At 67.4% G+C, this 93077-nt stretch carries 93 protein-coding genes, 2 tRNA genes and 1 pseudogene (1 of these 96 running past the window's edge); 51 read left to right on the top strand and 45 right to left on the bottom strand.

Annotation, left to right across the window (positions count from 1 at the left end; translation table 11 throughout):
* The first annotated feature begins 45 nt into the window (after nt 1–45).
* Nucleotides 46–122: transfer RNA gene (locus GGR16_RS22875), tRNA-Met, on the top strand.
* A gap of 204 nt (nt 123–326) precedes the next feature.
* On the opposite strand, the gene GGR16_RS22870 is transcribed toward GGR16_RS22875, so the two are convergent.
* Both GGR16_RS22870 and GGR16_RS22865 read right to left on the bottom strand, forming a co-directional pair.
* Nucleotides 327–2486 carry a TonB-dependent receptor family protein gene (locus GGR16_RS22870; protein WP_246373273.1) on the bottom strand — a complete coding sequence of 720 codons (2160 nt, stop codon included), beginning with the start codon at nt 2484–2486 and terminating at the stop codon, nt 327–329.
* A gap of 331 nt (nt 2487–2817) precedes the next feature.
* A complete protein-coding gene (locus GGR16_RS22865) occupies nt 2818–3516 on the bottom strand; it encodes a GntR family transcriptional regulator (protein ID WP_019400065.1) in 699 nt (232 codons plus the stop codon).
* Between the two features lie 122 nt (nt 3517–3638).
* Here GGR16_RS22865 and GGR16_RS22860 point away from each other — a divergent pair, with 122 nt between their 5' ends.
* The 14 genes from GGR16_RS22860 to GGR16_RS22795 all read left to right on the top strand — a co-directional run bounded on the left by GGR16_RS22860 (nt 3639) and on the right by GGR16_RS22795 (nt 17333).
* Entirely contained in the window at nt 3639–4253 is a 615-nt protein-coding gene (locus GGR16_RS22860; protein ID WP_019400066.1) for a TRAP transporter small permease, read from the top strand.
* A complete protein-coding gene (locus GGR16_RS22855; RefSeq protein WP_183318380.1) occupies nt 4250–5521 on the top strand; it encodes a TRAP transporter large permease subunit in 1272 nt (423 codons plus the stop codon). Before GGR16_RS22860 ends, GGR16_RS22855 begins: the two co-directional genes overlap by 4 nt.
* Nucleotides 5521–6477 carry a 3-hydroxyacyl-CoA dehydrogenase NAD-binding domain-containing protein gene (locus GGR16_RS22850; RefSeq protein ID WP_183318379.1) on the top strand — a complete coding sequence of 319 codons (957 nt, stop codon included), beginning with the start codon at nt 5521–5523 and terminating at the stop codon, nt 6475–6477. Before GGR16_RS22855 ends, GGR16_RS22850 begins: the two co-directional genes overlap by 1 nt.
* Entirely contained in the window at nt 6474–7445 is a 972-nt protein-coding gene (locus tag GGR16_RS22845; protein WP_183318377.1) for a TRAP transporter substrate-binding protein, read from the top strand. The genes GGR16_RS22850 and GGR16_RS22845 overlap by 4 nt, the downstream gene beginning before the upstream one ends.
* 51 nt (nt 7446–7496) lie before the next feature.
* The gene (locus GGR16_RS22840) at nt 7497–8360 is read left to right on the top strand and encodes a VOC family protein (protein WP_183318375.1); all 864 of its coding nucleotides are present in this window, start codon (nt 7497–7499) and stop codon (nt 8358–8360) included.
* Nucleotides 8357–9217, top strand: coding sequence for a VOC family protein (locus GGR16_RS22835; RefSeq protein WP_019401400.1), 861 nt, complete (start codon nt 8357–8359; stop codon nt 9215–9217). Before GGR16_RS22840 ends, GGR16_RS22835 begins: the two co-directional genes overlap by 4 nt.
* Entirely contained in the window at nt 9214–9894 is a 681-nt protein-coding gene (locus tag GGR16_RS22830; protein WP_183318374.1) for a class II aldolase/adducin family protein, read from the top strand. Before GGR16_RS22835 ends, GGR16_RS22830 begins: the two co-directional genes overlap by 4 nt.
* 11 nt (nt 9895–9905) lie before the next feature.
* Nucleotides 9906–11360, top strand: coding sequence for a 2-hydroxymuconic semialdehyde dehydrogenase (locus GGR16_RS22825; protein ID WP_183318372.1), 1455 nt, complete (start codon nt 9906–9908; stop codon nt 11358–11360).
* 9 nt (nt 11361–11369) lie between these two features.
* Nucleotides 11370–12152, top strand: a complete 783-nt coding sequence (locus GGR16_RS22820; RefSeq protein ID WP_019401397.1) for a fumarylacetoacetate hydrolase family protein — start codon at nt 11370–11372, stop codon at nt 12150–12152.
* Nucleotides 12153–12159: 7 nt separating this feature from the next.
* Nucleotides 12160–12942 (top strand): HpcH/HpaI aldolase family protein, encoded by a 783-nt coding sequence (locus GGR16_RS22815; RefSeq protein WP_183318370.1) that lies wholly within the window; start codon nt 12160–12162, stop codon nt 12940–12942.
* 143 nt (nt 12943–13085) lie between these two features.
* Complete coding sequence (locus tag GGR16_RS22810; RefSeq protein WP_246373259.1) at nt 13086–14027, top strand: ABC transporter permease; 942 nt, start codon at nt 13086–13088, stop codon at nt 14025–14027.
* The gene (locus GGR16_RS22805; RefSeq protein WP_019401394.1) at nt 14027–14914 is read left to right on the top strand and encodes an ABC transporter permease; all 888 of its coding nucleotides are present in this window, start codon (nt 14027–14029) and stop codon (nt 14912–14914) included. The genes GGR16_RS22810 and GGR16_RS22805 overlap by 1 nt, the downstream gene beginning before the upstream one ends.
* Nucleotides 14915–14917: 3 nt before the next feature.
* Nucleotides 14918–15697, top strand: coding sequence for a glycerophosphodiester phosphodiesterase family protein (locus tag GGR16_RS22800; RefSeq protein WP_183318366.1), 780 nt, complete (start codon nt 14918–14920; stop codon nt 15695–15697).
* Between the two features lie 73 nt (nt 15698–15770).
* A complete protein-coding gene (locus GGR16_RS22795; RefSeq protein ID WP_183318364.1) occupies nt 15771–17333 on the top strand; it encodes an ABC transporter substrate-binding protein in 1563 nt (520 codons plus the stop codon).
* Nucleotides 17334–17630: 297 nt separating this feature from the next.
* Here the strand turns inward: GGR16_RS22795 and GGR16_RS22790 are convergent, their stop codons facing one another.
* The 6 genes from GGR16_RS22790 to GGR16_RS22765 all read right to left on the bottom strand — a co-directional run bounded on the left by GGR16_RS22790 (nt 17631) and on the right by GGR16_RS22765 (nt 23306).
* Nucleotides 17631–19106: an alkaline phosphatase family protein gene (locus GGR16_RS22790; protein ID WP_183318362.1), complete on the bottom strand. Its 1476-nt coding sequence runs from the start codon at nt 19104–19106 to the stop codon at nt 17631–17633.
* 34 nt (nt 19107–19140) lie between these two features.
* Nucleotides 19141–20124: an ABC transporter ATP-binding protein gene (locus tag GGR16_RS22785; protein WP_183318360.1), complete on the bottom strand. Its 984-nt coding sequence runs from the start codon at nt 20122–20124 to the stop codon at nt 19141–19143.
* A complete protein-coding gene (locus GGR16_RS22780; protein WP_183318359.1) occupies nt 20121–21203 on the bottom strand; it encodes an ABC transporter ATP-binding protein in 1083 nt (360 codons plus the stop codon). Before GGR16_RS22780 ends, GGR16_RS22785 begins: the two co-directional genes overlap by 4 nt.
* 110 nt (nt 21204–21313) lie before the next feature.
* A complete protein-coding gene (locus GGR16_RS22775; RefSeq protein ID WP_210289679.1) occupies nt 21314–21646 on the bottom strand; it encodes a DMT family transporter in 333 nt (110 codons plus the stop codon).
* Nucleotides 21647–21700: 54 nt separating this feature from the next.
* Nucleotides 21701–22627, bottom strand: a complete 927-nt coding sequence (locus GGR16_RS22770) for a DMT family transporter (protein ID WP_183318357.1) — start codon at nt 22625–22627, stop codon at nt 21701–21703.
* 34 nt (nt 22628–22661) lie between these two features.
* On the bottom strand, nt 22662–23306 hold the full coding sequence (locus GGR16_RS22765) for a glutathione S-transferase family protein (RefSeq protein ID WP_210289678.1): 645 nt from the start codon (nt 23304–23306) through the stop codon (nt 22662–22664).
* Nucleotides 23307–23478: 172 nt separating this feature from the next.
* On the opposite strand from GGR16_RS22765, the gene GGR16_RS22760 reads away from it, so the two are divergent.
* Entirely contained in the window at nt 23479–24495 is a 1017-nt protein-coding gene (locus GGR16_RS22760; protein ID WP_343059918.1) for a LysR family transcriptional regulator, read from the top strand.
* 363 nt (nt 24496–24858) lie between these two features.
* Here GGR16_RS22760 and GGR16_RS22755 read toward each other — a convergent pair whose 3' ends face one another.
* The gene (locus tag GGR16_RS22755; protein WP_183318355.1) at nt 24859–26154 is read right to left on the bottom strand and encodes an NRAMP family divalent metal transporter; all 1296 of its coding nucleotides are present in this window, start codon (nt 26152–26154) and stop codon (nt 24859–24861) included.
* A gap of 346 nt (nt 26155–26500) precedes the next feature.
* On the opposite strand from GGR16_RS22755, the gene GGR16_RS22750 reads away from it, so the two are divergent.
* The 3 genes from GGR16_RS22750 (at nt 26501) to GGR16_RS22740 (ending at nt 29300) form a co-directional block, all read left to right on the top strand.
* Entirely contained in the window at nt 26501–26794 is a 294-nt protein-coding gene (locus GGR16_RS22750) for a hypothetical protein (RefSeq protein WP_183318353.1), read from the top strand.
* 174 nt (nt 26795–26968) lie between these two features.
* Complete coding sequence (gene mgtE, locus GGR16_RS22745) at nt 26969–28351, top strand: magnesium transporter (RefSeq protein ID WP_183318351.1); 1383 nt, start codon at nt 26969–26971, stop codon at nt 28349–28351.
* Between the two features lie 226 nt (nt 28352–28577).
* Nucleotides 28578–29300 (top strand): DUF1194 domain-containing protein, encoded by a 723-nt coding sequence (locus GGR16_RS22740; RefSeq protein ID WP_019402295.1) that lies wholly within the window; start codon nt 28578–28580, stop codon nt 29298–29300.
* A gap of 261 nt (nt 29301–29561) precedes the next feature.
* On the opposite strand, the gene GGR16_RS22735 is transcribed toward GGR16_RS22740, so the two are convergent.
* Nucleotides 29562–30368 (bottom strand): class I SAM-dependent methyltransferase, encoded by an 807-nt coding sequence (locus GGR16_RS22735; protein WP_183318349.1) that lies wholly within the window; start codon nt 30366–30368, stop codon nt 29562–29564.
* A 344-nt stretch (nt 30369–30712) separates the two neighbouring features.
* Between GGR16_RS22735 and GGR16_RS22730 the strand changes: the two genes are divergently transcribed.
* Nucleotides 30713–31354 (top strand): glutathione S-transferase family protein, encoded by a 642-nt coding sequence (locus GGR16_RS22730; RefSeq protein ID WP_183318425.1) that lies wholly within the window; start codon nt 30713–30715, stop codon nt 31352–31354.
* 133 nt (nt 31355–31487) lie between these two features.
* On the opposite strand, the gene GGR16_RS22725 is transcribed toward GGR16_RS22730, so the two are convergent.
* Nucleotides 31488–32402 carry a LysR family transcriptional regulator gene (locus GGR16_RS22725; RefSeq protein WP_183318347.1) on the bottom strand — a complete coding sequence of 305 codons (915 nt, stop codon included), beginning with the start codon at nt 32400–32402 and terminating at the stop codon, nt 31488–31490.
* 93 nt (nt 32403–32495) lie between these two features.
* Between GGR16_RS22725 and GGR16_RS22720 the strand changes: the two genes are divergently transcribed.
* The gene (locus tag GGR16_RS22720) at nt 32496–33299 is read left to right on the top strand and encodes an NAD(P)H-dependent oxidoreductase (RefSeq protein ID WP_019402291.1); all 804 of its coding nucleotides are present in this window, start codon (nt 32496–32498) and stop codon (nt 33297–33299) included.
* 171 nt (nt 33300–33470) lie between these two features.
* On the opposite strand, the gene GGR16_RS22715 is transcribed toward GGR16_RS22720, so the two are convergent.
* Nucleotides 33471–34364 carry a LysR family transcriptional regulator gene (locus tag GGR16_RS22715; protein WP_019402290.1) on the bottom strand — a complete coding sequence of 298 codons (894 nt, stop codon included), beginning with the start codon at nt 34362–34364 and terminating at the stop codon, nt 33471–33473.
* Nucleotides 34365–34460: 96 nt separating this feature from the next.
* Between GGR16_RS22715 and GGR16_RS22710 the strand changes: the two genes are divergently transcribed.
* Genes GGR16_RS22710 through GGR16_RS22700 form a run of 3 tightly spaced genes read left to right on the top strand, consistent with a single transcriptional unit; the run spans nt 34461 to nt 36479 of the window.
* Nucleotides 34461–35198 (top strand): SDR family oxidoreductase, encoded by a 738-nt coding sequence (locus GGR16_RS22710; RefSeq protein WP_183318345.1) that lies wholly within the window; start codon nt 34461–34463, stop codon nt 35196–35198.
* A gap of 30 nt (nt 35199–35228) precedes the next feature.
* Nucleotides 35229–35441, top strand: coding sequence for a tautomerase family protein (locus GGR16_RS22705; protein ID WP_019402288.1), 213 nt, complete (start codon nt 35229–35231; stop codon nt 35439–35441).
* 42 nt (nt 35442–35483) lie between these two features.
* Nucleotides 35484–36479, top strand: a complete 996-nt coding sequence (locus tag GGR16_RS22700; RefSeq protein ID WP_246373257.1) for an MBL fold metallo-hydrolase — start codon at nt 35484–35486, stop codon at nt 36477–36479.
* Nucleotides 36480–36562: 83 nt separating this feature from the next.
* On the opposite strand, the gene GGR16_RS22695 is transcribed toward GGR16_RS22700, so the two are convergent.
* Nucleotides 36563–37474 (bottom strand): LysR family transcriptional regulator, encoded by a 912-nt coding sequence (locus GGR16_RS22695; RefSeq protein WP_183318344.1) that lies wholly within the window; start codon nt 37472–37474, stop codon nt 36563–36565.
* A 90-nt stretch (nt 37475–37564) separates the two neighbouring features.
* On the opposite strand from GGR16_RS22695, the gene GGR16_RS22690 reads away from it, so the two are divergent.
* From GGR16_RS22690 to GGR16_RS22675, 4 genes are all read left to right on the top strand, one after another.
* On the top strand, nt 37565–38446 hold the full coding sequence (locus GGR16_RS22690) for an aldo/keto reductase family oxidoreductase (RefSeq protein ID WP_183318342.1): 882 nt from the start codon (nt 37565–37567) through the stop codon (nt 38444–38446).
* A gap of 122 nt (nt 38447–38568) precedes the next feature.
* Nucleotides 38569–39174, top strand: a complete 606-nt coding sequence (locus GGR16_RS22685) for a TetR/AcrR family transcriptional regulator (protein ID WP_183318340.1) — start codon at nt 38569–38571, stop codon at nt 39172–39174.
* 102 nt (nt 39175–39276) lie between these two features.
* On the top strand, nt 39277–39963 hold the full coding sequence (locus GGR16_RS22680) for a type 1 glutamine amidotransferase domain-containing protein (protein ID WP_183318338.1): 687 nt from the start codon (nt 39277–39279) through the stop codon (nt 39961–39963).
* A gap of 489 nt (nt 39964–40452) precedes the next feature.
* Nucleotides 40453–41016: a YybH family protein gene (locus tag GGR16_RS22675; protein WP_183318336.1), complete on the top strand. Its 564-nt coding sequence runs from the start codon at nt 40453–40455 to the stop codon at nt 41014–41016.
* 346 nt (nt 41017–41362) lie between these two features.
* On the opposite strand, the gene GGR16_RS22670 is transcribed toward GGR16_RS22675, so the two are convergent.
* On the bottom strand, nt 41363–41698 hold the full coding sequence (locus GGR16_RS22670; protein WP_183318334.1) for a response regulator: 336 nt from the start codon (nt 41696–41698) through the stop codon (nt 41363–41365).
* A complete protein-coding gene (locus tag GGR16_RS22665) occupies nt 41685–45224 on the bottom strand; it encodes a chemotaxis protein CheB (protein WP_183318421.1) in 3540 nt (1179 codons plus the stop codon). Before GGR16_RS22665 ends, GGR16_RS22670 begins: the two co-directional genes overlap by 14 nt.
* A gap of 224 nt (nt 45225–45448) precedes the next feature.
* On the opposite strand from GGR16_RS22665, the gene GGR16_RS22660 reads away from it, so the two are divergent.
* Nucleotides 45449–46432: a chemotaxis protein CheB gene (locus tag GGR16_RS22660; RefSeq protein ID WP_343059916.1), complete on the top strand. Its 984-nt coding sequence runs from the start codon at nt 45449–45451 to the stop codon at nt 46430–46432.
* A 187-nt stretch (nt 46433–46619) separates the two neighbouring features.
* On the opposite strand, the gene GGR16_RS22655 is transcribed toward GGR16_RS22660, so the two are convergent.
* From GGR16_RS22655 to GGR16_RS22630, 6 genes are read right to left on the bottom strand one after another with little or no spacing between them, the layout of a single operon-like run.
* Complete coding sequence (locus GGR16_RS22655; RefSeq protein ID WP_183318330.1) at nt 46620–47933, bottom strand: TRAP transporter large permease; 1314 nt, start codon at nt 47931–47933, stop codon at nt 46620–46622.
* Nucleotides 47920–48477, bottom strand: coding sequence for a TRAP transporter small permease (locus GGR16_RS22650; protein WP_210168029.1), 558 nt, complete (start codon nt 48475–48477; stop codon nt 47920–47922). The genes GGR16_RS22655 and GGR16_RS22650 overlap by 14 nt, the downstream gene beginning before the upstream one ends.
* A gap of 29 nt (nt 48478–48506) precedes the next feature.
* On the bottom strand, nt 48507–49586 hold the full coding sequence (locus tag GGR16_RS22645) for a C4-dicarboxylate TRAP transporter substrate-binding protein (protein WP_183318328.1): 1080 nt from the start codon (nt 49584–49586) through the stop codon (nt 48507–48509).
* 21 nt (nt 49587–49607) lie between these two features.
* On the bottom strand, nt 49608–50012 hold the full coding sequence (locus GGR16_RS22640) for a YciI family protein (protein ID WP_183318326.1): 405 nt from the start codon (nt 50010–50012) through the stop codon (nt 49608–49610).
* 28 nt (nt 50013–50040) lie between these two features.
* Nucleotides 50041–51186: a CaiB/BaiF CoA transferase family protein gene (locus GGR16_RS22635; protein WP_183318324.1), complete on the bottom strand. Its 1146-nt coding sequence runs from the start codon at nt 51184–51186 to the stop codon at nt 50041–50043.
* A gap of 8 nt (nt 51187–51194) precedes the next feature.
* Nucleotides 51195–52004 (bottom strand): citryl-CoA lyase, encoded by an 810-nt coding sequence (locus GGR16_RS22630; protein ID WP_183318323.1) that lies wholly within the window; start codon nt 52002–52004, stop codon nt 51195–51197.
* A gap of 132 nt (nt 52005–52136) precedes the next feature.
* On the opposite strand from GGR16_RS22630, the gene GGR16_RS22625 reads away from it, so the two are divergent.
* Both GGR16_RS22625 and GGR16_RS22620 read left to right on the top strand, forming a co-directional pair.
* Entirely contained in the window at nt 52137–53000 is an 864-nt protein-coding gene (locus GGR16_RS22625; protein ID WP_019402272.1) for a dioxygenase family protein, read from the top strand.
* Nucleotides 53000–53827, top strand: a complete 828-nt coding sequence (locus GGR16_RS22620) for an IclR family transcriptional regulator domain-containing protein (RefSeq protein ID WP_246373254.1) — start codon at nt 53000–53002, stop codon at nt 53825–53827. Before GGR16_RS22625 ends, GGR16_RS22620 begins: the two co-directional genes overlap by 1 nt.
* A 21-nt stretch (nt 53828–53848) precedes the next feature.
* On the opposite strand, the gene GGR16_RS22615 is transcribed toward GGR16_RS22620, so the two are convergent.
* From GGR16_RS22615 to GGR16_RS22575, 9 genes are read right to left on the bottom strand one after another with little or no spacing between them, the layout of a single operon-like run.
* Nucleotides 53849–54289 (bottom strand): SRPBCC family protein, encoded by a 441-nt coding sequence (locus GGR16_RS22615; RefSeq protein ID WP_183318322.1) that lies wholly within the window; start codon nt 54287–54289, stop codon nt 53849–53851.
* 17 nt (nt 54290–54306) lie between these two features.
* Nucleotides 54307–55011: an ABC transporter ATP-binding protein gene (locus GGR16_RS22610; protein WP_183318417.1), complete on the bottom strand. Its 705-nt coding sequence runs from the start codon at nt 55009–55011 to the stop codon at nt 54307–54309.
* Nucleotides 55004–55759: an ABC transporter ATP-binding protein gene (locus GGR16_RS22605; protein WP_183318319.1), complete on the bottom strand. Its 756-nt coding sequence runs from the start codon at nt 55757–55759 to the stop codon at nt 55004–55006. Before GGR16_RS22605 ends, GGR16_RS22610 begins: the two co-directional genes overlap by 8 nt.
* Nucleotides 55756–56736, bottom strand: a complete 981-nt coding sequence (locus GGR16_RS22600) for a branched-chain amino acid ABC transporter permease (protein ID WP_183318316.1) — start codon at nt 56734–56736, stop codon at nt 55756–55758. The genes GGR16_RS22605 and GGR16_RS22600 overlap by 4 nt, the downstream gene beginning before the upstream one ends.
* A gap of 10 nt (nt 56737–56746) precedes the next feature.
* Entirely contained in the window at nt 56747–57619 is an 873-nt protein-coding gene (locus GGR16_RS22595) for a branched-chain amino acid ABC transporter permease (protein WP_183318314.1), read from the bottom strand.
* Nucleotides 57620–57653: 34 nt separating this feature from the next.
* Nucleotides 57654–58895, bottom strand: a complete 1242-nt coding sequence (locus GGR16_RS22590) for an ABC transporter substrate-binding protein (protein WP_425486598.1) — start codon at nt 58893–58895, stop codon at nt 57654–57656.
* Between the two features lie 38 nt (nt 58896–58933).
* Entirely contained in the window at nt 58934–61309 is a 2376-nt protein-coding gene (locus GGR16_RS22585; RefSeq protein ID WP_183318310.1) for a xanthine dehydrogenase family protein molybdopterin-binding subunit, read from the bottom strand.
* Complete coding sequence (locus tag GGR16_RS22580) at nt 61306–61812, bottom strand: (2Fe-2S)-binding protein (protein ID WP_156332853.1); 507 nt, start codon at nt 61810–61812, stop codon at nt 61306–61308. The genes GGR16_RS22585 and GGR16_RS22580 overlap by 4 nt, the downstream gene beginning before the upstream one ends.
* A gap of 2 nt (nt 61813–61814) precedes the next feature.
* The gene (locus GGR16_RS22575; RefSeq protein WP_183318415.1) at nt 61815–62651 is read right to left on the bottom strand and encodes an FAD binding domain-containing protein; all 837 of its coding nucleotides are present in this window, start codon (nt 62649–62651) and stop codon (nt 61815–61817) included.
* Between the two features lie 190 nt (nt 62652–62841).
* Here GGR16_RS22575 and GGR16_RS22570 point away from each other — a divergent pair, with 190 nt between their 5' ends.
* Entirely contained in the window at nt 62842–63507 is a 666-nt protein-coding gene (locus GGR16_RS22570; RefSeq protein ID WP_246373253.1) for a TetR/AcrR family transcriptional regulator, read from the top strand.
* A 108-nt stretch (nt 63508–63615) separates the two neighbouring features.
* Nucleotides 63616–64413 carry an APH(3')-II family aminoglycoside O-phosphotransferase gene (locus GGR16_RS22565; RefSeq protein ID WP_425486597.1) on the top strand — a complete coding sequence of 266 codons (798 nt, stop codon included), beginning with the start codon at nt 63616–63618 and terminating at the stop codon, nt 64411–64413.
* Between the two features lie 32 nt (nt 64414–64445).
* On the opposite strand, the gene GGR16_RS22560 is transcribed toward GGR16_RS22565, so the two are convergent.
* The 4 genes from GGR16_RS22560 to GGR16_RS22545 are packed head-to-tail and all read right to left on the bottom strand — an operon-like array spanning nt 64446 to nt 68413.
* The gene (locus tag GGR16_RS22560; protein WP_183318308.1) at nt 64446–65621 is read right to left on the bottom strand and encodes an ROK family transcriptional regulator; all 1176 of its coding nucleotides are present in this window, start codon (nt 65619–65621) and stop codon (nt 64446–64448) included.
* Complete coding sequence (locus tag GGR16_RS22555) at nt 65618–66910, bottom strand: TRAP transporter large permease (RefSeq protein WP_183318306.1); 1293 nt, start codon at nt 66908–66910, stop codon at nt 65618–65620. The genes GGR16_RS22560 and GGR16_RS22555 overlap by 4 nt, the downstream gene beginning before the upstream one ends.
* On the bottom strand, nt 66903–67418 hold the full coding sequence (locus GGR16_RS22550; protein ID WP_183318304.1) for a TRAP transporter small permease: 516 nt from the start codon (nt 67416–67418) through the stop codon (nt 66903–66905). Before GGR16_RS22550 ends, GGR16_RS22555 begins: the two co-directional genes overlap by 8 nt.
* A 26-nt stretch (nt 67419–67444) precedes the next feature.
* Nucleotides 67445–68413, bottom strand: coding sequence for a TRAP transporter substrate-binding protein (locus GGR16_RS22545; RefSeq protein WP_183318302.1), 969 nt, complete (start codon nt 68411–68413; stop codon nt 67445–67447).
* A 171-nt stretch (nt 68414–68584) separates the two neighbouring features.
* Between GGR16_RS22545 and GGR16_RS22540 the strand changes: the two genes are divergently transcribed.
* From GGR16_RS22540 to GGR16_RS22530, 3 genes are all read left to right on the top strand, one after another.
* On the top strand, nt 68585–69337 hold the full coding sequence (locus GGR16_RS22540) for a glucosamine-6-phosphate deaminase (RefSeq protein WP_183318300.1): 753 nt from the start codon (nt 68585–68587) through the stop codon (nt 69335–69337).
* Nucleotide 69338: 1 nt separating this feature from the next.
* The gene (locus tag GGR16_RS22535) at nt 69339–70493 is read left to right on the top strand and encodes an N-acetylglucosamine-6-phosphate deacetylase (RefSeq protein WP_183318298.1); all 1155 of its coding nucleotides are present in this window, start codon (nt 69339–69341) and stop codon (nt 70491–70493) included.
* Nucleotides 70494–70627: 134 nt separating this feature from the next.
* Entirely contained in the window at nt 70628–71065 is a 438-nt protein-coding gene (locus GGR16_RS22530) for a universal stress protein (RefSeq protein WP_019402253.1), read from the top strand.
* A 67-nt stretch (nt 71066–71132) separates the two neighbouring features.
* On the opposite strand, the gene GGR16_RS22525 is transcribed toward GGR16_RS22530, so the two are convergent.
* The 8 genes from GGR16_RS22525 to GGR16_RS22490 form a co-directional block, all read right to left on the bottom strand.
* Complete coding sequence (locus GGR16_RS22525; protein WP_019402252.1) at nt 71133–71969, bottom strand: universal stress protein; 837 nt, start codon at nt 71967–71969, stop codon at nt 71133–71135.
* Between the two features lie 96 nt (nt 71970–72065).
* Nucleotides 72066–72614 (bottom strand): methylated-DNA--[protein]-cysteine S-methyltransferase, encoded by a 549-nt coding sequence (locus GGR16_RS22520; RefSeq protein WP_019402251.1) that lies wholly within the window; start codon nt 72612–72614, stop codon nt 72066–72068.
* 97 nt (nt 72615–72711) lie between these two features.
* Entirely contained in the window at nt 72712–73506 is a 795-nt protein-coding gene (locus GGR16_RS22515) for a putative hydro-lyase (RefSeq protein ID WP_019402250.1), read from the bottom strand.
* 48 nt (nt 73507–73554) lie between these two features.
* Nucleotides 73555–74241: a DUF2848 domain-containing protein gene (locus tag GGR16_RS22510; RefSeq protein ID WP_183318296.1), complete on the bottom strand. Its 687-nt coding sequence runs from the start codon at nt 74239–74241 to the stop codon at nt 73555–73557.
* A gap of 32 nt (nt 74242–74273) precedes the next feature.
* Nucleotides 74274–75557, bottom strand: coding sequence for a TRAP transporter large permease (locus GGR16_RS22505; RefSeq protein ID WP_019402248.1), 1284 nt, complete (start codon nt 75555–75557; stop codon nt 74274–74276).
* Entirely contained in the window at nt 75554–76168 is a 615-nt protein-coding gene (locus tag GGR16_RS22500; protein WP_183318293.1) for a TRAP transporter small permease subunit, read from the bottom strand. Before GGR16_RS22500 ends, GGR16_RS22505 begins: the two co-directional genes overlap by 4 nt.
* A gap of 82 nt (nt 76169–76250) precedes the next feature.
* Complete coding sequence (locus tag GGR16_RS22495; RefSeq protein ID WP_019402246.1) at nt 76251–77297, bottom strand: TRAP transporter substrate-binding protein; 1047 nt, start codon at nt 77295–77297, stop codon at nt 76251–76253.
* Nucleotides 77298–77430: 133 nt separating this feature from the next.
* A complete protein-coding gene (locus tag GGR16_RS22490; RefSeq protein ID WP_183318289.1) occupies nt 77431–78351 on the bottom strand; it encodes a LysR family transcriptional regulator in 921 nt (306 codons plus the stop codon).
* Nucleotides 78352–78616: 265 nt separating this feature from the next.
* Here GGR16_RS22490 and GGR16_RS22485 point away from each other — a divergent pair, with 265 nt between their 5' ends.
* The 5 genes from GGR16_RS22485 (at nt 78617) to GGR16_RS22465 (ending at nt 83713) form a co-directional block, all read left to right on the top strand.
* The gene (locus GGR16_RS22485; protein WP_183318287.1) at nt 78617–79615 is read left to right on the top strand and encodes a TerC family protein; all 999 of its coding nucleotides are present in this window, start codon (nt 78617–78619) and stop codon (nt 79613–79615) included.
* 125 nt (nt 79616–79740) lie between these two features.
* On the top strand, nt 79741–81327 hold the full coding sequence (locus GGR16_RS22480) for a gamma-glutamyltransferase family protein (protein WP_183318285.1): 1587 nt from the start codon (nt 79741–79743) through the stop codon (nt 81325–81327).
* A gap of 58 nt (nt 81328–81385) precedes the next feature.
* On the top strand, nt 81386–82045 hold the full coding sequence (deoC, locus tag GGR16_RS22475; protein ID WP_183318283.1) for a deoxyribose-phosphate aldolase: 660 nt from the start codon (nt 81386–81388) through the stop codon (nt 82043–82045).
* A 41-nt stretch (nt 82046–82086) separates the two neighbouring features.
* Nucleotides 82087–83430, top strand: coding sequence for an amidase family protein (locus GGR16_RS22470; RefSeq protein WP_183318281.1), 1344 nt, complete (start codon nt 82087–82089; stop codon nt 83428–83430).
* 206 nt (nt 83431–83636) lie between these two features.
* Nucleotides 83637–83713 (top strand) — tRNA-Arg (locus tag GGR16_RS22465).
* A 306-nt stretch (nt 83714–84019) separates the two neighbouring features.
* Here the strand turns inward: GGR16_RS22465 and GGR16_RS22460 are convergent.
* Nucleotides 84020–84835: an SDR family NAD(P)-dependent oxidoreductase gene (locus tag GGR16_RS22460; protein WP_019400634.1), complete on the bottom strand. Its 816-nt coding sequence runs from the start codon at nt 84833–84835 to the stop codon at nt 84020–84022.
* A 103-nt stretch (nt 84836–84938) separates the two neighbouring features.
* On the opposite strand from GGR16_RS22460, the gene GGR16_RS22455 reads away from it, so the two are divergent.
* Nucleotides 84939–85832 carry a LysR family transcriptional regulator gene (locus tag GGR16_RS22455; RefSeq protein ID WP_019400633.1) on the top strand — a complete coding sequence of 298 codons (894 nt, stop codon included), beginning with the start codon at nt 84939–84941 and terminating at the stop codon, nt 85830–85832.
* Nucleotides 85833–86007: 175 nt separating this feature from the next.
* On the opposite strand, the gene GGR16_RS22450 is transcribed toward GGR16_RS22455, so the two are convergent.
* Entirely contained in the window at nt 86008–86367 is a 360-nt protein-coding gene (locus GGR16_RS22450; RefSeq protein WP_019400632.1) for a winged helix-turn-helix transcriptional regulator, read from the bottom strand.
* A 100-nt stretch (nt 86368–86467) separates the two neighbouring features.
* On the opposite strand from GGR16_RS22450, the gene GGR16_RS26605 reads away from it, so the two are divergent.
* From GGR16_RS26605 to GGR16_RS22425, 6 genes are all read left to right on the top strand, one after another.
* Entirely contained in the window at nt 86468–86773 is a 306-nt protein-coding gene (locus GGR16_RS26605; RefSeq protein ID WP_425486596.1) for an NAD(P)-binding domain-containing protein, read from the top strand.
* Entirely contained in the window at nt 86716–87123 is a 408-nt protein-coding gene (locus GGR16_RS22445; RefSeq protein WP_210289675.1) for an NADPH-dependent F420 reductase, read from the top strand. The genes GGR16_RS26605 and GGR16_RS22445 overlap by 58 nt, the downstream gene beginning before the upstream one ends.
* A gap of 53 nt (nt 87124–87176) precedes the next feature.
* Complete coding sequence (locus GGR16_RS22440; protein WP_197286559.1) at nt 87177–87464, top strand: alcohol dehydrogenase catalytic domain-containing protein; 288 nt, start codon at nt 87177–87179, stop codon at nt 87462–87464.
* Between the two features lie 80 nt (nt 87465–87544).
* Nucleotides 87545–88435, top strand: a complete 891-nt coding sequence (locus GGR16_RS22435) for an SDR family oxidoreductase (RefSeq protein WP_183318279.1) — start codon at nt 87545–87547, stop codon at nt 88433–88435.
* 216 nt (nt 88436–88651) lie between these two features.
* Complete coding sequence (locus GGR16_RS22430; RefSeq protein WP_183318277.1) at nt 88652–88876, top strand: hypothetical protein; 225 nt, start codon at nt 88652–88654, stop codon at nt 88874–88876.
* A 551-nt stretch (nt 88877–89427) separates the two neighbouring features.
* Nucleotides 89428–89775 (top strand): cupin domain-containing protein, encoded by a 348-nt coding sequence (locus GGR16_RS22425; RefSeq protein ID WP_019404215.1) that lies wholly within the window; start codon nt 89428–89430, stop codon nt 89773–89775.
* Nucleotides 89776–89848: 73 nt separating this feature from the next.
* Here GGR16_RS22425 and GGR16_RS22420 read toward each other — a convergent pair.
* Nucleotides 89849–90477 (bottom strand): annotated as a pseudogene (locus tag GGR16_RS22420) (ATPase, T2SS/T4P/T4SS family); the annotation flags it as partial.
* 37 nt (nt 90478–90514) lie between these two features.
* Between GGR16_RS22420 and GGR16_RS22415 the strand changes: the two are divergent.
* The 3 genes from GGR16_RS22415 to GGR16_RS22405 form a co-directional block, all read left to right on the top strand.
* Nucleotides 90515–90679: a hypothetical protein gene (locus tag GGR16_RS22415; protein ID WP_156332733.1), complete on the top strand. Its 165-nt coding sequence runs from the start codon at nt 90515–90517 to the stop codon at nt 90677–90679.
* A gap of 401 nt (nt 90680–91080) precedes the next feature.
* Nucleotides 91081–92097 carry a LacI family DNA-binding transcriptional regulator gene (locus GGR16_RS22410; RefSeq protein ID WP_183318275.1) on the top strand — a complete coding sequence of 339 codons (1017 nt, stop codon included), beginning with the start codon at nt 91081–91083 and terminating at the stop codon, nt 92095–92097.
* A 28-nt stretch (nt 92098–92125) separates the two neighbouring features.
* Nucleotides 92126–93077: the 5' portion of an ABC transporter substrate-binding protein gene (locus GGR16_RS22405; protein ID WP_183318273.1), read on the top strand. The gene runs 74 nt beyond the window's last position; only the first 952 of its 1026 coding nucleotides appear in the window; its start codon is at nt 92126–92128; the stop codon falls past the right edge of the window.

Below are 93077 nucleotides of genomic sequence, written 5' to 3'. Positions count from 1 at the left end.
CTCTCAAAGGCAGCAAGGCCCCTGGAGGCCGCGCCCAAAAATTGACGCGGGGTGGAGCAGCCCGGTAGCTCGTCAGGCTCATAACCTGAAGGTCGCAGGTTCAAATCCTGCCCCCGCAACCAACGATACCCACAAAACCCGCCGCTCCAACGGCGGGTTTTGTCGTTGCACCCAGCCCCCCATCACCCTTCACCATCGTCCCATTCAAGGACCGTGCCGAGCGGGCCCGATGGGTTTTGGCGGCGAGATTGAGGAAGAGGTCATTCATCCTACCCTGAGGCCAACATGCATCTCCTTGATCTCGCCAGAGCGGCAGAGGCATTGTCCTAGAAGGTCGCCTTGACGCCAGCGTAGAAGCCGCGCCCGTCGCCGGGCAGGAAGGCGGCCTGGTCGGAACGCGCCTGATCGACGATCAGCGTCGAGGAGGCATAGGTCTTGTCGAAGAGGTTGGTGATCTCGCCGAAGACCGTGAAATGGTCGTCGATCCTGTATTCCGAGCGCAGGTCGACGACCACATAGGGATCGGCGAGCAGGGTGTTCATGTTGTCGACCAGCGTCTTCACCGGAGACCACCGGACCGCCGCCTGGATCGTCCAGTTGTCGAGCAGCCAGTACTGGATCATGGCGTTGACGAGATGGGGTGGCGCACCCGCGAGGCGGTTGTTGCCCCTGACCGGATCGTCGTCGAAGCGGAAGTCCTGGTAGGTATAGGCGAGGCGCAGGGCGAGCCGGTCCAGAAGCTGCGCGCCGAGCCCCAGCTCGATTCCGAAATGCCGCGTCCGGTCGGCATTCATCGCCCCGAGCGACGCCCCCGTCTCGTCGCGCAAGCTGAGGAGTTCGTTCTCGACGGCGGAATAATAGGCGACGGCGTCCCAGTTGAGCTTGCCGAAGCGCCCGCGCCAGCCGGCCTCCACGGTTGTCGCGGTCTGCGGCTTGAGGGCCGGTGTGCTGAAGGCCGCGGCGGCCAGCATCGGATTGGCCGGATTGGGACGGCCGGGGCTGCTGTTCGGCGTGCCGTTGACCGTCGCCAGCAGGTCGTCATGGGTCGGCGGCTCGAAGCTGCGGCTGATGGCGGCGAAGAAGGTCTGGCCGTCGTCGGTGCGATAGCTCAGCGCCAGGCTCGGGCTCCAGCCGCTGTAGGAGCGCGTGTAGCTGGTGCTCGTCGTCGCCACCGCGCCGCCGGGCAGTAGCATGGTCGGTCGCGCGGGGTTGTAGGCGATCGTCGGGCGGGTCGGCCGGTCGTACCGGTCGTCGTTGTCACGCGTGGCATAGGCGTAGGAGATTGCGGGCGACAGCGTCACCGCGTCCGACAAGGGCAGGTTGAGGCCGGCGTGCAGCGACAGGGTCGAGGCGTCGAGACGGCTGTCGCCGAACTGCGCGCCGGTCGCTCCCGACTGGTTGATGTAGTTCTCCCGGTCCGCCGAACCGACGGCATATTGCGCCGTCGCCTCGAACAGCGGCAGGAGCGCCATCTCGTCCGGCTTGTAGGCGTAGCGGACAACGCCCGTGAAGTCGCCGCCGTGCGTCACCCGCACGCCCGATGAGATCGGAAAGCGGAAGGTGTCGTCCGTATAGGTGAAGCCGGCGGCGAGGTCGAAGACCTGGGCGCCGAAGGTCGCCGTCGTGCGCGATCCGATGAGGAACTGGCTGGCCTCGCGCCGCGGTCTGTCGCGCACCACGTTCGGCCCGGGATTGATCGCCCCGGCCGAGGTGACGGTGGGGCCGGTGGAAACCTGCCTCGGGTCGGCCTTCATCGCATCCTTCGTCAGGGGACCCGGCACGTCGAAGCCGAGGTTGGCGTAGCCGGCAAAGAAGCGGGTGGTGACATTGTCCGACAGCGCGACGCCGACATTGCCGCCGACGCTGACCCGTTCGGAGCTGTTGTAGGTGCGGAAGCCGTCGCGCCGGCCGATGTCGAGCTGGAACACGCCGTCCAGCCGGTCTGTGGCGAAGCCCGCCTGTCCGGAGAGGCCGAGTTGTCCGAAGCTTCCCCCGCTCGTCGCGAAGCGCATCCCGGGAGCGTCGATGCCGGTCGGCGAGACGAAGTTGAGCGCCCCGCCGAGCACCGTCGCCCCGAGCCGGTTGGCGAGATAGCCGCGGTAGACCTCGATGGACCGGACCTGCTGCGGATTGGCGAAGCCGACGATGTAGGACCCGTCCGCCCGGTTGATCGGCAGGCCATTCTGCAGGACGAGGATGCCCCGCTCGACCGGGTTCTGCTGCAGCCCGGAGCCGCGGACCTGGACGCGGGGCTGGTCGTTGCCGCCGAAGAAGTTCTGGATGACGACGCCGGGCACGCTCTCCAGAGCCTTGGATAGCGTGAGGTTGCCGGAGGCGAGCATGTCCTGCGACGTCACCAGCGCCGCGCCGCCCGGCAGCGCCCCGAGCCGCTCGGCGGCCGAGGACTTTTCGGCCGTCACCTCGATGGTTTCGAGGACCACGGTGCCGGGCGTCGCCGACTGGGCGAGGCAGGCCTCGCCGGCCATCACGAGAAACAGGACGGGCGCGAGGCCCGCCGCTTCGGGCCATCGCGGCAATTCAATACGCCCGGCGGCGTTCTTCTTTGCCCGCTTCGTCCCATATCTGCCGTTTGCTGCAAAAGCTGGTGCGTACATTGGCATCGCTCTAAAAGAAATATTTTATATATTTCTTTTTTCATCGCAGATCGGGCTTGTCAATGTGAGGGCCGGAAGGCTGTTGGCCGCCCAGGCGGCCGCGATGCCCCGCAGCGTGACGCTGCGGGCCGGCGGATTGCTTCGGAGGGGATGCTCCCGGCGCGTTACCGGGGAATGGCCGCCGGAGCTGGCGGGGGCCGGATCACCTGCGCCCGGCGTCCGCGAGGGCGGCGATGACGGCGTCCGTGGTGCGCTGCACGTGCGTGCGGATGGTGTCGACCGCGCGGGCCGTATCGCGTTCGAGTGCCGAATCGAGCAGGGCGCGATGCTCGAGGTGGATGTCGCGCGTCAGCACCGTGCGCACCCGCGACAGGCGGCGATAGCGCTCGTGGTGCTTGAACATCATCGCCCTCAGGCGCAGCAGCCAGGCCGAGGGGCAGGCGGAGACGAGGGCCTCGTGGAAGGCGTGGTTCAGCCGCTCCCATTCCGCGAGGTGGTCGACGCCCTGGTTGGCGCTCAATTCCAGCCGCTCAAGTCGGTGGTAGGTGGTGATGACGCGCTCCTCCCAGGCGCGGTCGCCGGCGGGGATCGATTCCGACAGCGCCTCGGCTTCCAGCATCTTGCGGAGATTGCCGATCTCGCGCGCGTCCTCCACCGACATCTCGGCCACGACGAAGCCGCGCTGGCCGAAGAGCGTCACGAGATGGTCGCCCGACAGGCGCGCCAGCGCCTCGCGCAGGGGACCGGCGCCGATGCCGTAGCGGTCGCGCAGCATCTCGATCTTCAGCTTCAGGCCCGGTCTCAGCTCGCCCGAGACGATGTCCTCACGGATGAGGCGGTAGGCCTTTTCCGCGTTCGTCTTGTCGACGAGTTCATCCGGGGAGGGGGCTACGACATTCATTCATGCCTCGGTCGCTGGCGACGCTTCGCCAGGGTGACGATAAGCGCGTCTCGCAAAAATATCAATTTTCAAATTGACATGGCAAAAATATCGATATTTTTTTCTGGCAGGGAGGAAAATCGATGCAAGAGACATCGACCCGCGACGCCCGGGCCATGGCACCGGCGCTCGCGCCCGGAAGGATCGTTGCGTGCGCGCCTGCGCTGGGGCGGCTGAGCCGCGCCCTGGCACGGATCGAGGCAGCCGTTGCCGGACTTGCCGTCTTCGTCGTCTTTTCGCTGCTGATGGCCAATGTCGTGTCGCGCAGCTTCGGCCGACCCCTGATCTGGACGGACGAGCTCGCCGTGAACTGCATGGTCTGGGCGGCCTTCATCGGCGCCTCCGTCGGGCTCGCGCACCGGCAGCACATCGCCGTCATGCTCCTGCCCGACATGCTGCCCGGACGCGTCGGGCGCGCGATGGCCATCGCCGTCGACCTTTCCCTTCTCCTCTTCCTCGGCGTGCTCGCCGTCGTGCTGTGGCGCTGGTTCGATCCGGTCGGCCTCCTGAAGGCCGAGACGCTGGAGGCGTTCAGCGCCGACACGTTCAACTTCATCTATCAGGAGCCGACGGTGACGCTCGGCGTAAGCAAGTTCTGGTTCTGGCTGGTCCTGCCCGTCTTCTGCCTGACGGCGATGCTGCACGTCGTCGCGGGCCTTGCCGCGCATGTCGCGGAACGCGGGGAGGCGCACCCGTGATCGTCGGCCTGTCCTTCGTCGGCTTCCTCGCGCTTGGCGTGCCGATCGCCTTCACGCTCGCGGGCGTCGCGCTCATCTACATCTTCGCCTCGGGCAACGGCATCCTCCTGCAGTCCTACGGCCAGCAGCTCTACGGCGGGCTCGAGAACTACGGGCTGCTGGCGTTGCCGCTCTTCATCCTTCTCGGCGAGTTCATGAATGCCGGCGGCATCGGCCGGCGGCTGATGGCCTTGGCGCTCGCCTTCCTCGGCTCGGTCCGCGGCGGGCTCGCCTATGTCAACCTCATCGCCAACATGATGATGGCGGCCATCCTCGGCTCCACCGTGGCGCAGATCACCATCATGTCGCGCCTCGCGGTGCCCGAGATGGAGCGGGCCGGCTATCCGCGCGACGTCTCGGTGGCGATCACCGCGGCCGGCGGCCTATTGGCGCCGGTCATCCCGCCGTCGATGCTCTTCATCATCTTCGGCGTCGTGGCGCAGATCCCGATCGGCGACCTGTTCATCGCCGGCATCGTGCCGGGCCTTCTCATCTTCGCCGCCTTCATCCTCGTCATCGCCTGGCTCGGCCGCCGCCACGGCTTCCCCGCCAACGAGGCGATGACATTGACCCAGCGCGTCCGCGCGGTGGCCGATGCCCTGCCGGCCGCGCTCATCCCGCTCATCATCATCGGCTCGATCCTCGGCGGCTTCGCGACGCCGACGGAATCGGCCGCCGTCGCCAGCCTGGCCGCCATTCTCGTCGGGCTCTTCGTCTATCGCGAGATGACGCTGGCGGACATCCTGCCGGCCTTCACCAATGCGGCGCGGGGATCGGCCATCGTGCTCTTCCTCATCGCGGCGGCGCAGGTCTTCAGCTGGGTCATCACCTTCGAGAACCTGCCCGCGCTCGTCGCCGCGGCCATGCAGGCGATGACGGAATCGCCCATCGTCTTCCTGCTGCTGCTCAATCTCCTGCTGCTCTGCCTCGGCATGATCACGGATCCGATCCCGGCGATCATCCTCATTGTGCCGGTGCTGCTGCCGGTGGCGACCGGCGTCTACGGCATCGACCCCTTCCACTTCGGCGTCGTGCTCTGCCTCAACCTGACGCTCGGCCTGCTGACGCCGCCGGTCGGCACCGGCCTCTTCACGGCCGCCCTCATGGGCAATGTGCGGGCGGAGCGGTTGTCGCTCCTGCTCATCCCCTTCTTCCTCGCGACGGCGGCCGTCCTGTTGCTCATCGTCTTCTTCCCGGTGCTGTCGACCGGGCTCAAGGGGCTCCTGTGATGGCGCGGGTCTGGATCCTCGGCGGCGGGCTCATCGGCTGCGGATGGGCGGCGGCCTTCGCCGGCGCTGGCCATATCGTGACGGTGGTCGATCCCGATGCGGCGGCCGGCGGGCGGCTCGACGCCACCTGGGAAGTGGCGAAGCCGGTGATGGCGCGGCTCGGCACGCTTGCCGATGACGTGGTGCCGCCGCGCCTGTGCGGGCGGGTGGAGGATTGCGGCCCGGCGCCCGAGCTCGTGCAGGAGGCGTTGCCGGAGCGGCTCGACCTCAAGCGCGCCGCCCTCGCAGCCCTCGAGCCCCACCTCGACCCCGGGACGCTCATCGCGTCGAGCTCCTCCGGCCTGTCGCCGGATGCCATGCAGGCGGGCCTCGCCCATCCCGGGCGGCTCTTCATCGCCCATCCCTGCAACCCGCCCTATCTCATGCCGGTCGTCGAATTGTGCGGCGGCGCGGCGACCGCCGAGGCGGTGCTGGCGCGTGCCGACGCCTTCTATGCCGCGATGGGTAAGACCGTGCTGCGCATGACGCGGCCTGTGCCGGGCCATCTCGTCAACCGCCTGCAGGCGGCGCTGTGGCGCGAGGCCGTGCATCTGGCGGGCGAGGGTGTCGCCAGCCTCGCCGATATCGAGCGGGCGGTGACGCTGGGCCTCGCGCCGCGCTGGTGCATCGTCGGCCCGTCCACCGTCTTCCACCTCGCCGGCGCCGAGGGCGGCATGGCACGGTTCCTCGAGGCGCTGGGGCCGGAATTCGAGCGCTGGTGGGCGAGCCTCGGCACGCCCGCGCTCGACGAAAAAATGCGCCGGGCCCTGGTCGACGGCATGAACGAGGCCGATCCGCGTCCGGTCGGCGCCATCGCCGCCGTGCGCGATGCGCGGCTGCCCGAACTTCTGGCGTTCCTCGCGCAAGCGGGGGCGCCGGCACGTGAACGAGACATATCGGGAGGACATGAACAATGAAGGGCTTCAAGCTTCTGACTGCGACCGCGACCCTTGCTGCCGGGCTCATTGCCGGCTCGGCGCAGGCGCAGCAATATCGCATCGGCCTCATCACGCCGCCGCCGCACCAATGGTCGAAATCGGCCGAGGTCATCGCCAAGCGCCTCGACGAGGGCTCGAACGGGCGCATCAAGCTGCTCGTTTTCCCCTCCGGCCAGCTCGGCAACGAGGCGCAGATGCTGCAGCAGCTGCAGACCGGGGCGCTCGACTTCGCCTTCCTCACGGTCGGGGAATTGACCAACCGCGACCCGAACTACGGCATCTTCCTCGCGCCCTATCTCGTCAAGGACGCCGCCGGCGCCCGCCGCCTGCTCAAGGGCAAGGTGGCGCAGAAGCTCAGCGACGAGGTCACGAAATTCGGCCTCAAGGGCCTCGGCTGGGGCATGGCCGGCATGCGGCAGATCGTGATGGCCGGCAAGGTCGAGAGCGCGGCCGACATCGCCGGCAAGAAGATCCGCACCGTGCCGCTCAAGCAGGAGCTCGACTTCTGGACCAAGCTCGGCGCCGCCCCGACGCCGATGCCGCTGCCGGCGCTCTATGACGCCTTCGCCAACCGGCAGGTCGACGGTATGCAGATCGACTTCGAAGGCACCTGGAACTCGAAATACTACGACCACGCCGGCACGATCATCGAATCCAACCACATGATGTTTCCGATGATCGCCGTCGCCTCCGGGCGCAAGTGGCAGGCGATCCCCGCTGAGGACCAGGTGCTGATCGAGAAGGTCATGTCCGAGGAGATCGACAACATCGTCGCCGCCTATGCGAAGATCGATGCGGACTATCTTGCCCAGCTCAAGACGACGAAGGTGCCGGTGATCAAGGTGGATCGCGCCTTCTTCGGCAAGGCGGTGGATGCCTGGTACGCCGAGTGGAGCGAGCAGACGCCGCTGCTCGGCGCGCTGGAGGCCGACGTCGCTGCCCAGTGACGTGCATGAGGCGCGCGGCGTGCTGATGGCCGCCGCGCGCAGGAGGAAACGATGACGCTCGCTTACCGTGACTTGCGCTACATCCGCGTCGACGTCGACGATCTCGACGCCGCATCGGGTTTTGCCGCGGAGATCTTCGGCCTGCAGCCCGCCGACCGCAGCGATCGGCACGCCCGCTTCCGCTCCGACGCCCGCAACTATGCGCTGTGCTATTCGACGGCGGGGGACGGCGGGGCCGTCGCCCTGACGGTGGCGCGGAGCGAGGACCTCGACATTGCCGCGGAGCGGCTCAAGTCCTACGAACCGCGCCGCCTCACGGGCGAGGAGGCGGCCGAACGCCAGGTCAAGGCGGGGCTCGCCGTCATGGCGCCCAACGGGGTGACGGTCGAGCTCGTCTGGCGACCGCTCACCTCCGGCTGGCGTTACCACGGCCCGCGCGACGCCGGCATCACGGGCTTTCAGGCCGTGCAGCTCGCCTGCACCGACATCTCCGCCAACGAGGCCTTCTGGACGCGCGGCATCGGCGCCGAGGTGTCGGACTGGGCGGGGGACGCGGTCTTCCTGCGCATCGACGACGCCCATCACAGGATCGCGCTCTATCCCTCGCGCCGTGACGGGCTGCTCGGCGCCACCTGGGCCGTCGAGGGCATCAACAATGTCATGCAGGACTGGTACTTCCTGCAGGGCCGGCAGATGCCGATCGTCCACGGGCCCGGCCGCCAGCCGACTTCCGGCGCCATCTTCGTCACGACCCGGGGCCCCGGCGACATCCTCTACAGCTATGCCGCCGAAACCGAGGAAGGGCCGCAGATCGCGGCCCGCGGCCCGCGCCAGTTCGCCGACGGCGCGCTCTCGCACTGCGCCTGGGGCTCTCCCTGCGCGGTCCGCGAGTTCATGGGAGGAGACGCGGAATGATCGAGCTCAAGGACGTCGTCTATTGCCGCCTCGGTACGCGCGACCTCGCCGGCGCCGAATGGTTCGCCGTCAACATCCTCGGCCTCGAGGTGTCGGAGCGCCGCCGCGGCGCCACCTATTTCAAGTCGGACGCGCGCGAGCACACCCTGTGCTACTTCGAGGGCGATCCGGCCGACCAGGTCACCGCCTTCGAGATCGGTTCCTCCGACGACCTGCAGCGCGCTGCCGCGACGCTGGAGCGCCTGGGCCATGCCGTGCATTACGGCTCGCCGGCGGAGTGCGACGCACGCCACGTGCGCGAGTTCATCCGCTTCAGCGATCCGACCGGCAACGGCATCGAATTCGTCGTGCGCCCCGCCGTCTCCGGCCGGCGCTATCACGGCACCCGCGATGCCGGCATCACCGGCTTCTCGCACGTCGGCCTCTGCACCACGGATCCCGAGCGGGACGAGGCCTTCTGGACGCAGGTGTGCAACGCCCGCGTCTCGGACCGCATCGGCGATGCGCCCCTGATGCGGCTCGGCACCATCCACCATTCCATCGCGCTCTTCCCGTTCCACAGGGCCGGCATCCAGCACATCAACCACCAGGTGGAGAGCGCCGACGACATCCAGCGCTCCTTCACGCACGTGCGCGAGAACCAGGTGAACATCACCTTCGGGCCGGGCCGGCATCCGACGTCCTCCGCCCAGTTCCTCTACTTCACGGGTCCTGAGGGCATGACCTTCGAATATTCGACGGGCGTGTGCGAGATCCACGACGAGCCGCTCTGGCGCGACCGTCAGTTCCATTTCGAGCCCAAGGGCTTCTGCCACTGGGGCGCCAAGCCCAACATCGCGGCCTTCAAGGACAAATGAGCGACGATCTCTCACGCACCGTGCGCATCGCGGCGCGCGCGCTCGCCCGCGCCGGGCTGGTGCACGCTTATGGCCATTGCTCGGCGCGCAGCGACGCCGGCCACTTCCTCGTCTGCCCGTCGCGGCCCATGGGCCAGGTGCGTCCGGGCGAGGCCTGCACCCTCGTGCCCGTGGAAGGGCCGCTGCCTGACGGCGTCCTCGGCGAGGTGCGGCTGCACCAGCGCATCTATGCCACGCGCCCCGGCGCGGGCGGGGTCGTGCGCTTCATGTCGCCGTCGATGATGGCGCTTGCCGCCCTCGGGCGCGTGCCGGCGATGCGGCACGGCTTCGGCACCTATTTCGCGCCGCGCGTCGGCTTCTGGGACGACATCCAGCTGGTGCGCGACGATGCGAAGGCGCGCGGCGTGATCGAGGCCATGGGCGACAGCGCCGGCGTCATGATGCGCGGCAACGGCGCCGTGGTGGCGGGCGCGAGCCTCGAGGAGGCGGTCGTGCTCGCCTGGTATTTGGAAGACATGTGCCGCATCGAGCTTGCGGCGCTGGCGAGCGGCCTTGCCGCGAGCGCGCCCGTCATCGGGGTGGAGGCGGCGGCCGAACGCGCGACGCGCGCGGGACGGATCTTCGAGCGGATGTGGGACTACCTGACCGAGGGCGACCCCGAGTTGCCGCCGGCGTGAAAGGACGACACGTGACCAAGTTTCTCAATTTCATCGACGGCGCCTTCGTCGCCGGCAGCGGCGAGGCGTTCGAGAACCGCTTTCCGACCACCGGCGAGGTGATCGGCGAGGTGTCGGCGGCGGGCAAGGCCGAGGTCGATGCTGCCGTGGGCGCCGCCCGCGCTGCCCTCGCCGGCCCGTGGGGGCGGATGTCGGTTGCCGAGCGTGTCGGCCTCCTGCGCAAGCTCGCCGACGGCATCAATGCCCGTTTCGACGAATTCCTCGCCGCCGAGATCCGCGACACCGGCAAGCCGCACTCCATCGCGAGCCATATCGACATTCCCCGCGGCGCGGCGAACTTCAACGTCTTCGCCGACCAGATCCTGACCGCCTCGACCGAGACTTTCGAGATGGCGACGCCGGACGGGGCCGGAGCGCTCAACTATGCCTTGCGCGTGCCGCGCGGCGTCATCGCCGTCATCTGCCCGTGGAACCTGCCGCTGCTGCTGATGACGTGGAAGGTCGCCCCGGCGCTCGCCTGCGGCAACACCGTGGTGGTGAAGCCCTCCGAGGAGACGCCGGCGACGGCGACGCTGCTCGGCGAGGTGATGAACGCGGTGGGCATTCCGCGCGGCGTCTACAACGTGGTCCACGGCCAGGGGCCGGGCGCGGCGGGCGAGTTCCTCACCACACATCCGGACGTCGACGGCATCACCTTCACCGGCGAGACGCGCACGGGCGAGGCCATCATGCGCGCCGCGGCGGCCGGCGTGCGGCCGGTCTCGCTCGAACTCGGCGGCAAGAACGCCGGCATCATCTTCGACGACGCCGATCTCGAGGCGACGCTCGAAGGCATCGGGCGGGCGTGCTTTGCCAATACCGGCCAGGTCTGCCTCGGCACCGAGCGGCTCTACGTGCAGCGCGGCATCTTCGACCGCCTCGTCGAGGGCCTCGCCGCGAAGGCGCGCAGCTACCGCTTCGGCGATCCCTTCGACCCGGCGACGACGATGGGTCCGCTCATCAGCGCCGAGCATCGCGAGAAGGTGCTGTCCTATTACGCCAAGGCCCGCGCCGACGGCGCCACGCTGCTGGCCGGCGGCGGCGTGCCGGAGCTGCAGGGCTTCGAGGGCGGCTACTGGGTGGAGCCGACGGTGTGGACCGGCCTGCCCGAGACCTCGCCGGTGGTGAGCGAGGAGATCTTCGGCCCCTGCACGCATGTCACGCCCTTCGACAGCGAGGAGGAGGCGCTCATGCTCGCCAACGACAGCCCCTATGGCCTCGCCACCTCGATCTGGACCACCAACCTCAGCCGCGCCCACCGCGTCGCCCGCGGCATCGAGGTCGGCATCGTCTGGGTCAACTGCTGGTTCCTGCGCGACCTGCGCACGCCCTTCGGTGGCGCCAAGGCCTCCGGCATCGGCCGCGAGGGCGGGCTGCACTCGCTCGAATTCTACACCGAACTGCGCAACGTCTGCGTCAAGCTCTAAGGACCGCTCATGCTGACCGAACAAGAACGCGCCCAGGCCGTCGCGGGGCTGCTCGAAAGCCATCGCACCAAGAAGCAGGGCAAGCGTCCCTCCGAGATGTTCCCGCACATCGAGATCGCCGACAGCTACGCGATCTCCTCGGCCGTCGCGGAGGCGCGGGTGAAGGCTGGCGCGAAGATCATCGGCCACAAGATCGGCCTGACCTCGAAGGCGATGCAGGCCTCCTCGAAGATCGACGAGCCGGACTACGGCTACATGTTCGACGACCTCGTCCTCGCCGACGGCGCCAAGGTGCGTTTCGAGGACTTCTGCGTGCCGCGCGTCGAGCCCGAGCTCACCTTCATCCTCAAGGAGCCGCTGAAGGGGCCGAACGTGGGGCTCGTCGACGTGATGCGCGCCACCGAATGGGTGGTGCCGTCGATCGAGATCATCGACGCGCGCGTCGAGGAGCCGCGCCGCATCTTCGACACGGTCGCCGACAACGGTGCCGCCGCGGGGCTCATCCTGGGCGGCCGGCCCGTGCGACCGGAGGATGTCGACCTGCGCTGGGTCGGCGCCATCTTCTACCGCAATTCCGAGATCGAGGAGACGGGGCTGGCAGCCGGCGTGCTCGGCCACCCGGCCATGGCGGTCGCCTGGCTCGCCAACAAGCTCGCGCCCTTCGACGTGACGCTGGAGCCCGGCCACATGCTGCTGTCGGGCAGCTTCACCCGCCCGGTCTGGGCCAAGAAGGGCGACACCCTGCATGCCGATTTCGGGCCGCTCGGCTCGGTCGCCGTCCAGTTCGTGTGAGGCACCCATGCAGGCGCCGAAGAACACCTTCAAAAGCCGGCTTCTCGCCGGCGAGATGCTGCACGGCCTGTGGATGTCGCTGGCGAGCCCGGTCGCGGCCGAGGCCCTGTCGCTCGTCGGCTTCGACTGGCTGCTGTTCGACACCGAACATGCGCCGGTCGATATTGCCGGCGTGCAGCCCCTGCTGCAGGCCGCGGCGGTCGGCACGGCCGCGCCCGTCGTGCGGCCGGCCTGGAACGACAAGGTGCTGATCAAGCGCCTGCTCGACATCGGCGCGCAGACCCTGCTCGTGCCCTTCGTCGAGACGGCCGGAGAGGCGCAGGCGGCGGTCGCCGCGACGCGCTATCCGCCCGAGGGCATCCGCGGCGTCGCCGGCTCCACCCGTGCGAGCCGCTTCGGCCTCACGGGGGATTATTTCGAGGTCGCCAACCGCGAGATCTGCGTGCTCGTGCAGATCGAGACCGGGGCGGCCCTCGGCCGGCTCGAAGAGATCGCCGCCGTCCCGGGCGTCGACGGCATCTTCATCGGCCCGTCGGACCTTGCCGCCTCGCTCGGCCATCTCGGCCGGCCCGGCCATCCGGAGGTGCAGGAGGCGCTGCGCACGGCGGCCGAGCGCCTCGCCCGCATCGGCAAGCCGGCCGGCATCCTTGCGACCAAGGCCGAGGACGCCATCCGCTACGCCGAATGGGGCTATCGCTTCGTCGCCGGCGGCGTCGACCTCGGCCTCATGCTCGGCGCGGCGGCGGCGCTCAGGCGACAGGTGAGCGAGGCCGCGGCCGCTCGCGCCTGATCGCTGAAGGCGGTCGGCTGTGCACAACGCATGGCCGGCCGGCTGGAGAGCGTGACCAAGGAAGCGCTGTCATCAATCTGTTGCGGATCGGCTTCAACAAGGGCGCAGCCGTTTTCGAGCCTGCCATCCTTGCCGAGAAGCCGATGACGCGATTCCTCGCCCTGCGGGTCGGGCGTGCCCTCCTCACCCTGTTCCTGTGCGTGTCCGGCGTCTTCATCGCGCTGCGCGCTGCCGGCGATCCCGCCGACATCATGCTGTCGATGGACACGCCGCCCGACGTGCGCGAGTACTATCGCGACCTGTGGGGCCTCAACCAGCCGCTGTGGGAGCAATATCTTCGCTATCTTTTCAGCGTCGTGCGTGGCGACTTCGGCCTCTCCTTCGCCGATGAGCGGCCGGCCTTCACCGCCGTGGTCGAGGCGCTGCCCAAGACCGCGCTGCTCGGTTTTTCGGCGCTGTTCCTCGCCCTCGTCATCGGTCTGCCGCTCGGCATCCTCGCGGCCATCCGCCACAACAGCGTCATCGACCGGCTGGCGATGGCCTCCGCCGTCTTCGGCTATGCCATTCCCGTCTTCTTCCTCGGCATCCTCCTCATCCTGCTCTTCGCGCTGAAGCTCAGGGTGCTGCCCTCGGCCGGCTCCGACAGCCTCGTTCACCTCATCTTGCCGACGGTGACGCTCGGCCTGCCGCTGGCGGGGCGGCTCGCGCGTTTCGCCCGCACGGCGACGCTCGAGGTCTTGGGCAAGCCCTTCATCCGGGCGGCGCGCGGGCGCGGCGTGCTGCCGCTCGCGGTGATCCTGCGCCACGCCCTGCCCAACGCCTCGGTGCCGCTGCTGATGTTCCTCGGCATCGAGATCGGCAACATCCTCGCGGGGGCGGCCGTCACCGAGACGATCTTCGCCTGGCCGGGCCTTGGCCGCCTCGTCGTCGATGCGGTGGCGACGCGCGACCTGCCGGTGGTGCAGGCCTGCATCGTCACCGTCACCCTCATCATGGTCGTCTCCAACCTCCTGGTCGACGTGCTGCACATCCTCATCGACCCGCGGCTCGGCGGCTTCCGCGGCGCGCAGGGGGCGCACGCCTGATGAGCGCGCTCGAGCCCGCCAGCCGTCTCGCCGCACCGGCCCCGCGGCGCCGCGCCAGCTTTCCCATGTCGCCGCTCGTGGCGCTGTCGGCGGGCTTTCTCGTCCTCGTCGTCTTCGTCGCCATCTTCGCCGACTGGCTGGCGCCGGTTCACTACACGACGCAGAACCTCCTCGCCCGCATGCGCCCGCCGATGAGCGAGGCCGGCGACATGCTGCACGTGCTGGGCACGGACCATCTCGGCCGCGACATCCTCAGCCGGCTCATCTACGCCACGCGCAGCTCCATCCTCATCGCCGTGATGGGCACGCTCATCGGCGCCGTCTTCGGCACCCTGCTCGGCTTCCTTGCCGCCCGGTTCCGCGGCCTTATCGACCAGGCCATCATGATGCTGGTCGATGCCCAGGCGGCCGTGCCGGCGCTCATCCTCGCGCTGACGCTGCTCGCCTTCTTCGGCAACAACATCGTCCTCTTCATCGTCCTCGTCAGCCTCGACGGATGGGAGAAGTACACGCGCCTCGCGCGCGGGCTCGTCGTCTCGGAACAGGCGAGCGACTACATCAATGCGGTGGAGGCCCTCGGCGCGCGCTCGGCGCGCGTCATCTTCCGCCATCTCCTGCCCAATATCGTCGCTTCGCTCGTCGTGCAGGCGACGCTGAACTTTCCCGCCACCATCCTGCTCGAGACCTCCCTGTCCTTCCTCGGCCTCGGGGTGCAGCCGCCGGGGACGTCGCTCGGGCTCATGCTGGGCGAGGGGCGGCGCTATCTGCTCAACGCCTGGTGGATCGCGGTCTTCCCCGGCGTCGCCATCTTCCTGACAACGCTGTCCATGAGCCTCTTCGGCGACTGGCTGCGCGACAGGCTCGACCCCACCCTGAGGCGGAGATAGCGCGTGGCCTTTCCCTGGCGCTCCCCCGGCTCCCGCCCGCTCGTCATCGCCCATCGCGGCGGCGCGGCGCTCGCGGGCGAGAACACGGCGGCGGCCTTCGCAGCCGCTGTGGCGGCCGGTGCCGATGCGGTGGAGACGGACGTGCGTGTCACGGCCGACGGCGCCTTGGTCTGCGTGCACGATGCCGATCTCCTGCGCCTTGCCGGCGACCCGCGATCCGTCGCGGCGCTCGATCTCGCCACCCTGCGTGCCGTCCTGCCCGGCCTGCTCACGCTGGCCGAAGCGATCGCGGCCTCGGCGCCGCTGGGGCTGCTGCTCGACGTCAAGCTGAAGGACGCGCGCGTCCTGCCGGGGATCCTCGGTGCCGTCGACACGCAGGACGCCGGCGGGCGGGTGCTGCTTGGTCTGCGCGACACGGCTCTCATCGTGGCTGCCCGCGCCCTGACGGACCTGCCCGTTCTCGCCTTCGCCGCCGATCCGGACGGCGCCGCCGCTGCCCGCGGCGTGGGGGCGGACTGGTTCAGGCTCTGGCAGGGCGATCTGTCGGGCGAACGCGTGGCGGCCGTGCGCGCCGCCGGGCTCCGGCTCGCCGTGATGGTAGGCCAGCCGCGCGCCGAGCCCCTGCCGGGCTATCCGCCCTTTCCCGTGGGCCATGTCGATGGCGACGGCCTCGCCCGCATCGCGCAATGCGCGCCCGACGCCGTGCTCCTCGACGATCCGCGGCTCCTGAAAGTGGGCACGCCGTCCACAGCCCGTCACGCGCCTGTCGTCTCACCGGGTTAGGGCCCATCGCGTCCTTCCGCCGTCCGTTTTGTCCGCGATCGCGTCCGCGCACGGCCACCTTAGGGAGTAGCCCATGGTCTCCATCACCCGTCGCCGCCTGCTCGAAGGAGCGGTTGCGGCCCCCTTGCTCGTCAAGGCCTCCTTCGCTCTCGCCGCCCCGGAGCAGCGCCCGTCCTTCACGGTGGCCGTTGCCGATCTGCCGGCCACGCTCGAGCCGGCGCGCGAGCTCTCCAACGTCGGCACGCGCGTCACCTATTCCATCTTCGATACGCTCATCCGCCGCGACTTCCTCGGCTCGCCCGACGGCGGCGGCTCGGAACTCAAGCCACATCTGGCGACGAAGTGGGAGCGCGTGTCGCCGTCCGAGCTCGTCGTCACGCTGCGCCAGGGCGTGAAGTTCCACAACGGGGACGAGCTGACGTCCGAGGACGTGGCCTACACCTTCCGCGAGGGGCGCCTGTGGGGCGACAAGGCGGAGATTCCCGGCGGCCGGCCCTATTTCGGCGTCCTCGCCTCCGTCGAGCCCGTCGACCGCTACACGGTCCGCTTCCGCACGCGCGTGCCGGACGTGCTGCTGGAGCAGCGGCTCGCCTCCTGGTGCGCGTGGATCGTCAACAAGCGCGCCTATGAGGAGCTGGGCTTCCAGGGCTATTCCCGCCAGCCGGTGGCCACCGGCCCCTATCGGGTCGTCTCGCACAACGCCGCGGACGAGACGGTGCTCGACGCCTTCGACGATTATTTCATGGGCCGGCCGACAGCGCGCCGTGTCGTCTTCAAGCGCGTGCCCGAGCTCGCGGCACGCGTCGCCGGCCTCGTCGCCGGCGACTACGACCTCATCACCAACGTGCCGCCCGACCAGGTCGATGTGGTCGGCAGCTATGACGACATCGACGTGCGCACCGTGGTGCTCGCCAACGTCCATGTCCTCGCCTTCAGCGCCAAGGACAAGCTGCTCGCCGACAAGCGCATCCGCCAGGCGCTGGCCTGCGCCATCGACCGGCAGCACCTCGTCGACACGCTCTGGCAGGGCATGGCCAAGGTGCCGGCGAGCCACAACTTCCCCGAATACGGGCAGATGTTCGTCGAGGGCCGCGCGCTGCCCTACGATCCCGAGAAGGCGAAGGCCCTCCTCGCGGAGGCGGGCTACAAGGGCGAGCCTGTGGTCTACCGCACGCAGGCCAACTACTACACCAATGCCCTCGAGGCGGCGCAGATCCTGATCGAGCAGTGGAAGGCCGTGGGCATCAACGCCTCGCTGCAGGTCGTCGAGAATTCCACCCAGATGCGCGGCGAAGGCGCACAGATCTTCAACTGGTCCAACTCCACCCGCCTGCCCGACCCGCTGGGCGCCATCTGGGTGGCGTGGGGGCCGGACGGCGAGATCCAGACGGCCGGTCACTGGCAATCGGCCGAGGCGTTCAACAGGCTGGGCCGCGCCCTCGAGGCCGAGGTGGACCCCGCCGAGCGCAAGGCGCTGTTCACGCAGATGCTCGACACCTGGGAGGACGAGGCGCCGGCCACGATCCTCTACCAGCCGAGCGAATCCTACGCGATCAAGAAGTCCATCGCCTGGCAGCCGACCACCTTCTATTTCATGGACCTGAGGCCGGACAACCTGTCCTTCGGCAAGGTCTGAGCAGGCCGCGCAAAAAGGCAGCGTACAAGATGAAAGCGCCCTCCCGGATCCGGGAGGGCGCTTTTCCAGCATGTGACTTCAAGGTGTGTGCTGATCCTCCCCGTAACGGGGAGTGGCGCCGCGAAGCGGCGACGGAGGGGGCCACGCGGTCGGCGTCAGGAGCGCCGTACCCGGTCTTGACCCCGCCCGTCTCGCGCCTTCGGCGCGATCCACCCTGCCCTCAAGGGGGGGGATCAAGCTGGAGCCTGCGCCGATTTGAATCCATCTTGCCAGTGCGGCGCGGCGTCGCCGGCGCGATCAGTGCCCGCCGCTCAGGATGAAGCGCCGGCCGTCCTCCACCACCACGTCGACATGCTGGGAGAAGGCGCCGCTGCCCGTGGCGTGGCGCGCCGTTACGGCTTCCTGCCGCGCGGGGCGGGCGAGGTTGCGGCCCTGCATCGTCTCAGCCTTGGGCAGGCCCAGCAGCCCGAGAACGGTCGGCGCGATGTCGATGATGCCGGCCGGCCCCGTCGTGACCTCCGCGCCGAGCCCGGGGGCGGCGACGATGAGCAGGCTGTTGAGCTCGTGCCGGTTCAGCCCGCCGTGCATGCCGCCGCCGAGCGGCACGTCGCCCGGCGTCATGATGCCGAGCCCGGTGAGGCCATGGGCATCGGTGCCGAGATCGGAGGCGAGGGCGAACATGAGGTCCGGGCTGCGTGCATGGGCGTTGTTGACGAGCCCGAGCGAGAGCGTGCCGGGGATCTCGCCCTCCACCTCGTTGCGCGGCTTCGAGAAGACATGGCTGACAGCCGGCTGCTCCATCAGCCAGGCGGCGATGCGCGCGAGGGCCGCGGGATCGGCGTCCTTCAGGCGGATCTCGCCGCTGCGCCCGCCGGTGACGACGAAGGCGGCTTCGTCGAGCTCGTCCTTGAGGCCGAGCGCGAAGCCGGCGGCGGCGGCCTCGTCGAAGAGCGGATGGGCGACATTGGCGGAGATCTGGCCGTGGTCAGAGGCGGCGATCACGGCGATGCGCTCGCCGTCCGGCTGCGCCTCCACCCAGTCGAGGATGACGCCGAAGGCCCTGTCCGCCTCGGCCACGGCGGCCTTGGCCTCCGGCGAGCCGATGCCCTTGTAGTGGAAGGTGGTGTCGGGCTCGTTGAACCAGACGAGCGCCACGTCGGGGCGCAGCTGCGGCAGCACGTGTTCGGCCATGACCCGGCCGGCGTGCCGACATTCGGCGAGCCGCGGCAGGGCGCGCTCCGGCAGCGGGCCGAGGTGGGCGACGACCTCCTCGACGGCTTCGGGCGTCTGCGTGCCGGCAGGGCCGAGCATCGAGAATGTCCAGTGGCCGTTGGCGCGGGCGCGCGGATTGATGAAATGCGTCGAGCCGGGCGATCCTGTGTGCACCACCGCCAGGCGCCGGCCGGCACGGGCGAGCACGTCGCCGAGCGTGTCGACGCCGACGAGGCGCCCACCGTGGTGCGCCTCCACGCGCCGGATGTGCTCGCTCTCGCCCGTGTTGAACACGCGCTCCGGCATGGCCTCGGCATGGTAGAACATGTTGCCGACCACGCCGTGTACCGTCGGCGGTGCGCCGGTCGCGATCGAGGTGGTGGCGACGCGCGTGACGGAGGGGAAGATGCTGCGCGCCTCGCGGAACCAGGTGCCGCGGGCGGCGAGCCGCATGATGTTGGGCGTGAGCTCGGGTGTCACGAGGTCGGGCCGCAGCCCGTCGAATACCGCCACGATCACCCGGTCCGCGGCCGCCGTCTCCTGCGCCAGATTCTGCGCCATGTCACATGCTCCTGATGAAAAAAGGGGCCGCCGCTCAGGCGGCAGCCGAAACGGAATCGGCCGCCGGCACCAGATGGCACGCCGCAAGGCGCCCGTCCGGCGTCGGCCGCAGGGCCGGGGCTTCGCTGCGGCAGCGGCTGACGGCGCGCGGGCAGCGGGGATGGAAGGGGCAGCCCGCCGGCCGGTCGACCGGGTTCGGCGGGTCGCCCGCGAGCACGATGCGCTCGCGCGTATGCCGACCGAGGCTCGGCACGGCCGAGACGAGCGCCTGCGTGTAGGGATGGGCCGGCGTGTGGAACAGCGCCTCCGGCGGGCCCTGCTCGACGATGCGGCCGAGATACATCACGGCGACCTCGTCGGCGATCTGGCGCACCACCTTGAGGTCGTGGCTGATGAAGAGATAGGCCATGCCGAAGCGGATCTGCAGGTCGTGCAGCAGGTTGATGACCTGCGCCGCCACCGAGACGTCGAGTGCCGAAATCGGCTCGTCGCAGACGACGAGCTTCGGCTCTAGCACGAGCGCGCGGGCGAGCACGACGCGCTGGCGCTGGCCGCCCGACAATTCGTGCGGATAGCGCGCGAAATGGTCCTCGCGCAGGCCGACCGCCTCGAAGAGGGCGAGGGCGCGCTCACGGGCCGCCTTGCCGCGCGCCAGGCGGTGGATGAGGAGCGGCTCCATCACCTGCTCGCCGACGGTGAGACGCCGGTCGAGCGCCGCGAGCGGGTCCTGATGCACCATCTGCATGGTGCGGCGCATCGCCCGCCAGCGGCCGTCGCGCGTCGCCGTCACCGGCAGGCCGTCGAACAGCACCTCGCCGCCGGAGGCCGGCGTCAGGCCGAGGACGAGCTTGGCGGTCGTCGACTTGCCGCAGCCGGATTCGCCGACGATGCCGAGGGTGCGACCGGCCGCCAGCGAGAAGCTGACCCCGTCGACGGCATGAAGGATGCAGCGCTCGCCGCCGGTGCCCGGTACGGCATAATGCCGGCTGAGGTCGCGGACCGTCAGGAGGGCGCTCATGCGGGGGCTCCCGCGAGGGCAGGGGCGTCGGCCGGCGTGGTGCGGAAGCCGCGTTGGTCGAGCGCGAGGCAGGCCGCCTCGTGCCGGTCGTCGATCGGCGCAAGCTCCGGCACGCGCGTGCCGCAGATCGCCGTCGCGCGCACGCAGCGCGGGGCAAAGGCGCAGCCGGGCGGCATGGCCTCCGGTGCCGGCACCGTGCCCGGGACGGGGGCGAGGCGCACGCGCGGCCCCTCCAGCGTCGGCAGCGCCGCCATGAGCCCGCGCGTATAGGGGTGGCGCGGCGCGGCGAGCAGCCGCCGCGCCGGGGCGGTCTCGACGATGCGGCCGGCATACATCACGGCGATGCGGTCGCACAGCTCGGCGACGACGCCGAGATCGTGGCTGATGAGGATAAGGCCCATGCCGCTGTCGCGGCGGATGTCGCGGATGAGGTCGAGGATCTGCGCCTGGATGGTGGCGTCGAGGGCCGTCGTCGGCTCGTCCGCCACCAGCAACTCGGGCTCGCCGGCGAGCGCGATGGCGATCATGACGCGCTGGTTCATGCCGCCGGACAATTCGTGCGGATATTGCCGCAGCCGGCGGCGCCCATCGGCGATGCCGACCCGGTCGAGCAGGCGCAGCGCCTCCGCGCGCGCCGCCTCCCCCCGAAGGCCGCGATGCAGCGCCAGCGCTTCGCCGATCTGCGCGCCGATGGTCAGCACCGGGTTGAGCGAGCTCGTCGGGTCCTGGAAGATGAGCCCGATGCGTCCGCCGCGCACGCGCGCGATCTCGCGCTCGCTCATCGTTGTCAGGTCGCGGCCGGCGAGCAGCACGCGCCCGGAGGTCACGACGCCGTGGCCGAGGAGCCGGAGCGCCGCGAGCCACGTCACGCTCTTGCCGCAGCCCGATTCCCCGACGATGCCGAGAGCCTCCCCCCGTGCCAGCGAGAGGTCGATGCCGTGGACGACAGGCACCGCCCGATCCCGCGCCGCGAAGGCGACGGTAAAGGCATCGAGCGCGAGCAGCGGCTCGTGCGGAGCGGCGACGGAGCCCGGGACCGGATGGGCCGAACTCCTCACGGAGGAGGAAGCGGGAGTCATGACGGTCGGACTAGACACGCCGTCGATGACCGCCCGATGACGATCGCCGCTGTCCGGGGATCGGCCCCGGGCCCCGCGCATGACCCCTCATACAGACCTGGGCGGATCCATCAGGCCGGCAGGACCTTGAGCGCGACGACCCCTCCCACAATCACGAGCATTGCGGCGGCGCGCGCGGCGCTGAGCGTCTCACCGAACAGGAGCAGGCCGCAGACGACCGAGCCAACGGCTCCAATGCCAGTCCAAACGGCGTAGGCCGTGCCGAGTGGCAGCGTCTTCAAAGCTTGAGTGAGCAGCGCAAGAAATACGACCAGAGCAACAATTGAGATGAGCGTCCAAGAGGTGCGGGTGTACCCGTTCGATAATTTTGTGGTGGCAGCCCAGACGACGTCTGCCAGACCGGATAATGTCAGATATATCCAAGCAATCGATGTCGACGACATTTCAACGCTCCCGGCGATCAAGGGGATCACGACCGCATTCCGTTCGATCCTGTGTCAGATGAGTTTGATGAGCGCGACGCCGCAGAGCAGCAGCACGACACCGGCCAGGCGCAAGACTGAAACCGGTCTCTGCGGGAGGCGGAACCAGCCGTAGCGGTCGACGAACACACTCGCGATCTGCTGACCCGCTACTGTGAACCCGACCGCCGCCGCCGCGCCGATCACCGGGATCGCCGTGAACACCGTGGTGACGTAGGTCGCTCCTGCGAACCCGCCGAGCCAACCCCACCAGGGCATGGCTTGCATGCCGCCGATATTGGGGCGGGGCGCCTTCAGCCACGCGAGCGTCACCAACAGCACTGCCGCCATTGCGAGCGTAGCGACGAAGAATGACACGGCGCCAACAGCAAACGATGCACCGCCGAGGTCCTGGCGCAGCAGCGCATTGACGGCGCCTTGGGCCGGAAGCACTGCGCCGGCGAAAAGCGCCAGGACAATCCAGCCAAGCTTGTCGGCCTTGAGGTTGTCCGTTCCGCCCGTCTGACCGAAAACGATCATCGCCGCGCCAAGGAGCACGACAGCAGTGCCGATCGCTGCTCCGGCCTGAAGTCCCGTCCGGGTCACGCCGAGGAGGCCGAAGCTATCGATGGCGAGCGAAGCGAGCATCTGCCCGGCGATAAAGAGCCCTACAGAGACGACGGCACCGAGACGGGGAAAGAGAACAATGGTCGAGACGACGTAGATGGCCGAGGCAGCGCCGCCGACGAGATGCCACCACTCGGCCTGCGGCAGGGCGACGAGCGCAGCGAGCGTCCCCGTCAGCAGGGCGACGAGAGCCAGAAGGCCCGTGCCAACCGAGAGCTGGAGTGTGGTCGCAGCAAACGGCGACCCAACCGCTTTCGAGAGTTGCGCGTTGGCACCGGCCTGAACGGCGAGCAAACCGCCCGAGATGAGGGCCAATGGGACGAACAGGGCCTCCATGTCAGAGCCTTCCTGATGACGTTGAGAATGGAGATCAGGCGACAGCGCTCTCGTGACGCAGCAGTCGCGGCACGAGAAGGCCGCGCTGGACGGCCGGGCGTGCACCGACTGCGCTGTACCAGCGGGCGAGGTTCGGCGTTAGTTCGAGCGCGAGGCCGAGCTTGTTCAGGCCGGCGTGAATCCATGGCCAGGTCATCACATCGGCGATGCCGTACGCTTCACCCGCGATGTGGGATTGGCGCTTCAGCTGCCCGTCGAGCACACGGAAGATGCGATTTGCCTCCGCTGCGAAACGGTCAATGACGTAGGGAATCCTCTCAGGCGCGAAGATCTTGTAGTTCCAGAGCTGCCCCAATGTCGGCCCGACGTGCGCGGCCTGGAACAAGGTCCAGCTCAATACCTGGATGCGCTCGGCATCCGAACCGGGCAAGAGGACGCCGGATCGCTCGGCGAGGTAGTGCAGGATCGCGCCCGACTCGAAGACGGTGCGGTCCCTGTCCGGGTCGACGATGACTGGAATCTTGTTGTTGGGGTTGAGGGCCAGGAACTCCGGCGCTGTCTGCTTCCCGTTCTCGATGTCTACGATATGAACATCGTATGGGAGACCGATCTCCTCGAGCATGATCGAGGCCTTGTGACCGTTCGGCGTCTGATAGGTATAGAGTTGGAGCGGGGTCATTACGCTTGTCTCCAGGGCCGGGCTTGCCGGGTTGCCCCGATGGAGACGGTGCTGCCTCCGGATCGAGCGGCATTCTTGGCTTCGCCCATGGCTTTTCGCGTGCCAGTGATCGACACCAAGCTAGCGTGAGCGCCTGCGCAAGGCTCATTGGCATTTTGCCAGCGCCGCTTGCGTGACTGCAAGCGGCGCCGGTGTTATCGTCGTCGGCATGGATGATTGGAACGAGCTCCGGCTGGTGCTTGCCGTCCAGCGCGCCGGCAGCCTCACGGCGGCGGCGGTCACGCTCGGGATCGATCACTCCACGGCGTTCCGTCGCCTGAAGGCGCTGGAGGAGCGGCTTGGGGTGCGGCTATTCGAGCGGCTGCCCGGCGGCGCCTACAGAGCGACGGAGGCCGGCTCGCGCATGGCGGCCGGCGCGGAACGCATGGAGGACGAGGCGCTGGCGCTCGATCGCGACATATCGGGCCGCGATCATCGCCTGTCCGGTCGTCTCAGGGTGACTTCGTCCGAAACGATTGCCTATAGCCAGCTGACAACGCTTCTTGCTGCGTTCCGGCAGGTCCACCCCGGCATTGTCGTGGAACTGGCGATCGACAACCGCGTGCTCAGCCTGTCGCGTCGTGAAGCCGACATTGCCCTGCGTCCCATACGCCCGAAGGAAGGAGACCTTTGGGGGCGCAAGCTATCGGCTGTCGCTTGGGCGCTCTATGCGGCTCCGGCCTATCTCGGAGCAAATGGCGGCCCGCTGTCAAACGTCGACGGTGTGGATCGCCACGCCCTGATTGGTTGGGAGGAGACGACGTCGGGTATAGGGGCTGCCGACTGGCTGTTACGTGCGGGGCCACCCGAGGCGTTCGTCTATCGAACGAACAGTCTGGTCAACCAGCTCGTCGCGGCGAGGGCCGGCATCGGGGTAGCGCTGCTGCCCTGCTATCTTGGCGACGGCGAACCTGGCGTGACGAGGGCGCTGCCCGAGCCAATCCGCGAACTCGAAGGTGAGCTCTGGATCGTGACTCATGCGGACCTCAAAGGGACGGCGCGCGTGAGGGCCTTTTTCGATGTCGTCGGCGACGGGCTGGCGCGTCAGCGGGAGCTGTTTGAGGGTGGCTCCGTGTGGGAGGATCAGACTGACCTCGCCTGCGATGTCGAGCAGCCAGGCGCAGCGCGAATTCTGGATCGGCCAGCATAGGTTACGATCAAGGAACTGCGCGCTCGCTGCGACGGGTTGAAGCCCGGCCTCCATGATCCGGGGGCCGAGCGCGAGCGAGCCGGCGCTGCAGCGATGCGATCCGACCATCGGGTCGCTGTGGAGGCTGGTCGGTTCGCTGTCGAGCATTGTCGTCACAGTCCCTGCGGGTCGGCCGGAACAGAATCTCGTCGGGCGAGTCCATCGCGAACCGCTCTTGCGCGCGAAGCCCCGGCCGCCATTCCCGGCGTTGGGCCAGCGATCGCCAATGCGGCGCGTCAATGCGACGATCCGCAGGCAACGTCACGGCGCGGCCTGTGCATTTTCGGATAACGGCTAACCCGGGGTGTCCTTTACACCCGTGGGTCAAGCAAAGCCGGCCATCATCATCGCCACGACCGCTGCAGCCATCATGGTCGTGGTGAGCCATCCAAGCCACTTCAGGATGCCGGCGACGGCGAATGGCCCGAGTATGTCCCTGCGCGACGCCAGATACATCATGATCCCCATGACCGGAACGGCCACGATGCCATTGATCACCGCGGTCCAGACGAGTGCCTTCATCGGGTTGACAGGGGTGGCGTTCAGTATGGCACCGACGATCGTGGCGATCACTATCGCGCCGTAGAAGGCCTTCGCATTCTTGGGCTTGTGGGTTAGCCCCGTTCGCCAATGCAGCGCTTCTCCGAGGGCGTAGGCTGCCGAGCCCGCCAGAACCGGCACTGCAAGCAGGCCCGTGCCGACGATGCCCAAGGCGAACAGAGTTGATGCAAAGGAGCCGGCGAGGGGCCGCAGTGCTTCGGCCGCCTGGGCCGAAGTTTCGACGTCGGTGATGCCGTTCGGCCGCAGCGTCGACGCCGCGGTCAGGATGATCGCCAATCCGACGATGTTGCTGGCCGCCATTCCGCCCATCGTATCGAAGCGAATACGTTCAAGGGCTGCCGGGCCTTGGCCCGGGGTCTGCTTCAGTGGCGCGCGATGTGGCGTCTCGCTCACATCTTCCGCCTCCTCGGACGCCTGCCAGAAGAACAGATAGGGACTTATCGTCGTGCCGAAGACCGCGACGATCATCATCAGATAATCCCGGCTCCAGGCCACTGTCGGCACGAGGATCCGGTATGCCGCCTCGCGCCACGGAACGTCGACGGCGAACAGGGTGACGATGTAGGCCAGCAGCGCCAGCGTCATCCACCTCAGGACCGCAACGTAGTGGCGATAGCTGGTCCAGACAGGCACCGCGGCGCATATGGTGGCGAACACGAACAGATAAAGGAGCGCAGGCCCGCCGAACACCAGCCTCGTCGCATCGGCCATCGCGCCGAGGTTGGCGCCGATGTTGACCGTGTTCGCGGCCAGCAGGAGCGACACGATGCACAGCAGCAGCCATTTGGGGCAGTGTCTGCGCAGGTTGCCCGCAATCCCGTGGCCCGTGGTCCGGCCAATTCTGGCGCTGATCAGCTGGATGGAGACCATGAGCGGCCATGTCAGGAACATGGTCCAGCCGAGCGCCAACCCGAACTGCGCGCCGGCCTGGCTGTAGGTGGCTATCCCGCTCGGATCGTCGTCGGACGCGCCCGTGATCAGGCCTGGGCCAAGGAATCGAAGAAGTCGCGACTGCGCCTGCGGCGGGATGACATCAGCGGCGGGTTCTGACCTTTCCAACGGCTGTTTTCTCCAGCCATGCACAGCGGGGTGAAACGTGCCGCATCGCAGAAAAGTTCCGCTGCATGGGCTGCATCGCCGGGAGTGCTGGAGGCCCCGGTTTTCCGCTTGATCTCTGACATGCGAAGGCGTATGTGCCCAGGCGTCCGCGGCGGTTCGGCCGGCGGGCGCATCCGACAATCGAGAGAACCATGGACGACTATTCTAGTCGTGGCGTCCGTCACCGGGCGCCATTGCAGAAAGATTGGATCGCTCCCGGCATGGGCCGGGTGAGCGGCGGCGTCCGCGCCTGAGGGCGGCCCCGTTCACCTCCTCCCCCGCCGTGAGGGGTCGAAGGAGGTGAACCATGAAGAACGTCATCTTCCTCCCGCATGTCGACCGGCTTCCGCCGGATCGCGCGCGTTCGGCGGCCGTGAAGCCGCGTCCCGAGCGCCTCCAGGGCGGCGCGCCGCTGGGCACTGACCGCGCGCCTGCCTGCCAGTGGTTCACTGACATGACGACGGCTGAGCTGCGCTGCCGCTGGTCCGCGGACAACGGCGGCGCCGAAACCGACGGCGGCAGTCTTGCGCCTCGTGCCCGGCTGCAGGCCCGTCCTGTCAGCAGGCCAAGTCCCATCGACGGCTGCCTTCGGGCCGCCTGACGTTCTCGAGGAGACCAGACATGGACGATCGACCTAGGCCAAGGGCCACGCGGCGTTCGCGCTTCGTGGCCACCCCGCTTCGCTTCACCCCGACAATCTGCCGACGCCAGGCCCCGCATCTCCCGTGATGGGCGGTCCTCCGTCGGCGCCGACCGACCGACGGAGTTGACAACCATGACCGTTGCCATCGTGAACGCGGCTCTCCGCGACTATCTCGCCCAGAACGATCTTTCCTCGATCGAGGCGGCGCTCGCCGGCCAGCATGCCGCCGATATCGTCGCCTACATGGGGGATCTCGACCCCGCCGAGATCGCCAGGATCCTGCTCCTGCTGCCGGATCGCCGCGAGGCGGAAGTCTTCGGCTATTTCGATTCGGCGACCCAGGTCGCCATCGCCGGCGAGCTCTCCCGGGGCGACCTCGCGCGGCTCGTCACCGCCATGTCGCACGACGAGCGGGCGGACCTGTTCAACAGGCTGACGCCGGAGCAGCAGCAGGCGCTCCTGCCCGGCATCGCGCATGCCGAGCGCGAGGACATCCGCCGGCTCGCCTCCTATCCGGAAGGCACGGCCGGCTCGATCATGACCTCGGACTACGCGACGCTCGCGCCGGACCTCACCGCCCGGCAGGCGATCGAGCGGCTGCGCCGCGAGGCGCCGGACCGGGAGACGATCTACGAAGCCTATGTGGTGAACGAGGCGCGTCAGCTCGTCGGTGTCATCTCCCTGCGCGACCTCCTGCTCGCCAAGGACGAGGCCCGCATTGCCGACATCATGCGCAAGGGGGCCGTCTTCGCGCGCGTCGAGGACAGGCGCGAGGACGTGGCGCGCAAGATCGCCGACTATGACCTTCTGGCGCTGCCGATCGTCAACGGCGGCGAGGCCCTCGTAGGCATCGTCACCGTCGACGACGCCATGGATGTCGCGGAGCTGGAGCGCGGCCGGCGCGTGCTGCAGTTCGGCGGCAACGTGGCCGTGGGCGGCGGCCCCGACCTCGACCTGCGGTCCTCTTCCTTCCTCGAGATGTTCAAGGTGCGGGCCTTCTGGCTGATCATGCTGACGGTCTTCGGTGTCGTCACCAGCACCTTCGTGGCGGCGCAGGAGGCCATCCTCGATCGGGTCATCATCCTCGCGGCCTTCATCGCGCCCATCGTCGACATGGGCGGCAACACCGGCAGCCAGTCCGCCACCCTCGTCATCCGGGCCATGGCGATCGGGGAGGTGAAGCTGCGCTGGCGCGACGTCTGGTTCGTGATCCGGCGGGAGATTCCGGTCGCGCTGATGCTGGGCCTCGTCATCTCCATGCTCGAGGCGGTGCTTGCCTTCTTCAGCAAGGGCGTCGGCGGCGACATTCTGATGGTCGTCGGCCTGTCCATGGCGATCTGCACCGTGCTCGGCGGTGTCATCGGCGCGCTGCTGCCGTTCGCCGCGCGTCGCATCGGCACCGACCCGGCGACGCTGTCCTCGCCGCTCATCACCTCGATCATGGATCTCCTCGGCGTCTTCATCTACTTCGGCCTGGCTTATGCCTTCCTCGGACATCTGCTGACCGAGGGATAAGACCGACGGCGGCCGAACGGGTTGCGCATCACCTTGGCGGCGGCATGGCTGCGATGGCGCTCCCTCGCGCCCTGCGGGGGCGAGGGAGCGAGCTATCGTGAACGGCGCCGCGGAGCGATACGCTCTGGTCTGGCGAAAGTCCGTCCACTAACCTGAGGGTTCTGGGCTGCAGGGGGGCCGGCATCGAGCACGCCAAAGCGGGGGAGTTGCAGTCATGAGGCTCTCGTTGACCGCGCTGCTGGTCGCATTCCTGATAGGCTCGCCTCTCTCGGCCGTGCCTGCACGCTCGGCCGATGTCGATCTTGCGCTCGTCCTGGCCGTCGATACGTCCTCGAGCGTCAACGAGGAGCGCTATCAGCTCCAGATGCGCGGCTTCGCCGAGGCCTTCCGGAACAGCGACGTCATCGGTGCGATAGAGCAGGGTCCGCACGGCGCGATTGCCGTCACCCTCGTCCAATGGGCGAGTTATGGAGATTATCGGCAGGTCGTCGGCTGGACCGTCATCCGGGACCGGGTGTCGGCAAGCCGGTTCGCGACAGCGGCCCTGGAGACCGGCCGCTCCCTCAGTGGCTCCACCTCCCTGAGCGGTGCCATCGATGCTTCGGTGCAATTTCTTCAGTCGAGTGGCCATGCAGCGAGCCGGAAGGTCATCGACATTTCGGGCGACGGCTCGAACAACAGCGGCCGCCCGCCGGCGGAGGCGCGCGACGAGGCCCTCGCAGCGGGCATCACGATCAACGGCCTGCCGATATTGACCGAGGAGCCGACGCTCGACAGGTATTTCCGCGACAATGTCATCGGCGGTCCCGGTGCCTTCCTGGTCGTGGCCGACGATTTCAGGGCCTTTTCTGCTGCAATCCTGTACAAGCTGAAAAGAGAGATTGCAGGAAGCCATTACGATATCCGGCACTTGACGATGCTGCCGCCCTACGACGTCTCATTCGACTGAATTCGGCGCCCGCAAAGGCGGGAAGAGCAAGGACCAGCCAGCACATGGCGTCTCCTGGTCACCTTGTCCGGCAATGGTATCGGGCCTGCCGCAGATCGCGGCTGCGGCCCGGGCCGGGGAGGATGGCAGCGAACGGCGATCTCGCGGCTTTGGATGAGCGACAGGAAGCACGGCCGCTCGTCTTTTCCAGTGGCGGTGACAATGGCAGCCGTGAACGCCGACGTATGGGGCACGAGCAATCCCTCGGCTCGTCGTTGGGTATCAGCCGGCCACCCCCTTCACTGCCCAAGCTCTCGCTTTGAGTGGAATTGCTCCACCCTCTCCGCGGGGGAGACTGTCGTATAGCTTTTCTCTCAACCTCTCCCGGGCGTGGGCGCCGAGACTGGAGCAATAGCCCGGTGCAGGCCCGGCCCCCAGCGTAAACGGGTGCCAGTAGTCCTCAAAATCCTTGAACAGCGTCGGCACCTCGATCTGGATGCAGTCCACCGAGGTCAGGCCGGTTGATTTGGCCAGGTTCGCCAGTCCATCGGCCGTGCAGAAAGGAAATCGCCGGTCTTCGGTCAGGTCCCTGGCATGCGGGTCGAGTGCCGCCGCGGCCGTCCAGAAGGCGCGCATGAACTCGACGCCACCGCCTGGATAGTCCCAGACATAAAACGCCACCGTCCCACGGCTGCGCGCCACCCGCTGCATCTCGGCTAGCGCTTTTCCTTTGTCGGGAACGAAATTGAGCACCAGCCCGGACACGATCATGTCCTTGCTGCCGGTATCCACCGGCAGAGCCTGAGCATCGCCCACCTCGAACGTTGCGCGCCCATCGGCGGTACTCGCACGGGCTCTCTTGAGGAAGCCCTCGGACGGGTCGATCAAGATCAGGCTCTTGGGATCGCAGCGATCGAGAATGGCGATCGAAAGCGCTCCGGTCCCGCAGCCGACATCGAGCCAATCCAACTGATCGGCAGCGTCGAGCCAATCGAGAAAGCGCGGCGCAATCTGCCGACTCCAGCGACCCATATACAGGTCGTAGTTGTCACCGGCCTGCCATGCGTCGTGACGGGATGCCTCGGACATCGGCCTGTTTCCTGCGACACAGCCGTAGCGCATTATACGCCGTCCCCGGCAAAGGCTGCTAGTCCATCAAGACTTGCCGCTCGTGCGACCACGGATGCGGCGGCTCGCAGGGGATTGAAACCAGCCGTAGAGCGCCGGGGGTCCCCGGGCGGCTTCGGTGACATTGACGTTATCGGCGATCTCGCTCTGTCGCATCCACGGCGATTGCCGCCACCCCCTCGTCCCGCTGAGAAGTCGGCCGTGCCGGCCAGACGGGAAACAGGCGATGCGTGTGATAGGGTCACAGAGATCCGGCGAGGACGGCGAAGACGACCCGCCCCTGTGGCGCGCATGGGAGGTCCATGATGACCATAACAATCACGGCCTTCGAACGCTCGCCGGATGGCGGAAAGGGGCTCGCGCGCGACCTGAGGGTACGCTGGGCGCTCGAGGAGGTCGGCCAACCCTATGACGTTCGCCCAGTCTCCTTTGTCGCCATGAAGACGCCGGCCTATCGTACCCTCCAGCCCTTCGGCCAGATTCCCGCCTATACCGAAGGCGACCTCGTCCTCTTCGAATCCGGCGCGATCGTCCTCCACATCGCCGAGCATCATGAAGGCCTCCTGCCCCGCGACGCAAACGGCCGTGCCCGCGCTATCACCTGGATGTTCGCCGCGGTCGGCACCATCGAGCCGCCCATCCTCGAACTGGTAACGGCCAAGCTCATCGAGGGCCGCGAGCCCTGGACGGCGCAACGGATGCCGCTCGTGGAAGCTCGCATCCACACCCGACTGCAGGAGCTCTCCAACCACCTTGGCGATGGCGATTGGCTCGATGGCGCCTTCAGTGCGGGCGATCTGATGATGGTGCACGTGCTGCAGCGGCTGAAGCCATCGGGCATTCTCGATCAGCACCCAAGCCTTGCGGCCTATGTCGCCCGCGGAGAAGCGCGGCCCGCTTACCAGCGAGCCTTCGCTGCGCAGCTGGCAATCAATGCGCTGCCGTAAGGGGGAGGATCGCGCGCCGTGCGATCCGGTCTCTTCGCGCCGAGGGCGATCGGCCGCGTAAGGCTCGTGTCCCTGGTGCCTTGCGGGTGAAGCAGCAGCGTGACCGCAGGCATCACATTGTGGGTGAGGCCGATTACCCCATTCCTGCTATGCCGGCGATCTGCTCCGTGAGGAACCGGATGAGCAGCCTGACGCGAGCGACGTCCGCGCGCCCGGGAACGATCAGCATGCTCAGCGGGACGGACGGCAGGGAATAGCCGGGCAGGACCGCCTCGAGCTGACCCTCGGCCAGGAGATCCTCGACCAGCCAGCGATGCGCGGGTGCAATGCCGCGTCCGGCGGCAAGCGCGCTTCGTGCGGCAAGCCCGTGGTCGACGCGGAAACGGCCGCCGAAGGGCACCGCATGCCGTTCTCCATCCGGCCCCTGCAGGACGAGCGTATCGCTTCCCGCGATGTTCATCATCCTGATGCCCTCGTGGCCGATGAGATCCTGCGGGACCGTCGGCCTGCCGCGTGCCGCGAGATAGCCCGGCGCCGCCACCAGCAGGCGCTGCGACCGGCCGAGCGGCTTGAGCTTCATGGAACTGTCGCTGAGCGGGCCGAGACGCAGCGCGATGTCGACGCCCTCCCGGACGAGATCGATGCGTTCATCGGTCAGGCCGAGGTCGATGTCGATGTCGGGATAGAGATCCTGAAAGGCGAAGATCATCCGGCTGACGTGCAGGACCCCGAAGGCGGCGGTGCAGGAGACCCGGATCGTGCCGGACGGCGCGCCGCGCGCACCCCGCGCTTCATTGCCGGCCTGCTCCACGAGGCGCAGGATCTGCAGGCAGTTGGCATAGTAGCGGCTGCCTTCCTCCGTCAGCGCGACGCGCCGCGTGGTCCTGCTGAGCAAGGGCACTCCCACGGAGGTCTCCAGCTCCCGCAGGTGCCGGGAGACCGTCGACTGGCCCATTCCGAGTTCGCGTCCCACCGCCGACAGGCTGCCCCGCTCGGCGACGCGGACGAAGGTGCGCATGCGTTCAAGGGTGACGTCGGATCTATCCATTGTCCGGCATAATCTTATCCATTGCCGACACCTACTGGATTATTCCGGCCTTGGCTAGCGTGGGGATCAGTGCCAACGGAGGATCCCTGACCCATGAAGGTTCTGATTGTCTACGCCCACCCTGAACCGCGCTCGCTGAACGGCGCGCTCCGTGAGATCGCCGTCAAGGAGCTGATGGCCCAGGGTCACGAGGTGCAAGTCTCGGACCTCTATGCCGATGGCTGGAAGTCGCAGGTCGACCGAGCCGATTTTCCATCGCTGGCGCGGGACGAACGCCTCATTACGGTTGCCGCGTCGAAAAAGGCCTTCGAGGCCGGCACCCTCACCAGCGACGTCAAGGCCGAGATCGAGAAGCTTCTTTGGGCCGATGCCCTCATCCTCCAGTTTCCCCTGTGGTGGTTCACCATGCCGGCGATCCTCAAGGGCTGGGTCGATCGCGTGTTCGCCTACGGCTTCGCCTATGGTGTCGGCGAGCACAGCGACAGGCGATGGGGCGACCGCTACGGTGAGGGCACGCTGGCAGGCAAACGCGCGATGTTGATCGTGACCGCCGGCGGCTGGGAGGAGCACTACGCCGCCCGCGGGGTCAACGGCCCGATCGACGACCTCCTGTTCCCCATCAACCACGGAATCCTCTATTACCCAGGTTACGACGTCCTCCCGCCGTTCGTCGTCTACAGGGCCGACGGTTTCGATGAGAGCAGGCTCGGGCCTGTGGCCGAGCACCTGCGCAAGAGGATGCGGACGCTTTTTACGACCCGGCCCATACCCTACCGGCAGCAGAATGCCGGCGACTATCTGATCCCGAGCATGCAGCTCCGCCCGGGACTGGGCGATCCGGGCGCAACCGGCTTCGGGCTTCATGTGGACAATGAAGGCGGTGTCAACGAACGGTGAGACGCCGCCGGTCGGGGGCCGGAAGCGAAACGGCAGGGTCTGGAGCCCAAGCGCCGAGGAATGAGCCGGTCCGGTTACGCTTCAGAAGTGCGCCCGTGCGCGCCTGCCGCGCGGATGGTCATGAGCGGCACCAGGCGCGCCCTTGAGCCTCGCGCAGGCAAGCCCATCACACTAGAGATCTGCCACGTCAAAGACAGCCACCACCCAGTCGAGGAACACCCGAACACGGGGCGACAGCTGGCGATTCTGCGGATAATAGGCCGCGAGCGGCAGAGGCGGCGGCGGCTGATCCGGCAGGACCTCCACGAGGGCGCCCCGCGCCAGATCTTCCCGGAAACGATAGCGGGGCGCCTGGATCAGCCCGTACCCCATCCTTGCGAGATGGTGCGCCGTCTCCGCCTCGTTGGCGGTGACGCGGCAGGGGAGCGTCACCTCCCTGACGCCTTCGGTGGTCTGGAACTCCATCGGCATCACACGGCCGGTGCGCGACGACACGAAGCCGATCATCTGGTGTCCGTCGAGATCATCGACCGAAGCGGGCACCCCGTGACGTTCGAGATAGAGAGGACTGGCGCAGGTCTGCTCGGGAATATCGGGGAGCCTGCGCATGATGAGGCCGCTGTCATCCGGTTCGCCCGCCCGGATGACGCAATCCACCCCCTCGCGCACCAGATCGACCAGCCTGTCGCCCTGGCCGATCTGCAGCCTGATCTGTGGGTACGCCTCCAGAAACTCGGGCAGGCGCGGCAGCAGGAAAGCCCGGGTCAGCGTGCCGTGCGCATCGATGCGGAGCACCCCGGAGGGTTCGCCGCCGCGCAAGGCACCCTCCGCCTCGTCGACATCGGCGAGGATCGACAGGCACCGCCGGTAATAGGCGTCGCCATCCGGCGTGGGCGCCACATGCCGGGTGGTGCGTTCCAGCAGCCGGCTGCCGAGGTTCCGCTCGAGCCGCCGGATCGCCTCGGTTGCCGTGGACCGCGGAATGCCCAGATCCGCCGCCGCGGCCGTGAAGCTGCGACGGTCGATGACGCGTACGAAAAGCCGCATTGCATCGAGACGGTCCATGATTGTTCGGGATAGGCGAATTTCATTGCCCGCGAAAGAGTGATTATCCCAACGTGAAGTCTCCCTACCTCCTTGCCGAGCAACGGAGGTCGAGACATGAGACTGAAGGACAAGAGAGCGATCGTGACCGGCGCCGGCAAGGGCATCGGCGCTGCAATCGCGCGGCGGCTGGCCGGGGAGGGCTGTGCTGTCGCGGTGAACTATGCGCGCGACGAGGCTGCTGCCCGTCAGGTCGTGCAGGACATCGAACAGGCGGGCGGCAAGGCGGTGGCGGTGCAGGCTGACGTCGGCGATCCGGCCGGCATGCCCGCGCTGTTCGAGGCGGCCGAAGCCGCGTTCGGCCCGGTCGACATCCTGGTCAACAATGCGGGCATGATGCGGCTGTCAGCGGTCGCCGACGCGACGGACGCGGATTTCGACGACCATTGCGCGATCAATCTCGGCGGCACGTTCCGCGGCATGCGCGAAGGCGCCAGGCGGCTGCGCGACGGCGGGCGGATCATCAGCCTGTCCTCGAGCGTCGTGGGCTTCTACCAGCCCGGATACGGATTGTATGCCGCGACGAAGGCCGGGATCGAGGCGCTGACGCATGTGCTCGCCAAGGAGCTGGGCCCGCGTGGCATCACCGTGAACGCGATCGCGCCCGGTCCCGTCGAGACCGGGTTCTTCCTGCGCGGCAAGTCCGAGGAGCTCGTTGCCAGCATCACGCGGATGATCCCGCTCGGCCGCCTCGGCCGTCCCGACGACATTGCCGACGCCGTCGCTTTCCTGGCCGGGCCGGACAGCGGCTGGATCAACGGCCAAACCATCCGCGCCAATGGCGGCGCGGTCTGATCCCAACCCTCAAATCCAAGGAGCCCACCCATGCCTTTCGCCAACTACAAGCTGCCTGAGGCCTCGCTTTCGACGGCGCAGAAGGAAGACCTGATCCACAAGACGACGCAACTCCTGGTCGACTACTTCGGAGAGGTCGTGCGTCCGAACACGATGGTCCTGATCGAGGAAGTGCCCGATGGCGGGTACGGACGGGCGGACGAGGTCTTCATCATGCCGGAAGAGTACCGGGCCAAGGACTGACGCCCGGCCCGATAGGGAACTGCTGAACACGGGAGACGTGTGATGGAGACGGAAAAAGCAGCGGGTGCAGACAGGCGCGATCTGCTGAAGCTGACCGCCCTCGTTGGACTGGCCGGAATGGTGCCGGTCCCTGCAAGCGCCCAAGAACAGGCCGCCTTGCCACCGCCCGCGCGACCCCTGCCGACTGTTGATACGCGTTTTCCGGCCGAGATGGCGCCGGGTGTCTTTCTTGTGCCCGACAAGCGCATCCCGCTCGTTCCGAATATCGGGATCGTCGTCGGCACGGAAAGCGTGCTGGTGATCGATTGCGGCCTTGGTATCGAGAGCGCCGAGAACGTCCTGCGCCTGGCGCGAGAACTCGCACCGGGACGCCGGATCATCCTGACGGTGACCCATGCCCATCCGGAACACGCCTTCGGTGCCCAGGTGTTCAGGCGCGACGCACGCATCTACTACAACAGCGCGCAACGAGACTATCTGCAGCGCTCGGGTCAGATCCTGCTGGAGGGCTTCAGAGCCCGCATTCTGCCGGAAGGGCATAAGCACCTGCTGGACGGGATCGAACTGACGCCGCCGGACGAGACCTATGACACTGCCGAGTCCGTGATCGATCTCGGCGGCCGTGAGGTCCGGCTACGGACCTGGGGCACCGCCCATTCTCCGGGGGATCAGATCGTCTTCCTGCCTCAGGAGCGCATCCTGTTCGCTGGAGACCTCCTCGAAGAGCGGATGTTTCCGATCGTCCCGTTCTTTCCGCCCATGATAGATGCCGGCGACATGGACATTGCCAGGTGGGAAACCGCCCTCAATGACATGATGCGGCTGCAGCCGCGCCTCATTGTGCCGGGGCACGGAAATCTCGCCGGCATCGAGCTTCCGGAGGCTGTGCTCGGCTATTTCCGGACGATGCGTGAAATGCTCGCCGAGGCTGGTCCGCGGACCGCCAATCTCCCGTCGCTCCTTCGCGCCCGCTATGCAACCTGGGAGAATCCGGAGTTCATTTCGCCAGCACTCCGATACTTTCAGCAGAGGACGTAGGTCTGCCGGGCGCCGACGGCCGGGCCCGACGAATGCGAGGCCCGGCGGGGCATTGCCGTTTCCACCGGCCATCCGTGAGGCCGTCAGGCGCTGGCGCCACCCGCCTTGATGAAGTCCAGAAAGGCACGAAGCGGCGGGGGGACGAGGCGGCGGCCGGAGTAATATAAGAAAGGTCCGGAAAAGGGCTGCCACCAGTCCTGCAGCACGGGTTCGAGCGCGCCGTTGTCGAAGTGCGGACGCAGCCAGTCCTCGAAAAGCGCAATGATCCCGACGCCGGCGATGGCCGTGTCGACGGCAAGATCGACACCGGCGCCGACGCTCACCACCAGCGGGCCCTGCGGTTCGACGCGCACCACCTCGCCCGCGCGCTCGAACTCCCAGGGGCTGGTCATCGCGCCGCTGGGGAAGCGCCCGAGCAGGCAGGCGTGACCAAGCAGGTCGCGCGGGTGTTCCGGGCGGCCGTGCCGGTCGAGGTAGGCCGGCGCCGCGGCGGTGGCGTAGCGCTGGACGCGCGGCCCGATAGGCACCGCGATCATGTCCTGTTCCAGCCGCTCCTCGTAACGGATGCCCGCATCGCAGCCAGAGGCCAGCACATCGACGAAGCTCTCCTCGACGATGATCTCCAGCCGTATGTCGGGATAGGCGGCCATGAAGTCGGGGAGGATCGCCGGCAGCACGAGTCGGGCCGCGACGACCGGCACGTTGAGGCGCAGCGTGCCCGCCGGCCGGTCGCGAAACCCGTTCACCACGTCGAGCGCGGCCTTTACCTCGCCCAGCGCAGGCGCCAGGCGCTCGATCAGCCGCGCGCCTGCTTCGGTCGGGGCGACGCTGCGGGTGGTGCGGTGGAGCAGGCGAACGCCCAGTTGTGTCTCGAGGCGGCGCACCGCTTCGCTCAGGCTCGATGCGCCCATGCCGCTGGCGCGGGCCGCGCCGCGGAAGCCGCCGGCGCGCACCACGGCCAGGAAGGCGTTCAGATCGCCCAGGTCAGCTCGCATTGTTCGCTCTTCCGCACAGCTCGTGCCGATAATGCTGGATTATCCGTGCAGTCGGCAACGACTAAATGGGAACCGGACATGGAGGCCGACATGCAGACCATCGACCAGGCAGGAACTTTCAAGCTGGGGACCCGCACCGTGAAGCGGCTCGGCTACGGCGCGATGCAACTCGCCGGGCCGGGCGTGTTCGGGCCGCCCAGGGACCGCGATGCAGCCCTCGCGGTGTTGCGCGAGGTCGTGTCGCTCGGCGTCAACCATATCGATACGAGCGACTTCTACGGACCGCAGGTCACCAACCAGCTGATCCGTGAAGCGCTATCTCCCTATCCGGTCGATCTGACGATCGTCACCAAGATCGGCGCGCGCCGAGGCGATGACGGGTCGTGGCTCCCTGCCTTCCGCGCGGACGAACTCGCGCGGGCTGTCGAGGACAACCTGCGCAACCTCGGGCTCGAGGTGATCGAGGTGGTGAATCTGCGGGTGATGATCGATCCCCATGGCCCTGCGGAGGGAGCGATCGCAGCGGAGATCAAGGTCCTCGCCGATCTCCAGCGCCAAGGGCTGGTTCGCCACATCGGCATCAGCAACGTCACCAAGGCGCAGGTGGAGGAGGCGCGGAGCATCGCCGACATCGTCTGCGTGCAGAACCATTACAACCTCGCGCATCGCGGGGACGACGCGCTGGTCAACGCCCTGGCGGAGGATGGGATCGCCTATGTGCCCTTCTTCCCGCTGGGCGGCTTCAGCCCCCTGCAGTCGGCGACCCTCTCCGACGTCGCGGCCCGGCTGCGGGCCACGCCCATGCAGGTGGCGCTCGCCTGGTTGCTGCAGCGCTCGCCCAACATCCTGCTGATCCCCGGTACGTCCTCGGTTGCGCATCTGCGCGAGAACATCGCGGCCGCATTGCTGGTCCTGCCGGAGGATGCCATCGCCGAGCTCGACGGGATCGCGACGGCCGAAGCCCGGGCGTAGCCCTATTCCTCAGAGCAGCGAAGCGCCAATCCGCACGGCCGAAGTGTCGGGGCGCCTGTTCGCCGGCCACGCAATGAGCATTATCTGTAGACGACCGGTCTAATCGATGCTACGTTGGCGTCATGGACACTTCACCTGCCATCGAAGCCCGCGACGTGCGTGAGAGCATCCTTGCCCATGGTCAGCGCATCATGGCCGGCAAGGGCTTTTCCGCTGTCGGGATCAACGAGATATTGACCGCTTCGGCCGTTCCGAAAGGATCATTCTATCACTACTTCGGCTCGAAGGATGCCTTCGGTGAAGCCTTGCTCGAGCGCTACTTCGAGGACTATCTGGCTGACCTCGACGCCACGATGAGCGCGCCGGGCCTAACCATGGCGGAGCGCCTGATGAACTACTGGAAGGCTTGGCAGGACACCCAGTCGTTCGACGACTGCCAGGGCAAGTGTCTGGCGGTGAAGCTGGGTGCGGAAGTGGCCGATCTGTCCGAAGCCATGCGCTTGGCGCTCAAGCGGGGAACCTCGGGCATTACCGATCGCCTGGCGCGCGCCATCGAGGCCGGCGTGGCGGAAGGTTCGCTGTCCGTCGACGGTACCCCCGCTGCTGTCGCGCAAACTCTGTATCAGCTGTGGCTGGGGGCTAGCGTGATGGTGAAGATCGCCCGCAACACCAAGCCTTTCGAGATCGCCATGACGAGCACGCGCCAGATGCTGCATCTTTCCCCCTGACCGGAAGAAAGGGGCCTCGCACTTCCAGGCGAAGTGCGACCTTTACGTCCACTCCATAGACGACCGGTCTAATATATAGCTGTCAACCTGGAGAACGTCACCATGAAAGTCCTGATCGTCTTGACCTCGCACGATCAACTCGGCGACACCGGTCGCAAGACCGGCTTCTGGCTCGAAGAACTGGCCGCTCCCTATTACGCCCTCAAGGACGCCGGGGCGGAGATCGTGCTGGCCTCGCCCAAGGGCGGGCAGCCGCCGCTCGATCCCAAGAGCAACGAGCCGGCGTTTCAAACCGACGAAACCCGCCGCTTCGCGGCGGACCCGCAGGCAAACGCGCAGCTGGCGGCGACCGTGCGCCTGGACAGCGTGTCGCAGGCCGATTTCGACACGGTGTTCTACCCCGGTGGTCACGGCCCGTTGTGGGATCTGGCCGAAGACAAGCATTCGGTCGCGCTGATCGAATCCTTTATCACCGCTGGCAAGCCGGTCGCGCTCGTCTGCCATGCGCCGGGCGTGCTGCGTCACGCCAAGACACCGGAAGGCCGCCCGCTGGTCGAAGGCAAGCAGGTCACGGGTTTCAGCAACACCGAGGAAGCAGCCGTCGAATTGACCGATGTGGTGCCGTTCCTGGTCGAGGACGAGCTGGAGGCCAAGGGCGGCATCTACACCAAAGGGCCGGACTGGGCACCTCACGTTGTGAGCGACGGCTTGCTGATCACCGGCCAGAATCCGGCATCGTCGACCCCCACGGCGGAGCGGCTCCTCTCGCAGCTGCGCGCGGGCAAGTAGTCACAAGAGCGCCGACGGGGTGAGCGAGGATGCCGATTGGGCTTGCCCACCAATCGCACCGGCGAGCATGGAGCGCGCGCTTCTGCCGATCGCTCACACCCAAATGCCCGGGCCCTGGCGCGAAAGCTCCGCGCCTCTGCAACGGCCAGAAAGACGGAGAAGCTGGTCGGGCCGGCGGCCATTGGTTAGCTAACCTTACCAGACTGGTCATGATTGAACAGGTTGTCCGCTCCATTGGCGACCTCTACGTTCGGGCCCGCACAATTTGGAGAAGGCAATGACCGGGACGATTGCGAGCCGTTGGGGCGTCCAGGCCAGATAATCTCTGCGCCTTGGACGTGGTGGCATCGCCGGAGCAGCAGATCGGCTCAACCGCGTGGGCGATCCCGATCCCGTATTCTCGGTCCCGGCCCGTCGAACGGTCAGCGACGAGCAACTCATCTTCGACGGGGCTTCATGGCTCGCCGCATTGACGCAAAGGGGACCAACATGCGTATCGGTCTATTCTCGATCATCGCGGCCGCAACTGTGGCGCTTGCATCGCCAACGGTGGCGCAGGCGCAATCGGGGACGGCCGCCCGGTGTTCAATCTCGGGCGCAACTTCGGTCCCAGAGCTCCACAAGGAATGGATCCTTGTCGGGTGGGACAAGCCGGTCGCCGGCCAATCCTGGGATTTTCGCGAGAAGCTCGGCAAGTACTACGACTGGGAAGCCAATGATGTCGTGCTCTATGACGACATGTCTCCGGATTTCCGGATTGCTCGCTCGCCGGAGGAATACCGCGCGTTGTGGGAACCGTCGTTCCGGGCACTGCGCCGGGCCCACCACCTCGTCCTGAACGGCCCGGAAGCGATTGTCGGCGATGAGCTGTCGACGTCGACGCTGGAATTCGCGGCGCGCCTCGAGCCAGTCGAGGGCCAGCCGATCATCTCGGTTCGCGCGCGTTCGACGCTCGTATGGCGGTGCACCGACGACGGGTGGAAGATCGTGCGCGAACACAACAGCACGCGCCGCATCACGCCTGAGGAATCCCGCCAGCTCTTCCGTTTCTGATGCGGGCGATTATCGATCACCTGGCAAAGGCGTTCTCCGACCGCGCCCCGTGGGCGCTGTGACCATCAGCTGAAGCTCCCTTGCTGAAGAAGCACCTCCACCGGATGCTGCAGCTGTCGTCCCGTTAGTCGTTCCACCTGGGAACGGCATGAGAACATGGCTTTCTCCGCTTGGCTTTACGGTTCTTTATACCGCGACTGCGGACTCGTGGAATGGCCGGGTATGGATTGTTGCCGCTGCGCTTTATCTGGCTTGCCTGCCTGCTTGTGTCGCCCCGTCAGGGCGCGGCAGCTCTCTTAGGCAGTCGGCGACGGAGCCGCGCATTCCGGTCACTGCGAGGCTGCGATCACCGCCCCGCCAGCGTTGCCAGAGTATCCACGATTGCGCGGGGCTGTGCCGGCTTTTGAATGATCTTTGGGGCATGCCAGGCCGCCAGGCGAGGGTCCGTCGCCACCTGACCGGTGTAGAAGCAAAAGGGCGTGCCATTGGCTGTCAGCCGATGGGCAAGTTCCGCCACCGTGCCGTCGGATACGCCGAAATCCAGGATGGCGACGTCGACGCGCGTGGTGTCCAGGGTCGACAGGGCCTCGCCGACGGATCGACAAAGGCCAACGACTTCCGCCCCCGCATCCACGATCACAGCCTCGAGGTCCATGAGGATGAAGGTATCATCCTCCACCACGAGGACCCGCACCCCCGCCAACGGACGGCTTTGGCTGTGCCCTGTCGGTCTCTCCATCGCGGGTCGCCTCGTGGAGCGCAACTTCGATCGTGCAAACGAAGCCGTCCGGGCGATACTCGCGCTTGACTCGGGCATTCGGGATACCGCGCTCGATAAGGCTTGTCCCGAAGCCGATTCTCTCAGGAGCCGCGACGACAGGTCCGTTCCTCTCTTCCCACAACACCCGAAGACGTTTGGAGTTCCCCTCCAGGACGGTCCAGCTTACGTGAACTTTGCCTTCCGGCACGGAAAGCGCCCCATATTTCACCGCATTGGTAGCGAGTTCGTGCAAGACGAGACCGAATGGGGTCGCAAGATCAGCTCCCAGCATGACCGGCTCGCCCTCGAGCGTCAGCCGTCCGGGGTTGTCCGACACGTGGGCGGCAAGCTGGCTTTCCGCCAGCGCCCGGAAGTCCGCGCCGAGCCATTCCGACTGCACGAGCAGGCCGTGGGCGCCCGCCAGAGCCTCGAGCCGGCCGCTGAACCGCTTCACGAACTCCTCCTGCGAGGGGGCGGCACGCAGCGTCTGTTGCGCGATCGACTGAACGACGGCGAGGGCATTCTTCACCCGATGCGTGAGTTCCCTGAGCAGGAGCTGCTGGCGGCGCTCCCATTCCTTGCGCTCGGTGATATCGCGCGTGCTTTCCAGCACGAGCCGCCGGCCCTGCAGCGATTCCAGTTCGATATGGCTCTCGACGATGATCTCCCGCCCCGTCTTGCTCGTATGCCTTACTTCGCCGGTCCAGGAGCCTTTTTCCGCCAGTTCCTTTCGCAGGGCCTCGAATGAGGAGCCCGGCACGACGGTCTTCAGCAGCCGTTCCTTGCGTTTTCCAATCGCCTCGTCGCGTGTGTAGCCGTAAAGTTCCTCACTGCCCCGGTTCCAGTCGACGATCCCGCCGTCAAAGTCCCAGACCATGATCGGCGCGCGGGACAGCTCGACAAGGGCCTTCTGCTGGCGCAGCTCCTGCCCGCTTGCCCGCAGCGCCTCTTCCACATGCCGCCTGTCGGTCACGTCCACGAACGTGATCACCACCCCGTCGATCTTGTCGTCGACGGTCCGGTACGGCCGCAGGCGGACATCGTACCAGCGCCCGAGCCGGCTGTGGATTTCCCGGCGTATCGGGGCGAGGTCGGCCAGGACAGCGCGCGCATCCCGCACCAGATCGTCGTATTCGAGCTGGTGCGCGAAATCGGTGATAGGGCGTCCCTCGTCGTTCGGCGTGACACTGAAGAGTTCCGTCACCTGCTCGGTGAAACGCTTGATCCGCAGCGTGGAATCGAGAAACAGCGTGCCGAAGTCCGTGGCCGCCATCAGATTCTGCAGATCGCTGTGCGCCCGGGAGATCGCCTCCAGCTTGAGCTTGAGCTCGCTGTTCACCGTCTGCAGCTCTTCGTTGATCGACTGCAGCTCTTCCTTGCTGGTCTCCAGCTCCTCGGAGGTCGACCGGTACTCCTCGTTGATCGACTGCAGTTCCTCGTTGGCCGCGCGCAGCTCCTCGTTGGCCGCTTCCGATTCCTCGCGCACGGTCCTGAGCCGGGCCTGCGTCAGTTCCAGCTCCTCGGTGAGGCTGCGCACCGTATCGTCGTTTGTCTGGTCGCTGGAGCCGGCAGCGGAACCGTCGCCGGCGGACTCTCCTTCGATGAACATGACCAGCGCCGTTCTCACCTCACGCTCGTTGCCGCCCGCGATCGGATGGACGTGGAGGATCACGCGGTGAACCGCGCCATTGAAACGGACCGGGATCGGCAGGCTGAGGGTCGACTGCTGCTGATCGAAGGCGCGGTGGAGCGCCGAACGCAGCTCGAAGCGGAGCTCCGGCCGCACCAGGTCCACCACGTCGCTGTTCACCGGCCCGCCCGAGGGCTGGACGAACCGGCCCGCATGCTCGGACAGATGGACCGCCTTGTGGTACTCGTCGACCAGCATGCTGGGCGGGGCAAGTCTCTCGATGGCGCGCCTGTGGGCCACAGCATCACTGAGCGCCGCGCCGGGGCCCGGGCTGCGCACCGCGGGCAAACCGTGTTCGCGCAGCGCATAGTTGCCGAGCAGGCGCGGGAGAAGGCGTGGCCGCTCTCCCCGCACGGACGAAGACTGGTAGATGCGCGCATTCCGGTCGACGATGCGGAACAGGCCCGGAGGATTGTCGGCGGATTCCGAAGAGCCGAGCAGCAGGAACCCGCCCGGATTGAGGGCGTAGTGAAGCGTGGTGCAGACCTGCTCCTGAAGCTCGCGGTCGAGATAGATGAGCAGGTTGCGGCACGATATGAGGTCGACGCGCGAGAACGGCGGGTCCTTCAGCAGGTCGTGACTGGCGAACAGCACCATGTCGCGGACTTCCTGCCGCACCCTGTAACCCTCTTTCTCCCGCGTGAAAAAGCGCCGCAAGCGCTCCTCGTTGATATCCGCCTCGATGGCGGAGGGATACTGGCTTTCGCGGGCGAGGTTCAGGGCGCGTGCGTCCATGTCGGAAGCGAAGACCTGAACCGGAAGCCGCTCCTCGTGGCGTGCCGACTCCTCCAACAGAAGCATGGCAATCGAGTAGGCCTCTTCGCCGGTCGCACAGCCGGGCACCCAGATACGGATCGTCTCGTTTGCCTGCTTTGCACCGAAGAGTTGCGGAAGAACCTGGTCTTTCAGCGCATCGAAGGCCTCGCGGTCGCGGAAGAAGGTCGTGACCGAGATCAGCAGGTCGCTGAGCAGCGCCTGGGGCTCGTCCTCGTTGTCGCGAAGATATTCGTAGTATCCCCGCATATCGTCGGTCCTGGTGACCTGTATGCGGCGCGCGATCCGGCGGAGCACGGTCGAGCGCTTGTACTTCGAGAAATCGTGCCCGGTGCGGACCCGCAGATGAGCGAGCACCCGCCGGAGCAAATCCTCGTCGACATGGCCGCGATCGGCCAGATCACCGGCCTTCCTGTTGCGGATGAGATCGCCCAGCCTTCCGGCGAGTTCGCGCACCGGCAGCACCACGTCGGCGATGCCGGTTGCGATCGCGCTGCGCGGCATGGACGGATATTCCGCCTCGTGGGGATCCTGCACGAGGATGATCCCGCCAGCCTCCTTGACCTTGCGCACGCCGACCGCCCCGTCCGATCCCGCGCCCGAGAGAATGACGGCAAAGCCGTCGCCATGCTCCCCGAGCGACCGGAAGAACAGGTCTATCGGTGCGCGGTGGTTGCGTGGCTCGGCGAATGTGGCGGCCGTCACCTGATGGTCGCTGAGCTCAAGACGCCGGTCCGGCGGGATGACGTAGACACGATCCGCCTGCAGCCTTTCCGATTCTTTCACCTGCACCACCGGCATTTGCGTCCGCGTGGCGAGGATTGCCGCGAGTTCGCTTTGCGCCCGTGGATCCAGATGGATGATGACCACGAAGGCCGCGCCGGTGGTTTCCGGCAACGCCTCGAAGAGCTCCTGCAATGCCGGGATACCGCCTGCCGATGCGCCGATGCCGACGATCACCGGGCTGTTTTCCTGTTCTTCCATAACGTTCACGGCGGCTCCCCAACGTTGTCGGCACGGCTCGGCGATGAGGCTCGTTAAGCTCAATTCATCCAATGCCGGGTGAGTTGCAATCCGCCAAGCCCGCGAAGCAGCCTTATCATAGGCCTATTTTGCCGGGGAGATTACTGGGAACGTTCCGGCGCGCGCGCGCTTTGGCTCAGAGGCGGCGGCAAAGCGCGGAGCGCAAGATGCCTAATCGGGATATCGTGGCCATCGGCACGTCGGCCGGCGGGGTCGAGGCGCTCCTGTATCTTGCCGAGCGGCTGCCGCCAGACCTTCCGGCGTCCATCCTCGTGACGATCCATCTGCCCAGTCATCGCCAGTCGGTACTGGATGAGCTGCTTTCGCGCGCGGGACCGCTACCGGCGAAATTCGCGACCGACGCGGAGCCCCTCAGGAACGGCCATATCTTCATCGCGCCACCCGACCGCCATCTGCTGGTCGAGAACGACAGGCTGCTGCTCGGCGTCGGGCCGCGGGAGAACAACACGCGGCCGGCTCTCGATCCCATGTTGCGCTCGGTCGCCGTCTGCTGCGGATCGCGGTCGGTCGGGGTCGTGCTCACCGGAACGCTCGGCGATGGCGCATCGGGTCTTTGGGCCGTCAGCCGGTGTGGCGGCGTGAGCATCGTGCAGCATCCCGACGACGCGGCCTTTCCCGATATGCCGGAAAATGCCCTGCGCATGATCGAGCCCGACCACGTCGCCAGGCTGAAGGACATGGCGGAGCTCATCGAAAGCATCGTCCATCAGCCGGCGGGCGGTCAGGTCAGGATTCCCCAAGAGATCAAGCTCGAGGTCGAGATAGCCAAGGGGGGACGCGCCAACATGGACAACATGGACCGTATCGGCCGGCGATCCCTGCTGGCCTGCCCCGACTGCCACGGCGTGATGTGGGAGATCGACGAGGGCGGGCTCACGCGGTATCGCTGTCATGTCGGCCATACCTATACCGCCGAACTGATGGACATCGCCGTCGACGAGAACCTGCATCGCGCGCTCGCAAGTGCGCTGCGTGCGCTGGAGGAGAAGGTGGTCCTGGCACGCAAGCTCCAGAAGCAGGCGGCCGAGCACGGCCATCATCTCATGCAGAATATCTGGACCGAGCGTATCCGCGACTATGAACACGAGCTCACGGTCGTTCGTGACGCGGTCCGACGGATGGAGGAGGTCGCAAGGGGGCCGGGATAGCCGGGGGGCCCGCCGCCCTGCCGCTCCTGCACCGTGCACAGGCTCGGGAAGAGCTTGCCCCGGTCATCCGATCGCAGGACATCATCGGCGTTAATGGCGACTGGAACCGGGACCGCCTAGCTGATCTGGCGGGCGGGATGCTGCAGCCGAGGAGCGGGGGAGGTCTCCGGGCCGGAGCTCGTGCGTCTCAGAGCCGGGCAAGCCAGGTGGCGAGCGGCGGGAACAGGATGATCAAGACGAGCGTGAACAGCATCGCGGCGAGGAAGGGCATGGCCCCGCGGAAGATCTCGCCGACCTTGAGGTCGGCATCCCCCATCGCCGACTTGATCGTGTAGACGGAGAGCCCGAACGGTGGTGTCAGAAGCCCCATCTCGACCGCGAGCACCGTGATGACGCCGAACCAGATGGGATCGAGCCCGATGGCCTTCGCGACGGGAACCGCGATCGGCAGGAGGATCAGCATGATCGATATCGAATCGATCAGGCAGCCGAGCAGCAGCACGAGCACGATATAGGCGACGAGAAATCCGTAAGGGCCGACCGGGCCTTCGAGAAAGAACGCCGCGAGCGCCTGGGGCATGCCGGAAAGCGCGAGCATGCGGGAGAAGAAGCTCGCCGCCAGGATGAGGAAGAGGACCGAGACGGTGATCTGCCCGGTCTCCACCAGCAGGTTCCAGAAAGAGCGGCGGTCGAGTGACTTGCGCAGCACGGCGATGACGAGTGCGCCGAAGGCGCCGGCGGCGCCCGCTTCGGTCGGGTTGAAGAAGCCGCCGTAAAGGCCGCCGAGAACGAGGCCGATCAGGAGCGCGATCGGAATGACCTTGCGCGCCAGGGCTCCGGCACCAACGGCCTCATGGGCCGCCGTGTCCGCGCCGCCCGAGAACACGAACGGCCTGCGGGTATGGGCCAGCAGCAGGATCGTCGCCGTGAAGGCCAGCGCCAGGACGATGCCGGGGCCGACGCCTGCCAGGAACATGCGCCCGACGGATTCCTCCGCCAGCACCGCATAGACGATGAAGAGCAGCGACGGCGGGATCAGCATGCCCAGCACGGACGAGCCGGCGACCACGCCCGTGGCGAAGGCGCGCGTATAGCCGTGCCGTCTCATCTCCGGCACCGCCACGCGTGCGAAGACCGTTGCCGAGGCGATGGAAATGCCGGTGATCGCGGCAAAGACGGCATTGGCGAACACGGTCGCCACGCCGAGCCCGGCCGTCAGGCGGCGCAGGAGGCGCTGGAAGACGTCGAAGGTGTCGCGGCCGACGCCGGAGGTGGTGACGAGCAATCCCATCAGGACGAACAAAGGCACGACGGCGAAGAGATATTCCTCGAGTGAATCGTTCGCCACCTGCCCGAGCATCCGCATCGCCACCACGTCGTTGCGGATGAGGCCGACACCGATGAAGGAGACGAGGAGCATGCCCACGCCGATGGGCATGCCCACGGCGATCAGCACGACGAGCGCGCCGATGGCCAGCGAGCCGATTTCAGCCGGGCTCATGGGTGTCGATCCTTCCCGTGACGGCATCGAGCAGATGCCTGAGCGCCGCCGACGCGAACGCGAGCGCGGCAACCGCCATGCCGATCATGATGAGCGCCCGGAAGGGCCAGGTCGGCAATGTGCCGAGGCCCGGGGTGCCGATGAAATCGCCGGATGCGACGTCCTTCGCCAGGATGCCGGCGGTGGCCCAGGCGATCATGCCCATCATCGCCGCGCCCGTGAGGGCGAAGGCCGCCTTCAGGGCCGCCGCCGCTCGCGGTGCGTGACGCGACAGAACCAGCATGACGACCTCCACCTGCGGCAGCCGATCGGCCCGGATGGCCGAGGCGAGCTGCAGGGCCACGATCAGGACGACGAGAAGCGCGCCGATTTCCGACACCAGCGGCAGGGACGCGCCGAAGACGTTCCTGAACACGATGTCGGCGCAGATGATGACCATCAGGATGCCGATGAGGCAGGTCGCCAGCGCCGCAAGGCCATCGACGACGAAGGCCCAGCAGCGCCGCAGCCAATCCGGACGGGCCGCCGACGCCGGCGCGCTCATGCTGGAGGACGAGGCTTTCATGTCGCGGCCTAGAGGCCTTCGTCCCAGTTGCGGGACGGCTCGACGCCCCGGGCGCGCAGCGCGCCCATGTATTCCTTGACGAAGGCCTTGGCGGGAACGCCCTGACCCTCGAGCTTGGCAGCCCACTCCGCCGCCAGGTTGGGCAGCATGTCGACCCATTTCTGGCGCTCCTCGGCCGGCATCGGAATGATCGTCACCGGAGGGGACTGCCGGGCGCCGAGCTCCACCATCTTGTTCAACGCGTCCTCGTGGAGCCGCACCATGTCCTCGCCATGGCTGACCGTGTAGTACTTGCCGGCCTCGATCATGGCGTTGCGGACCTCGTCGGGCAGGCGATCCCAGCTGTCCTTGTTGATGGCGATGGCACCGGAGAACGCGGCGGCCGCATCGAAGCGGCTGATATAGGGCGCGACCTCGTAGAGCTTGATCGGCAGGGCGCCGAGCGCCAGCGTCAGGACGCCGTCGGAGACGCCGGTCTGGATGTCCGTGTAGAAGGTGGTCAGCGCGCCGTCGACGGCATTCGCCCCCGTGCCGCGCAGCCAGTTGCCCAGCACGCCCGGCGCGGACAGCTTCATGCCGCGGATGTCGCCGATGCCGGTGAGGGGCTTCTTCGTATAGATGTCATAGAGGTCGGTCGCCGTCAGGCCGAGCACCTTCAGATTGTGGTTCTCCCACTCCTTGCGGAAGGCCTCGTTGCTTTCGAGCAGCGTCTCCATCACCTCGAGCAGGACCGGCACGTTCGTGACGGTGAAGGGCGTGTTCGTCGACACCTGGCTCAGCGGCAGTTGCGCCGGCTCGAGGAAGGAGAACACCCAGCCGATGTCCGTCACCCCTTCCTCCACCGAGGACAGGGTCGCATTGGCCTTGTAGAGCTGGCCGCCGAAGGCCTCGTTCCAGCGGATCTTGTACTTGCCGCCCTTGGCCAGGATCTCGTCGGTCCTTGCCATGAAGTGCGTCTTGATCATTCCCACCCAGGGAACGACCGTCGGATGGCTCGAGGCGATGGTGAGGGATATGGTCTCCTGCGCCATTGCCGCGGCGGGCAAGGCGAGGAATGCGGCCAAGATCGGGCCCAAGAGCTTTTTCATGTTTTCCTCCCCTGGAAGCGACTAGGAAATGCTGAATTTCCCCTTCGAGAAGTCGAGCCGGACGGTCAGCGATCCCTCGTTGACCATCCAGGGCCTGACCGTGAAGCTGCGGGCGCCCGCCTTGTGCATCGGGTCTTCTGCCGCGATAGCGGCCGCCTCCTGACGCGAGGCGGCACGGATGATGACGAGGCCTTCGCCCCTCCAGCTCTGCTCGTCATCGGTCCAGATCGGCCCGGCGGCGAACATGATGCCCTTCCGCTCCAGCTCGACCTGGAAGGCGAGGTGGGCCTCCATATGCGCGAAGACCGTCGCGAGGCCGTTCGTCGGCGTGGTGGCGATGGCGTAGAGCTGCTTTTGCAGCATCCCCCTGCTGGCCTCCATCACGTCGGCGACAGGGACCGAATCCGGGCCGGCTGCATCGCTCACGTCTCTTCCTCCGGGTTGCAGCACCGCGTCAGCCGGCCCTTCTGCGGGCGATCTCGGCGCGGATCTCCGGGCCGTGCTCGTCGAGCATCGGCGGCGGCAGGACGTCGAGTTCCGGCGTGCCGTCGAAGTTGTACGGGGCGCGCACGGTGGTGAAGGTGCCCATCTGCTGGTGCTCGGCCGAGACCTTGATGTGCAGGTGCACCGCCTGCGGGTCCTCGAGCGCCTCGTCGGCATCATAGGCCGGCGCGTAGGGCACTTCGGCCTCCTCCAGCAGGCGGCACCACTCTGCGCGCGGCCTCGCCTTGAAGACGGGGGTGAAATGCTCGATCAGCTCGTCCTGGTGGCGGATGCGGGCGAGCCGCTCGCAGAAGCGCGGATCCTCCTGCAGCTGCTCCTGCCCCGTCGCCTTGAGCAGCCCCTCCCAGAACTTGGTCGGCGACGAGAGATGGAAGGCGATCCATTTCCCGTCCGCGCATTCGAATGTGTAGGACTGCGACACCACGGGGCGTGACAGCGGTCCCATGACCTCGCCGACGGAGAAATAATGCGTGAAGCTGTCGAGGTTGAAATGCGCCATGGCCTCCAGCATGGAGATGTCGACGCGCCGGCCCTTGCCGGTCTTCGTGCGTTCCAGCAGGGCGGCGACGACGGCCATGGCGGCATATTGGCCGGTCACCGCGTCGGCGATCGCCGGTCCGATGACGCGCGGCTTCACCGGCGGGGTGAGCAGGCGCAGATAGCCGCTCGCGGCCTGCGCGACGCTGTCGTAGACCGGCCGGTCGCGAGCCGGCCCGGACGTGCCGAAGCCGGAGATCGCGCAATAGATGAGCGACGGCTTGATCTTGCGCAGGTCCTGCTCGCCGACGCCGAGCTTCTCGGCGACGCCGGGGCGGAAGTTCTGGATGAACACGTCGGCGGTGGCGACGAGCTCGCGCAGCACTTCGAGATCGCCGGGCGCCTGCGTATCGAGGGCGATCGACCGCTTGTTGCGGTTGTAGGTCTGGAAGTGCGGCGAATAGAGCCCGCCCTTGAAGGCTCGGAAGGGATCGCCCGTTCCCGGCCGCTCCACCTTGATGACATCGGCGCCGAGGTCTGCGAGATGCATGCCGGCCGCCGGCCCGGTGATATAGGTGCCGAGCTCGACGACGCGCACGTCCTTGAGGATCTTGACCATCCCTGCCGTCACCCCTTCTTGCTGTCGCGGCGCGGCATGGCGCCGTCGTAGCCGATGGCGAGGTCGGCCTTGTGCGACATGATGAAACCGATCGGCCGCTGCGATTCCTCATAGAGATGGGCCGAGAGCCCGGCGGTGCGCGCCAGGAGCGGCACGGCTTTCAGCGCCTCGACGGGCCAGCCGGCATCGAGGATCGTCGCCGGGATGGCCCCTGAGACGTTGACGGGCAGCGGCCGCCCGTAGATGTCCGGCGCATGCCGGGCGAGAAGGCGGAGTGCCTGGCAGTACGGCCCGGAAACGCCGAGCTCGTCGGCAATGGCGAGCAGGCGGTCGGCACGCGGGTCGCCGGCGCTGTGCTGGGGGTGGCCGAGGCCGGGCACCTTCTCCCGCCGGGCCTTCAACTCTCCAAGGCTGGCGATCGCCGCAGCCTCGATCTCCGTCCCGTCGGCCTGCGCCCTGGCGATGACGGCGGCAAGAAAACGCCCGGCCGCCTCGGAGCTTCCCGCCACGACGCTGCCCATGCCGAGGAGGCCGGCGGCCATCGCGCCCTGCCAGGCCTCGGGCCCGGCGGCGAGCGTCATCCGTGCCGCCTGCACCGAGGGCACCAGCCCGTGCTCGGCGATGGCGACAAGGCAGGCGTCCATCATTTTTGCCTGGGCGCGGGTCGGACGCCGGCCCAGCACCAGCAGCCAGAAATAGTCCGTGAAACCGACCTTTCCGATCAGGTCCGCGCACAGATCCTCGCCGCGGACGGTGATCGTTTCCGCATCCGAGGTGGCGATCGCCGTCAGGGCGTTGTCCTGTTTGCCGATCCGCATGCCGCCTCTTTTTCGCTATACGAAATGTTTTTCGCTTGTCGAAATAATGCGGAGCGATTACCGTCCCGTCAAGATAAAAGACCGGCACAGGGTCTTGGGACCGTCGGCCGGTCGGTTGGAGCGGAGGGAAACGTGCGCGATATCAATCAGTTCACGATCACGCAGGCGGTGAAGGAATCCTTCCGGACCGAGCCCGGCAGCCGTTTCGAGGCCTTGCTGCACGGTCTGCTCGATCACCTCCACGACTATACGCGCGAGATGAACCTCACCCATGAGGAATGGATCGGAGTGCTCAACTTCCTCTACGACTGCGGGCGTATCTCGACGCCGGAGCGGCACGAGTTCATCCTGCTCTCCGACGTGCTCGGCTTTTCCGCCCTGGTGGACATGATCAACACGCGCGGCGGCGCCACCGAGGGCTCCAACCTCGGGCCCTTCTATCTCGACAACGCGCCGCGGATGGCGCTCGGCGCCGATCTCGGCAAGGACCGCCAGGGCGCCAAGGTGCTCGTATATGGCAAGGTGACGGACATCCTGCACAAGCCGCTGCCGGGGGCGATCGTCGACACGTGGCAGGCCGATTCCTCCGGCACCTATCCCATCCAGGAACAGGAGCACGGGCAGGACAAGTACGACCTGCGCGGCGTCTTCACCACCGACGATCAGGGCCGCTACTACTACACGACGGTGTTGCCGAAGCCCTATACCGTCCCCTATGACGGCCCGGTGGGCAGGCTGCTGCGCGCCGGCAACCGTCACGCCTGGCGCGCGGCCCATCTGCACTACATCGTGCGTGCGCCCGGCATGCGCGCCATCACCACAGAGGTCTTCTTCGAGAATACCGAATATCTCGATGCGGACGCGGTCTTCGGCGTGCGCCGGTCGCTGGTGGCGAAGGTCCGGCCGGCGAGGGAGGTCGAGGCCCTGGGCTTCACGCTTGACGCAAAGCCGGATGCGATCATCGAATTTGATTTCGTGCTCGCACCGGAAGGTTGATGGGGATGTCATTGTCGCCCGACACCGACGCCAGGGAGGACCGGCCGTCCGAATTCGTGGAGGCGCTCGCCAAGGGGCTGGCCATTCTCGAAACCTTCGACGAGAACCACCCGGACATGACGCTGAGCGAGGTTGCCAAGCGGGTCGGCCTGTCGCCGGCCGCGGCGCGCCGCAGCCTCCTCACGCTCAAGGCGCTCGGCTACGTCGGCCAGGAGGGCAAGCGCTTCCACCTGCGCCCGAAGATCATGGCGCTGGGCTCCTCCTTCTACTTCTCGGCACGCATCGAGGAGGTCCTGCTGCCGGACCTGCGCTCGCTCGTCGAGCGGTTCGGCGACGCGTCGTCGGTCGCCACGCTGGACGGCCATTCCGTCATCTATGTCGCGCATCACTCGCGCCAGCGGGCGCGCCGCGCCGCTGCGGTCGCCGGCGCCGTCTATCCGGCCTTCGCGACCTCCATGGGCCGGGTACTGGTTGCCGCCAAGCCGGACGACGAGCTCGCCGACTGGCTCGACCGGCTGGAGCCCGTGCCGCTCACCTCCAAGACCTGCCTCGACAAGGCGCGCCTGCGTGACGAGCTGATGCAGGTGCGTGCCAACGGCTATGCCACGACGGTGGACCAGCTCGACTACGGCATCACCGCCCTCGCCGTTGCGGTGCGGGACACCGAAGGCAATACGATCGCCGCGCTGAACACGTCAGGCTACACCGGCCTCGTCACCCCCGAACAGCTGGTGGCGGAGCGGCTGCCGGAGCTGAGGGCCACCGCTTCTCACATCGCGAGCCAGCTCAGCCGCTATCCCGTGCTGGCGACCATGCTGCGCAGCTGATCCGGCGAGCGGCCGGCCATCTCAGGAGGCGAGCCGGCCCGCGAAGGCGCCGAAGAACTGTTCGGCCAGCTTGCGCGAGGTCGCCTGGACGAGCCTGCTGCCGAGCGCCGCGAGCTTGCCGCCGATCTCCGCCTTGGCGTCGTAGGTCAGGAGCGTCCCGGCGCCGTCGACGGTCAGGCGCATGTCGGAGCTGCCCTTGGCGAAGCCCGCGATGCCGCCGTTACCCTGGCCGACGATGCGGCAGCCGTTCGGCGCGTCGATGTCGTGCAGCTCGACCGTGCCGGCGAAGGTCGCGGAGACGGGGCCGATCTTGAGCTGGACCTTGGCGGCGAAGGTGGTCGGCGAGGTCTGCTCCAGCTCCTTGCAGCCGGGAATGCAGGCCTTCAGCGTCTCGACATCGAAGAGCGCATGCCAGACAGCCTCGCGCGGCGCCGCGATGCGGTGTTCGCCGGTGATGTCCATGGTGGTCTCCCCGCCGCTCAGACGGCGCAATAGCGTTCCTGGATGGCCTTGTCGGCGAGCAGCGCGGCGGCGCTGCTGCGATGGACAACCTCGCCCTGGTCGATGATGACGGCGCGGTCGGCGAGCTTGAGCGCCCATTCGACGTTCTGCTCGACGAGCAGCAGCGTCGTGCCCTCGTCGCGCAGGCGGCGGAACAGCACGCCCATTTCCTCGACGAGGATGGGCATGATGCCTTCCGACGGCTCGTCGAGCAGGATCATCCTGGGCCGGGCGATCATGGCGCGCGCGATGGCCAGCATCTGCTGCTCGCCGCCCGACATGGTCACGCCCTGCTGGTCGAGCCGCTCCTTCAGCCGCGGAAAGCTCCTGGCGATCTCGTCGATCGCCTGCCGCTCGTCGATCGTGCCGTCGCTCGCGACGAGCCCGAGCTGCAGGTTCTCGCGCACCGTGAGCCCCGGCACGATGCGCCGCTCCTCCGGCACGTAGGCGAGGCCGAGGCCGAAGCGGGCATGGGCGGGCAGCGGCAGGAGCTCGGTGTCCGCGAAGCGCACGGAGCCGGTCGCCTTCGGCATCAGCCCCATGACGGCGCGGATCGTCGAGGTCTTGCCGGCGCCGTTGCGGCCGACGAGCGCGACGATCTCGCCGGGCTCGACGGTGAGCGAGATGCCGTGCAGCACATGGCTCGCCCCATACCAGGCGTTCAGCCCCTCGATCTCAAGCATAGCCATCGTTCTGCCCCAGATAGACGCGCCGGACCTCCGGGTCGGACTGGATCTGCTGCGGGTTGCCGTCGGCGATGAGCCGGCCGTGATGCAGCACCAGGATGCGATCGCTCAGCCCCAGGATCATCTTCATCTTGTGCTCGACGAGCAGGATGGTGCGCTCGGCCGCGAGCTTCTCGATCAGCGCGATCATCTCCTTCGTCTCCTCAGGGCCCATGCCGGCCGTGGGCTCGTCGAGGAGAAGGAGTTCCGGGTCGGCGACGAGCGCGATCGCGATCTCCAGCGCCCGCTGCTGGCCATGGGCGAGGAACTTGGCCGTGGCGCTGCCGCGATGGGTGAGCCCGACCGCGGCGAGCGCCGCCGCGGCCTTGTCGTCGAGCTCGGTCAGCGCCGCCCGGTCGCGCCAGATGTCATAGCGCGAGCGGAAGGCCTGCGCGGCGACGCGGACGTTCTCGTGGACGGAGAGTTCGGGAAAGATGTTGGTGATCTGGTAGGACCGGGCGATGCCCAGATGCGCGAAGCGGTGCTGGGGCGTGCCCGCGAGATCCCGGCCTTTGAAGCGCATCGTGCCGGTCGAGGGCGGCAGGACGCCGGAGAGCACGTTGAAGAACGTGCTCTTGCCGGCACCGTTCGGGCCGATGACGGCGGTAACCTTGTTGGACGCGAAGCTGGCGGTGACGCCCTCGAGGGCGACAAAGCCGCCGAAGCGCCGGCCGATGTTCTCGACGGCAAGCAGGGGTGCGCTCATCGGCCAGCCCTCCAGGCCATGAGCGTGCCCCAGATGCCCTTGGGCAGGAACAGCACGAAGAGGATGAAGACCGAGCCGACCACGATCTGCCAGTGCGGGGTCCACAGCGACACCACGTCTTCCATGAGCAGGAAGGCGAAGGCCCCGACGAAGGGGCCGAAGAAGCTGCCGGCGCCGCCGAGCAGCGTCATCATCACGATCATGCCCGAGGTGTGGTAGTGCAGAATGTCGAGCGGCACGATGGCGAGATGCAGCGCGAACAGCGTGCCCGCCAGCGCGCAGATCAGCCCCGACAGCGTGAAGGAGATGAGCTTCGTCCGCTCGACGTCGTAGCCGCAGGCGCGGGCGCGGGTCTCGTTCTCGCGAATCGCCTCGATCACCGAGCCAAAGGGCGAGTTGAGGATGCGCGAAACGAACCACAGGGCCGCCGCGGCGAAGACCATGATGACGTAGTACTTCTTGACGGGGTCGAGGAAGTCGACCGTCCAGCCGAAGAGATTGAGCTCGCTGACGGTGAAGCCCCGCAGCCCGTTCTCGCCGCCGGTCCAGGACGAGGCCTGCAGGGCGATGTAGTAGACGAGCTGCGAGAGCGCGAGCGTCACCATCGAGAAATAGATGCCGCGCGTGCGGATGGACAGAAGGCCGATGACGAAGGCGAGCGCGCCGCCGGCGGCCACGCCGAGCGCCAGCGCCGCGAACCACGGAACGTCGAACCGGCCGATGGCGATGCCGGTGACATAGGCGCCCGTGCCGAAGAAGGCGGCATGGCCGAAGGACAATAGCCCCGTATAGCCAAACAGCAGATTGTAGCCGACTGCCACCAGGCCGTAGACCAGCACGTTCACCGCGAGCGCCTCGGACGGCAGGATCCAGGGCAGTAGGCACAATGCCAGGATCGAGAGCGGCACGCGCCGGGCGGCCAGGCGCGCCCTCAGGGGGCGAGGGCCGGCGTCGAGGGATTGGGCGGAGAGGGTCATCGGGTTCTCCTCAGGCGCGGCCCGGCTTGCCGAACAGGCCTTGCGGACGCACCAGCAGCACGAGCGCCATCAGGGCGAACATCACGATGGTCGCCATCTCGGGTGCGAAGAGCGCGGTCATGCTGATGGCGACGCCGACGAGCAGCCCGGCGACCACCGCCCCGACGAGCGAGCCCATGCCGCCGATCACGGTGACGACGAAGGCCTCCGCCAGCACGAGCGAGCCCATCTCGGGATTGACGTTGCGCATCGGCGCGGCGAGCACGCCGCCGAGCGCCGTGAGGCCCACGCCCAGCCCGAAGACGAGCAGCCAGACCCCGGCGATGTCGACGCCGAGCACGCGCATGATCAGCGGATCGCGCGCGCCGGCGCGCACGATGAGGCCGAACCGCGTCTTTTCTAGGCACAGCCAGACGAGGATGAGCACGGCGGCGACGACGCCGACCACGAAGAGGCGATAGATCGGGAAGAAGCCGATGCCGAGATCGGCGACGCCCGCAAGCTCGGGCGGCGTCGGGAAGGGGATGCCGTCGCTGCCGAAGGCGATGCGCACCGCCTCGACGAGTACATAGCCGAGCCCGAAGGTCAGCAGCAGCGGATCGTCGACCGAGCGGCGGTAGAGCGGGCGGATCAGGACCCGCTCGATCGCCATCCCGAAGAGCCCGATGGCGACCGGGGCCACCAGCAGCCCCCACCAGAAGCTGCCGGTCAGCGAGGCCACCCACAGGCCGGCATAGGCACCGACCATGAACAATGCACCGTGGGCGAAGTTCACCACGCCCAGCATGCCGAAGATGATCGACAGGCCGAGCGCGACCATGATCAGAATGGCGCCGAGCGCAACGCCCGAGAAGAGCTGCATGGCGATGAGTTCGGCGTCCATCGCAAGGCCTCCGTGAGAGGGGTCCGGTGCGCGATCAGGCCGGCAGGCCCAGTTCGGAGCAACTGCGCAGGATCGATTCCGAAGCCGGCTCGGTCGCGACCACCCGGAAGAAATCGGCCTCGCTGCCCATGTCGGCCTTCTTCTTCGATTCCAGCACGAGAACCGACTGCACCGACTGGTGGTCGCATTTGCGGTAATGCTGCGGCCCCTTGGCGATGTCGTACTGCAGCTCCTCGAGCGCGGCGATGACCTTGTCCGTATCCGTGCCGCCGGCCTTCTCCATGGCGAGCAGCAGCGAATAGACGCCGGTGAAGCCATAGGCGCCGTAGTCGGTGGGGACGGCGCCGCCGTTGGCGGCCCGGAAGGCATCGTTGAACGCCTTGGCGGAGGGGATGGCCTCTTCCAGCCCCCAGTAGTAATTGGCGCCGCCGATGACGCCCTCGAAGGCCTCGGGGCCGATGGCGAGGCGCTGGTTGTGCAGCAGCACCGGCACCACGATCTGCATCTGCTGCTTCATGCCGAAATCGACCGCCTGCTTGATGGCATTGGCCTGGTCGCGGCCGAAGTTGCAGATGCACAGGATGTCCGGCCGCATGGAGCGCAGGCGCGGCATGAAGGTGGAATAATCGGCCGCGCCGAAGGGGTGCAGGATCTCGCCCACGCCGGTCGCGCCGAGCGCGGCTTCCGCGCGCTTGAAGCCGCGCAGCATCTCGTGGCCATAGGCATAGTCGGCGACGAGATAGGCGACCTTGGTCCCCTGCTTGAACGTGTGCTTGGCGACGGCGGCCGTCGTCATGTGCGGGTTGAGTGCCTCGTGGAAGGTGAAACGGCTGAAGTCCTTGACCTCGTTGATGGTGTCGGACTGGCTGATGGAGACGTAGATCACGCCGCGGGCGCGTGTGACCTCGTTGACCGCGAGCTGGACGGCGCTCGACAGCGCGCCGACGACCGCGTGGACCTTGTCCTTCTCGATGAGCTCGAGCGTCCGCGTCGCTGCCTCGCCGGCATTGAGCTTGTCGTCGCGCACCAGGAGCTCGACCTTGCGCCCGGCGATGCCGCCCTTGTCGTTGACGAGCTTGACCGCCAGTTCCGCGCTCTTGACCTGATCCTTGGCCTCGGCGGCGAAGGGCCCGGTCAAAGGCGTCGGAAAGCCGATGCGGATGGTCTCTCCCTGCGCCCGGGCGACCCAGGGCATGGCGAGGAGCGCCGTGCCGGCCGACAGGCCCGCGAGCACGTCGCGACGGGAGGCTCCTGATTTCCCCTGCTTGCTGCTCATCATCTCGTCTCCTCCATCCTCTGTCTTCTTGTCGTTGTTCATATGCGGCCGAGCGCCTTGAGCAGGCGCGCGGGTGTCATCGGGATCTGTGCGATCGAGGTGCCGAAGGGCGCCAGCGCGTCGTTGACGGCATTGAGGGCGGCGGCGGAGGCCGCGGCGGTGCCGGCCTCGCCGCAGCCCTTGGCGCCGAGAACGGTATCGGCCGTCGGCGTCTCGACATGGCCGATCTCGATGTCGGGCATCTCGCAGGCCATCGGAACGAGGTAATCGGCGAGCGAGCCGTTGGTGAGCTGGCCGCCGTCGTTGTAGAGGCACTCTTCGAAGAAGGCGGCGCCGAGCCCCTGGACGACACCGCCGCGCATCTGCTCGTCGACGAGGAGCGGGTTGATGATGCGCCCGCAGTCCTCGACCACCCAGTGCTTCAGGATCTTGACGAAACCCGTCTCGACGTCGAGCTCGACGTGGCAGCCCTGGATGCCGTTGGTAAAGGCGAAGGGATAGCCCTGCGGCGCGTAGTGATGGGCGACGGAGAGCTGGGCGCTCGCGTCCGGCGGCAGGGTATCGGAGCGGAAATAGGCGATGCGGGCGATCTCGGCGAGGCTGATGCGCTCGGCGCCGGTCACGGCATCGACGACGATGCCGTCTTGCAGCGTCAGGGCCTCCGGCTTCGCCTGCAGGATCGTCGCCGCGAGCGCGAGGATGTTTGCCCGCAGGCGGCGGGCCGCCTGCAGCGCCGTCTCGCCGCCGATGCCGGCGCCGCGGCAGGCCCAGGTGGCGCCGCCGTGCGGCGTCACCTCGGTGTCGCCGGTCACGACCTGAACCCGCTCGCAGGGGATGCCGAGCTGGTCGGCCACGATCTGGCCGATGATCGTCTCGGTGCCCTGGCCCTGCTCGGTGACGGAGATGAGGCAGCGCACCTCGCCCGAGGGGGTCACCTTCACGATCGCCCCGTCCTGGGCCGAGATGCGTGCGCCGCCGATGCCGTAGAAGGCCGGGCTCGGATTGGAGATCTCAACGAAGGTCGCGATGCCGATGCCGCGGTGGATGCCACGCGCGCGCAGCGTCGCTTGCTCGTCGCGCAGCCGCTCGTAGCCCATCATGGTCTTGAGCCGGGCGAGGCACTGCTGGTGCGACAGGGCCTCGAACCTGAAGCCCGTCGGCGACTCGCACGGATAGGCGTCGTCGGGAATGAGGTTGCGCTCGCGGATCGCCGCGGGATCGAGGCCGACCTTCGCCGCCGCCATATCGAGCAGCCGCTCGGTCACGGCGCAGGCGATCGGGTGGCCGACGGCGCGGTACTGGCTCGTCTGCACCTTGTTCTGGAAAACGACGGACAGTTCCGCGCGGTAATTGCGCATGCGGTAGGGCGCGCCGATCAGCCGGATGACCTGGTTGCCCTCGACGGCGCTGGTGCGCGGATAGGTCGAGAAGGGGCCGATGGCGGTCACGTCCTCGACGTCCATGGCGAGGATGGTGCCCGCGTCGTCGAGCGCCATGCGTGCGCGCACCCGGTGATCGCGGGCGTGGATGTCGGACACGAAGGATTCGACGCGGTCGGCGACGAACTTGACGGGGCGGCCGGTCAGCATGCTGAGGCCCACCACCGCCATGTCCTCGTGGTAGACGTGCAGCTTCATGCCGAAGGAACCGCCGATATCCGGCGCGATCACGCGCACGCGCGCCTCCGGGATGCCGTAGTGGCGCGAATAGAGGTCCTGGAACTGGTAGGGCGTCTGCGTCGCGTGATGAACCGTGAGGCGCCCCTCGCTGCAGTCGTAGTCGGCGACGATGGCACGCGGCTCCAGCGTCACGGCGGTGTGCCGCCCGAAATGGAATTCCTCCTCCACCACATGGGCCGCGTCCGCGAAGATCGTGTCGATCCCGCCGGTATCGAGCCGGCTGTGGAAGCACAGGTTGTTCTCGAGGCCGGCGGCGGCGCGGTCGGCGCCGGGTGCGCGTGCCAGATCGATATCGACGACTGCCGGCAGCTCCTCGAATTCGATGACGATGGCCTCGACCGCATCCTCCGCCTCGGCGCGGCTGTCGGCGACCACCGCGACGACGGCCTGGCCCGCCCACAGCACCTCCTCGAGCGGCAGGGGCAGCTGCGGCACCGACGTCATCCCCTTGAAATGATCGAGGGTGCCCGTCCACGGCTTGCAGAGCTTGGCGAGATCGGCCCCGGTTGCGACGAGCCGCACCCCCGGCATGGCGCGCGCCGCGTCAACGTCGATCGCGACGATCCGCGCATGGGCATAGGGGCTGCGGAGGAAGGCCGCGTGCAGCATGCGCGGCAGGACGAGGTCGGTGACGTAGCGCCCGCGCCCCGCCAGCAGGCGCTTGGCGTTCGGCCGCGAGACCGAGCGGCCGATGTAGGAGTTCGGCCGGTCGAGGGCGCTGAGGGGCCTGTTCATGCCGGCTCCTCCGCGAAGGGGAGGGCGGCCTCGCCGGCGGCGCGACGGCGGGCCACCGTCTCGATGGCGTCGACGATCGCCTCGTAGCCGGTGCAGCGGCAGTAGTTGCCGGAGAGCGCGTCGCGGATCTCCTCGCGGCTCGGCATCGCCTTGCGTGCGAGCAGACCCTCGGCCGAGATCAGCATGCCCGGCGTGCAGAAGCCGCACTGCAGCGCGTTGCGCTCATGGAAGGCGCGCTGCAGATCGGCGAGTGCCGCGCTCCCGGTCAGCCCCTCGACCGTCTCGACCCGCGTGCCGTCCGCCTGCACAGCAAACATCAGGCAGGCATGGGCGGGCAGCCCGTCGAGCATGACGAGGCAGGCGCCGCAGACGCCCATCTCGCAACCGGTATGGGTGCCGGTGAGCTCGAGGTCGCGGCGCAGGAAATCGGCGAGGGTCTCGCGCGGCTCGACGAGGCGGGTGAGTGTTTCGCCGTTCACCGTCAGCGTGATGGCAACAGGCATGCTCACGGACCCTCCGCGATACGGCCGAGCAGGCGGCCGATGAGAACGCGCGCCAGATGCAGCCGCATGGCCGCCGGCACCTGTTCGTCGTCGGGCGGATCCAGATCCTGCGACAGGGCCGCCTGGGCGAGCCGGATCGCCTCGCCGTCGAGACGCCGGCCGGTGAGGGCCGCCTCCGCAGCAAGCGCGCGGATCGGTGTCGGTCCGACCGAGAAGAAGGCGATGCGGGCGCTTTCGACCTCGCGCGCGGGCGCCGTCAGCATGACGCCGCAACCGACAAGGGCATAATCCCCGCGCCGGCGGGCGATTTCGTCGAACGCGCAGCGATGCTGCGGGCCCGCTGCGGGAACGTGCAGCGCCACGAGGAGTTCGCCGGGTTCGAGCGCGGTCTGGTAGAGATCCTGGAAGAATTCGTCGGCCGGCACGCGCCGGGTGCCCTGCAGGCCGGCAATCTCCATTTCCGCTCCCATCGCCAGCATCATCGCCGGGAATTCGGAAGCCGGATCGGCCAGGGCGACACTGCCGCCGAGCGTGCCGCGGTTGCGGATGGCGGGATGGGCGACATGGGGAGCCGCCAGGGCGAGCAGCGGCGCGTGGGCGGCGATGAGCGGGTGGTCGTGCGCCTCGGCATGGCGCGTCAGCGCGCCGAGCCGCAGCCAGCCGTCGCGCAGGTCGATGCCGCGCAGGTCGGGGATATGGGCGATGTCGATCAGCCGCTCGGGTGCCTGCAGACGCAGGGCGAGCGCCGGCACGAGGCTCTGCCCGCCGGCGATGTAGCTCGCGTCCCCTCCGGCTTCCGCAAAGGCGGCGAGCGCTTCCGCGACCGTGGTCGGGCGGATGTAATCGAAGGCTCGGGCCTTTCAAGGCGCCGAACTCCCCTGGGTGCGTTTCCGTTCCAGATTTGTGACCATCTGGTCTCAAAATAAGGGCACGGGCGGCGAGGCGCGTCAAGCGAAAATAACCAAATGGTCACAAATTTGCCCCACCAGCACATCGCGCTATAGTCGCCGGGGCATGACGAGGACGAGAATGACGACGACGGACGTTGCGGTGGAGAAGCGCCCGCGGCGGCGCAACATGCGGGCGCCGGAGCGCGAGCAGGCGATCCTCAACGAGGCGATCCGCTTCTTCGCCGAGCACGGCTTCGAGGGCCAGACCCGCGAGCTCGCCAAGCGCATGGGCATCACGCATTCGGCGATCTATCGGCATTTTCCGAGCAAGGAGGCGCTGATCGAGCGCGTCTACGAGCAGGTCTACCTCAACCGCTGGCAGGCATCCTGGGGGCCGCTGATCAAGGACCGGTCACGGCCGCTGGAAGCCCGCCTCATGCAGTTCTACGAGGAATACGCGGCCCGGGTCTTCGACTATGACTGGGTCCGGATCTTCGTCTTTTCGGGACTGCGCCCCTTCGACATCACCAGCCGCTATCTCGACATCGTGCGTCGCGAGATCATCGAGCCGGCCTGTGTCGAGCTGCGTCACGAGCTCGGCCTGCCGGGCCCGGTGGAGCGTCCCGTCGAGGAGCGCGAGACGGAGATGTTCTGGGGGCTCCACGGCCGCATCTTCTACATCGCGATCCGGCGCTACGTGTACCAGACGCCGACGCCCGACCGTCTGGACGACGTCATCCGCGACGCGGTACGGGGGTTTTTCGTCGGTGCCCGGGCGCTGGTCCTGGAAGTGGTCGGCGATTGACCGGAGCCGATCCCGTCACGCGCCTTCCACGCCTTGCGGCCCTCGCCACCGGCGGATAATCCTGCCGCGCGGCCAGTGTTGCGGCGCGGCAGGTGAAGAGCGATCGGCATGACTTCGGTGAACTTGCAGATGGTGCCCGAGCTACCGCGCGCCTGGGCGGCGGATCTTTCCGGCTACGCGTGCCGCCCGCAGACGATCGGCTGCTCCGAGGCCGCGGTCTTCCGGCTCGAGGCGAAGGGCCGCCCGACCCTGTTCGTGAAGGCGGAGCCGGTCGGCCCCCTTTGCGAACTGCCGGATGAGATCGCACGGCTGCGCTGGCTCGCCGAGCAGGACGTCGCCTGCCCGCGCGTCCTCGCCGAGGCTGAGGAGGCGCAGCGCCGCTGGGTTCTCATGAGCGCCGTGGACGGTCGCGACCTTGCCTCGTCGCCCGATCTCGCGCCCGAGCGGATCGTGGCGATCGTGGCCGAGGCCCTGCGCGGCCTGCACGCACTCGATGCGCATGCCTGCCCCTTCGATCACCGGCTCGAGGGCCGCATCGCGCTCGCCCGGGCGCGCATGGAGGCCGGGCTCGTGGACGAGGCGGATTTCGACGAGGAACGCCTCGGCCGCAGCGCGGCCGATCTCTTCGAGGACCTGCTTGCCGGCCGCCTCGACGGGGAAGACCTCGTCGTCACGCATGGCGATGCCTGCCTGCCCAACCTCCTCGCGCAAGCCGGACGTTTCACCGGCTTCGTCGACTGCGGCAGGCTCGGCGTGGCGGACCGCCACCAGGATCTGGCGTTGGCGAGCTGGAGCATCCGCCATAATCTCGGCGACGACTGGGTCGAGCCCTTCCTGCGATGCTACGGCGGCGCCGTCGATCCCGACCGTCTCGCCTTCTACCGCCTGCTCGACGAATTCTTCTGAAGGCGCCGCGTCGCTGCAGCCGGTAGGGGCTATCAGGCCAGCAGCCGCGCGAGCGCCGTATTGAGCGGCGCAGCGGCGGCGCCCTCGCGCTCGAGTTCCCGGCTGCGCTGGTCCGCCTGCAGGTCCGCGGCCGGTACGCCGGGCAGGGTGCCCTCGCGCGCCAGTGCCTCGCGCAGGCTGCTCCACACGGCCGCATTCGCCACGAAGGGGCCGGAGACGATCACCCGCCGCGGAAACAGAACCCGGCAGAGATTGCCGAGCGAGACGACCATCGCCTCGAAGGCCCGCTCGAAGCACGGCACGCCGAAGAGCCGCGCATCGCGCAGGCGCAGCCCGGCCAGATGCTCGTCCGTGGGCACCTCGAGCCCGGCTTCGCGCAGGCCTTCGCCGCAGGCCCACAGCCCTGCCACCGTCTCGAGGCAGCCGATACCGCCGCACCGGCAGGGCCTCGCCTCGCCGCCCATCCGCCAATGGCCGATCTCGCCGAAGCGGCCTGCCGCGCCGTTGACCGGCACGCCGGCGACGGCATAGGCCGCGCCGATGCCCCAGCCCCAGTGGACGAGCAGCGTGCCGCCGGACGTGTCCTGCGCATGTGCCAGCCGGGCGGAGAGCTCGACGTCGAGATTGCGCGCGACCGAGACGGGCAGGCCGCGCGGGCCGACCGCCGCCGCGGCGTCGAAATCGCGCAGCGCCGGCCAGCGGGAAGAGAACAGCCAGCGGCGCGCCTCGGCGTCGAGGACGCCGGACAGGGAAAAGCTGATCCCGGCGAGCTCGGTCGCCGTCGGCGCGGCGAGGGTGACCTCGTCGAGGAGCGCGCCGAGGACGCCCGCCATGTCCGCATTGTCCGCCTGCGGAGGCACGTGGCGGCTGACGCGCGCCAGCTCCTGCCCCGCGAGGTTGACGCAACTCGCCGCGATCGACTGGCTCTCGACCTGGTAGACGACGGCCGCCAGCCGATGCGGATTGGCGATGAGCACGCCCGACGGCCGCCCCCGCCCGCCGGACGGCCGGTGGCTCTCGACCACGAGCCCGCTCGCCACGAGATGCCCGACATGGTCGGACACGGATGTCGAGCGCAGGTGCAGGGCGTCCGACAGCTCCCGGCGCGCGCTCGCCCGCCCGGCCATCAGCGTGGCGAGCACGCGCCAGCGCTCGGCGGCATGGGCGGTCGGGAGGGGCGGGCGCAGCAGCGGAGAAGGGCCGCTCATCGGAAGAGACTCGGCAATCCAAGGGAGAGGGCCGGAACGTAGGTGACGAGCATCAGAACGGCAATCATCACCACGTAGAAGGGCACGAGGACGCGCGTCGTGCGCTCGATGCTGGTCGGTGCGATGGAGCAGCCGACGATCAGCGAGGTGCCGACGGGTGGCGTGCACAGGCCGATGCCGAGGTTGATCAGGAGGACGACGCCGAAGTGGATGGGGTCGACGCCGATGCTCTTCGCGATCGGCAGGAGGATCGGCGTCAGGATGAGGATCAGCACGCCCATGTCCATCAGCATGCCGAGCACGATGAGGAGGGCGTTGATCGCGAGGAGCACCACCCACGGCTCGCGCGAGACCATGAAGATCGCCTCAGCCAGCAGCGCCGGCACCTTCAGGTAGGACAGCAGGAAGCCGAAGGCCGACGACGTCATGATGATGGCGATCACCATGGCGAGCGTGCCGAGCGATTCCCTGAGGACGCGCAGGATCGCGGTGCGGTCCATGGTCTTGTAGACGAAGACGGTGACGAGGAGGGCGTAGACCACCGCGACGGCGGCCGATTCCGTCGCGGTGAAGATGCCGGCCACGATGCCGCCGACGATGATCACCATGGTGAAGAGGCCGATCGAGGCGTCGATCGCGGTCTTCAGCCCCTCTCGCCACCCGTAGCGCGTGCCCGCCGGATGGTTCTGGCGCACGGCCAGCACATAGGCGAGCACCATGAGGGCGAGGCCGAGGAGGACGCCCGGCAGGTAGCCGGCGAGGAAGAGCTGGCCGATCGGCAGCCCGCCCGCGGCGAGCGCGTAGTAGATCATGTTCTGGCTGGGCGGGATCAGGACACCCTGCACGGACGAGGTGACGGTGACCGCCACGGCATATTCCGGCTTGTAGCCGCGCTTGACCATCGCCGGGATGAGGAAGGAGCCGATGGAGGCGACATCGGCCACCGACGAGCCGGAGATGCCGCCGAAGAGCGTGCTGGCGAAGATGTTGACCTGGGCGAGCCCGCCGCGGATGCGCCCGACGATGATGTCGGCGAAGCGCACGAGCCGCTCCGAGATGCCCCCTTCGGACATGATCTGCCCGGCGAGGATGAAGAATGGCACGGCGAGGAAGGTGAAGCTGTAGAGCCCGTTCACCATCCGCTGCGCGACGAGCAGGCTCGGCACGCCGAGATACCAGGCGGTGGCCAGCGACGAGAGGCCGAGCGCGAAGGCGATGGGCACGCGCAGCGCCATGAGCCCGAGGAAGCCGCCGAGCAGGATGATGATGCCGATCGTGTTGCTACTCATGCCCGGGCAGTTCCTGTTCGGCCAGCTCCGGCCGCCGCGGGGCGACGCGCCCCGCGGCGAGGTTGAACAGCCCGTTGACGCTCATGAGTGCGCCGCCGACGAGCACAGGGTAATAGAGCCAGGCGCGTGACAGCCCCGTCGCCGGCATCACCTGCACGCCGGCGAGGCGGATGAGGGCGAAGCTCTGCCACAGGAGGACGAGCGAGAAGAGTACAAGGAGCGCCTCGGCGAGAAAGTCGACGCTGCGGGCGAGGGGCAGCGGCAGCCGGTCGCGCAATGTGGTGATGGCGATATGGCCGTGGCGGCGGATGCCGATGGCGATCGCGATCATCCCGAACCACACCAGCATCAGGAGCGCGACTTCCTCCGACCAGCTCGTCGGGCTGTTGAAGAGAAAGCGCAGCACGACCTGCAGCGCCGTGACGGCGATGATGCCGACGAGAAGGAGATGGCAGACCATCTCCATCAGCCTGTCGACCGCGTCGAGAAGCCAGTCGATCTTGTGCATCACCGCCGCCGCTCCCCCGTCGACTGTCAGTCGACCGCCTGGATGCGCGCGATGAACGGCTTGAGCGCCGGGAACTCGTCGTAGATCGGCTCCACGGCCTTGCGGAAGGGCTCGTTGTCGACGGAGACGATGGTGACGCCGGCGGCCTCGACCTTCTTCTTGGCTTCCTCATTGGCCGCGAACATGGCCTTGCGCTCGAACTTCGCCGCCTCGTCCGCCGCCTCGACGATCGCCTTGCGGTGCTCTTCGGAGAGGGAATCGAACTTCTGCTTGTTCATGACGAGGATGGCCGGCGGGCTGAGATGCCCGTCCTCGATGAGATTGGGCGCCGCCTCGTAGTGCGAGGAGGTGACGTAGCTCACATAATCGTTCTCGGCGCCGTCGATGACGCCGGTCTGCAGGGCGGAGAAGACCTCGCCGTAGTTCATCGGCGTCGGCGTCGCGCCGAGGAGCTCCACCATGCGCGTCGAGATGCGGGCCGGCTGCACGCGGATCTTCAGGCCCTTGAGGTCCTCGAGGCTTTTGACCGGCTTGCCGGCGCGCGTGTAGAAGTTGCGCGTGCCCGCCTCCATGTAGGGAAAGCCGACAAGCCCCACTTTCTCGAGGTCGGCCGTGACCTCCTTGCCCACCTCGCCATCGAGCACCTTGTACTTGTGCTCCGCGTCGCGGAAGACGTAGGGCAGCGTGAAGACGCCCATGGAGGGACTGACATTGGCGAGCACGACGGAATTGACGCGGGCGAGGTCGATGATGCCGGCCTGGGTCTGCTCGATCGTCTCCGGCTCCTGGCCGAGCTGCGCGCCCGCATAGACCTCCACCTTCACGCCGCCCTTCGTCTTCTCGTCGACGAGCTTGGCGAATTCGCGCATGGCGATGGTGACGGGGTTGTCGTCCGGCTGGTTCTCGGCGAGCCGCAGGACGACCTCGGCCTGGGCGGCGCCGGCGGCCAATAGCGCCGCAGCGGCGATGACGGTTGCAAGCGAAGCACGCTTCATTGGTTCCTCCTCCACGATTGTATCCCCTAGCGTGCGGTTCCCCTCGGCCACCGTCAATCTGTTTTTGAACGTATCGTGACAAAAATTATTCTGGCTCGGCAGGCGCCATTCGGGCTACCGTTTGTGACGGCATTGAATTTTATGATCATCGATCGTTCGAAAGGATGCGGCATGGACATCTCGGTCTTCCCGGACAAGGCGAGCCTCGGCCGCGAGGCGGCGCGCATCGGCGGGGACGCCATCGCGGCGGCCGTCGCCGAGAAGGGCAGGGCGACCATCATCGTCGCCACGGGGGCGAGCCAGTTCGAGATGCTGGAGGTGCTGACGGCGCGGCGCGACATCGACTGGTCGCGCGTCACCGCCTTCCATCTCGACGAATATGTCGGGCTGCCGACAACGCATCCCGCGAGTTTCCGCCGCTATCTCGAGGAGCGTTTCGTCAAGCCGCTCGGTGGGGCCGTTACCTTCGTGCCGGTGAACGGTGATGCGGCGGATGCCGCGGCCGAGACGCGGCGCCTCGGCGATCTCATCCGCAGTGAGACGGTCGACGTGTGCTTTGCCGGCATCGGCGAGAACTGCCATCTCGCCTTCAACGACCCGCCGGCGGATTTCGACACGGAGGAGCCCTACATTGTCGTGACGCTCGACGAGGCCTGCCGCCGGCAGCAGCTCGGCGAGGGCTGGTTCCCGACCTTCGAGGATGTGCCGCAGCAAGCCATCTCGATGAGCATCCGGCAGATCATGAAATCGCGGCTGCTCGTCGTCTCGGTGCCGGACGCACGCAAGGCCGAAGCGGTGCACCACGCGGTCGAGGGGCCGGTGAGCCCGCAATATCCAGCCTCGATCCTGCAGCAGCACCCGGCCTGCCGGCTTTTCCTCGATGAAGCCTCGGCCGCCGGGCTGAAGGGGCGCCCGAGGAAGTGACATGAGCAACCTCACCGAGCGCGCACCGGAGCCGCTGCGGCTCGACGACGGCCTCGAGGTGCGGGACTATCCGGCCGATGCGCGCTGGCGTGCCGGCGAAGGCCGGCCGGCGCCGGAAGGCTCGCACTTTCCGGCCTGCGGCACGCCGGGCCTCGTCGATCTCCAGGTCAACGGCTTCGCCGGCGTCGACTTCAACGACGCCGCGCTGACCGCCGAGGCGCTCGACCATGCCCTCTCTGCCATGCTGAGGACGGGCGTCACCAGCCTTCTGCCGACGATCATCACCGCGACGCGCGAGGAGCTGCTCGCGCGCTTTGTTGCGCTCGATAAAGCCGTTGCCGGAAGCCGCCTCGGGCGGTGGATGGTGCCGGGCTACCATCTCGAGGGGCCGTTCCTGAACCCCGCCGACGGCTATGCGGGCTGCCATCCGCCCGCGGCGATGAGGGGAGCCGACATGGCTCTCGTCGACGAGATCGAGCGGCATCTCGCGCGGCCGATCCTCATGGTGACGCTGGCGCCGGAGGTGGAGAACGCGGACGCCTTCATCGCGGCTGCGGTGGCGCGCGGCAAGTGCGTCGCGGCCGGCCACAGCCGCGCCGACGAGGACAGCCTGGCCCGCGCGGTTGCAGCCGGCCTCAGCCTCTCCACCCATCTCGGCAACGGCCTGCCTCAGCAATTGCCGAAGCTTGCCAATCCCCTCTTCGCGCAGCTCGCCGAGGACAGGCTGACCGCGACCTTCATCGCCGACGGCATCCATGTGCCGCCGCAGGCGCTCAAGGTGATGATCCGCGCCAAGGGGCTCGACCGGTCCATCCTCGTCACCGATGCGGTCGCAGCCGCCGCCGCGGCACCGGGCCTGCACCGTTTCGCGGGCATGGACATCGAGCTTGCGGAAGACGGCACGGTGCGCAACCCGGGCAGCCGCTACCTGGCCGGCTCCTCGCTCTGCCTCGATGCCGCCGTGCGCAATATCGTCGCCTTCGGCGCCGCGACGCCGCGCGAGGCGCTCAGGCTCGCCTGCGCCAACCCCAGGCGCGTCCTGGCGCCTGCCCTTGCGGCGCATGGCGCCGCTCTCGCCGCCTCGCACCTGCGCTGGGGCCCGGAGCTTCGCCTGCACTCGGCAGCCGTCGGCCCCTTCGAGATCCGGCTCGACTGAGCGGCTGGGCGGCCGGGGTCCCAATCTCGTCCGAAGGTCGTACAATCGGCTTGATCCTGCGCAAGGCGGCGCTGTGCGCCACCCCCTTACCCTTCCTGCGCATCGACAAAGGGAGCGCCAAGAAGGGGAGCGCCATGTACAAGAACATTCTCATTCCGACGGATGGTTCGCTCTTGTCGGCTGCGGCCGTGGAGCAGGCGATGGCCTTCGCGCGCGACGCCGGGGCCAAGGTGACGTTGCTGACTGTTGTCGAGCCGTTCCATCTCCTGACGACGGATGCCGAGCAGCTCACGGACACACGGGCGGAATACGAGGCTCACGCACGCCGCCGCGCCGCCGGCTTTCTTTCCTCCGCGAGCAATGTCGCGCGGGTGAACGGTGTACCCTACGAGACGGTGCAGGTGGTAGACGAGGAGCCCTACCGCGCCATCATCGATACCGCCAAGGAACGCGGCTGCGACCTCATCGCCATGGGCTCGCATGGGCGCGGCGGCGTGGCCGCCGTCGTGCTGGGCAGCGTCACGCAGAAGGTGCTCACCCACTCGACGATCCCCGTCCTCGTCTATCGTTGAGCGGGCAGCGACGGAACAAGGCCGCCCCTGCGGATGCCGGGGCGGCCTTTTCTTGCGTGGCATCGGCCTAATGGGCCATCAGCATCGGCACCGGGCAGTGCGTCAGGAAATCGCGCGTCGCCCCGCCCAGCATCCACTCGCGCAGACGCGAATGCCCGTAGGCGCCGAGGACGGCGAGATCGGCGCCGCTCTTCTCGATCTCGTTGAGGAGCGCGCGGGACACCTCGCGCCATTCCGGCAGATGCCGCAGGTCGACCCTGACGCCGTGCCGGTCGAGATGGCGGGCGATGTCGGCGCCGGGCTCCTCGCGGTCCTCCTCGGGCGGGCCCTCGGTGTCGACGGTGGCGACGACGACCTGCTTCGCCAGCCTGAGCAGGGGCATCGCCTCGGCCACCGCGTGGGCAACTTCGCGCGTATCGTTCCAGGCGACGAGCACGGTCCCCAGTGGACGGGCGGAGACGTTCGGCGGCACGAGGTAGACCCCGCGGCCGGAGCCGAACAGGGCCGCCTCCACCACCTCAGGCCAGCGGGATGACTCGTCGGCGCCGTAGGGGCGCAGGGTGACGAAGAGATCGCAGGCGCGCGCCTGCCGCGCGACGGCGCTCCAGACGGCATCGGCGAAAAGATCGAACCGGCGCAGCTCGGTGGGGGCCGCGAGCGCGTCGAGGCGCTGCGCCAGGCGCGTGGCATGGGCGTCGCCTGCCGCCTCGGCCTGCAGCCGGTTTTCCTCGAGGATGCTGGCCACGGCGAGGCCGTCGGCCGCGGGAATGACGGGCGTCGGCACGACGTTCGTGAAAAGGCCGGTCACATGGGCATCGAAGTGCCCGGCGATGGCTTCGGCATGGATGATGCGTGTCTCGTCTTGAGCACTGCCGTCGAGATGCACGAGAATGTCGCGGATCATGGTGAGGCTCCCTGTCGCCTGTCGACGGAGCATCGTGGAACCGCAGCGGCGGCCGCGCCTTGAGGTCGCTCAAAGGCGACCTGCCCGCGGCAGATCCTAGAAGGCGAAGGACTGCTGCGCCGGCTCCGGCGCAAGGTCGATCCCTTCCAGCGCCAGCATGCGCAGCTTGGCCGTAGTGCCGCCGGGGGCGGAGAAGCCGCCGAGCCGGCCGCCGGCCGCCAGCACCCGGTGGCACGGGATGATCAGCGGCACCGGGTTCTCCGCCATGGCCCGGCCGACGTCGCGCGCCGCCTCCGGACCGGCGCCGACCTCGCGCGCGAGCGTGCCGTAGGTCGTCGTATGCCCCCAGCCGACGCGCCGGGCCGCGGCATAGATCTCCCTGGCGAAGGCATCACGGCCGGAAAGGTCGAGCATGCAGGCCGAGAAATCCGTCTCGCGGCCGGCGAAATAGGCTCTTGCCGCCGCGATCGTCTCGGCGACGGGCGGAGGCGGCGTGCCTGGGATCGCGTCCGGAAGGCGCCGTTTCAGCAGGCGCTCGGTGCCGGCGGCGTCCGTGGTCGGCAGCTGGAAGCGCACGATGCCGCTCTCGCTCCACGCGATGCCGCAGAAGCCGATGTCCGTCTCGAAGATGGCGTAGTGATGCATCGTCCGGCCCGTTGCTGTTCGGGGCCGGACGAGCATAGCCGGCGACGCCGTCCGGGTAAATTCTCGCCCGCCGTTGTCGCGGGGGCGTGAACGCCCTCTACATCACCGCGACGGCGCTGTTGCTGAGGTCGGTGACGAGCATGTGCCCCGGCGCGTGCGAGATCGAGAACGGCGGGCGGGCATGTTCGATGACGGACTGGGGCGTCACGCCGCAGGCCCAGAACACCGGGATCTCGCCGGGTCGGATCTCGACGGGATCGCCATAGTCCGGCTTGCCGATATCGGCGATGCCGATCGCGGCCGGATCGCCGAGATGCACCGGCGCCCCGTGCACGGCCGGAAAGCGCGACGTCACCTGCACGGCCCGGATGGCCTGGGCGGCGGTCAGGGGCCGCATGGAGACGACCATCGGCCCGCCGAACGGGCCGGCCTCAACGGTCGGCACGTTGGTCCGGTACATCGGCACGTTGGTGCCCTGCTCGATGTGGCGCACCGGCAGGCCGTCGGCGAGCATGGCATCCTCGAAGGAGAAGGAGCAGCCGATGAGGAAGGCGACGAGGTCGTCGCGCCACAGGTCGCGGATGTCCGTCGGCTCGTCGACGAGCTCGCCGTCGCGCCAGACGCGGTAGCGCGGCACGTCCGTGCGGATATCGACGTCGCGCCCGAGCGTCGGCAGCATCGGATCGCCGGGCTCGGACACGGCGACGAGCGGGCAGGGCTTGGGATTGCGCTGGCAGAAGCGCAGGAAATCGTGCGCCAGCGCCCCGGGCAGGATGGCGAGATTCGCCTGGACGCGCCCCGGCGCGAGATTGGCCGTATGCCCCGTCAGCTCGCCCGCACGGGCGGCAAGGCGCACCGCATGGGGATCCGTGCGGTCGAAGTCTGGTGACATGGATGATGTCCCTCTTGCACTTGGCCGGGCCGCTCCTGGCCGGGCGGCTCACGCGACTTCCGGCAGAACCTCGATGTCGTAGCCGTGGCTGAGCGAGCGGCCGCTGTGCGGGTCGAAGAGCTCCATGGCGAAGGACGCAGCCGGGCGGATGCCCCCGTTCGCGCCGACGGTGCCGCAAAGCATCGCCGTGCCCTCCGGCAGCATGGCTGCGCCGCCGGTGAAGCCCGCGACGAGGTCGAGCGGCGGCTGCAGCGCGGCGAGCCGGCCCTCCTGGTAGACGACGCGCGTGCCGTTCTCGACGATGTGCGAGCGGATGACGAGCTCGTCCCAGTGGCCGGCGACCTCGGCGAAGCGCCAGGCCTGCCGCGCCACCGGCTTGGCGCAGACCTGCTTCGACAGGGCGACGCTGACGGTCTCGAGCTTGCGGTCGGTGTGGTCGGAGGAGAGGCTGACGAAGAGTTCGCCGCCGGCCTGGAAGAGGAAGACCTCGACCTCGCCCGAGCTCTCGCCGCCCACCACCTGGATGCGCGGCGCCTGGGTCAGCAGGCTGTCAGATACGCGGTAGTAGAGCGGCACCGTGCTCGGCCGCGGCACGCCGATGGCGGCGAGCTCCTCGATGTGGTGCTCGATCGCGTGGCGATCGCGCCCGGCCCAGCCGGCGATGATGAGCGACGCAATGTCGATGTCGAGGGCACCGGCGCCCGTGGCGCCGGCGATGTCGAAGGCAAGTCTCATGATGGTCCTTCAGCGGTAGGAAGCTTGGTCGCTCACCCGAACAGGCCCGGCAGCCACAGGGCGAGCGCCGGGAAGAAGGCGAGCAGCGCGAGCATGAAGAACATGGCGAGGACGAAGGGCAGCGTGCCCACGATGACCGCGTCCATGGATCCGGCCTTGCGCAGGCTCTGCACGACGAAGAGGTTGAGCCCTACGGGCGGGGTGATCAGCGCCGCCTCGACCAGCACGATGATGACGACGCCGAGCCAGATCGGGTCGTAGCCGATGCCGATCATGATCGGCGCGATGATCGGGATCGTCGTGATCATCATGGAGAGCGTCTCCATGAAACAGCCGAGCACGAGATAGAAGACGACGATGATCAGCAGCATCCAGCCGGGCGACAGGCCGAGGCCGCTGATCGAGCCGGTGATGGCATCGGTGAGGCCGGTCGCCGACATGATGAAGTTGAGGAAGCCGGCCGCGATCACGATCAGCATGATCATGGCCGTCGATTTCATGGCGCCCTCGACGGCGCCGCGCAGCATCGTCCATGTCAGGCGGCCGAAGCAGGCGGCGAGGATGAGGGCGCCGAGCACCCCGAGCGCCGCCGCTTCCGTCGGCGTCGCGAGCCCGGCATAGATCGAGCCGACGACGAGCAGGAAGATGCCGAGCGGCGGGGCAAGATGCACGAGGCCGCGGAAGCGCTCGCCCCACGAGGCGCGGACCTGGTGGCCGCTCCAGCCGGGCCGCGCCAGGCAGCCGCCGGCGATGACGGCCATGAACAGGCTGGCCATGAGCAGGCCCGGGATGATGCCGGCGAGATAGAGCTTCGGCACCGAGGAATTGGTCAGGACGCCGTAGATGACGAGGTTGATCGACGGCGGGATGAGAATGCCGAGCGTGCCGCCGGCCGCGATGCTGCCGAGAAAGAGCGGCTCGTTGTAGCCGTAGCGGCGGATCTGCGGGATGGCGACGGTGCCGACCGTGGCGGCCGTTGCGACGCTCGAGCCGGAGGTGGCGGAAAAGAGCGTCGAGGCGCCGATATTGGCATGCATCAGCCCGCCGGGCAGCCACGACAGCCACAGGCTCATGGCCGCATACATGCGTTCTGCGAAGCCGGCTCGGAGCAGCACTTCGCCGAGGAGGATGAAGAGCGGGATGGCGACGAGCAGGAATTCGTTGTTCGTGCCCCAGGCGAGCTCGCCCATGGCGCGCGTCAGCGGCAGCATGGAATAGAGCGGGTCGAGGATGAGCCCGAGCACGCCGAGCGCCGCCCCGACGGGGATGGAGAGTCCGATGAGGACGAAGAGAAGGACGAGCGCGGTCGCGATCATGCCGCGGCCTCCTTGACGAGGCGTTCGCCGGCCGCCGCCTCTTCCGCCGCCTCTTCCTTCGCCGAGCGCACGCCCGCGATGGTCTTGACGGTGTCGATGTCACCGGTGACGAGCGCAATCGAGGCGCGCAGCAGCATCAGCGCGAGGACGAGGCACATCCAGGCGAGCCCTGCGAGCCACAGCCCCTGCGGGATGTAGAGCGGCGTGCCCAGCGGCGTGTTGGCGGTCGAGCTCTCGGCCCAGGAGGTGGCGACGACGTCGTAGGCGTAGAAGGTCAGCATGGCCATGAAGACGCCGAGCGCGACGATGGAGATCCAGTCGAGCACCGCCGACAGGCGCACCGGCAGGTGCTGGTAGATCACGTCGACGCGGACATTGGCCCGCTGCAGCGTGGCGAAGGCGAGCGACCAGGACGTGCTGATGGCGAAGGCATAGCTCGACAGTTCGTCGGCGCCGCCCGTGCTGAAGCCGAAGAACTTGCGCGCGATGACGTCGAAGGAGATCAGCAGCACGCTGCCGATGGTGAGGGCGCCGCCCGCCCAGACGGCGAGAAGCGACAGGCGTTCCGCGCCGCGCGTCAGGCCGGCGAGGGAAAGACGATGCAGGGACATGGGCTCCACCTCGTCGGGATCGGGGGCGCCGCCGCTGCGGCGCCTCGGGTGAGTGCGCCGCGCGGGGCGGCGCACCATTCCCTTACTTCGAGACGGAGATGTTGAGCACCTTGCCGACGGTGTCGTTGAAATCCTTCACGCAATCGGCCGAGCAGCGCGCCGCCCACTTCGGCAGCACCATCTCGCCCAGCACGCCGCGCAGCTGCTGGCGGTCCGCGTCGCTCGGCGTCACCAGCTTCATCTTGCCCTTGACCGGCAGGGTGCAGGCATCCGAGCCCGTGTTGCAGGCATAGCCCAGCTCCGTCTGCTCGGCGGCGGCCTTCCAGATGTCGTCGACGAGCGTCTTGACGTTCGTCTCGATGAAGGCCTGCACCTTGGGGTCGAGCTTGTTCCAGGCCGCCTGGTTGACGGCGTGGATCTGCTGGTTCCAGTTGATGGGCAGGGCATAGAGGTGCGTGGACACCTCGTACCACTTGGCCGAATAGCCCGAGAGCGAGCCGGTGATGGCGCAGTCGACCACCTTGTTCTGAAGGGCCGGCACCACCTCGCCGAAGGCCATCGTCACGCTCGTGCCGCCGAAGGCCTCGACGAACTCGGCCTGGGTGCGGCTCGAGGTGCGCACCTTCTTGCCGTTGAGGTCGGACAGCTTGTTGATCTCGGCGTTGCAGAACAGCACCTGCGCCGGATAGGTCGAGATGCCGAGCAGCTTCACCTTGGCGCCATCGCCGTAGAACTTGGCGTAGACCGGCGTAAAGGCCTCGGTGACGGCGCGTGCCGTCGTCACGTCCGGGGCGAGGCCGGCGAGGTCGATGGCCTCGTTGATGGCGTTGTCGCTGGCGAAATAGGAGAGGGTGGCGGTGCCGAACTCGACGACGCCCTGGGACATGAGGCGCAGCAGTTCCGGCCCCTTCAGCCCCATCTCGTTGAAGCCCTTGATCTCGGCCGTGATCTGGCCGTTCGACAGCTCCGGCACCTTCTGGGTCCAGAACGGCTTCTCGTAGTCGTTGTAGGCGGTGAGGTTGCTGAGGCCGCCGACGATCTTGAGGTTCGTCTTCGGCAGGTCCTGGGCGAGCGCGGCCGATCCGGCGAGCGCGGCGACGGCAACGGCGGCACGAAGAAGGTGTTTCACGGTGTCAGTCCCCTGGCTGGTCTTGTGGCGGCTTTTCCGCCGGGCCGGCCGCAGCCGGCGCCCCGCCCGCATTGCAGCTCGGGATTGATTTTCATGTCCAATCGTATGTTCGAATGGGGGGTATAAATTCAATTCAACTCTCTGTCTCCGGACCGCTCGTCACGCCGCTGTCGGCCTGGGCAGCAACCTCCTGCGCCATCACGGCGATCACGCGGGCGGCGTGGCTCTCCGGGCCGTTGATCCAGGTGGCGGTGAAGCTCAGGTCCGGCAGCGGATCGGCCTCGACATCAATAATCTTCAAGTCTCCGCCAGCGAGCTCCTTGCCGAGGAACACCGGGGCGATCACGGCCGTGCCGATGCCGTCGAGCGCCATGCGCACCACCATGGAGAGGGAGGCGCTGCCGTAGAGCCGCGCCTTCACGCCGGCGCGGGCCAGCATGTCGCGCAGCACCAGATAGGGCCGGCTGTTGGAGGGATAGGTGATGATCGGCCGGTCCGACAGGCGCCTCAGCGTGATCGGCCCGTCGCCGAGCTTCAGCCGCGGGCTCGCCACCCAGGCGAGCGGGTTGGTGCACAGGTGGATGTTCTCCACCCGCTCCTCCAGCACCGGGCCCATGAGGAAGGCGAGGTCGATCTGCCGTGACATGAGGTGCGAGCGCAGCACCATGGAGCTGTCCACCTCGATCTCGAGCGCCAGCGCCGGATAGGCGGCGTGCACCTTCTCGATGAGGCGCGACAGCCAGGTCTGCACGATGGTCTCGGCGACGCCGATGCGCACGGTGCCGCTCATCACGTTCTGGTCCTGGGCGGCGCGCACCATGTCGCCGCGGAGCTGGATCATGCGCTCGGCATGGGAGAGCAGCTCCTGCCCCTTGGCGGTGAGCGTCACGCCGCGCGCGTCCCGCTCGAACAGGCGCACCCCCAGCGCCTCCTCGAGCGAGGCGATGCGGTGCGACACGGCCGGCTGGGTCGTGCCGAGCTTTTCGGAGGCCGCGCGCAGGCTGCCGAGCGCCGCCGCCCAGAAGAAGGTCTCGATGTTCCTGAGATCGATCATCGCCGGCCCGTCCCTCGAACTCCACCTCCCCGCGTCTTAGCGCATCGGGAGGTCGTGCGGGGCAATTTCGATCAGTCGCCGCTCCGGGCCTTGCAATCGGCCCTGCCGCTTCCCATGTGCCGTGCCGCGGGCCGGGCCCCTCTGGCGATGCCGATGCATCGTGATGTCGGACCGTATCGGGTGAACCCGATGCAGGGTCCGGATTTCTGCGTTTGTCCAATCAGGGCTTTGCACCGGGTTTCCCCTCCGGACAGAGAGGAAACCGATGGACGTTCTCACCAGCCTTTTTCTTGGCCATCCGCTGTGGATGTGGCTCGGCTTCATGGGCCTCGTCATGGCGCTCCTGGCGCTCGACCTCGGCGTGCTGCATCGCGGCTCGCGCGAGATCGGCGTTCGCGAGAGCCTCGCGCTCTCCGCCTTCTACATCGTGCTCGGCCTCGGCTTCGGCGGCTTCGTGTGGTGGCAGCTCGGCGCCCAGTCGGGCGTCGAATATGTCACCGGCTTCGTGGTCGAGAAGAGCCTCGCGATGGACAACATCTTCGTCATCGCGATGATCTTCGGCTTCTTCGCCATCCCCCGGCGCTACCAGCACCGCGTGCTGTTCTGGGGCATCCTCGGCGTCATCGTGCTGCGCGCCATCATGATCGGCTTCGGCGCCGCCCTCGTCGCGCAATACGAATGGGTGCTCTATCTCTTCGCCGCCTTCCTCGTCATCACCGGGCTCAAGATGCTGTGGTGGGGCGACAAGGAGACGGACCTCGCGCAAAACCCGCTGCTCAGGCTGATCAAGCGCCGCTTCCGGGTGACGCGGCGCCTGCACGGCGAGCGCTTCTTCGTGCGCCGAAGCAGCGGCAACGGCCGCAGCTTCCTGTTCCTGACGCCGCTGTTCCTGGCGCTCGTCTTCATCGAGATCGCCGACGTCATCTTCGCGGTCGACTCGGTGCCGGCCATCTTCGCCATCACGACCGATCCCTACATCGTCTACACGTCGAACATCTTCGCCATCCTCGGCCTGCGCGCGCTCTATTTCGCGCTCGCCGCCGTGCTGCACCGCTTTGCCTATCTCAAGCAGGCGCTGGCGGTCCTGCTCGTCTTCATCGGCTCGAAGGTGTTCGTCGCCGATCTCCTCGGCTGGACGAAGTTCCCGGCCGAATGGTCGCTCGCCGTGACCTTCGCCATCCTCGGCGCCGGCATCGGCTGGTCCTTGTGGAAGACGCGGGACGAAGAGGACGCGGGGGAGGGGCAGAAGCTGATGTCGCACTGAACGCCCCGCCCTTGCACGTCCTGCCCTTGCACGCAGCGCCCGCCACTGTTACCGCCATGGGACGGACAGCCGGCGCGGCGCTGCACCGCGCGTGGGCGGCTGTGACTAGAACGGCGGGGTCAGGCATGCGCGATTTCTTCAGGCCGGGACGTGGACCGACACTCGCGGGCGAGGCCGCCATCGCCACGTCCCATCCGCTCGCGACCGCGGCCGGGCTCGATATCCTCGCCTCCGGCGGCAATGCGGTCGATGCCGCCATCGCGGCGGTTGCCGTGCAATGCGTGGTCGAGCCGCACATGACCGGCATCGGCGGCGACTGCTTCGTGCTCTATGCCCCGGCCGGCGGCGAGGTCCTCGCCCTCAACGGCAGCGGCCGCGCCTCGGCGGCGGCGAGCGTGGGACGCCTCAAGGACCTCGGTGTCTCCGCCATCGAGCGCACGAGCCCCCATGCTGTCACCGTGCCCGGCGCCATCGCCGCCTGGACGAAGCTGCACCGCGACCACGGCCGCCTGCCGATGGAGCGGGTCTTCGCCCGCGCCATCGCCTATGCCGATAACGGTTATCCGGTCACCGCGCGCGTCGCCCTCGACTGGGCGGAGGAGGTGCCGCTTCTGGCGCGCGATGCCGGCGCCAAGGCCGTCTACCTGCCCGGCGGACGCGCGCCGACCGAGGGCGAGCGGCACGCCCAGCCGCTGCTCGGCCAGCGCCTCCGCGAGATCGCCCGCGACGGCGCGCCGGCCTTCTATCTCGGCCGCACGGCCGAGAGCCTGGTGCGCTTCCTCAACGGCCTCGGCGGCCTGCACACGCTCGAGGATTTCGCCGATGCGGTCGACGGCGCCGATTACGTGACGCCGATCGCCACCAGCTATCACGGCTATGACGTCTACGAATGCCCGCCCAACGGCCAGGGCCTCGCCGCGCTCATGATGCTCAACGTGCTCGCCGGCTTCGACCTGTCGGAGAAGCTGCCGCTCGCCGAGCGCGTGCACCTCCATGCCGAGGCGACCAAGCTCGCCTACCATCACCGCGATGCGCTCATCGCCGATCCCGCGCATCTGCCCTATCCGGTCGAGCAACTGCTCTCGGACGAGGTGGCGCAGGCGCTGCGCGGTCGCATCGACATGGGGCAGGCCGGCGCGCCGGCGCTCTGGCACGAGCCGGAGCACCGGGACACGATCTATCTCTGCGCGGTGGACCGCGACGGCAACGCCATCTCCTTCATCAATTCGATCTTCCACGCCTTCGGCTCGACGCGGCTCGACCCGGAGACGGGTATCGTGCTGCACAGCCGCGGCGCGTCCTTCAACCTCGTCGAGGGCCATCCCAATGCCATCGGCCCGCGCAAGCGGCCCATGCACACCATCATTCCCGGCCTCATGCGCCGCGGCGGGCGCACCGTCGCGCCCTTCGGCGTGATGGGCGGGCACTATCAGGCAGCCGGCCACGCGGCCTTCCTCTCCGGCGTGCTCGACCGCGGCCTCGACGTGCAGGCGGCGCTCGATGCGCCGCGCAGCTTCGCCTTCAACGGCGTGCTGGAGGTGGAGCCGACCCTCGGCGAGAGCGTCATTGCCGCGCTCGCCGCCAGGGGCCACACGATCAAGCCGCGCACCTCGCCCTTGGGCGGCGGGCAGGCCATCTGGATCGACCATGCCCGCGGCGTGCTGCACGCCGGCTCCGACCAGCGCAAGGACGGCTGCGCCCTCGGCTTCTGAGCTTGCGGGCGCTGCGCGGCGCGCCCTATAAGGTGTGCGCGAGGCAGAGGCGGCACATATGACGACCCTGACGCGCGCCGAACTTGCGCGCACCATCGACCATACGATCCTGCGGGCGGATGCGACGCGCGCCGATGTGGCCGCGGTCTGCCGCGAGGCGCGCGAGCACGGCTTCTTCTCCGTCTGCGTCAATCCGGTCCATGTGCCGGATGTCGCCGCGGCGCTCGCCGGCAGCGACGTCGCCACCTGCGCCGTCGTCGGCTTCCCGCTCGGGGCGACGCCCTCCCTGCTCAAGGCGGCCGAGGCGCGCTGGGTCGTCGCTGCGGGCGCGCGCGAGGTCGACATGGTCATCGACGTCGGCGCCCTGAAGGAGGGGCGGGAGGGCGACGTCAGCGCCGATATCGCCGCCGTCCGCGAGGCGTGCGGCCCCGCGCTGCTCAAGGTCATCATCGAGACCTGCCTCCTCTCCGACGCTGAGAAGGAGGTGGCCTGCCGCCTCGCGGTCGCCGCCGGCGCCGATTTCGTCAAGACCTCGACCGGCTTCGGCAAGGCCGGCGCGACAGTGGAAGATGTCGCGCTCATGCGCCGGATCGTCGGGCCGGACATCGGCGTCAAGGCCTCGGGCGGCGTCCGCACGCGCGAGGACGCCCTGCGCATGCTCGCCGCCGGCGCCTCGCGCATCGGCGCGAGCGCCAGCGTCGCCATCCTGACCGGCTGACGCCATCACACGCCATATCCATCCAGGGACAGAAGAACGGCATGGCTCATCAGACTTTGACCGACATCGCGGCTGACCTTGCGTCGGGCCGGACGGATTCCGTGCGCCTCGTCGAGGAGGCGCTCGACAAGGCCCGCGCGGCCCCCGCCGTCTTCATCACCCTCATGGCCGACGAGGCGCTGGCCGAGGCCCGCGCCGCCGCCGCGCGCCGGCGCAACGGCCAGGCGCTCGGCCCGCTCGACGGCATCCCGATCGCCTGGAAGGACCTCTTCGACATCGCCGGCACGCGGACGACCGCGGGCTCGCGTACGCGCGACGATGCGCCGCCCGCGCGCGAGGACGCGCCGGTGGTCGCGGCATCGCGGCGCGTGGGCCTCATCCCGCTCGGCAAGACCAATCTCAGCGAGTTTGCCTTTTCCGGCCTCGGCCCGAACCCGCATTTCGGCACGCCGACGCCGGACTTCCCGGGGGTGGCCCCCCGCGTGCCCGGCGGCTCGTCCTCCGGCTCGGCGGTCGCCGTTCAGCGCGGCATCGTTCCCGTCGGCATCGGCACGGACACGGCCGGCTCGGTGCGCGTGCCGGCGGCCCTCAACGGCCTCGTCGGCTTCAAGGCCTCGGGCGAGCGCTATGACATGGCCGGCGTCTTCCCGCTGGCGAAGAGCCTCGACAGCCTCGGCCCGATCGCACGCACCGTCGCCGATTGCGCGACCATCGACGCCGTCATGCGGGGCGCCGGGCGGCCCGTCGAAGCCGCCTCCGCCGCACCGGAGATTGTCGTCGATCCGGCCGTGCTGGAGGAAGACGGGCTCGAGGATGCCGTACGCGCCAATTTCGAGGCCGTGCTCGCCCGCCTCGAAGCGTCTGGCGCCCGCGTGCGCCGCGTGCCGGTGGCCGCCTGGCGCGAGGCACGGGGCGCTATCGCCGAGATCGGCTGGCTCGGCGCGGTGGAGGCGCGCGCCTGGCATCTGGAGGCCATCAGCGGCCCGAAGCGCGACCTCATCGATGCGCGCGTCGTGAAGCGGCTCGACGGCGCGGCGGCGATCACGGCAGAGGCCGCCGAGCGCCTGCGTGGCCTCCGGGCCACGCTCACGCGCTCCATCGCCGATGAGCTTGACGGCGCGCTGTTCGCGCTCCCGACGGTCAAGCATGTGGCGCCGGAGCTTGCGCTGCTCGAAGCGGATCCCGAGCTGTTCGCCCGCATCAATCTCGCCACGCTCACGCTGACCATGGCCGGCAGCTTCCTCGACATGCCGGGCCTCGCCATGCCCTCTGGCACGGATGCCGAGGGCCTGCCGACTTCGGCCCTGTTCTCGCGCCCCTCCGGCGACGACGACGCCATCCTCGCGGCGGGCCTCTGGATCGAGCGCAGCCTGGGCGGACGCTAGAGGGGCGGATCCAATCAGGTTGGATCATCGACCTGATCGGATCCTTCCCCGCTGGAAGAAAGCCTTGCGACCTGTCGGCTTGAAAGCGCATTGAGCGGCAGGGCTTCGGCCGCGACTGGTCCCCTGTCCGATATCGTCGGGGACGAGCGCCAATCCCCGATTGCAGGAACGCCGAAGCTGGGCTAGGTTGCGCCCGCTTCGGCTCAGCACCCGTAGCTCAGCTGGATAGAGCGCTGCCCTCCGAAGGCAGAGGTCACACGTTCGAATCGTGTCGGGTGCGCCACTTTTGTTGGACGGCACATGAGCTTGGACTCCGTCAAAGATTGTCGGACTCCACTGCCGTCAACCGATGTGCCTTCTAGTTCAGCGGTGCCGGCGGAGGTCGCGCGCGGGATTCTCCACGTGTAGGTGTTGTAGGTCTTTGGGGCCGACAGGGACTGTCCGATTCTGGGGATCGCCAAGCAGCAGGCTGCCGTTCTGCGTCCGACCCCATTCACGCCGTTGCCAAGCCTCCGGCGCCTCCTCCGAAGCGGTCATTCTGACGGCCTGGACCGGAGATCACCTCCCTTGCCGGCTTTGGTCTGTTGTATCAGCCGCGATCGGCAGATCGGGCGATCTCTTGCCGCAATTGGTCGACCTTCGCTCCGGCCCACTGCCGGGCGTCGTCGCCGAATATGAGTCGCGAGGGTGTCTCGCCCTGCGAAGCAAGCGCCACGATCCGCGCGGCGAGCAGCTTCGGATCGCCCGGCTGGTTTCCGTTGGCCCCGTCCACGAACGCACGATACTGCGCGATCGCCTCAGCATAGTCCGGGATGTCAATGCTGCCGAAGCTCGCCGACTTCCGGTCCATGAAATCGGTGCGCAGCATCCCCGGCTCGACAAGGAGCGAGCGGACGCCTAACGGTGCCAACTCCTGCGCGAAGCCCTCCATCCATCCCTCGACCGCGAACTTCGATGCCGAGTAGACCGCGCCCCCGCTGTTGGAAACCAGCCCGCTGACAGACGAGATGGTGACGATGAGGCCCGAGCGACGCTCACGCATGTGCGGGGCAACCGCGCGCGCGACGTTCATCGTACCGAACAGGTTAACGTCGAACTGGCGCCGCACCGCGGCATCGGTGAAGGTCTCGAAGAAGCCCAGTTCGGCATAGCCGGCATTGTTGACCAGCACGTCGATCGCACCGAACCGCTCGATCGTTTCGACGGCGACCGCGTTCGCGGCTTCGGCGTCCGTGATATCAAGCGCGAGGGCGTGCAGACGATCGTGTTCGCCCTCGAAGGCATCGCGTACTGCACCAATGGACCGCGCCGTTGCCATGACCGTTTCGCCAGCATCCAGCGCCGCGCGGGTGATCTCACGTCCAAGCCCCCGGCTTGCGCCCGTCACCAGCCAAATCTTGCTCATAGCCTGCTCCTTTGCTTCTTCCGGTGTCACAGGCTATTTAGACAAGCTAATTGATAGGAATTACCGGCTAATAAATAATAGGCCCCAGTAGCAGGATTTATCAATGCGCCCGGATCAATTCGGCGACCTCGCAGTCTTTGCGGCGATTGCGTCCGACCGCAGCTTCACGCTGGCCGCAAAGCGGCTGGGCGTCACGCAGTCGGCATTGAGCCAGACCATGAAGCGACTGGAGGGCCAGCTGGGTTTTCGCCTGCTCTCCCGCACGACGCGCAGCGTCGCCCCGACCGCTGCGGGCGAGCGACTGCTCGCCACCCTGTCGCCGGCACTGGCCGGACTGGACGATGAGATCGAGGCGTTGTCCCAAGCACGCGGGGCAGCGATCGGCACCGTCCGGATCACGACGGGCAAACACGCCGCGGATACAGTGCTGTGGCCGATGCTCCCATCCTTCATACGCCGCCACCCCGGTATCGAAGTGGAGGTTTGCGTGGAGGACGGGCTGAGTGACGTCGTGGCGGACCGCTACGATGCGGGCATTCGGCTCGGCGAGCGATTGGAAAAGGACATGATCGCGCTGGCGGTCGGGCCTCCGCTTCGCGTCGCGGTGGTGGCCGCTCCCGGCTATCTGAACGGCCATCCGGCACCGATGGAGCCCGCCGACCTCACGGCGCATCGCTGTATCGCCTACCGCGACGCGCAGGGCAACCTGTCCCCCTGGTCCTTCGAGCGCAACGGCCGTGCGGTGACGGTCGCGCCAGGCCGCGGCCCGGTGTTCAATGACGCCGACCTGCTGGTTGCTGCCGCCCTCGAAGGGTTCGGCATCCTCTACATCCTGGAGGACCTGGTGGTAGCGCCGATCGCCGATGGCCGTCTCGTCCGCCTGCTGGAGCCGTGGTGTGAGCCGTTCCCCGGCTACCACCTCTACTACCCCGATCGGAAGGGTACAGCAGCCTTCGACCTGTTCAAAATCGCGCTGCGAGATAGCAGGGTTGCATAAAGGATCGACAGCGTTCGCGCCGGTTGCGCCGGGCTTCAGAGGCGTTCTTCAGCGTTGGAGCCAGTGAAGCCGCTGTCTGCACGCTGCGCTAGTATAAGTTGCTGGTTCAGTCCGAGCGGGTGTCTTTGGAGGCGTCGAGCGCTCTGTCGAATCATCAGCTTTCCGGCAAAGCCCGCTAAGCCGCCTTCGCTACGTGTTCTCTCTTTTTCACGATCATTGCGACCTCATCGATGTGATGGGTTCCCCATTCGCACAGCGGCGCAAGTACCTGGGCCAAGCTTCGCCCAAAGTCGGTCAATTCGTACTCTACGTGCGGCGGCACCTTCTGGAAATCGATGCGGCGAATAACGCCATCGTCCGTCAGTTCCTTCAGATGCTGGATCAGCATTTTTTCGCTCACATTGGTGACGAGCCTGCGGAGTTGGCCGGTGCGCTTGGAACCGCTGGCGAGATGATAAACGATAAGCGGCTTCCACTTACCGCCAAGGATGGCCAGAACCGCTTCCAAGCCACATCGGAATTTCGTCTCGGTCATTGTGATCTCCTGATTCTTATACTTACAAAATAGTCAGTACTGGAACCAAAGTCTGCCCTGTCTTAACTGGATTGGACGATGTCGACGCGCAAGGCGTTCGATGATCACCGAGCCAACGCAGCGGGCTGCAGGTTTCCAGGAGGCCTCCATGAAGTTCGGATTTATCGGGGCGGGTGTGGTTGCGCAGACGATTGCGCGCCACATACTGCCATTTGGCCACGAAGTCCTGATCAGCAACAGCCGCGGGCCCGCCACTCTCGCTATGGTCGTCCGAAATTTGGGTCGGGGTGCGTCCGCGGGGACCCCGCAACAAGCCGCCGAGCAGGACGTTGTCGTGCTGAGCGTCGAGTGGCACATGTCCCGGACGCTCTCGCATCAGTCCCGGACTGGTCCGGCCGTACCCTGATCGACGCCACAAACCGGATCAACCGCGACAATCCGAGCGATCTTGGCGACCTCTCGGGCCGCACGTCGAGCGAGATCGTTGCCGATCAGGCGGTGGGCGCCAAGGTGGTCAAGGCGTTCAACACAGTCCCCATGCAGTGGATCGATGACACATCGCCCGAAAAAGCCAGAACCGTCCTCTTCATCTCGGGGGACGATGCTGGTGCGAAGAAAGCGCTGAGCGAAGTGCTGGAACAGGTCGGCTTCGCCGCTGTCGATCTCGGGACACTCGCGATCGGTGGCAGGCAGCAGCAGGTCGGTGGTCCCTTGGCGGGTCTCAACCTCACCCTGGTCGATCGGTTCGTGCTGTGAGAGCGCTTGCTTACGAGAAGGCCCACACTCTCGGTGCCTATGGGATCGAGGAGATGGAAGTCGCCGAACCGAAGCTGCGTGATGCTGATCTGCTGGTCGACATCCGAGCGGTCGGGGTCAATCCCGGCGAGGCTTTGATCAGGAGTGTGCGCAGCGCCGGGGCAGACGGGCGCGTTATTCTGGGCTGGGAATTCGCCGGAGTAGTGCTCCAGGTCGGTTCAAAGGCAAAGGGTTTCGCCGTCGGGACTCGGCTCGACGGACTGACCGCCGAGAACATGAAGACCGCACATGAACAACTCGAGAGCAGACGTACGATCGGAAAGATCGTGATCGCCGCCTGACAGAGCCAGCTCGTCCCCAATCAATTCAGAGCTTGGCGCAACTGCGCTGCGCCACCCCCCATGAACCGAACGGAAAATCCATGACCAAAATCCTCGTCACCGGCGCTACCGGCAACATCGGCCGCATGACCCTCAACCATCTTCTGAACCGGGTGCCCGCCAATGACATTGTCGGTCTCGCGCGCGATCCGGCCAAAGCGGCAGATCTTACCGCCAAGGGAATTGAGATTCGCCAAGGCGACTACTTCGATTACGAGGGGTTGGTCCGCGCGTTTACGGGAATCGACAAGGTCATGCTCGTGTCTGCCACCGCCTTTACCGATCGCAATACCCAGCACGAGAATGTCATCAATGCGGCAAGGCAGGCCGGCGTCAGGCACATCGTCTACATGCCGGTCATCCACAAGACAGGCTCCGCCTTCAGCTTGCCGCAGGTCACCGAAGAAGATCTCTTCGTCGAAGAAAGATTGAAGACCTCTGGCCTCATTTATACGCTCGTCCGTCATCCTCCATTCCTTGAGAATGTCCCGTCCTATGTCGGTGGGAATGCTTTGGAGAAAGGTGTTCGGACGCCGGCCGGTGCGGGCAGGGCAGGATATGCCTGCCGTGACGATCTGGCAGAGGCGCATGCCGTCGTGCTGAGCGAAGACGGTCATGAGAACAAGACTTACTCGCTGTACGGCGACCCGTCTGTGTCTTTCCCTGACGTTGCGCAGATCCTGTCCGAAATCAGCGGCAGACCGGTGCCGTTCAATGCGGTCTCGGATCAGGAGTACATCGCCAACCTAATGGCAGCGGGCTTGCCCGAGCCGGCCGCCGGCTTTGTGCTGCTTTGGGTCCATGGCGTCAACGCTGGCGAGTGGGACGGTCAGACCGGGGATCTGGAAAAACTCCTTGGTCGCAAGCCGACAACGCCGGCTGAGTTCCTGCGCGCCAGCTATGCCGCCCGCCAACTCGAAACCGAAACCTAGTCCGGGAGAGAGCTATCGGATGATTGATATCGAGATTGGCGGGAGGGTCCAACCATTGTGCCTTCCCGCCGCGAAGAGCAATCACCTGTGATCCCCTGGCATCTACCTTAATTGCCCTAAAGCTGGAGACAGAAGAGGCTCAATCGAATGGCCGGATCCAAAATTTGACAATGAAGCTTCTAGCTGACTCATCTTTCCAAACGAGCAGGTTCAGTAATGACATCAAGCATCATCGACCAAGTCGCTTTGGCTCTGTTTGCCAGCGATGGAATGAAGATCGCCTCTCCCGGCACCACCATTCAGCAATCCTGGGACAGGACGCCAGAAAAACACGTCGTTTACCGGGAGCGGGCGCTGATTTTCCTCAAGGTCATGGGCGAACAGATGTCGGGCCTTGCCGATGCCGAAGTCGCAAAACTCGAGGAGCGAGAACGGCAGTGACCTGCCGCTTTCCAACCAGCTTTCTGATCCTGTTCGCCCGACGCATGCGGGTGAAGGTCGCCTGACGGACAGCCCTTCTAGCGCATGGACAGTGGCGAACAGGTCGCAAGCACGTTTCGCCGGCGTTTGGCGCTCGCCTCCAGACATGTCGCGATGTTCGATGTCGGTTTCGGCTTCCAACTCGTGCCCTGGACGCCGCCGATCGTGAAACGTCTCCCGGGCGCCGCACGAGGTGATGGTGGTGACGACTGGATCTTAGGCGGCAAGCGGGGCTCGGCGCCGAACACAGTAAACCGAGATCTGCCAGCAGGTGAGCAAACGGCAGCTCCGAGCCTTCCGCGACATTCACGGGGAGTCGGGGCGAAAGCTATAGTTATTCTTATCGCGCCGTGAGCCTTCGTCGCAGCTGGAGAATGCCTGGCGGCGGATGTTGTCATTGGCAGGAGCACATGCGCTGACGCCACTGCCACATTTGCCGACATCATCGCGGGTGGCACCGGCCTCGAACGAGATAACCCTCTGACTGCACCGAAACGGAGAAAGGAAAAGAGATGAAAGTCGTCAGATTTGAACCAGCCGATGCCGTATTCGAACGCTCGCCCGGACAGGACGCCGACATCTTTGCCTCGAACTTGGCGGATCAACGGCAAGGGGGCCCGGTTACGGTCGGGTATGGACGGTACGGCCCCGACCAAGTCTTGGAGACCACAATCGTCGTCGATGACGTAATGGTGGTCCTGGAAGGAAGGGTGTCGGTTGAAGCCGACGGTGAGACCCTGACTGCGGGTCCCGGCGAAATTATCTATATGCCGAAGGGGAACGCCGTGATCATTCGCTCCCACGCAGAAGGCGCGCTGACAGCCTATGTCACGTATCCTCACTGGTCCGAAGCGGAATAGCATATCGCGGAACAAAGACGGCGGCCTCACCCCCTCAAAGAGGGGTCCGATGCCTTGGGCCGCCCCGCGTGAACACTTCGCCGATCGGAATGCGGTCTGGCCGAAGGCGCAGCGAAGAGCGGACGAGATCGCAGAGCGTCGCCACGCCGTGCTTGGTCCGCTTGGCGATCAGGTTCGGCGCGGCGCATTGCAGTTCGCGGGTGTCCTCGATCAGCACCACGCGGTCGGAGGTCTTCGCGACCTCAGCGAGCAGCGCGTTGGTCAGCGTCGTCTTGCCGGTCGAGGTGCCGCCTGCAACGAGGATGTTGCGGCGATCGGCGACGGCTCGGCGCAGGATCTCCGCCTGCTCGACTGTCATGGTGCCGGCGGCGACATAGTCCTGCAGCGTGAAGACCGCGACGGCGGGCTTGCGGATGGCGAAGGCCGGCGCCGCCGCCACGGGCGGCAGCAGGCCCTCGAAGCGCTCTCCCGTTTCCGGCAGCTCGGCCGAGACACGCGGGTTGCCTGCATGGACCTAGGCGCCGACGTGGTGGGCGACCAAGCGCACGATGCGCTCGCCATCGGCCGCCGCTCGCCCGTGTCGGACAAGCCTTCCGAGAGCCGGTCGACCCAGAGACGACCGTCGGGGTTGAGCATCACCTCGACTACGCTGGCGTCTCCAAGGAAACCGGCGATGGCAGGGCCGAGTGCGGTCCGCAGCATGCGGGCCCCGCGAAGTATCGCCTCGGACCGGCAGAAGGTGCCCAACGTCGAACTCGGCGTGCACGAACTCCATCCAAGCACCCAGATCGCGCAATTGCTGGAAGGCCGGATCCAGATCGGCACCGAGGTCGTGTTCCGTCGGGACAGCGAACATCCCGCCGTGAGCAAATTCCTGGAGACGGTCCGCGAGGATCTGGCGTGATGCGGCGGATCAAGGACCGTGAGATGTTCTCGTAATGAGGAGGAGGCCCAAGAGCTAGAAACATCGGCCGTGCCGTTATGAGACTGCATGTCCGATCGTCGCCTTTGGATTTGCTGTGAGACCAGAGGCGTGCTTCCTCAAGCTTAAACCCGGCTTCACGTCAATCCCATCGAAGTCTCGAGAATGAGCTAGCTGGAGAGAGCGGCGACCATTCTCGGCAAAGCAATCTTTTTCCACCGCATCTGAGTTCTGGCACGAGATCCCGAGGCGATGCGCTCGCCGGCGGGACCAATCGTGGGTGCGACGCGCTGAAAACGACTGAAACAACGTCATCCAGCCAATACGTTCGCATGCTACCTCCGACCCGGCCGAAGAAGAAGCGGCCGGAACGGGGCAGGGCGATGGTGTCAACGCAGATCACGATACGAGATGTCGCGGCGCGCGCCGGATGCTCGATCGCGACCGTGAGCCGGGTCGTCACCGGCAACGGCCCCGTCAGCGAGGAAATGCGCAGGCGGGTGGTCGAAGCCGCATTGATGGTCGGCTTTCCACTTGCCCGCGCCTTTCCCGAGACTCGCCCCGTCATCAGCATTCTGGTTCCCAGCCTGACCAATCCGGTGTTCGCCGCGGCGGTCGCAGGGATCGAACGGCGCGCAAGGGCGGCCGGGATGTTCACCATACTCGGCCAGTCCAACTACGACCCCGCGCAGGAAGAAGACATCGTCACCACGCTGATCGGCGAGCGCCCTGTCGGGATGATCATGACGGTTTGCGATCCGGCCTCCAGCGTGGCGCTCCAGCGCGTCCGCAAGGCGGGGCTGCCCGTGGTGACTGTCTACAACGAAGACACACCGGAGGGCGTCGCGGCAGTCATGGTCGATAATCGCGGCGCGATGCGTCATGCGACCGAAGACCTGATTGTGCTCGGCCATCGCCGCATCCTCTTTCTCGCCGGGAAGTTCATCTCGTCTGATCGCTCGGCCCGCCGCTACGAAGGCTATCGGGATGCGATGACGGCCGCCCGGCTCACGGCGGCCCCGGCGATCGAGGTCGATTTCATCGACGCGACGAGGGACATCGACCTCACCGAGGTTCTCGTCGAGTACAAGCCAACGGCAATCATGGCCTCCAACGATCTGCTGGCGTTCACGGTGATCGCGTCCCTGCGCCGCGCGGGGCTGAGTGTTCCCGAGGACGTCTCCGTCACCGGCTTCGACGGAATCGACTTCGCACGCCTGATCTCACCCAGGCTCCACACGATCGGGCAGCCGTCCCAGGTGATGGGAGCGCTGGCCGCCTCGCTGCTGCTGGACATCGCTGCGGGGCACAAAGCCCCCCAGCGCTTGTGCCCGGACGTCGTTTCCCTTCCGGGGGAAACGATCGCCCCGCCCCGGCGGGGCGACCTCCGCCTGCCTTGAACCTCACCGAATAGAGAAAGCGACGACAATGAAGACGACTGTTCTTTCCCTTGGCCTCGGTCTGGCGGCCGCTGCCAGCATTTTCGCCTTGGCTCCTGTCCAGGCGCAGGCGCAGGCGCAGGACGCCATCTGTTACAATTGTCCGCCCGAATGGGCGAACTGGGGCGAGATGCTGAAAAACATCAAGGCCGACCTCGACATCGACATTCCGGGCGACAACAAGAATTCGGGTCAGGCAGTCGCCCAGATCATCGCCGAGAAAGCGAGCCCGGTCGCCGACATCGCCTATCTGGGCGTCAATGCGGGCATTTCGGCCGCCGCGCAGGGCCTGGTGGAGGCCTGGAAGCCGCAGCGCTTCGACGAGATCCCCGAAGGGCTCAAGGATCCCGAGGGTCGCTGGTGGGCCGTGCATCAGGGCACGCTCGGCCTCTTCGTCAATGTCGACGCCCTCGGCAACGCGCCTGTCCCGGCCTGCTGGGCTGACCTGAAGAAGCCGGAATACAACGGCCTCGTCGGCTATCTCGATCCGACCTCGGCGGCGGTCGGCTACGCGTCGGCCGTTGCCATCAACACTGCGCTGGGCGGCTCGTTCGACGATTTCACGCCCGCGATCGGCTTCCTCAAGGAACTCGCCGGAAACGGAGCGATCGTCACCAAGCAGACCTCCTATGCGCGCACCGTGTCCGGTGAGATCCCGATCCTGATGGACTACGACTTCAACGCCTATCGGGCAAAATACACCGAATCCGGCAAGTTCGAGTTCGTCCTGCCCTGCGAAGGCTCCATCACCTTTCCCTATGTCATGACGCTCGTGAAGAACGCCCCGCGTGCCGAAACCGGGAAGAAAGTGCTCGACTACCTGCTCTCGGACAAGGGCCAGTTGTTCTGGACGACGGCCTATCTGCGTCCGGTCCTCCCGGTCGAAATGCCGGCGGACATTGCGAACCGGTTCCTGCCGGCAAGCGAGTATCAGCGCGCCA

The organism is Chelatococcus caeni (assembly GCF_014196925.1).
In the GTDB taxonomy this organism is placed as follows: domain Bacteria; phylum Pseudomonadota; class Alphaproteobacteria; order Rhizobiales; family Beijerinckiaceae; genus Chelatococcus_A; species Chelatococcus_A caeni.
The sequence above is the reverse complement of the archived record's forward strand: the minus strand, read 5'-3'. Positions and strand labels throughout refer to the sequence as shown.

Excerpts from the sequence above, each read along its gene's own strand:
- GGR16_RS22605 (WP_183318319.1), bottom strand. The coding sequence starts at position 55,759 with ATGAGCGCACCCCTGCTTGCCGTCGAGAACATCGGCCGGCGCTTCGGC.
- GGR16_RS22635 (WP_183318324.1), bottom strand. The coding sequence starts at position 51,186 with ATGGTCAAGATCCTCAAGGACGTGCGCGTCGTCGAGCTCGGCACCTAT.
- GGR16_RS22410 (WP_183318275.1), top strand. The coding sequence starts at position 91,081 with ATGGTGTCAACGCAGATCACGATACGAGATGTCGCGGCGCGCGCCGGA.
- GGR16_RS22650 (WP_210168029.1), bottom strand. The coding sequence starts at position 48,477 with ATGAGCGCGCCGGCGTCGGCGGCCCGTCCGGATTGGCTGCGGCGCTGC.
- GGR16_RS22725 (WP_183318347.1), bottom strand. The coding sequence starts at position 32,402 with ATGGATAGATCCGACGTCACCCTTGAACGCATGCGCACCTTCGTCCGC.
- GGR16_RS22845 (WP_183318377.1), top strand. The coding sequence starts at position 6,474 with ATGAAGGGCTTCAAGCTTCTGACTGCGACCGCGACCCTTGCTGCCGGG.
- GGR16_RS22510 (WP_183318296.1), bottom strand. The coding sequence starts at position 74,241 with ATGAGACTTGCCTTCGACATCGCCGGCGCCACGGGCGCCGGTGCCCTC.
- GGR16_RS22530 (WP_019402253.1), top strand. The coding sequence starts at position 70,628 with ATGTACAAGAACATTCTCATTCCGACGGATGGTTCGCTCTTGTCGGCT.
- GGR16_RS22590 (WP_425486598.1), bottom strand. The coding sequence starts at position 58,895 with ATGAGCAGCAAGCAGGGGAAATCAGGAGCCTCCCGTCGCGACGTGCTC.
- GGR16_RS22455 (WP_019400633.1), top strand. The coding sequence starts at position 84,939 with ATGCGCCCGGATCAATTCGGCGACCTCGCAGTCTTTGCGGCGATTGCG.
- GGR16_RS22460 (WP_019400634.1), bottom strand. The coding sequence starts at position 84,835 with ATGAGCAAGATTTGGCTGGTGACGGGCGCAAGCCGGGGGCTTGGACGT.
- GGR16_RS22805 (WP_019401394.1), top strand. The coding sequence starts at position 14,027 with ATGAGCGCGCTCGAGCCCGCCAGCCGTCTCGCCGCACCGGCCCCGCGG.
- GGR16_RS22450 (WP_019400632.1), bottom strand. The coding sequence starts at position 86,367 with ATGACCGAGACGAAATTCCGATGTGGCTTGGAAGCGGTTCTGGCCATC.
- GGR16_RS22560 (WP_183318308.1), bottom strand. The coding sequence starts at position 65,621 with ATGAGCGGCCCTTCTCCGCTGCTGCGCCCGCCCCTCCCGACCGCCCAT.
- GGR16_RS22555 (WP_183318306.1), bottom strand. The coding sequence starts at position 66,910 with ATGAGTAGCAACACGATCGGCATCATCATCCTGCTCGGCGGCTTCCTC.
- GGR16_RS22430 (WP_183318277.1), top strand. The coding sequence starts at position 88,652 with ATGACATCAAGCATCATCGACCAAGTCGCTTTGGCTCTGTTTGCCAGC.
- GGR16_RS22720 (WP_019402291.1), top strand. The coding sequence starts at position 32,496 with ATGAAGGTTCTGATTGTCTACGCCCACCCTGAACCGCGCTCGCTGAAC.
- GGR16_RS22710 (WP_183318345.1), top strand. The coding sequence starts at position 34,461 with ATGAGACTGAAGGACAAGAGAGCGATCGTGACCGGCGCCGGCAAGGGC.
- deoC (WP_183318283.1), top strand. The coding sequence starts at position 81,386 with ATGACGACCCTGACGCGCGCCGAACTTGCGCGCACCATCGACCATACG.
- GGR16_RS22690 (WP_183318342.1), top strand. The coding sequence starts at position 37,565 with ATGCAGACCATCGACCAGGCAGGAACTTTCAAGCTGGGGACCCGCACC.
- GGR16_RS26605 (WP_425486596.1), top strand. The coding sequence starts at position 86,468 with ATGATCACCGAGCCAACGCAGCGGGCTGCAGGTTTCCAGGAGGCCTCC.
- GGR16_RS22680 (WP_183318338.1), top strand. The coding sequence starts at position 39,277 with ATGAAAGTCCTGATCGTCTTGACCTCGCACGATCAACTCGGCGACACC.
- GGR16_RS22750 (WP_183318353.1), top strand. The coding sequence starts at position 26,501 with ATGAAGAACGTCATCTTCCTCCCGCATGTCGACCGGCTTCCGCCGGAT.
- GGR16_RS22565 (WP_425486597.1), top strand. The coding sequence starts at position 63,616 with ATGACTTCGGTGAACTTGCAGATGGTGCCCGAGCTACCGCGCGCCTGG.
- GGR16_RS22685 (WP_183318340.1), top strand. The coding sequence starts at position 38,569 with ATGGACACTTCACCTGCCATCGAAGCCCGCGACGTGCGTGAGAGCATC.
- GGR16_RS22435 (WP_183318279.1), top strand. The coding sequence starts at position 87,545 with ATGACCAAAATCCTCGTCACCGGCGCTACCGGCAACATCGGCCGCATG.
- GGR16_RS22865 (WP_019400065.1), bottom strand. The coding sequence starts at position 3,516 with ATGAATGTCGTAGCCCCCTCCCCGGATGAACTCGTCGACAAGACGAAC.
- GGR16_RS22665 (WP_183318421.1), bottom strand. The coding sequence starts at position 45,224 with ATGGAAGAACAGGAAAACAGCCCGGTGATCGTCGGCATCGGCGCATCG.
- GGR16_RS22790 (WP_183318362.1), bottom strand. The coding sequence starts at position 19,106 with ATGGCGCAGAATCTGGCGCAGGAGACGGCGGCCGCGGACCGGGTGATC.
- GGR16_RS22520 (WP_019402251.1), bottom strand. The coding sequence starts at position 72,614 with ATGCATCACTACGCCATCTTCGAGACGGACATCGGCTTCTGCGGCATC.
- GGR16_RS22820 (WP_019401397.1), top strand. The coding sequence starts at position 11,370 with ATGCTGACCGAACAAGAACGCGCCCAGGCCGTCGCGGGGCTGCTCGAA.
- GGR16_RS22675 (WP_183318336.1), top strand. The coding sequence starts at position 40,453 with ATGCGTATCGGTCTATTCTCGATCATCGCGGCCGCAACTGTGGCGCTT.
- GGR16_RS22810 (WP_246373259.1), top strand. The coding sequence starts at position 13,086 with ATGACGCGATTCCTCGCCCTGCGGGTCGGGCGTGCCCTCCTCACCCTG.
- GGR16_RS22490 (WP_183318289.1), bottom strand. The coding sequence starts at position 78,351 with ATGATCGATCTCAGGAACATCGAGACCTTCTTCTGGGCGGCGGCGCTC.
- GGR16_RS22600 (WP_183318316.1), bottom strand. The coding sequence starts at position 56,736 with ATGACCCTCTCCGCCCAATCCCTCGACGCCGGCCCTCGCCCCCTGAGG.
- GGR16_RS22860 (WP_019400066.1), top strand. The coding sequence starts at position 3,639 with ATGCAAGAGACATCGACCCGCGACGCCCGGGCCATGGCACCGGCGCTC.
- GGR16_RS22540 (WP_183318300.1), top strand. The coding sequence starts at position 68,585 with ATGGACATCTCGGTCTTCCCGGACAAGGCGAGCCTCGGCCGCGAGGCG.
- GGR16_RS22425 (WP_019404215.1), top strand. The coding sequence starts at position 89,428 with ATGAAAGTCGTCAGATTTGAACCAGCCGATGCCGTATTCGAACGCTCG.
- GGR16_RS22780 (WP_183318359.1), bottom strand. The coding sequence starts at position 21,203 with ATGACTCCCGCTTCCTCCTCCGTGAGGAGTTCGGCCCATCCGGTCCCG.
- GGR16_RS22835 (WP_019401400.1), top strand. The coding sequence starts at position 8,357 with ATGATCGAGCTCAAGGACGTCGTCTATTGCCGCCTCGGTACGCGCGAC.
- GGR16_RS22480 (WP_183318285.1), top strand. The coding sequence starts at position 79,741 with ATGCGCGATTTCTTCAGGCCGGGACGTGGACCGACACTCGCGGGCGAG.
- GGR16_RS22870 (WP_246373273.1), bottom strand. The coding sequence starts at position 2,486 with ATGGCCGGCGAGGCCTGCCTCGCCCAGTCGGCGACGCCCGGCACCGTG.
- GGR16_RS22785 (WP_183318360.1), bottom strand. The coding sequence starts at position 20,124 with ATGAGCGCCCTCCTGACGGTCCGCGACCTCAGCCGGCATTATGCCGTA.
- GGR16_RS22715 (WP_019402290.1), bottom strand. The coding sequence starts at position 34,364 with ATGGACCGTCTCGATGCAATGCGGCTTTTCGTACGCGTCATCGACCGT.
- GGR16_RS22515 (WP_019402250.1), bottom strand. The coding sequence starts at position 73,506 with ATGTCACCAGACTTCGACCGCACGGATCCCCATGCGGTGCGCCTTGCC.
- mgtE (WP_183318351.1), top strand. The coding sequence starts at position 26,969 with ATGACCGTTGCCATCGTGAACGCGGCTCTCCGCGACTATCTCGCCCAG.
- GGR16_RS22615 (WP_183318322.1), bottom strand. The coding sequence starts at position 54,289 with ATGGACATCACCGGCGAACACCGCATCGCGGCGCCGCGCGAGGCTGTC.
- GGR16_RS22535 (WP_183318298.1), top strand. The coding sequence starts at position 69,339 with ATGAGCAACCTCACCGAGCGCGCACCGGAGCCGCTGCGGCTCGACGAC.
- GGR16_RS22525 (WP_019402252.1), bottom strand. The coding sequence starts at position 71,969 with ATGATCCGCGACATTCTCGTGCATCTCGACGGCAGTGCTCAAGACGAG.
- GGR16_RS22840 (WP_183318375.1), top strand. The coding sequence starts at position 7,497 with ATGACGCTCGCTTACCGTGACTTGCGCTACATCCGCGTCGACGTCGAC.
- GGR16_RS22830 (WP_183318374.1), top strand. The coding sequence starts at position 9,214 with ATGAGCGACGATCTCTCACGCACCGTGCGCATCGCGGCGCGCGCGCTC.
- GGR16_RS22570 (WP_246373253.1), top strand. The coding sequence starts at position 62,842 with ATGACGACGACGGACGTTGCGGTGGAGAAGCGCCCGCGGCGGCGCAAC.
- GGR16_RS22485 (WP_183318287.1), top strand. The coding sequence starts at position 78,617 with ATGGACGTTCTCACCAGCCTTTTTCTTGGCCATCCGCTGTGGATGTGG.
- GGR16_RS22630 (WP_183318323.1), bottom strand. The coding sequence starts at position 52,004 with ATGCGGATCGGCAAACAGGACAACGCCCTGACGGCGATCGCCACCTCG.
- GGR16_RS22655 (WP_183318330.1), bottom strand. The coding sequence starts at position 47,933 with ATGAGCCCGGCTGAAATCGGCTCGCTGGCCATCGGCGCGCTCGTCGTG.
- GGR16_RS22700 (WP_246373257.1), top strand. The coding sequence starts at position 35,484 with ATGGAGACGGAAAAAGCAGCGGGTGCAGACAGGCGCGATCTGCTGAAG.
- GGR16_RS22500 (WP_183318293.1), bottom strand. The coding sequence starts at position 76,168 with ATGTCCCTGCATCGTCTTTCCCTCGCCGGCCTGACGCGCGGCGCGGAA.
- GGR16_RS22620 (WP_246373254.1), top strand. The coding sequence starts at position 53,000 with ATGGGGATGTCATTGTCGCCCGACACCGACGCCAGGGAGGACCGGCCG.
- GGR16_RS22545 (WP_183318302.1), bottom strand. The coding sequence starts at position 68,413 with ATGAAGCGTGCTTCGCTTGCAACCGTCATCGCCGCTGCGGCGCTATTG.
- GGR16_RS22610 (WP_183318417.1), bottom strand. The coding sequence starts at position 55,011 with ATGCTTGAGATCGAGGGGCTGAACGCCTGGTATGGGGCGAGCCATGTG.
- GGR16_RS22695 (WP_183318344.1), bottom strand. The coding sequence starts at position 37,474 with ATGCGAGCTGACCTGGGCGATCTGAACGCCTTCCTGGCCGTGGTGCGC.
- GGR16_RS22505 (WP_019402248.1), bottom strand. The coding sequence starts at position 75,557 with ATGATCGCGACCGCGCTCGTCCTTCTCTTCGTCCTCATCGGACTCTCC.
- GGR16_RS22735 (WP_183318349.1), bottom strand. The coding sequence starts at position 30,368 with ATGTCCGAGGCATCCCGTCACGACGCATGGCAGGCCGGTGACAACTAC.
- GGR16_RS22775 (WP_210289679.1), bottom strand. The coding sequence starts at position 21,646 with ATGTCGTCGACATCGATTGCTTGGATATATCTGACATTATCCGGTCTG.
- GGR16_RS22850 (WP_183318379.1), top strand. The coding sequence starts at position 5,521 with ATGGCGCGGGTCTGGATCCTCGGCGGCGGGCTCATCGGCTGCGGATGG.
- GGR16_RS22585 (WP_183318310.1), bottom strand. The coding sequence starts at position 61,309 with ATGAACAGGCCCCTCAGCGCCCTCGACCGGCCGAACTCCTACATCGGC.
- GGR16_RS22440 (WP_197286559.1), top strand. The coding sequence starts at position 87,177 with ATGGAAGTCGCCGAACCGAAGCTGCGTGATGCTGATCTGCTGGTCGAC.
- GGR16_RS22705 (WP_019402288.1), top strand. The coding sequence starts at position 35,229 with ATGCCTTTCGCCAACTACAAGCTGCCTGAGGCCTCGCTTTCGACGGCG.
- GGR16_RS22730 (WP_183318425.1), top strand. The coding sequence starts at position 30,713 with ATGACCATAACAATCACGGCCTTCGAACGCTCGCCGGATGGCGGAAAG.
- GGR16_RS22645 (WP_183318328.1), bottom strand. The coding sequence starts at position 49,586 with ATGAAAAAGCTCTTGGGCCCGATCTTGGCCGCATTCCTCGCCTTGCCC.
- GGR16_RS22470 (WP_183318281.1), top strand. The coding sequence starts at position 82,087 with ATGGCTCATCAGACTTTGACCGACATCGCGGCTGACCTTGCGTCGGGC.
- GGR16_RS22765 (WP_210289678.1), bottom strand. The coding sequence starts at position 23,306 with ATGACCCCGCTCCAACTCTATACCTATCAGACGCCGAACGGTCACAAG.
- GGR16_RS22595 (WP_183318314.1), bottom strand. The coding sequence starts at position 57,619 with ATGGACGCCGAACTCATCGCCATGCAGCTCTTCTCGGGCGTTGCGCTC.
- GGR16_RS22815 (WP_183318370.1), top strand. The coding sequence starts at position 12,160 with ATGCAGGCGCCGAAGAACACCTTCAAAAGCCGGCTTCTCGCCGGCGAG.
- GGR16_RS22770 (WP_183318357.1), bottom strand. The coding sequence starts at position 22,627 with ATGGAGGCCCTGTTCGTCCCATTGGCCCTCATCTCGGGCGGTTTGCTC.
- GGR16_RS22550 (WP_183318304.1), bottom strand. The coding sequence starts at position 67,418 with ATGCACAAGATCGACTGGCTTCTCGACGCGGTCGACAGGCTGATGGAG.
- GGR16_RS22580 (WP_156332853.1), bottom strand. The coding sequence starts at position 61,812 with ATGCCTGTTGCCATCACGCTGACGGTGAACGGCGAAACACTCACCCGC.
- GGR16_RS22795 (WP_183318364.1), top strand. The coding sequence starts at position 15,771 with ATGGTCTCCATCACCCGTCGCCGCCTGCTCGAAGGAGCGGTTGCGGCC.